Source organism: Zobellia barbeyronii, assembly GCF_018603515.1.
Taxonomy (GTDB): domain Bacteria; phylum Bacteroidota; class Bacteroidia; order Flavobacteriales; family Flavobacteriaceae; genus Zobellia; species Zobellia barbeyronii.
In genome coordinates this window covers 1-115,343 of record NZ_JACATN010000006.1, presented here as the reverse complement: position 1 = coordinate 115,343, position 115,343 = coordinate 1, and the positions used below count along the sequence as shown (strand labels likewise).

The 115,343-nt window shown below is 35.6% G+C and carries 84 protein-coding genes (1 of these 84 running past the window's edge); 37 read left to right on the top strand and 47 right to left on the bottom strand.

The annotated features are described in order from the left end of the window. The 3 genes in view from kduI to HW347_RS18010 are tightly spaced (at most 4 nt apart) and all read left to right on the top strand, a layout consistent with a single transcriptional unit that may run on beyond the window. On the top strand, positions 1-752 hold the 3' portion of the coding sequence (kduI, locus tag HW347_RS18020; RefSeq protein ID WP_214613139.1) for a 5-dehydro-4-deoxy-D-glucuronate isomerase. Its footprint begins 88 nt before the window's first position; 752 of the gene's 840 nt are visible here — the last part of the coding sequence; the start codon falls outside the window, past its left edge; its stop codon occupies positions 750-752. A 2-nt stretch (positions 753-754) separates the two neighbouring features. Then, positions 755-1,549 (top strand): gluconate 5-dehydrogenase, encoded by a 795-nt coding sequence (locus tag HW347_RS18015; protein WP_214613138.1) that lies wholly within the window; start codon positions 755-757, stop codon positions 1,547-1,549. 4 nt (positions 1,550-1,553) lie between these two features. Continuing rightward, positions 1,554-2,768: a DUF4861 family protein gene (locus HW347_RS18010; protein WP_214613137.1), complete on the top strand. Its 1,215-nt coding sequence runs from the start codon at positions 1,554-1,556 to the stop codon at positions 2,766-2,768. A 75-nt stretch (positions 2,769-2,843) separates the two neighbouring features. Here HW347_RS18010 and HW347_RS18005 read toward each other — a convergent pair whose 3' ends face one another. Beyond that, positions 2,844-3,320: a nucleoside deaminase gene (locus HW347_RS18005; protein ID WP_214613136.1), complete on the bottom strand. Its 477-nt coding sequence runs from the start codon at positions 3,318-3,320 to the stop codon at positions 2,844-2,846. A gap of 325 nt (positions 3,321-3,645) precedes the next feature. On the opposite strand from HW347_RS18005, the gene HW347_RS18000 reads away from it, so the two are divergent. Genes HW347_RS18000 through HW347_RS17965 form a run of 8 tightly spaced genes read left to right on the top strand, consistent with a single transcriptional unit; the run spans position 3,646 to position 14,763 of the window. Continuing rightward, entirely contained in the window at positions 3,646-4,311 is a 666-nt protein-coding gene (locus tag HW347_RS18000) for a Crp/Fnr family transcriptional regulator (RefSeq protein ID WP_214613135.1), read from the top strand. Positions 4,312-4,319: 8 nt separating this feature from the next. Beyond that, on the top strand, positions 4,320-7,856 hold the full coding sequence (locus HW347_RS17995) for a metallophosphoesterase family protein (protein ID WP_214613134.1): 3,537 nt from the start codon (positions 4,320-4,322) through the stop codon (positions 7,854-7,856). Positions 7,857-7,874: 18 nt separating this feature from the next. Then, positions 7,875-9,488, top strand: a complete 1,614-nt coding sequence (locus HW347_RS17990) for a glutamate synthase-related protein (protein ID WP_214613133.1) — start codon at positions 7,875-7,877, stop codon at positions 9,486-9,488. Positions 9,489-9,501: 13 nt separating this feature from the next. Then, entirely contained in the window at positions 9,502-10,236 is a 735-nt protein-coding gene (locus HW347_RS17985) for a hypothetical protein (protein WP_214613132.1), read from the top strand. A gap of 2 nt (positions 10,237-10,238) precedes the next feature. After that, positions 10,239-10,895, top strand: coding sequence for an NAD(P)H-hydrate epimerase (locus HW347_RS17980; protein WP_214613131.1), 657 nt, complete (start codon positions 10,239-10,241; stop codon positions 10,893-10,895). An 18-nt stretch (positions 10,896-10,913) separates the two neighbouring features. Next, positions 10,914-12,863 carry a thiamine pyrophosphate-dependent enzyme gene (locus tag HW347_RS17975; protein ID WP_214613130.1) on the top strand — a complete coding sequence of 650 codons (1,950 nt, stop codon included), beginning with the start codon at positions 10,914-10,916 and terminating at the stop codon, positions 12,861-12,863. Between the two features lie 10 nt (positions 12,864-12,873). Next, the gene (locus tag HW347_RS17970) at positions 12,874-14,112 is read left to right on the top strand and encodes a cation:proton antiporter (RefSeq protein WP_214613129.1); all 1,239 of its coding nucleotides are present in this window, start codon (positions 12,874-12,876) and stop codon (positions 14,110-14,112) included. A gap of 12 nt (positions 14,113-14,124) precedes the next feature. Continuing rightward, positions 14,125-14,763: a Pycsar system effector family protein gene (locus tag HW347_RS17965; RefSeq protein WP_214613128.1), complete on the top strand. Its 639-nt coding sequence runs from the start codon at positions 14,125-14,127 to the stop codon at positions 14,761-14,763. Between the two features lie 2 nt (positions 14,764-14,765). Here HW347_RS17965 and HW347_RS17960 read toward each other — a convergent pair whose 3' ends face one another. After that, positions 14,766-15,125, bottom strand: a complete 360-nt coding sequence (locus HW347_RS17960) for a hypothetical protein (RefSeq protein ID WP_214613278.1) — start codon at positions 15,123-15,125, stop codon at positions 14,766-14,768. A 225-nt stretch (positions 15,126-15,350) separates the two neighbouring features. Here HW347_RS17960 and HW347_RS17955 point away from each other — a divergent pair, with 225 nt between their 5' ends. Continuing rightward, entirely contained in the window at positions 15,351-16,796 is a 1,446-nt protein-coding gene (locus tag HW347_RS17955) for a sulfatase (RefSeq protein ID WP_214613127.1), read from the top strand. Positions 16,797-17,111: 315 nt separating this feature from the next. Here the strand turns inward: HW347_RS17955 and murQ are convergent, their stop codons facing one another. The 4 genes from murQ to HW347_RS17935 form a co-directional block, all read right to left on the bottom strand. Next, on the bottom strand, positions 17,112-17,945 hold the full coding sequence (gene murQ, locus HW347_RS17950; RefSeq protein ID WP_214613126.1) for an N-acetylmuramic acid 6-phosphate etherase: 834 nt from the start codon (positions 17,943-17,945) through the stop codon (positions 17,112-17,114). Continuing rightward, the gene (locus HW347_RS17945) at positions 17,938-19,404 is read right to left on the bottom strand and encodes a sodium:solute symporter (RefSeq protein WP_214613125.1); all 1,467 of its coding nucleotides are present in this window, start codon (positions 19,402-19,404) and stop codon (positions 17,938-17,940) included. The genes murQ and HW347_RS17945 overlap by 8 nt, the downstream gene beginning before the upstream one ends. A gap of 129 nt (positions 19,405-19,533) precedes the next feature. Continuing rightward, a complete protein-coding gene (locus HW347_RS17940) occupies positions 19,534-20,838 on the bottom strand; it encodes a RagB/SusD family nutrient uptake outer membrane protein (RefSeq protein WP_214613124.1) in 1,305 nt (434 codons plus the stop codon). A gap of 10 nt (positions 20,839-20,848) precedes the next feature. Then, positions 20,849-23,938 carry a SusC/RagA family TonB-linked outer membrane protein gene (locus tag HW347_RS17935; protein ID WP_214613123.1) on the bottom strand — a complete coding sequence of 1,030 codons (3,090 nt, stop codon included), beginning with the start codon at positions 23,936-23,938 and terminating at the stop codon, positions 20,849-20,851. A 198-nt stretch (positions 23,939-24,136) separates the two neighbouring features. On the opposite strand from HW347_RS17935, the gene HW347_RS17930 reads away from it, so the two are divergent. Next, the gene (locus tag HW347_RS17930) at positions 24,137-24,892 is read left to right on the top strand and encodes a DeoR/GlpR family DNA-binding transcription regulator (RefSeq protein WP_214613122.1); all 756 of its coding nucleotides are present in this window, start codon (positions 24,137-24,139) and stop codon (positions 24,890-24,892) included. Between the two features lie 238 nt (positions 24,893-25,130). On the opposite strand, the gene HW347_RS17925 is transcribed toward HW347_RS17930, so the two are convergent. Then, a complete protein-coding gene (locus HW347_RS17925) occupies positions 25,131-26,471 on the bottom strand; it encodes a hypothetical protein (protein WP_214613121.1) in 1,341 nt (446 codons plus the stop codon). Between the two features lie 490 nt (positions 26,472-26,961). Between HW347_RS17925 and HW347_RS17920 the strand changes: the two genes are divergently transcribed. Both HW347_RS17920 and HW347_RS17915 read left to right on the top strand, forming a co-directional pair. Then, complete coding sequence (locus HW347_RS17920; RefSeq protein WP_214613120.1) at positions 26,962-27,540, top strand: NADPH-dependent FMN reductase; 579 nt, start codon at positions 26,962-26,964, stop codon at positions 27,538-27,540. Between the two features lie 67 nt (positions 27,541-27,607). Beyond that, complete coding sequence (locus tag HW347_RS17915) at positions 27,608-28,192, top strand: hypothetical protein (RefSeq protein WP_214613119.1); 585 nt, start codon at positions 27,608-27,610, stop codon at positions 28,190-28,192. Between the two features lie 168 nt (positions 28,193-28,360). Here HW347_RS17915 and HW347_RS17910 read toward each other — a convergent pair whose 3' ends face one another. From HW347_RS17910 to HW347_RS17870, 9 genes are all read right to left on the bottom strand, one after another. After that, the gene (locus HW347_RS17910) at positions 28,361-30,175 is read right to left on the bottom strand and encodes a hypothetical protein (RefSeq protein ID WP_214613118.1); all 1,815 of its coding nucleotides are present in this window, start codon (positions 30,173-30,175) and stop codon (positions 28,361-28,363) included. A 270-nt stretch (positions 30,176-30,445) separates the two neighbouring features. Next, positions 30,446-32,353: an acetate--CoA ligase gene (gene acs / locus HW347_RS17905; protein WP_214613117.1), complete on the bottom strand. Its 1,908-nt coding sequence runs from the start codon at positions 32,351-32,353 to the stop codon at positions 30,446-30,448. A 550-nt stretch (positions 32,354-32,903) separates the two neighbouring features. After that, on the bottom strand, positions 32,904-33,128 hold the full coding sequence (locus tag HW347_RS17900; RefSeq protein ID WP_214613116.1) for a hypothetical protein: 225 nt from the start codon (positions 33,126-33,128) through the stop codon (positions 32,904-32,906). 70 nt (positions 33,129-33,198) lie between these two features. Next, positions 33,199-33,561, bottom strand: coding sequence for a response regulator transcription factor (locus HW347_RS17895; protein WP_214613277.1), 363 nt, complete (start codon positions 33,559-33,561; stop codon positions 33,199-33,201). A gap of 9 nt (positions 33,562-33,570) precedes the next feature. After that, the gene (locus HW347_RS17890) at positions 33,571-36,270 is read right to left on the bottom strand and encodes a sodium:solute symporter family transporter (protein ID WP_214613115.1); all 2,700 of its coding nucleotides are present in this window, start codon (positions 36,268-36,270) and stop codon (positions 33,571-33,573) included. A 361-nt stretch (positions 36,271-36,631) separates the two neighbouring features. Then, on the bottom strand, positions 36,632-38,398 hold the full coding sequence (locus tag HW347_RS17885; protein WP_214613114.1) for a sodium:solute symporter family protein: 1,767 nt from the start codon (positions 38,396-38,398) through the stop codon (positions 36,632-36,634). Positions 38,399-38,425: 27 nt separating this feature from the next. Then, a complete protein-coding gene (locus HW347_RS17880; protein ID WP_214613113.1) occupies positions 38,426-38,686 on the bottom strand; it encodes a DUF4212 domain-containing protein in 261 nt (86 codons plus the stop codon). A 10-nt stretch (positions 38,687-38,696) separates the two neighbouring features. After that, positions 38,697-39,944 (bottom strand): hypothetical protein, encoded by a 1,248-nt coding sequence (locus HW347_RS17875; RefSeq protein WP_214613112.1) that lies wholly within the window; start codon positions 39,942-39,944, stop codon positions 38,697-38,699. 108 nt (positions 39,945-40,052) lie between these two features. Further along, entirely contained in the window at positions 40,053-40,472 is a 420-nt protein-coding gene (locus HW347_RS17870) for a transposase-like zinc-binding domain-containing protein (protein WP_214613111.1), read from the bottom strand. A gap of 302 nt (positions 40,473-40,774) precedes the next feature. Between HW347_RS17870 and miaE the strand changes: the two genes are divergently transcribed. After that, positions 40,775-41,356, top strand: a complete 582-nt coding sequence (miaE, locus tag HW347_RS17865) for a tRNA-(ms[2]io[6]A)-hydroxylase (RefSeq protein ID WP_214613110.1) — start codon at positions 40,775-40,777, stop codon at positions 41,354-41,356. Positions 41,357-41,377: 21 nt separating this feature from the next. On the opposite strand, the gene HW347_RS17860 is transcribed toward miaE, so the two are convergent. From HW347_RS17860 to HW347_RS17810, 11 genes are all read right to left on the bottom strand, one after another. Beyond that, the gene (locus HW347_RS17860; RefSeq protein WP_214613109.1) at positions 41,378-42,037 is read right to left on the bottom strand and encodes a sterol desaturase family protein; all 660 of its coding nucleotides are present in this window, start codon (positions 42,035-42,037) and stop codon (positions 41,378-41,380) included. Between the two features lie 16 nt (positions 42,038-42,053). Then, positions 42,054-44,789, bottom strand: coding sequence for a toxin-antitoxin system YwqK family antitoxin (locus HW347_RS17855; protein WP_214613108.1), 2,736 nt, complete (start codon positions 44,787-44,789; stop codon positions 42,054-42,056). A gap of 5 nt (positions 44,790-44,794) precedes the next feature. Continuing rightward, positions 44,795-47,644, bottom strand: a complete 2,850-nt coding sequence (locus HW347_RS17850; protein ID WP_214613107.1) for a toxin-antitoxin system YwqK family antitoxin — start codon at positions 47,642-47,644, stop codon at positions 44,795-44,797. After that, positions 47,634-48,407, bottom strand: coding sequence for a DKNYY domain-containing protein (locus HW347_RS17845; RefSeq protein WP_214613106.1), 774 nt, complete (start codon positions 48,405-48,407; stop codon positions 47,634-47,636). The genes HW347_RS17850 and HW347_RS17845 overlap by 11 nt, the downstream gene beginning before the upstream one ends. Continuing rightward, positions 48,404-49,258 carry a DKNYY domain-containing protein gene (locus HW347_RS17840; protein ID WP_214613105.1) on the bottom strand — a complete coding sequence of 285 codons (855 nt, stop codon included), beginning with the start codon at positions 49,256-49,258 and terminating at the stop codon, positions 48,404-48,406. Before HW347_RS17840 ends, HW347_RS17845 begins: the two co-directional genes overlap by 4 nt. A gap of 16 nt (positions 49,259-49,274) precedes the next feature. Then, positions 49,275-49,643: a hypothetical protein gene (locus HW347_RS17835; RefSeq protein WP_214613104.1), complete on the bottom strand. Its 369-nt coding sequence runs from the start codon at positions 49,641-49,643 to the stop codon at positions 49,275-49,277. After that, positions 49,640-50,608, bottom strand: a complete 969-nt coding sequence (locus tag HW347_RS17830) for a toxin-antitoxin system YwqK family antitoxin (protein ID WP_214613103.1) — start codon at positions 50,606-50,608, stop codon at positions 49,640-49,642. The genes HW347_RS17835 and HW347_RS17830 overlap by 4 nt, the downstream gene beginning before the upstream one ends. 1 nt (position 50,609) lies before the next feature. Next, the gene (locus HW347_RS17825) at positions 50,610-52,307 is read right to left on the bottom strand and encodes a hypothetical protein (RefSeq protein ID WP_214613102.1); all 1,698 of its coding nucleotides are present in this window, start codon (positions 52,305-52,307) and stop codon (positions 50,610-50,612) included. A gap of 5 nt (positions 52,308-52,312) precedes the next feature. Continuing rightward, a complete protein-coding gene (locus HW347_RS17820) occupies positions 52,313-53,491 on the bottom strand; it encodes a WD40/YVTN/BNR-like repeat-containing protein (RefSeq protein ID WP_214613101.1) in 1,179 nt (392 codons plus the stop codon). 78 nt (positions 53,492-53,569) lie between these two features. Then, positions 53,570-54,424: an NADase-type glycan-binding domain-containing protein gene (locus tag HW347_RS17815; protein WP_214613100.1), complete on the bottom strand. Its 855-nt coding sequence runs from the start codon at positions 54,422-54,424 to the stop codon at positions 53,570-53,572. A gap of 47 nt (positions 54,425-54,471) precedes the next feature. Further along, a complete protein-coding gene (locus HW347_RS17810) occupies positions 54,472-55,302 on the bottom strand; it encodes a hypothetical protein (protein WP_214613099.1) in 831 nt (276 codons plus the stop codon). 893 nt (positions 55,303-56,195) lie between these two features. Here HW347_RS17810 and HW347_RS17805 point away from each other — a divergent pair. Next, complete coding sequence (locus HW347_RS17805; protein WP_214613098.1) at positions 56,196-58,592, top strand: Lcl domain-containing protein; 2,397 nt, start codon at positions 56,196-56,198, stop codon at positions 58,590-58,592. 91 nt (positions 58,593-58,683) lie between these two features. On the opposite strand, the gene mnmE is transcribed toward HW347_RS17805, so the two are convergent. Continuing rightward, a complete protein-coding gene (gene mnmE, locus HW347_RS17800) occupies positions 58,684-60,081 on the bottom strand; it encodes a tRNA uridine-5-carboxymethylaminomethyl(34) synthesis GTPase MnmE (protein WP_214613097.1) in 1,398 nt (465 codons plus the stop codon). A gap of 138 nt (positions 60,082-60,219) precedes the next feature. Here mnmE and HW347_RS17795 point away from each other — a divergent pair, with 138 nt between their 5' ends. After that, complete coding sequence (locus tag HW347_RS17795; RefSeq protein ID WP_214613096.1) at positions 60,220-60,699, top strand: hypothetical protein; 480 nt, start codon at positions 60,220-60,222, stop codon at positions 60,697-60,699. A gap of 135 nt (positions 60,700-60,834) precedes the next feature. Further along, positions 60,835-61,200, top strand: coding sequence for a DUF4870 domain-containing protein (locus tag HW347_RS17790; RefSeq protein ID WP_214613095.1), 366 nt, complete (start codon positions 60,835-60,837; stop codon positions 61,198-61,200). A gap of 72 nt (positions 61,201-61,272) precedes the next feature. Here the strand turns inward: HW347_RS17790 and dnaN are convergent, their stop codons facing one another. After that, on the bottom strand, positions 61,273-62,391 hold the full coding sequence (dnaN, locus tag HW347_RS17785) for a DNA polymerase III subunit beta (RefSeq protein WP_155596767.1): 1,119 nt from the start codon (positions 62,389-62,391) through the stop codon (positions 61,273-61,275). A 716-nt stretch (positions 62,392-63,107) separates the two neighbouring features. Further along, positions 63,108-63,941 (bottom strand): SAM hydrolase/SAM-dependent halogenase family protein, encoded by an 834-nt coding sequence (locus HW347_RS17780; protein WP_214613094.1) that lies wholly within the window; start codon positions 63,939-63,941, stop codon positions 63,108-63,110. Between the two features lie 290 nt (positions 63,942-64,231). On the opposite strand from HW347_RS17780, the gene HW347_RS17775 reads away from it, so the two are divergent. After that, entirely contained in the window at positions 64,232-65,185 is a 954-nt protein-coding gene (locus HW347_RS17775) for a PhoH family protein (RefSeq protein WP_214613093.1), read from the top strand. Between the two features lie 42 nt (positions 65,186-65,227). Next, positions 65,228-66,178: a phosphoribosylaminoimidazolesuccinocarboxamide synthase gene (locus HW347_RS17770; protein ID WP_214613092.1), complete on the top strand. Its 951-nt coding sequence runs from the start codon at positions 65,228-65,230 to the stop codon at positions 66,176-66,178. Between the two features lie 5 nt (positions 66,179-66,183). Here the strand turns inward: HW347_RS17770 and HW347_RS17765 are convergent, their stop codons facing one another. Next, positions 66,184-66,843, bottom strand: coding sequence for a 3'-5' exonuclease (locus HW347_RS17765; protein ID WP_214613091.1), 660 nt, complete (start codon positions 66,841-66,843; stop codon positions 66,184-66,186). Beyond that, positions 66,843-68,768 carry a DUF294 nucleotidyltransferase-like domain-containing protein gene (locus tag HW347_RS17760; RefSeq protein ID WP_214613090.1) on the bottom strand — a complete coding sequence of 642 codons (1,926 nt, stop codon included), beginning with the start codon at positions 68,766-68,768 and terminating at the stop codon, positions 66,843-66,845. The genes HW347_RS17765 and HW347_RS17760 overlap by 1 nt, the downstream gene beginning before the upstream one ends. Before the next feature lie 187 nt (positions 68,769-68,955). On the opposite strand from HW347_RS17760, the gene HW347_RS17755 reads away from it, so the two are divergent. Continuing rightward, the gene (locus HW347_RS17755; protein WP_225901971.1) at positions 68,956-71,202 is read left to right on the top strand and encodes an FUSC family protein; all 2,247 of its coding nucleotides are present in this window, start codon (positions 68,956-68,958) and stop codon (positions 71,200-71,202) included. 19 nt (positions 71,203-71,221) lie between these two features. On the opposite strand, the gene HW347_RS17750 is transcribed toward HW347_RS17755, so the two are convergent. From HW347_RS17750 to HW347_RS17730, 5 genes are all read right to left on the bottom strand, one after another. Further along, positions 71,222-71,617 carry a response regulator gene (locus tag HW347_RS17750; protein ID WP_214613088.1) on the bottom strand — a complete coding sequence of 132 codons (396 nt, stop codon included), beginning with the start codon at positions 71,615-71,617 and terminating at the stop codon, positions 71,222-71,224. A gap of 10 nt (positions 71,618-71,627) precedes the next feature. Continuing rightward, entirely contained in the window at positions 71,628-75,608 is a 3,981-nt protein-coding gene (locus tag HW347_RS17745; protein WP_214613087.1) for a chemotaxis protein CheB, read from the bottom strand. A gap of 529 nt (positions 75,609-76,137) precedes the next feature. Continuing rightward, positions 76,138-76,533, bottom strand: coding sequence for a response regulator (locus HW347_RS17740; RefSeq protein WP_214613086.1), 396 nt, complete (start codon positions 76,531-76,533; stop codon positions 76,138-76,140). Between the two features lie 268 nt (positions 76,534-76,801). Then, positions 76,802-77,437 (bottom strand): response regulator, encoded by a 636-nt coding sequence (locus HW347_RS17735; RefSeq protein WP_155596758.1) that lies wholly within the window; start codon positions 77,435-77,437, stop codon positions 76,802-76,804. Further along, positions 77,427-79,430 (bottom strand): sensor histidine kinase, encoded by a 2,004-nt coding sequence (locus HW347_RS17730; protein WP_214613085.1) that lies wholly within the window; start codon positions 79,428-79,430, stop codon positions 77,427-77,429. The genes HW347_RS17735 and HW347_RS17730 overlap by 11 nt, the downstream gene beginning before the upstream one ends. 245 nt (positions 79,431-79,675) lie before the next feature. Between HW347_RS17730 and HW347_RS17725 the strand changes: the two genes are divergently transcribed. The 8 genes from HW347_RS17725 to HW347_RS17690 all read left to right on the top strand — a co-directional run bounded on the left by HW347_RS17725 (position 79,676) and on the right by HW347_RS17690 (position 89,289). Then, entirely contained in the window at positions 79,676-80,098 is a 423-nt protein-coding gene (locus HW347_RS17725; RefSeq protein ID WP_214613084.1) for a hypothetical protein, read from the top strand. 6 nt (positions 80,099-80,104) lie between these two features. Continuing rightward, complete coding sequence (locus HW347_RS17720) at positions 80,105-84,043, top strand: M4 family metallopeptidase (protein ID WP_214613083.1); 3,939 nt, start codon at positions 80,105-80,107, stop codon at positions 84,041-84,043. After that, positions 84,040-84,741, top strand: coding sequence for a hypothetical protein (locus tag HW347_RS17715; RefSeq protein WP_214613082.1), 702 nt, complete (start codon positions 84,040-84,042; stop codon positions 84,739-84,741). Before HW347_RS17720 ends, HW347_RS17715 begins: the two co-directional genes overlap by 4 nt. Before the next feature lie 67 nt (positions 84,742-84,808). Continuing rightward, positions 84,809-86,059, top strand: a complete 1,251-nt coding sequence (locus HW347_RS17710) for an outer membrane protein assembly factor BamB family protein (protein ID WP_214613081.1) — start codon at positions 84,809-84,811, stop codon at positions 86,057-86,059. Positions 86,060-86,273: 214 nt separating this feature from the next. After that, on the top strand, positions 86,274-86,867 hold the full coding sequence (locus tag HW347_RS17705; RefSeq protein ID WP_214613080.1) for an outer membrane beta-barrel protein: 594 nt from the start codon (positions 86,274-86,276) through the stop codon (positions 86,865-86,867). A 337-nt stretch (positions 86,868-87,204) separates the two neighbouring features. Beyond that, positions 87,205-87,558, top strand: coding sequence for a TerB family tellurite resistance protein (locus tag HW347_RS17700; protein WP_214613079.1), 354 nt, complete (start codon positions 87,205-87,207; stop codon positions 87,556-87,558). An 18-nt stretch (positions 87,559-87,576) separates the two neighbouring features. After that, positions 87,577-87,930, top strand: coding sequence for a tellurite resistance TerB family protein (locus tag HW347_RS17695; protein ID WP_214613078.1), 354 nt, complete (start codon positions 87,577-87,579; stop codon positions 87,928-87,930). A gap of 354 nt (positions 87,931-88,284) precedes the next feature. Further along, the gene (locus tag HW347_RS17690) at positions 88,285-89,289 is read left to right on the top strand and encodes a sugar kinase (RefSeq protein WP_214613077.1); all 1,005 of its coding nucleotides are present in this window, start codon (positions 88,285-88,287) and stop codon (positions 89,287-89,289) included. A 61-nt stretch (positions 89,290-89,350) separates the two neighbouring features. Here the strand turns inward: HW347_RS17690 and HW347_RS20795 are convergent, their stop codons facing one another. From HW347_RS20795 to HW347_RS17665, 5 genes are all read right to left on the bottom strand, one after another. Then, the gene (locus HW347_RS20795; protein WP_214613076.1) at positions 89,351-90,610 is read right to left on the bottom strand and encodes a TlpA family protein disulfide reductase; all 1,260 of its coding nucleotides are present in this window, start codon (positions 90,608-90,610) and stop codon (positions 89,351-89,353) included. Between the two features lie 130 nt (positions 90,611-90,740). Beyond that, positions 90,741-92,270, bottom strand: coding sequence for a Dabb family protein (locus HW347_RS17680; RefSeq protein WP_214613075.1), 1,530 nt, complete (start codon positions 92,268-92,270; stop codon positions 90,741-90,743). 28 nt (positions 92,271-92,298) lie between these two features. Next, a complete protein-coding gene (locus HW347_RS17675; protein WP_214613074.1) occupies positions 92,299-92,790 on the bottom strand; it encodes a GlcG/HbpS family heme-binding protein in 492 nt (163 codons plus the stop codon). Between the two features lie 82 nt (positions 92,791-92,872). Continuing rightward, complete coding sequence (locus tag HW347_RS17670; RefSeq protein WP_214613073.1) at positions 92,873-93,454, bottom strand: Crp/Fnr family transcriptional regulator; 582 nt, start codon at positions 93,452-93,454, stop codon at positions 92,873-92,875. Positions 93,455-93,554: 100 nt separating this feature from the next. Continuing rightward, the gene (locus tag HW347_RS17665; protein WP_214613072.1) at positions 93,555-94,496 is read right to left on the bottom strand and encodes a hypothetical protein; all 942 of its coding nucleotides are present in this window, start codon (positions 94,494-94,496) and stop codon (positions 93,555-93,557) included. 463 nt (positions 94,497-94,959) lie between these two features. Here HW347_RS17665 and HW347_RS17660 point away from each other — a divergent pair, with 463 nt between their 5' ends. From HW347_RS17660 to HW347_RS17630, 7 genes are all read left to right on the top strand, one after another. After that, on the top strand, positions 94,960-102,732 hold the full coding sequence (locus HW347_RS17660) for a fibronectin type III domain-containing protein (RefSeq protein ID WP_214613071.1): 7,773 nt from the start codon (positions 94,960-94,962) through the stop codon (positions 102,730-102,732). 8 nt (positions 102,733-102,740) lie between these two features. After that, positions 102,741-103,448 carry a hypothetical protein gene (locus HW347_RS17655; RefSeq protein WP_214613070.1) on the top strand — a complete coding sequence of 236 codons (708 nt, stop codon included), beginning with the start codon at positions 102,741-102,743 and terminating at the stop codon, positions 103,446-103,448. 186 nt (positions 103,449-103,634) lie between these two features. After that, positions 103,635-104,759 (top strand): glycoside hydrolase family 16 protein, encoded by a 1,125-nt coding sequence (locus HW347_RS17650; protein WP_214613069.1) that lies wholly within the window; start codon positions 103,635-103,637, stop codon positions 104,757-104,759. 159 nt (positions 104,760-104,918) lie between these two features. Beyond that, positions 104,919-105,395, top strand: coding sequence for a Dps family protein (locus HW347_RS17645; protein ID WP_214613068.1), 477 nt, complete (start codon positions 104,919-104,921; stop codon positions 105,393-105,395). A 454-nt stretch (positions 105,396-105,849) separates the two neighbouring features. Then, on the top strand, positions 105,850-106,515 hold the full coding sequence (locus HW347_RS17640; protein WP_214613067.1) for a succinate dehydrogenase cytochrome b subunit: 666 nt from the start codon (positions 105,850-105,852) through the stop codon (positions 106,513-106,515). Between the two features lie 4 nt (positions 106,516-106,519). Next, positions 106,520-108,442, top strand: a complete 1,923-nt coding sequence (locus tag HW347_RS17635; protein WP_214613066.1) for a fumarate reductase/succinate dehydrogenase flavoprotein subunit — start codon at positions 106,520-106,522, stop codon at positions 108,440-108,442. Between the two features lie 6 nt (positions 108,443-108,448). Next, a complete protein-coding gene (locus tag HW347_RS17630) occupies positions 108,449-109,192 on the top strand; it encodes a succinate dehydrogenase/fumarate reductase iron-sulfur subunit (RefSeq protein ID WP_214613065.1) in 744 nt (247 codons plus the stop codon). A gap of 117 nt (positions 109,193-109,309) precedes the next feature. Here HW347_RS17630 and HW347_RS17625 read toward each other — a convergent pair whose 3' ends face one another. The 5 genes from HW347_RS17625 to HW347_RS17605 all read right to left on the bottom strand — a co-directional run. Beyond that, positions 109,310-111,496: a B12-binding domain-containing radical SAM protein gene (locus HW347_RS17625; RefSeq protein ID WP_214613064.1), complete on the bottom strand. Its 2,187-nt coding sequence runs from the start codon at positions 111,494-111,496 to the stop codon at positions 109,310-109,312. A gap of 56 nt (positions 111,497-111,552) precedes the next feature. Beyond that, positions 111,553-113,505 carry a YgiQ family radical SAM protein gene (locus HW347_RS17620; RefSeq protein WP_214613063.1) on the bottom strand — a complete coding sequence of 651 codons (1,953 nt, stop codon included), beginning with the start codon at positions 113,503-113,505 and terminating at the stop codon, positions 111,553-111,555. A gap of 304 nt (positions 113,506-113,809) precedes the next feature. Next, positions 113,810-114,001 (bottom strand): hypothetical protein, encoded by a 192-nt coding sequence (locus tag HW347_RS17615; RefSeq protein ID WP_214613062.1) that lies wholly within the window; start codon positions 113,999-114,001, stop codon positions 113,810-113,812. Then, the gene (locus HW347_RS17610) at positions 114,001-114,522 is read right to left on the bottom strand and encodes a hypothetical protein (RefSeq protein ID WP_214613061.1); all 522 of its coding nucleotides are present in this window, start codon (positions 114,520-114,522) and stop codon (positions 114,001-114,003) included. Before HW347_RS17610 ends, HW347_RS17615 begins: the two co-directional genes overlap by 1 nt. 198 nt (positions 114,523-114,720) lie before the next feature. Continuing rightward, positions 114,721-115,343, bottom strand: a 623-nt coding sequence (locus HW347_RS17605) for a hypothetical protein (RefSeq protein ID WP_214613060.1), incomplete at its 5' end; no start/stop codon positions are given.

The window sequence follows — 115,343 nt, the reverse complement described above, 5'->3', positions numbered from 1 at the left end:
TTGAAAACTTAATGGAAATAGGAAAGGTAAAGATGACCTACTCTCATTATGACAGATACATTACAGGCGCTGCCGTTCCTGAAACTTCATTACATCTTGAAGCAATAGACCCACTAAAATCCGGCTATTTTTTAGAAAGAAGAGAAATAGGTATCATAAATGTGGGTGCTTCTGGAAGTATAGAAGTAGATGGTACTTCTTATAAAATTGAGCATAAAGATGCTTTATACATAGGACAAGGGGCGAAAGAAGTCATCTTTAAGAGTGACAATGCAAATGAGCCTGCTCTGTTCTATTTCAATTCAGCTCCGGCACATGCTTCGTATCCCACTAAAAAAGTGAGTAGGGCAGAGGCTAATAAATTAGAGTTGGGTAGTTTGGAAACAGCCAATCACAGGACTGTAAACCAAATGATTATTGGTGGTATCGTTACTACTTGTCAGCTTCAAATGGGTATGACAGAATTAAAAACGGGAAGCGTTTGGAATACTATGCCAGCTCACGTTCACGACCGTCGTATGGAAGTTTATTTTTATACAGATGTGCCTGAAAATCAATCCGTATGTCATTTTATGGGACAACCTCAAGAAACCCGTCATATTTGGATGCAGAACCACCAAGCGGTAATCTCTCCACCATGGTCAATTCACTGTGGCTCGGGAACTTCTAACTATACTTTTATTTGGGGTATGGCAGGTGAGAACCTTGATTATAATGATATGGATGTTGCAAAAATTACAGAACTAAGATAGATATGAGCATTTCGTTATTTGATTTAAAAGGAAAAGTAGCTTTGGTTACAGGAAGTACGCACGGTTTGGGTATGGCTATGGCCAAAGGTTTGGGTAATGCGGGAGCTACACTTATTGTGAATGGAAACTCATCACAAGAAAAGATAGATGAAGCACTTAAAATATATAAAAAAGAAGGTATAACCGCCTACGGGTATAAGTTTGACGTGACGGACGAGCAGGCCGTAATAGAAGCGATTCAAAAAATACAGAAGGAAGTAGGAGAGATTGATATTCTTGTGAATAATGCGGGTATTATTAAAAGAACACCACTTGAAGACATGGAAGTGTCTGATTTTAAACAGGTAATAGATGTTGATTTGGTGAGTCCGTTTATTGTTTCAAAACATGTAGTCAAAAGTATGATTGCACGTAAAGAAGGCAAGATAATTAATATCTGCTCTATGATGAGCGAACTGGGTAGAAATACCGTAGGGGCTTATGCGGCGGCAAAAGGTGGACTTAAAATGTTAACTCAGAATATGGCTACGGAGTGGGCCAAACATAATATTCAGGTGAATGGAATTGGACCAGGATATTTTGCTACGTCACAGACAGAACCTATTCGGGTTGAAGGTCACCCGTTCAATGATTTTATAATTAATAGAACACCTTCTGCTAAATGGGGAGATCCTAACGAGCTTCAAGGTGCAGCCATTTTTTTAAGCTCCGAAGCTAGCAATTTTGTGAACGGACATATTCTTTATGTAGACGGTGGTATTTTGGCCACAATAGGAAAACCATCCAACGAAAAATAGATACATGAAAAGACATTTACTAGCAGCAGTAGGAGTTTGCGGAGCATTAGTGCAATTTGGTTGTTCGGAGGCAAAAGTAGAAACCTATCAGGTACAGATTGAGAATTCTCTAAACGAACCTCGGTCTTTTGAAACGGTAGAAATAGATTTGAATGCCGTTCCTTTTAAACAAGGAATTCTAGCATCGACAAAATCATATGAACTTATTGATTTTTCTACAAAAACTAAAATTAGTTCTCAGGCTGTAGATGTTGATGGAGACGGGCATTTTGACCAACTATTGTTTCAGCCTAATATTGAAGCTAAAGCAACTAAAACTTTTGAGATAGTTCCATCTGAAGAGATTGTGGAGGTTGAGAATGATCCCGCTTGTTATTCACGTTTTGTTCCCGAGCGTACAGATGATTATGCATGGGAGAATAATCGTGTAGCTTTTAGAACCTATGGTCCAACGGCGCAAAAATTAATTGAAGATGGTCTACCAGGAGGCACGTTATCTTCAGGAATAGACGCATGGTTAAAAAAGGTAGATTACCCTATTATTAATAAATGGTACAAGAAAGAGTTGGAAACTGACGGGTCTTATCACGAAGATACGGGCGAAGGTTTAGATAATTTTCACGTTGGGGTGAGTAGAGGTGTGGGAGGTGTTGCCATTAATAAAGATAGTATCTACTATATCTCTAAGAATTTTTCAAGCTATGAAAGACTCACTACAGGACCTATTCGTACAAGTTTTGTTTTAAAATATGCGGATTGGAGTGCAGGAGGAGAAGTAATTACTGAAGAAAAGCATATTTCCTTAGATTACGGTTCCAACCTTTCTAGGTTTGAAATCAAAATAAAAGGAGCAGACCGGATATCCGTAGGATTAACCATGCACGAGAACGATGGTAAAATTAGTGTTAGTAAGGATAAGGGTTATGTAAGTTATTATCAACCTCATGAAGAGTCTGAATTGGGGACTGCTATTATTTCTGATCCTGAAATGATATTGCAGGTAGAAGAGTATCAAAACGGTAAACAAGATGAAAACAATGTTTACACACAGTTAAATGTCCGAGAAGGTTCTGTAGTGTACTATTCAGGTTTTACTTGGAAAGGGAGTGGGCAATTTTCCGATGTTAAAGAATGGGAAAATTATTTGGAAGGATTTTCTAGGAAATTGCAACATCCGCTTCAGGTTATATATTCAAAGGAGCAGGATAGTTCCTTATAAAAAGTAAAGCTGTTACAGGTTTATCAGTAACAGCTTTACAAATTTATACTCATAAGAATAGTTTATTCTTATAGTTTAATACTTGGTCTTATCATGTTTTGATGCCCAGTTATTAAAAACTTCAACAGCTTCTTCTTGTAACATTTGTTTGAAGTGAATCTGTCTATCTTGCATGCCCACTTCTAATTCGTCATAAATAAATTGGTCGTCAAAATCAATCGCTTTTGCATCTGCTTTATCGCAACCGTAATACACAGCTTTTGGTCTTGCCCAATAAATTGCGCCAAAACACATAGGGCAAGGTTCGCAAGAGGTGTAAATAATGCAATCTGTAAGTTGAAAAGTACTTAATTTTTTACAGGCATCTCGTATAACAACCATTTCTGCGTGTGCAGTAGGGTCGTTTGTAGAAGTTACCTTATTGTGACCCTCAGCGATAATTTCTCCGTCTTTTACAACTACAGCACCAAAAGGGCCACCTGCGTTAGAGTTCATTCCTTTTGCTGCCATTTCAATGGCTCTTCTCATAAAAAACTCGTGATCTTTCGTCATATTTCTATAATTCTAATAATATATTATTGAGTAAATGGGGGTGCAAATTACGTCATTTATATACGATTCTGGGGAGAGTTTTTTTTAATTTGAAAGGTATTTTAGGGTAACAGTTAAAATAATTATGAAAGATTTGGATTATAATACGACTGAATGTTAAAACCGACCAATTTTAGCATGATTTATCAGAATTACTTATTAGGTTACTTTTTGTATTTGTAGCACAGTGAATTCTACTCAACTGTCGCATAAAGTAACTCTAGCATTTTTAGAGTCTTCGCATGTTGTTGATAATCAGTAATATTGGTTTTTGTAAATAGTTATATTGAAAGCAATTACTAAATATTGGTTTTTAGAAGGATTCAGTCTTTTTAAAAAATTAGGGATGCCCACTATGATGAAACTCTGTGGTCATCTAGAAATGGAGTATGTCAATAAGGGCACTATCATTAAATTAGGGGAAAGGGATAGAAACTGTATTTTCTTTTTAAAAAATGGATCCGTTAAAATTATGGACTCCAATAATGACATTGTAAAGTATGTCGTGAAAAAGGGAAATATTTTTGGAGAACTATCTATTTATGATAAAAGCGGCTCCTCTAAGGAAGTGGCCTTAGCTTTAGAGGACGCGGTAATATGTTATATCGAATCTGATATGATGGAAGATTTGATGGAAGAACATAAGTCTTTAAAAAATGGCTTGTTAAAAATATATGGCCTTCGCATTAGAAAATTAGAAACAAGACTTCAAGACCTGTTATACAAAGACAGTAAGACAAGAATCTCTGAATTTATTAAAGCCTACATAGAAGAGTTTGGCGAAAGTGATAAGGAAAGGTTAGTAGCAAAGAATCTTTTATCCCATAAAGACATTGCCAATTTAACCAACACTTCTAGACAGACGGTAAACAATGTTTTAAGCACAATGCGGAAAGATAATATCATTGATTATGATTCAAAATTCATATCATATTCATTGAATTCCAAATAAACAAATAAATGATAGACCAAGTAAGCAAACCAACATTAATGAAAAATATTAGTTTTTACCTCATAGTATTTTATACAGTCTTATTCGTAACTCCCGTTTCTTCTCAGGAAATAGAACAATCTATCTATGTTACTGGTAATACTTGGGATACTTCTAATACTGAAGTTCTATCGGCCATTTCAGAAGAATCACAATCAGTAAAGAAACCTACTGTATTGATAATAGGAAATGCAGCACCTAAAACCAACATAGAAAAATCAATCGATAAGCAGTTGTCGGTAATGTCAAATCTAGGTAATGATGTCATTTTTATATCTGGTAACAAGGAGTGGGCAAATGGCTATAAGGGCGTTTCTGATATTGAAGAATATATTCAGAAAAAAAGTAAAGCTAAATTTTTTCCTGATGATGCAGAACCCATCAAGCATCATGATTTGGGTGAAAATGTAGAATTGATTACGGTAGATTCTCAATGGTTTCTAGAGGATTGGGATGACCATGTTTATATCAATGAAGATTCAGAAATTCAGAATAGAACGTTATTCTTTTTAGAGTTCGAGAACAGAATAAAAAAGGCGCAAGGTAAAATTATACTTGTAGCCATGTATCATCCTATAGAAACCAATAGTAAACAAGGGCTGTTTAAAAATATTGGAGGATTTTCTAGTCAAGATTTTCAGAACAAACAGTATAGGGAGCTAAGAAACAGATTAAAAACAACGGCAAGGGGAGCAGAGAACGTAATTTTCTTATCGGGACAAGGAAAAAATCTACAATATATAAAAGGGAGTGTACCTCAAATTAATAGTGGTGCGGCAGGAAATTTGGAAGCTGTAAAAAACGGGGAAGAAGGAGATTTCTCGTTGAAGAAAAACGGATATGTGCGCTTAGATATTACTACAGATGGAGAGGTAATTGCACACTACCAAATACTTAAAAATGGAACTGTCAAAGAACTTTTTAAAACAATAGTATTAAAAGGAGAAGCGGACCATACGGAATCATATACGTTTAAGAAAAGTTACCCTAGTACACAATTGGCTTCTATCTACACTAAAAAAGCGACTACAAAAAGCGGATTTTACAAAGCTCTTTGGGGAGAGCATTACCGCGACTTTTATGGTAAGGAGGTAAATGCACCAGTAGTTTTGTTAGACACTTTAATGGGAGGGTTAACGCCCGTAAAACGTGGGGGTGGGCAACAATCAAAATCTTTACGTTTAGAAGATAAAACAGGTAAGCAATATGTTATGCGTGCCCTAAAAAAGAGTACCATCAAATTTCTACAGGCCAATGCTTTTCAAGAAACCTATATTGGCGATGTTTTAGACGGTACGGTCGTAGATAAATTTTTGGCAGATTTTTATACCACTTCTAATCCCTACACACCATTTGCCATAGGGAGTCTTTCTGCGGCAGTTGGAGTAAACCATACAAATCCTGTCCTCTATTATATACCAAAACAGAAGGTATTGGGGAATTACAATGATGATTTTGGCGATGAACTTTATATGATTGAAGAGCATGTAGGGGATACACAAATAGAATCTGAGAGTTTTGGAACACCTGAAGATATATTGAGCACAGCCGATGTTTTGCAGGAAATAAATAAATCGGGAAAATCTGTTGTAGATGAACCTTCCTATATAAGGGCTAGATTATTTGATATGCTTTTGGGAGATTGGGACCGCCACGAAGATCAATGGCGCTGGGCACTTTATAAAAATGAAGATGGTACGGAGTATTGCAGTCCTATTCCAAGAGACCGTGATCAGGCATTTTCTAAATATGACGGTACGCTGATCAGTACTTTGACCCGACTTATACCAGGTTTGCGAAAAATGCAAACTTATGATGAGGAACTGAGAAGTGTAAAATGGTTTGCATCATCGCCTTATCATTTAGATTTGACATTGATACATGCATCAGACTGGGACGAATGGGAAAAGCAGGCCAGCCATATTCAAAATGGGCTTACCAATGCAGATATAGAAAAGGCTTTCCAAACTATTCCAGAAGAAGTGAAGGGACCGGTGATAGAAGATATTAAAGTAAAGTTACAAGGCAGACGCGATAACCTTATGAAAATTGCTAAAGCTTATTATTTATATCTCAACAAATTTCAAGTAGTTACAGGGACTCAAAAAGCCGATGATTTTACCATAACTAGATTGCCCAATGGCAAAACGTCTTTAAAAATAGACCGTAAGGATTTAGGAATGTTAGACCATACTTATTCGAGAGATATTACCAAAGAAATATGGATTTTTGGTTTAGATGGTAAAGATAATTTTGTGGTAGAAGGAGAGGGAGATCATCCTATTAAAATTAAGATTGTTGGGGGTAAGAAGAATGACACCTATGATTTTAAAAATACCAGAAAAGTAAAACTATACGACTACAAGGACAAAGAGAATACCATTGTAAATAAACGCTCTAAGAAATGGTTGGTAAATGATTATGAGTTAAATAATTATGACCACAAGAAAGTAAAATATAATTTTAATCAGTTACTCCCTATAATAGCTGTAAACCCAGATGACGGACTCAAAATTGGCGTAGTGAGCAACCACACTTCATATAGCTTACAACGTAATCCTTTCACTTATAAACATAGTATTAATGCGGCTTTTTACACCAGCACTTCAGGTTTTGATTTGTCTTACAGTGGCGAGTTTTCGAACATATTTCATAACTGGAATTTTGGAATAGAAGGATTGTATACAAGTCCCAATTTTTCTGAAAACTTTTTTGGTTTCGGAAATGATACGGAATATGATAATGATGCGGTAGACTTAGATTTTAACCGAGTTAGAATCCGAAAGTTTAAAGCTGCGTTGGCATTAAAGTGGGAAGGTGTTAGTGGTGGTTCTTTCTATTTTAAACCCTTGATAGAATCTTTTGATGTAGAAAATATGCAAGATAGGTTTGTAGCGGAATTCCCTGTGAACAGCTCTATTTTTAATAGACAAACCTACGGAGGAATAGAGGCCGCTTATAATTTTAAAAATAAAAATAGTAGTGCTTTCCCTACCTTAGGACTAGATGCAGGATTAACAATAGGTTATAAAACCAATATTGATAATACGGAGTCTAATAATAGTTTCGCCTATCTGCAGCCCAAGTTAGCAGTAAATCATAAGTTAACAAAAAGCGGAAGCATTATTTTGGCAACAGAGTTGGGGGGAGAGGCCCTTATAGGTGATGACTTTGAGTTTTATCACGCTGCAACCATAGGAGGCAATAAAAGTCTAAGAGGTTTTAGAAATGAACGCTTTACAGGAAAGCAATCCTTTTATCAGAATACAGACCTTAGATTTCCATTAGGCGGAGTACGAACAAGCCTTGTCCCTTTTAGATTTGGGTTTACCGGTAGTTTTGATTACGGTAGAGTTTGGACTGAAAATGACACCTCTAATACATGGCACAATTCCGTTGGGGGTTCGCTTTGGCTCATTGGGGCAGAGGCATTTACAACTAATTTAGGTTATTTTAGTAGTGCAGACGGTGGGCGAATTGTATTCGTACTCGGCTTTTCTTTTTAATATTTAAAAACACATCTTATGAAAAAACCAATTGCAATTGCCCAAGTATCATCCTTAGAAAATAAAAAACCAGAACACGCATTAGTCAATGGTCTGGATTTAGTTATTGTAAAATTTGATGATGATATTTCTGTATTGTACGGTAGATGTCTGCATAGAGGAGCACTAATGTCCGATGGTCATGTTGATGGTCATAACCTTATTTGTGGTGTTCACGGCTGGGATTATAGAGTAGATACCGGAGTTTCAGAATACAATAATGCAGAGGTGTTACAAAAGTTTACTACTAAAATAGAAGGGGATAGTCTATTTGTTGATGAAGAAGAGATAGATGCTTATTTAACAGACAGTCCGCAGCCATTTAATAGAGATGCTTATTTGGGTGCCTACGCAGATACCCATCCTGAAGAAACAGAACCGTATACAGGGTATATAAAAGAATTAGCCACAAACGGACTTAAAAATTTAGGTCATCACGGAGCTTCAGCTTCTATGGGAGTAGATAGAAATACGTTGCCAAAATGGAGCGATATTCAATTTTTGCCTGCCCAATTGGCAAGCAGACCTTTGTTAGATGAAGATAATGTAGCAACAAAGGTGGTTATTGGACCAAAAGCCAAGAAGCCTTTACATTTAGATATTCCGCTTTTTGTTAGTGATATGAGTTTTGGCGCATTGTCTAGAGAAGCTAAAATTGCTTTATCTAAAGGAGCGCAATTAGCAGGTACAGGTATTTGCTCAGGAGAAGGCGGAATGTTACCTCATGAGCAAGAAAATAACAGCAAGTATTTTTATGAACTAGCTTCGGCAAAGTTCGGATTTACTTGGGATAAGCTAGACAAAGTTCAAGCTTTTCATTTTAAAGGCGGACAAGGAGCTAAAACAGGTACTGGAGGTCATTTACCAGGTGCTAAAGTAAGTAAGGAAATTGCTGAGGTAAGAGGTTTAAAAGAAGGTGAGACGGCAATTTCACCAGCCACTTTCCCAGATTTTCATGGTGTAGATGACTTCAAATCTTTCGCAGCTCAGGTAAGAGAACGTACAGGTGGTATACCGATCGGATTCAAAATTGCAGCCAGTCATATAGAAAAAGATATTCAGTTTGCATTAGATGTAGGTGTCGATTATATCATTTTAGATGGTAGAGGTGGGGGAACAGGTTCTGCACCAACCATATTAAGAGATAATATCAATGTACCTACAATTCCTGCTTTGGCAAGAGCAAGAAAATATTTAGATAAAGTAGGTGCTACAGATGTCACTTTAGTAATTACAGGAGGTTTACGTATTGCAGAAGATTTTGGTAAAGCCCTTATGTTAGGTGCAGATGCTATTGCCGTATCAAACTCGGCTTTACAGGCAATTGGTTGTTTGGGAATGCGTGCTTGCGGAAGTAACAACTGCCCTGTGGGTATTGCAACGCAAAAAGAATCATTGCGTAGTAGGTTGATTATTGATTCTTCGGCGAAACAATTACATAACTATTTTGATGCCACAAACAACCTTATAAAAGTTATTGCGAGAGCTTGTGGTCATGATGATATCTCAAAATTCAATTTTGATGACTTATCTACTTTCAATCATGATATGCATCGTTTAACAGGAATTAATTATGGCGGTGTTAACCCCTAAAAACAAAATATAGATGGAAAAAATGATGCACTTAGCAGCACAATATTTAGCAGCTGCAGGAATAAGTTTTGTAGAGAAGAAAGCAGATGATAGCCATACTAATCTTGGATGGTCAATTGAAAAACAACGTTTAGAAACACACCCATTATCAAGAGAAGGAGATGTTCTTGCTTTAAACTATAATAACTTTTCTTTAGAATGGAATTCCCCTAAGAACAATGCTTCTTTTGCTTTAGATGGTAAAACCCATCAGCAGGTATTGGAGTGGTTAACGAATTCCGCAAATACGTTTTTGGGTAAGACATATAACTATGATTTTCATTACGACCTACCGTATTCAATTGATGATTCTTTCACCTTTATACTAGATGCATCTAAATTAAAGGAACTTGCAGATTTAAGAACTTTAACGCAGTCTGGTCTTGAAAGAACACTTGAGGTAAATGGTTTGTCATCAGACATTCGTATTTGGCCCCATCATTTTGATTCAGGTGCTTATGTTATTATTTCTGATGATTTGTCTATAGGCTTTGGTTTAGCTGTACCTGATACGATGATCAATGAACACTATTTTTATATCAGCGGATACAAAGGTCATAACGGTTTAGATACTTCTAAGTTTGATTCTCTTTCATTAGGTGAATGGAATAACGACGGATTTAAAGGAGCAGTTTTACCTGCTACAAAAATTAATGAAGAACAAGTGGTACAGTTTTTCACGGAAGCTATCAATACCTATAAAAAGTAAATATGCAAGTAACCAGTCTTTCGTTAGAAGCCTTTAAAGAGATGGATTATTGGGCGGTTGAAAAATACAACCTGTCCATTGAATTGATGATGGAAAATGCCGGGCTTCAACTAGCAAGATTAATCGCCAAAAAGGCAACTGAGACCTCTGTAATCACTATTGGCGTTGGTAATGGAAACAATGGTGGTGGCGGTTTAGTAGCTGCTCGCAGACTTGCTGCTTGGGGGTTTAACGTGAATTTGGACTTGGTAGTTCCTATTACCAAAGACCTGCCAAAAGCACAGTTAGAAAGAGCGTTGTTATTTGGAGTTAAAGAAGGTATTCCAGAAACAACGGATATTTGGGTAGATGCTTATTTAGGATTTTCTCAAAGATTGCCGTTGTCAGATGCATTTGTAAAAAGTATTGAATTAGCAAACGCATCATCGGCATTTAAAATATCATTGGACATTCCCGTTGGTATTTCTAAAGATGGTGAATTATCAGGGTTTAAAGCGAACCAGGTAATGACCTTGGCAGCTCCTAAAATTCTTTTAGAAAAATTACCAAACGGAGTAGAAGTATTTATGGCTGATTTGGGAATTCCAAAATCGGTTTATGAGCATTTCAATATTCAAATGCCTGATTTTAAAAAATACCAATTGATAAAAATTAAATAACCAGAAAAAAACCGACCCATGGAAAAGAAAGTAGTGTGGCATAAAGTGTTAGATAATAAAAAGAGATTGGCAGAAGGTCGTGTAATGACTGTTACTGCTGCTCATAAAGGTATTTGTTTAACACATTTTAAAGGCAAATTTTCTGCTCTAGATAATAAGTGTCCACACCAAGGTGGTCCTTTAGGCGAAGGTTCTATTGAAAATGGATTGTTACGTTGCCCGTGGCACGGTTGGGATTTTGACCCATGTACCGGTGTGCCGCCAGGTGGTTTTGATGATGGTATTGAAACTTTTCCAACAAAGGAAGAAGGCGATGAAATTTTTGTGGGTATTGAAGAGGAAGAGAAGCACGCAGAAACTATTTCTGATGTGATGATAGAAACCATGATAAATTGGGGCGTTGATACCGGTTTTGGCATGGTTGGTCATTCAAACTTAGGGGTTGCCGATGCCATGATGCGTCAAGAAGAAAAAGGAAATTTTAGATTTTACGGAATACGTCATGAAGGCGCTGCAGCATTTGCGGCATCTGCTTATGGTAAACTAATGGGGAAACCCGCAGTTTGCTTTGGTATTGCAGGTCCGGGTTCTACCAATATGTTTACCGGTATGTGGGATGCTAAGGTAGACCGTTCACCAATGCTGGCTATTTCTGGTCAGGTAAATACACAAGTACTTGGAACAGGTGCCTTTCAAGAGGTAGATTTGGTAGGTGCTTTTCAAACCGTAGCCAATTTTAACCATAGTGTACAACAAAACTCTAAGCATAGCGAGTTAATGAGCTTGGCGATTAAAAGCGCATTGATAAATAGAGATGTATCTCATATTACTTTCCCAGATGAGGTAGCCTTTATGCCAAAGCCAGAGAACGAAAAGGCACAGACTCCAGAAGATAGAATTACACCTTTTAATATTTCACCGCCAAGACAAATGGTAGCGAAAGCAGTAGGTATGATTACAGAATCTGAAAGACCTGCAATTATAGTAGGGCATGGCGCTCGATTTCAAATGGATGCTATAATCGCATTTGCTGAAAAATTAAACTGTCCGGTAATCACCACCTTTAAAGGAAAAGGACAAATTTCTGACCATCATGAATTAGGTTGTGGAGTACTAGGAAGAAGCGGAACGCCCATAGCTTCATGGTTTATGAACGAAAGTGATTTATTGATTGTCTTTGGAGCATCGTTTTCTAATCATACAGGTATTACGCCTAAAAAACCTATTATACAGGTAGATTATGACCCAGCAGCTTTAAGTAAATTTCATAAAGTTGATGCTGCCCTATGGGGAGAGATTTCTGAAACCTTGACCATTATAGAAGAACAAACCGAAGGAAAAATAAATACTGTAGATAGACGCCCAGAAATTGCAAAACGATGGGAGATATGGGAGGAAGAAAAAGCAAGTAGGCTGCAAGATGAAAGTACGGTTGGTCTAAGTTCAATTGCAGTATTTGATGCAATGAACAAAGTAGTGCCAGACAATGCGGTTATTGCCGTAGATGTTGGTAATAACACCTATTCTTTTGGTCGTTATTTTGAACCTAAAAATCAATCTGTATTAATGTCGGGTTACTTGGGTTCTATAGGTTTTGCATTGCCTGCGGCAATGGGCGCATGGGCTGCTCAAGGCAACGAAAGACCTATTTGGTCGGTCTCAGGTGATGGTGGCTTTGGTCAGTATTTAGGTGAAATGATGACTTTGGTGAAATACAATATGAACATCAAACATGTGCTTTTAAACAACTCAGAAATCGGTAAAATTTCAAAGGAGCAAAAAGCGGCTGAATTAGATGTTTGGAAAACTTCTTTACACAATGCAAATTTCGCAAAATATGCAGAGAATTGTGGGGCACTAGGTATCAGAGTAACTAAAATAGAAGAATTGATACCTGCTTTAGAAAAACTAAAAGCACACGATGGTCCGGCATTAATAGAAATAATCACTGATGCTAATTTGATTTAAAAAGAAATTCATGCTCCAATCGTTTAGTATCATATTCTTAATCGCTGCGTTTTTTAGTTACATCAACTATAAGTGGTTAAAGCTGCCATCAACCATCGGGTTAATGATTTTGGCTTTGGCATTAGTGGTCCTAATCACATTAACAAAAAATATATTTCCAGCATTTTATCTTTATTTCTGTGATTTAGTGATTAATACAGATTTTAAAAGTCTGTTAATGGACGGTATGTTGAGCTTTTTGCTTTTTGCGGGGTCTTTACACGTGAACATAGATGACCTGAAAAAAGAGCGAAAATCCATACTATTGTTTGCAACATTTGGAGTGCTTATTTCTACTACTATAGTTGGTTTTTTAACCTATTACCTTGCTCAATCTTTATCCATAGAATTACCACTTATACACGCCTTGCTTTTTGGAGCATTAATTTCACCAACAGACCCCATTGCTGTAATGGCTATTTTAAAAAAGGCAAATATTCAGAAAAGCTTAGGTGTTAAAATTGAGGGTGAATCTTTATTTAATGATGGTATTGGAGTCGTGGTATTTTCTGGTTTGCTAATTGTTGCGCGTTTAGATGAAAATAGCAATGAATCATTAAGTAGTAGTATTGGCGAACTATTTTTAATGGAAGCCGTTGGCGGAATTATCTATGGTTTGGTTTTAGGTTTTATAGGATATAGAGTTATTAAATCGATTAATGAAAATCCGCAACTAGCGGTTTTAATAAGTTTAGCCATTGTTATAGGCGGCTACGCAATAGCCTCAATACTTCATGTTTCTGGACCTTTGGCTATGGTGGTTTCGGGGATGGTCATTGGTAATAAAATTAATATAGCATCAAATAAAGGAATGACCCGGAAAATGCTGAATGAGATTTGGGAAGTTCTAGATGATGTTTTTAACGCTATTCTATTTGTTCTAATAGGGCTATCGATACACCTTCTCAAATTCGATTCATTATACCTTACCCTAGGTTTCTTGACAGTATTTGTGGTGCTTGTAGCTCGCTTTTTATCCGTATTATTACCGTATAGCTTACTTAAGCATGAAGAAAGTAAACCTATAAAAACAGTAGCAATTTTAACATGGGGAGGTTTGCGAGGTGGCATATCCATAGCGTTGGCACTTAGCCTGTCAGAAGACCTCTCTGCAGAAATAATACTGTATATAACCTATGTAGTAGTATTAGTTTCAGTATTCGTTCAAGGATTGAGCGTAGGCAAAGTAGCAAAGAAAATATATAGCTAGCTAAATTATTTAATGATGGACGAGTCAGAAAAAGTAATAAAAAAACAAGAAAAAGCAATTGATAAGCAATTGATTGCTGAATTGGGTATTGATAAAGAGAAGCTGAAAGAACTAAAGAAGAAACTTTCAAAAGTTGAACCTCGATCAGAACGTGGTGCAGAAACTTTGTTTCGTTTGGTATCTAAAAATCAGTATACTTTGAACGCGATGATCGATAGAAAATCGAATATTCTTATTTCCATCAACGCACTTATTCTATCTATCATCCTGGGAACCGTATTAAGTCAGTTAGATAAAGATCCACATCTTATATATCCGGCAATTATAATGTTGGGAACCAATCTCATATCTATAGCTTATGCAGTATTTGCTACTAGACCAGAACTTACACATGGAGATAGAAGCACCAATAACCTTTTGTTCTATGGTAATTTTAATACTATGAATGAAGAAGAGTACACAGAAGAACTTACAGGTCTAATGTACAAAGGAGACGAACTTTATAAGACCATTGCAAGGGATACTTTTCATTTGGGAAAGACTATAGATAGAAAGTTTAAACTACTTAGAACATCTTTTCATGTTTTCTTAGTAGGTATTATTTTGGCAGTAATAGGATTTATAGCTTGCCATATTATGTTTGCTATGTAGTCTTAATCTAATAGTTCAGTATTTGTATTAATTCTAAAACAACGCTCTTCTCCTAAATAAAGCGGGTTTCCATGTTTCTCGGACCAAAATCCGTCTAGAATATCTTTGCTGATGCACTGGTATACGGCAACGCCTTTATAAACATTTTGATCTTCACCAGAATATCTAAAGTTTATAACCAGAATATTATTCTTAAAGAATCCTGTGCCTGTCTGCTGTTGGTCTGTGCCAATAGTCCACATGGCAATTATTCTACTATTCTCATCCAAAGACAAAATCAGTTTTCCTTTGTAAGAATGCTGCTCGGCATCTTGGTTGCTTCCCATAATCGTGTATTCGCCAACCAACTCCTGAACCATCATATCATTTTCTTTGAAGCGCAAAACTATTGAAAATTTGGCGGGCTATTTTTATTCTTAAGAATTTACTTACTCATTTCATACAGAGCTCCACTCCTTTGTAGATATTTCAATATATTTAAGCTTGTATAACATTAAGTTATTTTTTAAATACGCTGATGAGCCAGGATAGCTTGTACAACGCGTATCAAATTAGTAATCCAACCTACTAATAAATATCTAGAGCGAATGAAAAACAACGTAATATCCTTAGTAGCGCTTTGCACATTTTTTATAGGCTGTAAAGAGAAAAAAATTGTGGGTCAAGTGCCGGACGTTATGGATAAAACTACATATAAAAATGTAGTTTTCATTTTGGTAGATGATTTGGGCTGGAAAGATTTAGCATGCTATGGTAGTTCGTTTTATGAGACCCCCAATATAGATAAGTTGGCCGCTCAAAGTAACTTGTTCACCAATGCCTACAGCCCCAATCCTGTTTGTTCACCCACTAGGGCGGCCATAATGACTGGTAAATACCCAACTAGGGTAGGGATAACTGACTGGATTCCCGGTTATGAAAGTAAAGATGCGATACTTAAAACTCCAGAAGACTTGTATGAATTGCCTTTGGAGGAAGTCACTTTTGCAGAGGTATTAAAGGAAGCAGATTATAAAACGTTTTTTGCTGGTAAATGGCATTTAGGTGATACCGGTTTTTTTCCGGAAGATCAAGGATTTGATATAAATAAAGGAGGTCATCATATGGGTCAACCACCAGGAGGTTATTATTCGCCCTATAAAAACCCGAAACTATCAGATGGTCCAAAAGGTGAATATTTAACGGACAGACTTACCAATGAATCTATGGCGTTTTTAGAGGAAAATAAAGACAACCCTTTTTTACTGTATCTGTCTTACTATACTGTTCATGGACCAATTCAGGCATCTAAAAAACATATAGCTAAATTCCAGGAAAAGAAACAAATCTTAAAAGATAGTGTGGCATTGTTAAAAAAAGAAGGGACAGGTCAAACGGTTATAAACCAGTACAATACATCCTATGCATCTATGTTGTATGCGCTAGACGAGAATGTTGGTAGACTTTTGGAAAAATTGGAAACCTTAGATTTAATGAAGAATACTTTAATAGTATTTACTTCAGATAATGGAGGGCTAACTACGCTTGTGGCTCATCGTACGGCACCAACTAGTGTAAGGCCACTAAGAGCAGGCAAGGGCTGGGCTTATGAAGGGGGTATTAGAATACCTCTTTTAATTAAGAAACCAGGTCAAAAGCAGGGAAATAGAATTGATGCTCCTGTCATTAGTATGGATATGTTCCCTACCATTTTAGATGAGTTGGATTTACCGCTCCAGTCTAATTTGCATCAAGATGGTGTTAGTCTTTCCTCATTATTAGATGGGAAAGAGAATAATGTTCATGAGAGTTTGTTTTGGGATTACCCCCATTATCACGGTAGTGGATGGACACCAGGTCAAGCAGTTAGGAAGGGAGATTGGAAACTCATTTATTTTTATGAGAATGACCTATATGAATTATATAATTTGAAAGAAGATATTTCGGAAGAGAACAATTTAGCAGACAGCCAACCTGAGAAATTAGAAGAGTTGAAAGAAGAGTTGAAGCATTATAATGAAATACTAGAGGCACCCAAGCCTACACGTAATTAAAATAGCTAGCTCATTTATAGAGCAGAATACTTTATACTAATAAATACCTATAAAAACTAAAGCAAGCCATTGAAAAAGGGCTTGCTTTTTAAAGTTTAGAGAACATAAGGTTTACTTTAGAATAACCTTATAACTAAATCAATTATGATTGGTAAAAAGGTAAGCTAAAGTATAAATGGGAAAAGTTATTTATAAGGTAAAAAAAGAAAGGCCGGCACAACAAATGTTTACCGACCAATCCTCCTAATTGAAAATACCAATCGAGGCATGTGGTATTTCCGCTTAACAACTAAATTATTTTGGGACAAAAAGATTTTAATCTAAACTATTTGTATTTAGGCGGTCTTTATAAAGGTCTATGGTTTTTCTAACGCTCTTGTATTTTTTCAATAAGAGTCTTGCTAAATCGGCATCAATATTTAGTTCATCCATAATCATTTTGACACCCCGTTCTACCAATTTTTTATTGGACAACTGCATGTCCACCATTTTGTTGCCTTTTACCTTTCCTAGTTGAATCATTATTGCCGTGGAAATCATGTTTAGAACCAATTTTTGAGCGGTACCGGCTTTCATTCTAGTGCTGCCTGTTACAAATTCAGGGCCTACTATTAATTCAATTGGGTAATCAGCTTCTATGGTTAATAGTGAATTTTCATTGCATGAAATACCACCTGTAATAAGGCCTTTTTCTTTAGCCTTCTTTATCCCGCCAACTACATAAGGTGTAGAGCCGGATGCAGCTATACCTAGTAGCACATCGTTTTCACATATTTCAAATTTCTTTAAGTCTTTCCACGCTTGGTTTGCATCATCTTCGGCATTCTCTACGGCTTTTCTAAGGGCGATATCTCCACCTGCTATGAGGCCAATAATATGGTCATCGGTAACACCAAAAGTTGGAGGGCATTCAGAAGCATCTAGAACACCTAGTCTGCCGCTTGTGCCAGCACCTATATAGAATAATCTTCCTCCAAGTTCCATTTTAGGAACTACTGCAGTCACAAAGTCACTAATTTGTGGAAGAGCCTTTTCTATAGCTAAGGGAACGGTCTTGTCTTCAGCATTAATACTACTGAGCAGTTCCAATACGTCCATCTTTTCTAGATTGTTATATTTAGAGGGTTGTTCAGTGATGGGGTTACTCATTTTCTTTTATTTTTTTATGAATTAATAGTAGTCCTATAATTGTTATAGCTGCGTTTACGGCTATGTTTATAAATCCAAAATCAAATTGAAATCTATTTTTAAAATAGAGACCCAAGAAATAGGTTGCAATAGGAGCAAAGACGCAAACTACAGGTACCCATTTATCTCTTACGGAGATTTTGGTGAACATACCAAAAAGGTACAAGCCCAAAAGTGGTCCATACGTATAGCCTGCTACCTTAAAAATCAGAGAAATAACATCACCTTCGCTACTGGCAAACATCATGATTATAACAAAAATGACACATGAAAATCCAATTAAAACTAGATTTTTCAGCTTCTTTTTTACTGCACTTGGTTTATGCTCTATATCAAGAAAATCATAAGTAAACGAGGTGGTAAGTGCTGTAAGAGCAGAGTCTACGCTAGAGAACGAGGCTGCTATAATACCCAATATAAAAAAGACACCAGCTAGTACTCCAAGATGGTTCAAGGCTAAATTTGGAAATAAGGTGTCAGTACCTATGAGTTGACCGTTATCGCCTATTTCTAAAGCTACGCCCATATCTTGAGCATAGATGTACATTAAGACACCTAGCCCCATAAAAAGAAACTGGGTTACGGCCAGAATTAGACTATAGGTGAGGGTGTTCTTTTGAGCGTCCCAAACGTTTTTGCATGTTAAGGTCTTTTGCATCATATTTTGGTCTAGACCAATCATGGCTATAGCTACCAAAATGCCTGCAATAAATTGTTTATAGAAATTGTTTCCTGAATTAGCGTTCCAGTCAAATATTTTAAAATAACGATTGTTCCCAACACTTTCAATGGCCTCTGATACGCTAAGGTTTAAAGAAGTTGTTATGGTATAAATTGTAATTACAGCACCAAGAATTAGAAAAACGGTTTGCATGGTATCTGTCCATACAATTGTTTTTATTCCTGATTTGTTGGTGTAAAGCCACACCAGTATGAGTATAAAAATAACGGTTAGAAAAAACGGAACTTCAAAGTGATCAAAAACGGCAAATTGTAGGATTTTTGCGGCGAGCAATAGTCGTAAAGCGGCGCCAAAAGATTGGGATATTAGAAAAAATAGCGATCCAGTTTTATAGGTTTTGTTTCCAAACCTCTCATTGAGGTAGGAATATATGGAAACAAGTTTAAGACGATAGTATAGTGGTGTTAGTACAAAAGTAATAAAGAGGTAACCCACAACATTACCCAGTATAAATTGGTAAAAATGAAAGTTGTTGTTGCCTACCATTCCTGGCAGGGAAACAAATGTAACCCCGGACAGTCCGGCACCTACCATACCAAATGCAACCAAATACCAAGGCGATTTTCTGTCACCGGTAAAATAGGTCTCATCACTCGCATTTCTGGAGGTGAAATAAGATATTGCCATTAAAATAGAGAAGTAGATGGCAATGATTACTAAGATTAGCGTAGGGCTCAAAAAGTGTAGACTTTTAAATTAAGAAAGTAGAAGTAAGGTGCTGCTTCACTAGTATATGGCAGTGAAATAAGTTTAAAAAATGGGGCAGCATTTACGCTGCCCCTGTTGTTTAACAAAACAATCAATAGTCTATAGTGCTGGATTAGCAGGTGTATTTGTATTGTTATCCCTTTCCGCATTGGGGTAAGGATAATAATTACGATTTCTTTCTGCATCCGCATCAGCGGGACCAGGTCTTTGGAATCTTCTATTGTCTTCAAGAGATAAACCGGTCAAATAAAGTTCAACCCTTCTGTTTTTATAGATTTCATCTAAAATATCATCTTGTACAATGGGGCCTGTATATTCAGGAAGGTTTGCACCTAAGCCATAAATGTCCGTTGTTGCTGTTTTTGTCAAAACGGTATTTAGTTCGGTTACCGCATTGGCAAGCTCATTATTCCGCGCATACGCCTCCGCTTTGATCAAAAGAATTTCACCGGGTAAATACACGGGTATTTCACTTAGGTTATCACTCCAGAAACCAACTACTTGGTAATTTGGGGTTTCAGCTTCTAAATCATCTGCAGTAATGTAGAAAGGAACACGGGCATCGTTTTCATCAGGTAATAGATCTGATGGTAATCCAAATGTTAAATCCTTGGCCTGCGTTACGTTTTGTGACCCGAACCAAAATGCTAATGGATTTGGAATGGAAGCATCATAAACCCAAGTAGATTTAACGGAAAGGTCAACGGCATTGGCCGCTGTTATTGCGGCATCATAGTTACCCGCCATTAAATTAAATCTGGCTAACATAGCGTTTACCGAATTCTCAAGGTCAACGGAGTTGAAGATATCCGAAGTTACGGCAGTATCCAATCCAGCAGCTATATAACCTTTTGCTTCGTTCAAGTCTGCAATGGCACTTTGTAATACGGCAGCTCGGTCTTCAAAGGTGGCATTTTCGATAACTTCTAACGGAATACTTTCAAAAAACTGAATTAAAGCTCCGTGAGCCAAGGCTCTATAGAAAAGACCATAAGCCTTTAAAGAACCCGAAGCAGAGGCGCTATCACTTGCATCATCGGCAGCATCGATCACTGTAGTTGCCTCTTTTCGGGTTAACATTGCATTTGTCCACATGTTGATTAAAACCTCATTTCCTCCGTTTACATCATCACCACCAAGCAAAATTTCGTTTTCACCTAGGTTTCCTGGGTTTAATAGTCTCAATTCGTCGGTATTCAAACCTGCAATATGGGTGTAATTGTAAATTATACCTGCACGGTCTGTACTCCATCTTTGTTGAACTCCATTTATCAACATCACCAAATTATCAACGTTATTGGTCACATCGGGCTCTAGAGTAGAATTGGGGTCTAAATATTCGGTATCACAAGATGATGCAACGATCATTAGTGCGATAGCCATAAGTTTTAGTATATTTTTCATATCCGTTTTTTTAGAAGTTAGCACTTAATGATAATGAGATGGTCATAGGAATAGGAACGTTACCGAAGTTTACAGATCGGAGTAAGTTAGATTGCCCACCAGCATTGGTCTCAGGGTCATAACTGAAGAACTTGTCAAACGATATCAAGTTACGTCCGATCAAAGAGAGCTTTACATTCTCTAATGTGGAATTGAAAAGTTCTGGAAACTCATATCCTAAAGAAACTTCACGAAGTTTAACGAAAGACCCGTCTTCCATTCTGAATTCTTCAATAGGGTAAACACCGGCAATGTAACCTCTTGGTAACTCGCCGCTAAGTTCTTGTTCTGCCAATTGTCCTAAACCAACACCTTGTCTGGTTCTTTTATCGGCATCGAATACGTCAAAACCTTGTACGGCTTCCCATAGCATACTGAACGAGAAGTTTTTGTAAGCAAGGTCTGTTCCAACACCAAGAATATAGTCAGGGTTAGGGTCACCAATAACTTTTCTTAGAACATCTCCAGTAGGTTGGCCATTGGCATCACGCTTTGCTGTTCCTGTTACTAAATCTCCTCTTTCTGGTTGTGGAACCCCTTCTGGACTTCCATCTGTAGAACCACCTGTTAAAAGCAATTGTCCGCTATCATCTTTGGCGTAATACGTACCGTAGAAAACACCCAAAGCTTCACCTTCTTTTACTACAGGAGGTGCACCGGTTAAACTTGCAATAGTAATATCTCCACCAATGGTTTGTAAAACTTTGTTCTTGTTGCTACTAAAGTTGAAGTTTAAGTCCCAAGTAAGATCATCCGTTTTCACGGGAGTAACTCTTGCGTATAATTCAATACCGTTGTTACGCATGGTTCCAACGTTTTCAGTTCTTGAAGAACCACCTACTGAGGGAGCCAATACACGACCTACAATTAAATCTTCTATATTCTGACGGTAATATGTGAACAATAAGGAAGCTCTATTGTTGAAGAAACTTAAATCCGTACCTATTTCAAATTCTTTGGTACGCTCTGGTTTTAAACCTTCGTTACCCAATCTATTGTTTTGTTGTAGGGTAGAGGACCCTAAGAAATCATTAGAACTATAGCTTCCAAATCTTTCGTATGGACTAATAGCGGTTAAGTTACCTGCTTCACCATAAGAAGCTCTTAATCTAGCGGAGTTAATGAAACTGTCGTTATTCCAAAAAGATTCGTTAGATAGTACGTACGATCCAGAAATTTTAGGATAGAAATTAGACCTTTCATCCACATCAAAATTGGTAGCGCCATCTATTCTTCCGGCTAGGGTCAAGAATAACTTGTTATCCCAAGACAAGGTCTCTTGTAGAAAGAATCCGTAGATGTCAAGATTGGTATCAATAGGCTGAGTATATAAAGGAATAGTAGGGGTATTATTTGCATCTAGACCTCTTCCTTGGTTACCTTCAAAAGATAGCTCACTGGATTGAAAACTATAACCTGCGGTTGTAACCGAGTTTAATTTGTCCGAGATATCTATATTGTAATTGGCGTTGATGTCATAGTTCCAATTAAAAATTTTAGCTTCTGCATCACCTAAATAACCATCGTCAAAATAAGCTGGGTTAACGTTGGCATAAGGGTAAATAGGAATATCTATGTGCCCCTTTTGGTTATATGTATCTACACCAATAATCTGGTCTATCGTTAGGTTTTCGATAGGATTTATTTTTAAATGCAGGTTAGGTATAAAGTGATTTACATTTTGTGTAATATCAAAAGACTCAATAATAGTAAGCGGATTGACACGTGTGTTTTCTACCGCCATTAAATTACCGTTTGCATCTCTTTGAGTAATATCAAAAGTATTATTGGTAATGTTGATTGAGTTGATAGGGCTCCAGAAAACGTTTCCATCCGGTTTCTCATCAGACTTACTGTTCGCGTAGTAAAGGCCAAGGTCATAAGAAATCCAATCTGCTATTTTGTGGTTGAATTTTAGTCTTGCAGAGAAACGGTTAAATTGAGTATTCTTAACGATACCCTCATTACTAAGGTATCCTACTGATGCCATATAGTTCATTTTCTCATTACCACCTTTGGCAGAGAAATAAGTGTCGCTACCAAACCCAGTCTGAAAAATTTCGTCTTGGTAATCGTATCGCGTGGTTTCAAACTTATTGGTAGATAAGTTTCTATAGGTAGTTAATGCATTTCCGTCATTTGGGTCAAAACCGAAGATAGGCCAAAGTCTACCTGATAAGTCACTATTTGGGACGGTTTCAAATTCTTCACCTCTTAAATTCAGGTCAAGTTTCTTTCTAATTGTACTTACATTAAATGTAGATTTTACGTAAAACTCAGGTCCATCTTCATAGTTACCACCTTTTTTAGTCGTAATAACTACCACACCGTTAGAAGCTCTTGATCCGTAAATTGCCGCCGCTGCTGCACCGTTTAATATATTGATGTTTTCAATATCATTTGGGTTGATGTCTACCATTCTATTTTGACCGGGAGAGGCATCACCACTAGCAATATTTAAGTTGGTAACGTTAGTGGTAAGGTTGCTGGTAATAACCCCATCAACAACATAAAGAGGTTCTGATGAACCTTTAATGGTACTAGGACCTCTTAAGCGGATTGAAAACCCACCGGCCGGATCACCAGAGTTCTGTGTAATCTGGGCACCGGGAACTTTACCTTGTAAGGAAGAGGTAATGTTTACAGGTGCTGCTTTTACTAATTCGGCAGATTTTACCGTAGTAATAGCGTTACCCAATTTTTTTCTAGACTGAGTAATGGAAGAACCTACTAGAATGACTTCATCCAAGGCATTGGAATCTTCATTTAGGGTAACATTAAAAACCTGGTCGTCTCCGGTTAGGATGGTTTCAAATGTTTTATAACCAATATAGCTAATAGCTAAGGTTTTTCCGGAAACATCACTTACTTCCATACTAAAGTTTCCATCAAAGTCAGAAGAACTTCCAGTTGTGGTGCCTTTGATTAAAATACTAGCACCAGGTAAAGGGAAGCCATCTTCGGCCAGAACCGTTCCTGAGAGTGTAGTTGATTGTGCAAATGAGCTCAGCGAGAAAAAAGCCAGCAGAAGCGCAGATAGCAGTTGATACATTTTTGTCATAATAGAATCTTTAGCTTGTTGTTTGAGCAAACCTAGCAGAATAATATAGTATTTGCAATTTATTATTGCATAAAAACAGCAAAATAGGGATGTTTATCTGATTTTAATAAAAATCACATATTATATGCAATATTTCATTGCATTTGATGCGTATTTATTCTTAATTTGATATTATTGCAGAAATTAAAGTATTAGAGTTTGAGAAAAAGTGAAAGACATCAGGTTATATTAGAGGAAGTACATTTGCACAACAGGGTGCTTCTAACCGACTTAGCCGGAATATTAAATGTATCTATGGATACAGTGAGAAGAGACGTAAAAGAACTAGATGAACTTAGTAGATTACGAAAGGTTCATGGAGGTGCAGTCTCAAACGGCTTCAATATTTATACAGACCAATCAGGAGAAATATTTCAACAAGACAGTAAAGTAAGAATTGCTAAGAAGGGGATTTCTTTGTTGAAGGATGGCGATGTAATTCTTATTAGTGGGGGGTCAACGAATTTAGAATTAGCAAAGCTAATTCCAGCAAAAATGAACCTCACCATATTTACGCCAAGCTTGCCTATGGCTATAGAACTAATCAATAATATGTCTCCGCGTCATGAGGTTTATTTAATTGGCGGTAAACTATCCAAAGAGTCTCAGCTCGTTACAGGTGGGGAGTCCATAAATAGCCTGTCTGATATTACAGCAGATATTTGCTTTTTGGGAACTGGGTATATTGATTATTCAAAAGGTATTACGGAAACCGATTGGGAGATAGCACAAATGAAGAGAGCTATGATAAAAGCTTCAAAACGTTTGGTAGCCCTTACCATAAGTAAAAAACTCAACACCGTAAATAGGTATAAGATATGTGATATTAATACGCTGCATGCCTTAGTTACGGAACTTGAACCAGATGCAGATTTGCTAAGGCCGTATCATGATAATGGAGTAGAGTTGATTTAGCAAAAGACGACACCTAAAATTTAAAAAAGACTGCGGCAAACATTTCCAGGCTATGGTTTTACGGTTTATCATCTTTTAAAATTTTAATAATCAGCAATCAGCTTGGTTAATTGTTCTTTTAGTAGTTTCTCTGTATATATGCAATAAGTATAAACAAAAGCAAGCCCTTTTTCAAGGGCTTGCTTTTAAAGTTTAGAGAACATAAGGTTTACTTTATATAACCTTATTATTAAATCAATTATGGTTGGTAAGAAGGTAACTCAACTACATAAGATTCAACAGATTTACCATCTTCACTACCACTCCAGTCAGAACCAAAAAGAACACGGGTTCCTGTAGGGCTAATAACGGCATGAGGTTCACCCCAGTAATCAAACTGATCTTCATCAGCTCTGTGGTGTCCAATTCTGTATACTTCTACGTTGCCTGGTTCAACTCTTGCTATAACCAATTCTTGATCTAGAAGTTTTACGCCGTCTTGTTCAAAACCTATCATAGAAGCAGCAATCCATCCCGGATTTTTATGAGCTACGGCAGAAATATGTGTACCGCTCTTTGGGTAATCATATCCTAAATCTTCAGAGATTACAGGCAAACAGTCACCTGTGTTTAAGTCATAAGCAACAATATTTCCTAAACATCCACCTTTAGGACCACCGTTAAATGTTACTGTAAAATCGGCATCAGTTCCATTCGCCATTTTACCTAAAGAAGAATGTTCTGGTTTCTGTTTGTTAAGTCTTGTTACAAGGTCACCGTTGGTATCGTACGAAGATACATTGTGATAAAAAAGATCACCACTTGGTGCAGGCATAGCAGCGGTATAGTTTACGTCATCAATATTAAAAGTAGTTAACTTTTGAGTTGAAAAACGATAAGCGTAGGCAGTATTGTTTTCACAACGAAATCCTATTACATCATTATCCCAAGATGGCATCTGAACATCGTTGCCCATACTTAGACCACCTGTACAGTTGGTTATCTCTCTTAGATTAACTAAAATTTCTTTATTGCCAGATGATACGGTGTATTTAATATAGTCATCCGTTCTTTTGTCTAGATAATAAAGAATGTCCGCTTGATTGAAATCCCAGTATAATTGTTCTATATCATCTGGTAGGATATCATCAAGGTTTCTAATAAAAGCATAAGTCTTACCATTTAATAATTGATGTACACCATTTGTCTGGTCGTACAAAATCATTCGGGTTTCATCGGCGTTCCATGCTTGAACGGTACTATACATTGGTTTTGTAACCGTACCATCGCCACCATTAGAAATTCTACGGATAATTGTTCCGAAGGAAGGATCTACTATGGTTTTTAGATACTCGGGTTTTGCAACATCTTGCATTGGATGAGGCTCTAGATCATTTGCTGTAAGTTCTGTAGCAATATCTACAGTAACTACATTTTCATCAGGGGTTACTTCTTCTTCCTCAGTGTTCTCTTCTTCGGGAGTCTCGGATTCCTGTTCTTCAGAATCGTTATCTGGAATTAAATTTAAGTTGTCACTGGTACAGCTCATAACGCTTAAACCAATGCCAAAAAACAATAGGTACATTTTCACTTTGTTCATAAGATATAAATTTCGGGGTTTAAAGATGTACGAATAAACTGAGGATGTGGTTGTTGTATTCTTTAATTTTAACAAGTTTGTTTATGAATAAGTAGCTTTTCTTCTATAGCTCTTAAATCATCCAGTAGTGTAGAATAGTACTGATATATGGTGAAAGGGAATTTTTTTAAAGAGAAAATCTAGGATTAAAAAAAGTTTAAAAAAAATTAAGGAATACGCTTAAATTTTTTAAAAACGTCCTCGAATAAAATAAAAAAATTAATTATTGAATCATTCTAAATGAAGAAATAGGATGCCTAAAATTACTGTTGAATGATATCTTTCTTAAATGTTTTTGGAGGGGGTTTATATGTAAATCACCTCATTATTTTCTTACAAATATTGGCAGTATCTGAGATTTGAGTAAATTACCTGTGAAATCGAAATATGTGCAATTATATATATCCGTACGTTACCTGCAAGCCAAAAAAAACATTCAAATAGGAATTGAATGATAAAAAAGAAAAAGATAATTGGAATTTGTGCAAGTGCGAGTCGGAATTCTGCAAATCTGTTAATTCTCAAGTGGATAGCAGAATCAAATAAATCCGATTTCAATTTGGAGATTATAGATGATTTGACTGAATTACCACATTTTAAAACTGAACTGACTGACAAAAATATACCTAAACAAATTCTTGACTTTAGGAATAAAATTGAAAATGCAGACGGAATTATAATTTGCACACCTGAATATGTTTTCAGTATTCCTAGTGGTTTAAAAAATATGATTGAATGGTGTGTATCGACAACTGTTTTCTCTGACAAACCAATTGGACTTATAACTACTTCGGCAAGCGGAGAAAAAGGACACATAGAGCTAAAATTGATTATGGAAACTATTCAAACAAAATTTACAGACGAAACAACTCTTTTAATTCAAGGAGTAAAAGGAAAAGTAGGGAAAGACGGTAAAATATTGGATAACAATACAGAAATTGAATTGAAAATATTAGTACAGAATTTAAACAAATTGACGGAAAATCTAGCAGGTAAAAAATGTATAAAAGAACAAAACAATAAGCTTTAGCTTATTGTGTAAATAGAAACCAATTTTTTTTGTTCGCAATACCATTGACTCAAGCATTAGCATTATTATGAAACAAACAGACGAAGGAATAATAAAGAATTTTTACGAAGTAAGAATTGAAGAATTACAAACTTTAATTACAATAAGCTATATTATATCAGTTGCAATTGGAATGTTATTTTCGTTTCAAAAGTATAATCGATTTGGAATTAATATTTTTGATTATGCAGACGTTTTTGATTTTTTAATCACCCCTTTTTCTGATTTCAAAGTTCTGTTATTTTCTTTTGGCTCTATATTAATGGGATTGCTTATAATAAAATTTGATATTTATTGGCTAAAAAAGCATCCTGAATCTTACTCAAAGATTAACATGGGAATGTATAAGAAAGAATGGTTTAATCCTGTTAGATACACTTTTTATACTGTTATGCTTTTAAGTTATCTTTTCGTTGCTTCAAATGGATATGGGAATTCAGCTAAAAAACAAATCGAAACTAACAGTGAAATGATTGGAGTGAAATTTAATGATGGGGATACAAAAAGAGGAATACTTATAGGAAAAACCAGTGAATATCTTTTTTTAAAAACAGAAGGGGAAATCACAGCAATTCCAATCAGATCAATGGTAAAAGAAATTGAAATAAAATAAAGTTTTTATCAATGCCTAATATACAAAAACCTTTTTCCAGTTAATTAAAATTAAGAGCCACTTATTTTATCGTTCAAAAATAATTATAGCAGCAACAAAAAGCCCCACCATTTCTGGTAGGGCTTTTTCATTATGACATCTAAAATCTAATTCACTGCTTAACTATATTTATGACGCTAAATTCTCTTCGGGCATTTCAACTTCTTCCGTTAATAACGATAGGAAAGTTCGGGACTCCTTTAACTGTTCCAGTGCAAGGTTATAATAGGGGAGTGCCTTATCTTTTTTTGCCTCAAAAAGATTTTCATAATACCCAATACCCTCCATTAAATTACTGCTAAAAGACAGTAGTTGCTTTCTGCGTTTAGCGGTAGGCATCATTTTAAATTCTGAAATCTGTTCTTTATAATATTCTAAATAGATGTGAAGTTCCTTGATGAACATATTAGGGCGATTAGGATGTGACATTACATTCGTTTTGCCATAGATATGACCCATCATTTCATTTAGCGTAGAAACTTTTGAAAAGTAGGCCATATTAGGGCCTGGGCAAACGGATACGCCTTCGCCTTCAATTTTCGTATCTAGATTATAGACAAGTAGTGCAGAGGTGCCTAAGCCTACGCAGGTACAGGATTTCTCGGTAATCTTATGAAAATGATAGTCGTATTCAGTTTGTGATAAATTTTGACTTTTTAGTTCTTTTAACTTCTTGTTCTGGTATTGTCTGGATGCTGTGCAAAGTCCTTTTTCATTAAAATCTTTGTTTAGCGCAACGAATTTTTTTGGACACGGACTACCTGGTTTACCGTCAGAAATTCGGGCTGCTTTTTCCACATCTTTGGTGTTCCCTTTTAAACTGTGAAAAGGTATGCCTAATGGCGAAATGTTACTCAAATACAAGTCTTCTTCCTTTGCCTTAACCAATCTATCTAAAGTGTCTTTGTCTACCGTTGTTGCCTCTGGAACTAAAAGAAAAGCGGAACCCCAACCCACAGAGTCTACATGGTATTCATCTATTAGAAATTGGTGTTCTGCGGCGGTACCAACACCTCCTTGAGCAGTGATTTTTAAAGACAATGGTTTGCTAGGAATTGCACGTTCTTTAAGCTGAAGAGAATTAACCAAAAGCTCATGAACCGTATCTATCAATTCTTGTTTGTTTTCTTTGAACTGATGTAATATTGGTCCCATTAAATGGCCATCTGTGGCAAATGCATGACCACCGCAATTAAGTCCGGATTCTATGCGGTACTCAGAAACCCAAATACCTTTTTTAGCTAGAAATTTGCCTTGTATCATAGCTGACCGGTAATCACTTACCTTAAGAACAATCTTCTTTTTGATGTTCCCGTTGGTATCCGGATAAAAATCATCAAACTGTTCTAAATAGCTGTATAAACGGGGGTTCATTCCTGCCGAAAGAATTACGGAAGAATTTAGCTTACTATTTGCATACCCTCTAAGTGCTGCATGGGCATCATTATATTCAGATGAAAGCTTTTCTTTTTTAACGTAGTTGTCCTTATCAACCTTCGTCATAATATTTACATCAATACTACCCATGGGCATTCGCTCTTTAACCCAGTCTTTTATTTCTGGAAAATTAAAAGAGTATTCTGCGAGTTCAGAAAATTCCTTTTTAAAGGTTGATGAATCGGGTAGGGAATTGAAATAAGACCTGATGCCGTCAGCAGTCTCGGTAGTGGTATTTTTGAAATTATCAAATTTTTCTTGAGCAAGGTCTTGAATCATATCAAGATAAGAAGTAATCCGTTTTGCCCTAAAATCTTCTATATTATCTGTAATTTCTTGATAAGCAAGTCCGTATTTGCCAGAGTACATCTTACGAAGCTTCTCTAAAAGTATATCATCTACCAGCGAGATAACCGAGTCAATACCAAACTGTGAGACCTTTAAAGGAGAGTCAATTGTAAAGCCGATGCCCATAACTGGAATGTGAAAGGAATGTGCGTGCGTCATAAAATATTTTTTGTGGTGATTTAATCTTAGTGAACAAATTTGCTCACGAGTTTTAAACTATAGCCCACAAAAATGCAGCATCTGCAACTTTTAAAATATGATTTTAGTCAGGTTTTTAGGATATTTCCTACGACCAATATTTTTGTATTTCTGCGGATTCAAAATACGTTTAAAAGCAAAACGCACTAAACTTCAATATAGATTGAAACTTAGTGCATTTTAAAATACTAGTTAAGGGATATTTAACTGATATTTCTAATTTAAACTTTATTATAGAGCGTTATCCATTATATCTTGAACACATTCTGGGTTTAGAAGCGTACTTGTATCTCCCAGGTTACTTGTGTCCTTGCCAGCTATTTTTCTAAGAATACGACGCATAATTTTTCCAGAACGCGTCTTTGGTAGTCCGTTGGTAAACTGAATCTTATCTAGTTTAGCAATAGGCCCAATTTGCTCTGTAATAATCTGATTGATTTCTTTTCTTAAATTATCATGGTTTCTACTTTCACCAGTTTCTTTTAAGATCACATAGCCATATAATGCATTTCCTTTTACATCATGTGGGAAACCAACAATAGCACTTTCTGAAACTGCTGGATGCTCATTAATGGCATCTTCAATTGGTGCCGTACCTAGGTTATGACCGGACACAATAATTACATCGTCTACACGACCGGTAATTCTGTAGTATCCTACTTCGTCTCTTAATGCTCCATCGCCAGTAAAATACATATCATCATAAGCAGAAAAATACGTGTCTTTATAGCGCTGATGATTTCCCCAAATAGTTCTGGCTATACTTGGCCAAGGGAATTTTATGCACAAGCGTCCATCTGCCTGTTTTCCTTTAATTTCTATACCTTTTTCATCCATTAATGCAGGTTGAATACCAATAAATGGTAATGTAGCGTATGTTGGTTTTGTTGGTGTACAATAAGGAATAGGGGTAATCATGATGCCCCCTGTTTCGGTTTGCCACCAAGTATCTACAATAGGCGATTTTTTCTTGCCAATATTGTCATCATACCAGTGCCAAGCTTCTTCGTTTATGGGCTCTCCTACGGTTCCTAAAACCTTTAATGATGATAGGTCATGCTTCTCTACATATTCCACACCTTCTTTGGCAAGAGCCCTAATAGCGGTTGGTGCGGTATAAAACTGAGTGACTTTATGTTTTTCTACAATCTCCCAAAAACGGCCATAATCCGGATAGCTTGGAACTCCTTCAAACATAACGGTGGTTGCTCCATTTGCTAATGGGCCATAGACAATGTAGCTATGTCCTGTAATCCAACCAATATCTGCCGTACACCAATAAACATCATTTTCTTTGTATTGGAAAACGTTTTTGAAAGTATACGCACTATACACCATATAACCTCCTGTAGTATGCACCATTCCTTTTGGTCTTCCAGTAGAGCCAGATGTGTATAGTATAAATAAAGGGTCTTCCGCATCCATAACGGTCGCTGTAAGTTCGTCTGAAGCTTCATCCAGCAATGGTTGGAGCCATTCATCACGCCCTTCTTTCATAGGTATATCTGTCTTAATACGCTTTACCACTAAAACATTTTTTACACCTTCGCAGTCGTCTAGAGCTTCATCAACAATACCTTTTAAATCAATTGTTTTTTTACCTCTGTATGAGCCATCTGATGTAATTACCATTTTACAATCAGAATCTTTAATTCTGGTAGCTAATGCGATAGATGAAAAGCCCGCAAAAACCACAGAATGTATCGCTCCAATACGAGCACAGGCTAGTAGTGAAATAGCCAGTTCCGGAATCATAGGTAAGTAGATACAAACACGATCTCCTTTTTTGACTCCTTTTGATTTTAGCACATTAGCAAGCTTATTAACCCTGTGGTATAAATCTTTATATGTAATGTGTTGTGTATCTTCTTTTGGGTCGTTTGGTTCAAATAAGATAGCTGTTTTATCTCCTCGTGTAGCCAAATGCCTATCAATACAATTTTCAGTAATATTCAATTTAGCACCTTCAAACCATTTTATTTCAGGCTTTTTAAAATCCCAACTTAAAACGTTATCCCATTTTTTTCGCCATAGAAAATGCTCCTCTGCTATTTCTTCCCAAAAAGCTTCAGGGTTACGAACAGACTTTCTATATACTTGGTAATATTCTTCTAAATGTTTTATATGATAATTACTCATTACTAAATTGTTTTTTATTTATGAATACCGGTATACCGGCTTTAATAAGTGAATTTTATTTTGCCTAAAGGGGTACGTAATCTATAATCTATTACGTGTTATATTGATGTTTCTTAGTTAGCGGTAGTACTACTTCCATATCTAATTTGTCATCAAACCTGACTTCTTTTTCTTATTCATTTTGTACCTAAATGTCATAGTGTAAAAAATTCCATGACTGGGTATTAGTTGGTGAGTGCTAACTATATTCCGTCTTTCAAGAATAGCTTATTAGGTACATTTTTTTCTTTACAGTACTTGCTAGCTGACAATGAGGATTAGAAAAAACAAATCAAATTTCTTGAACAACTTCCTACTTCCATGGTTAAATAGTCAATGGTGTTGCGAACATAATTTTTAGATTGTGCTCACTAACTACGTACCAAAACTATGGACGTAATTGTATTTCAAGAAAAAAGTTCTGGTTGGTTTCTAACCTTCTATCTCTTTGGCTTTAGACGGCCAAAAGCATTCTGAGTCAACTAAACTATCCTTGTAAAAGCTAAATAACTTATTGTTTAGCTTTTTTAGCGTCAAATAAACCGAACCAGTTAGGGTTAAATATTTTGAGTTTAATAAGTACCCAAATAATTACCACAAAGCAAATACCCATAACTATAGATAGCACGGGGCTTGTTTCTGTTTGGCTTTCGAATTTAAATCTCAGATATAGCGTACCTATGATGTAGGCAGTTATTATAATATCTGACGCCAAAGGATTAATGCGAAATTTCATGTCTTTAAAATTTAATTAAACATAGTTTGTTTGCACACAAAACCAATTTAAAAAAAGTCTTAAAAGACTATCACTCTAATAGTTCCAGTATTTCTGAAACTATTTTTTTTACTGAAAAAGGTTTGATTAAATATTTATCAGCTCCTAGTTTTAAACCCTTTTCAATATCCGAAGCTTTATTTTTTGCGGTTAAGAAAGCTATTTTTGTAGCCTCTAAACTCTTTTTACTCTTTATTAGTTTTAACGTCTGATAGCCATCTATATTAGGCATCATTATATCTAACAAGATGATGTCTGGAACAGTGTTTTCTACTATTGAAATTACCTCACTACCATCTCTTGCAATAAAGACCTCAAATCCCTTTTTTTTAAAGGCATATTCTAGAGACATTACAATATTTGGCTCATCATCAACAATTAAAATCTTGTACATCATAAATCGTTATACAATGTAGCTAATAGGTAGCGTAAAAACAAACTTTGCCCCTGTTTTTACAGTCTTATCTGCCCAAATTTTACCCTTGTGCTTTTCTATGATTTGTTTGGTGATCGCTAAACCTAGCCCACTGCCTTCTGGTTTAATGGTATTTTGATGTTGTGATTGATAAAATTTATCAAAAACATACGCTATATCTTCTGCAGGAATGCCTTTTCCATTGTCTATTACAGCTATTTCTAGTACTTCATTTCCTAGTTTATAATCTATTTCAATGTTTCCAGATTCTGGCTCGCAAAACTTTATAGCGTTTGAAATTAAGTTTGTAAATACTTGAAGAATTCTATCTTCATCATACTTAATCTCAAAGTGATGAACATTTTTAATCTGTATTTTTATTCCTTTCTTGGCCGCTATATGTTGCGTATTTGCAACTGCCTTTTTTATTGTTTCTTGAATATCAAGACTCCGCATATCTAAACTTAAACGTCCTGTTTCTAGCTTTTCAAAATCTAGGATATTATTAATAAGTCGCCCTAGTCTGTCTGAATCTTGCAGTATGTTCGTTAGAAACTGTTTTTTAATTTCCTTGGGCATATCATCCTCTTCATCCATCAACAATTCGGTTGCGGCCCTGATTCCGGTAATAGGTGTTTTTAGTTCGTGCGCTACGGTGTCTAAAAACTCATCTTTTTGTTTGTCTTTATTAACCAGTTCTTCATTTGCATCTTTTAGTTTTGATGATAGTTGAGATAGCTCATCGGATTTTTCGAGAAGCATTTTATTACTTACAATATTCTCTTTAGATTCCTCTAATATTCTAAGTACTTCAGTCAGACTTATTTGTTCCTCCTTTACCACACTATCAATCAAGATTTTTGCCGAGGCACTACCTATACTTCCTGTAAGTAATTTTTCGGAAAAGTTAATTAGCCTGGCATCCGCTAGCTGTGTATCTACTGGTAATTTATATTTGGTAAAAAACAGTTTTAATGCTCTAGTTGCTTTTTTCTCACCTAGAAACCTAACGAGCATAGTTTTAATATCGGCCACATAGGCTTCTCCTTTCCAAACAAGTGCACTGTCTTGTAATGCTGAAAAATTCCTGCTATCTACAAACATTTCGGCATAGTTACGCTCTCTATAGTTTCCTTTAAACATGAGTGAAAAAAACAAATAGGCCAGCAAATTGAAAAGGATACTCCAGAAAAAGGCATGAGCAGGCGGACTTAAAAAGTCAATACCAAACAAAGCATAAGGTTTAAGTGCTGCAATGCCATATAAGCCATATTGCGTAAAATCATCTGTTCCGCTATAGGCAGCTAAAGTAAATGGAAGTATTAGGGTGTATACTGTAATAAAGAATCCAAGGATAATACCAATTATTGCGCCTTTAGATGAACCACGATTCCAGAAAAGCCCAATAAAAAAGGAGGGTGCCAGCTGAGCAATAATTGTAAAAGAAATTAAACCAATGGAGTACAACGATAATTCTCTTGAAAATGAAATGTAGAAGAAATAGGCTATAATTATAATTGAGAAAATAGAAATACGCCTAATGTTCTTAATGTACCGCTCATTACGTTCTGTTTGGCTTCTAATAAATTTTTCTAAAAACCCGTATGGTATAATGAGGTTGTTACTCACCATTGTAGATAGTGCCAAAGTGGATACAACAACCATAGAGATTACAGCAGAAAACCCGCCAAGAAAAACTAATGTTGCTAGAAAAGAATTACCCTGTTCTAAAGGTAGATACAAAGTGTAATACTCAGCATTTACGTCATCTCCAAAAGTTATTTTACCAGCCCAAGCTATGAAAATTACAAAAATATTGAATACTAAAAGATATAAGGGAAACAACCAAATTGCCTTTTTTAAATATTTTTCGCGGTTATTTTCTAGTACTGAAACCTGAAATTGTCTGGGCAACAAAAAAATTGCCATAAAGGACAATGAAATCATGAAAAGCCAATTAAAACCGTCTTCTAAACCGGAAAGAGTAGTGAGCTCTTTTAAATTATCTATAGTAGCTATTTGATTATAGATATCGGTTGTGCCATCAAATAGATAAAATGTTATGTAAATACCAATGACTAAAAAGAAGACTAATTTTAATACAGATTCAAAAGCTACCGTGGCTATTATCCCAGTATGTTTTTCAGAAGCATCTGCATTTTGAGTTCCAAAAAAAGTGGCGAATATGGCTAGTATTAATGCAACGTAAAAAGTAGAATCATGAAAGGTATTGGTTAAAATGTAACTGGTGTTGTCTGACATAATTTCAAACGTTTCAGACACAGCTTTAAGTTGCAAAGAAATGTATGGTATGGTACCAAAAAGGCAAACTACGGTAACTAACGCACCTAGAAATCTATTATTCCCATAACGGAGGGAAATAAAATCTGCGATAGATGAAATTTTATTCTGGTTAGAAATCCGTATAACTTTCCGAAGTACTATTATCCATAGGGGAGCAGCAATGACTGGCCCTAAATAAATGGGTAAAAAATCGATTCCGGTATTTGCTGCAATACCAATACTACCATAATAGGTCCAAGCGGAACAATAGACAGCAAGTGATAAAGTATACACATAGGGATTGTTTACCCATTTGCTCTTTTTCTTTCTTTCTGCAAGGAAAGCAATGAAGAACAACACTGCCAAATACGTAAGAATGATAACTATGATTACATAATTACTCATAGTGTCTTTTTAATACTATTCCAGAAATAATAACAGAAAGCAGCCAAATAGAAAAAATAGAAAAGTAAAATGTAGGAAAGCCAAATATTGCTCCTTCAAAATTGAAAATTAAGACAAAAGGAATATTGAATAGGAAAAACAAAGCAAGCGAAAGGACTATCAGTTTTTGTTCGTGGCGTTTCTTCATCTACAGTAGATTATTTGTGGTTGGTAGGTAAAAGGTTGCACTAATTTATGAAATATAATACCTCTTGGACATAATAAAATCAGCATCACCAAAATGGTGATGCTGATTTTTAGCTAATCAAATATAAAATAGTATTACAATTCGGAAAAAATATCGAATTATGAAATGCTTGATTTAGTGATCAGACGCTTCGCCTGCTCCCGAAGGTATTCTGATACTTTCTACCATATCTTGTACATTCTGTGGAGGCGCCGGTGTCATTCTTGAAACCACCATAGATATTACAATGTTTACACACATGGCAATAGTACCAAATCCTTCTGGTGATGTTCCGAACCACCACTCTGCACTGGTGCCACCGCCAAACATATCTAATTTGAATTTCATCATGTAGAAAAGCATTAAAAGGATACCTACTACCATTCCTGAAATTGCACCTTGGCTGTTCATGCGTTTATCAAAAATGCCTAAGATAATTGCTGGAAAAAAGGAAGCTGCTGCCAGCCCAAATGCCAGGGCGACGACCGCGGCTACAAAGCCAGGCGGATTTACACCAAAGTACCCCGCAATTAAGATTGCTACGAAAATTGAAATTCTTGCAGCTGTTAATTCACCTTTATCAGAAATATCTGGTTTTAGTTGCTTTTTAATTAAATCATGAGAGATAGAAGTAGAGATTACCAATAGTAATCCTGCAGCAGTAGATAATGCTGCAGCCAATCCACCAGCAGCAACTAGGCCAATAACCCAGTTTGGCAGATTTGCAATCTCCGGATTTGCAAGAACCATGATATCTCTATCTACGTAAAGCTCGTTTTCAGCATCACTTGGATTTGTAACTATACGTTCTCCGTTAGCACCTCTAGCTTCAGAATAAAGAGGTTTTTTATCTGCTAACGCATTTCCTGCTACGTATTGAATTTTACCGTCACCGTTTTTATCGGACCATGCAATTAGACCTGTATTTTCCCAGTTTTTGAACCATTCTGGAATTTCCTTGTATTCTTTATTACTTACGGTTTCAATTAAATTCGTTCTAGAAAAAACAGCAATTGCTGGAGCAGTAGTATACAAAATTGCAATTAGTAATAATGCATACCCAGCAGATTTACGAGCATCTTTTACTTTAGGTACGGTAAAGAAACGTACAATTACGTGAGGTAGACCCGCTGTTCCGGTCATTAATGCTAAAGTAATAGCAAATACATCCCAAGTACTTTTTGTTCCGCTTGTATATTCATGGAAACCAAGTTCTGTATGTAGTCTATCTAATTTATCCAATAAGAATTCACCACCTTCAATCGAGCCTCCCATTCCTATTTGAGGGATAATGTTTCCTGTCATTTGCAATGAAATGAAGAATGCAGGCACCATGAAAGCAAAAATCAAAACACAATATTGTGCTACTTGTGTATATGTGATCCCCTTCATACCTCCTAATAAGGCAAAGGTTAAAACTACGGTCATACCAATAAGTACACCTAGATTAATATCTACTTGTAAAAATTGAGAAAACACGATACCTACACCTCGCATCTGGCCAGCAACATAGGTAAAGGATACAATTAATGCGCAAATTACGGCTACGGTTCTAGCGGTGTTGGAATAATATCTATCCCCAATAAAATCTGGTACGGTAAACTTACCAAACTTTCGTAAATAGGGGGCAAGGAGTAGTGCTAGTAGCACATATCCACCGGTCCAACCCATAAGGTAAACCGAGCCATCGTAACCCGCAAAAGAAATGATTCCCGCCATACTTATAAAAGAGGCGGCACTCATCCAATCGGCTGCTGTTGCCATACCATTTGCCCAGGGAGAAACGCCACCGCCAGCTACATAAAATTCTTTGGTTGACCCAGCTCTAGCCCAAATCGCAATTCCAAAATAAAGGGCAAAAGTAATTCCTACTAATAGCCATGTCCATGTTTGTACGCTCATAATGTTCTGTATTAAAGTTTGGTTAGGTTACTCGTCGAAACCGTATTTTTTATCTAATTTGTTCATTAATCTCACGTAGACGAAAATGAGTACTACGAATACATAGATTGATCCTTGTTGTGCAAACCAGAACCCCAGTTTGAATCCGCCAAGTCTAATTTCATTTAATTCTTCTCTAAATAATATTCCGCATCCAAAGGATACGACGAACCATATGACAAGTAGTATAATTAAATACTTCAGGTTCTCTTTCCAATAGGCCGTAGCCTTTTCTTGTTTATCAGACATAAATGTGTTTTTATAAGTAAATCATTGCTTGAAGTGATATGATATTCGAGTCTAATGCCCCGAATTCTTGTTTTTTGTACTCTAAAGTCAATTTGGAATTGTGGCCGCTCATGTATGCGTTTACGCCAATACCTAATGTATTTCTGCTATCGCTTACGGCATCATAACTATGAGAGCCATAACTTAGGTAAGGTTGATATCTAGTTTTGGTTACATCACCTTTAAAAACATAACCTACATGACCATAAACCATGCTTCCCGTTCCATAGGCACTAAACAGGTAATTTTTACCGTAATCATTGGATTGAAAAACGGCATAGGCAGTTAATGCACTCCCATCTTCGCCAAGTGGCGTGTCATAAAAAGCATCAATAGCAAAAATCGAAACATTTTCACCGTCTAGAGTAGGAGCGGTATCAGAACCTGTGTTGATCACGGCACCTTTTGGATGTAAAAAGAATCCGGCCCCAATGTTAAATATTTTTTTGCCTCCAAGGTAAGAGCCCACCTTATACGGTAAAAAATTAGATTCTTCGTCAAGAAAATGGTAGTCCATGTAGCCTGCATAAGTTTTACCTGCATCTTTAGAACCTAGTAAAGCGCGACCATTGTAAACGGCATCTCCGCCAGCAACGGCAACGCGACTATCTAAAGTTGTTGTTGCAGCATCGTTTACGGCTAGACGATATTGAAGTCTATCAAAATTTCCTTTGATAAAAAAACCTAAATGACGTGCAAATTGATCGGAAAGACCAATAGTGGCCCAAGATTGCCGATTGTTATCCATCGTCATCATATTTAAGGTACTTTGGTTATTAAGCCTAGAAATACCGTTAAAATAATGTAATCCACCACCAACTGTATGATTCTCTCCTAAGTTGTATTGTGCCCAAACACCGTGAAAAAATAATTGAGAACCATCTCCTTTACCAGTAGGGCTTAATGTTGAACTGTTTAAGCTGTTAAGCCCAAAATGAGTTAAGATTAAAAAGTCCTTATTGATTTGGGCGAACATTAAAATACGAGCTCTTCGTAAATTAAAGTTTAACGGACTATTCTTATTCCCGTTTCCATCAAAAGTTTCGTCCAAACCATAATTAGCCTGTACCTGTGCCCAAGAAATTATTCGTAGATATTTAGATCCATCTTCGTTAAATTTCATTTTAAGTCCTCCCGTATAGTCAGGCGAACCTTGGGCAATCATTAATTGAAAGGACATTATAAAAAGGCCAATCAGTAATAGAGTTTGTTTACTCATGATTTTAAGAGATTAGTTAGTGATGAATTGATTTTGTGTGCACCGCTAAACTCTTAAAAACAATTAGTTAATGTTTTATTAATATATCTTTTTGCTAATTTAATATAGTTACTCTTTAAAACGCTCCCATTTTATGAGCATAAACTTATCTCCCAGCTCAGTAACAATTACTCCCGCTCCCTTTATATTTTCGGTTTTTTTAAAGTAATCGCCAAGCTCTGTAGCGTTTAAAATTTTGTAAGTAGGGTGGTAATCAGAATTGTAGGGCCGCTTAATGTTGTATTTCTTAACCCAGTTCATGATGCTTACGTGAGAGATTCCTAAAATGCGTTCAATCTCACGATAGGTTAACCCTTCTAAGTATAATTGGAGTGATTTATTCACGTAGTAATCATCAATTTTTTTTCCAATTTTATTTACTGAAAAAAAATAATTACATTTTTTACACTTGAATCGCTGCCTATTATTGACGATTCCACTTTTTATATAGCTGTCAGAACCACAGTTAGGGCATAGTTCAATTTTCATGTATATCAATTTTGCATAAATATATTAATTTAGCAATTAAATCATGAACCAAGAAATGAAAATATTTTTATATAAACATCAATTATGTCTTGAGATATCAGGTATAGGGGCTTTTCAATAATAATGATGGTTCCATTTTTTGGATGCAGCGGAATCACTTGTATATTAGTTCTTTCGTTGTGAAATAGTAATATCCTTGAGCTTATTTCTATTTGCCAACTAGTGAACTAGTATTTTGAAAAGAGTTAAGGTTTATTGATTTCTTTACCCGCTGATACCTATTTTTACATAAACTAAAGCCGATGCTTCATTTAAAATTAGCGACAGACCCACGCTGGGTTAATATTGTTGAAAAGAACATAGAAGAAATACTTACGGACCATGCGTGGTGTGAACAAAAGGCGGCTACTAATGCAATCACTATAATTACGCTCAATTCTGAGTACCCGGATTTAGTTACCGATTTACTCCTTTTAGCCCAAGAAGAATTAGAACATTTTCAAATGGTTCATGAAATCATTAAAAAGCGTGGATACACCTTAGGTAGAGAGCGTAGGGATAGTTACGTTAACGAGCTTTACAAGTTCATGAATAAGGGTGGCAGTAGACTTAAATCTATGGTAGATAGGCTCTTATTTTCTGCTATGATTGAAGCTAGGAGTTGTGAGCGTTTCAAACTACTTTCAGAAGAAATAAAAGACCCTGAGCTTTCTAAATTCTATCATGATTTAATGATTAGTGAAGCAGGCCATTACACTACTTTTATTGGTTTTGCCCGCAAATATGGTCAAGATATAGATGTGGATAAACGCTGGCAAGAGCTAGTTGCTTTTGAAGCCGAAGTAATTAAAAACTACGGCAAGGATGAAACCATACATGGCTAAAAAGATAGCTACAAGACGTATCTAGTTCTTTCTATAAAAAGTACCGAAAATTCTATCCCAAATTACGGTATAAAAGCCAAAGTTGCTATTGGCTTGTTGGTGGTGTGTTTTATGGAATACGTGGTTACCAAAAAGAAAAGGTTGCTTTGTTGATTGTGTATTTAAATGCCCCACGACACCTAAGGCCCAGTTTAAAAATATGAAGGCGAGAAAGCTATAAATATTGAGTTGAACAAAAAATGCGAATACGGTTAATAAGAGTCCAAATAGAAGAGACTCCACAGGTTCCATAACATATAGGCTAATGGCGTTAAAATATGCATGGGAATGATGGGTGTTGTGAAACTTTTTAAATGGCCATACAAAATGAGAGACTAAATGAAGTAGATACATGCCCAAATCGAAAGCAAAGAACAATATGACAAAATCTAGTATAAGGTGAGTATCTGTTGTAAAGTGGATGCTTCCTTTTTTATATAAATAATAGCCTGGTATAGCTACAAGAATATTTATAAGTACAACACTAAGACTATTGTATACATCCCGTCTAGTTAATGCCAGTGTTTTGTGATTATGAACTTTTGACCACGAATAACTTATAAGCACTGTAAAGAGATACATAACGATATTTGCACCAATTAAACCACTAAAGAAGGGAATAGCATTATCCAATAACTGCATTAATTAGTTTTTAAGATTATTTGTGTAACAATTTTAAAACTGCTTCTTTGGGCAGACTTGTTTCCCAAACTAAACGTTCTCCTTTATCATATTTAAAATAGGTATAGGTGTTACTGCTTTTGTCATAGCGAATATGAATACCGTCGTAAAAATCTCTATCTAAAATTATTCCTGTAGCTACCAGCTTATCATCTATATAAGAATGCATGGTCACTTCACCGTCAACAAACAGCTTTTCTGGATTAAGAAAGTCTTTATACGTAAACTTCTTAATATGTTTTAAATTAGGGTATGCCTTTAATAGGATCCCTTCTTTTTGCAAGCTGATTACTAATTGAGAATCTACCAATGAATAATTAATATCGTAACGTGCTTCATGATAATTAATATCGATGGCAGTTATTTTATTATCGTGAAATTCTAAGTTTCCGGCAGATACATCAATATCAGAAAACATTTCTACTTTCGCTTTCGTGTGTTCTTCATTCAAATACGTACCTCTGAACATAACTAAATCTGAATCTCTTTCAGCAACAGTAAACCCAGTATCAGAATAGATAACTGTGTTTCGTATTTTTTGATTTAGATCATCTTTGGTGACTATGGTTTTTAAAAGTTTTCCGTTTTGGTATTCGTGAAAATGCAACCTATCTTCTGTATGCTCCATAAACCTACCTTCGTAGGGTTTGCCAGATTTATACTGCATAGAATCTACCACAGCAAGGGTTTCATAGTCATTAAAACCTACATATTGCGTACCTGAAATTATTCCATCTTCATAGTAGGTAAATGAGGCTAATATAGATTCAAATTTAAAAAAGTCACCATTAAAAGGTTTGCCGTCTTTGTAATTTCCTTTCGCAATTTCTCCTTTTGAATTTTTTAGACGTGGCCAAGATTCAGATAAAATAACACCTTTGTCATATACAGCTTCTCTCTCTATTACCTCCTCTAGCCCAGTTTCTGTTATTTCTCTTTCAACCCCTTGTTTAAGTCCTTTTTTATAGATTGTGAACGTATGGTCATTTATAACTGTACCCTTAATAGGTTTCCCTTTTTTATAGATACAAGTGGTTTTCTTTTTTAATCTTTTTTCGTAGAACTCAATTAATCCGTGACGTTCATTGTTTTTATAAGAACCACTAATGCTCAAATCTCTATTTTCTTCATCTTGCTCTATAAAAACACCTTCTTTTATTCCGTTTTTATAAGTAGTCATTTCACCACTATAAGATATGTAATGAACACCATTATATGGTAGTTCATTCTTAAAGGTAACGGCATAAGTTTTACCATCTGCAATTATTGTTTGTGCACTAGCAATTCCGTTTTTATAAGTGGTGTCACCAGTAAAAACAATGGTGTCATTTTCATAATCAAACTCGAAATTTTCTCTTTTAACAGTAGTTCCTTTTTCAAAGTGCGTTATCGTATAAGTGTCACAAACTTGACCTTTATAGGGCTCTCCCTTTTTATATATACACTTGCAGATTTCTCCGTCTAAGCGTTTACTTTTTACCATACCGGTAAGTAGGTCATTCTCATATTCTTGTTGCTCTAAAATCTCACCAACGCTGTTATATTGAGCAAATATGCCATGTTTTTTACCATTTTTAAAAGAAGAAAAAAGCATACTATACGAATCATAGAAAGTTCCGTTCCAAGGTTTATGGTCTTTGTAGATTCCTTTTGCCAATTCTTTTCCGTCCTTTAAATAATAAGCGCTTTCACCGTTTTTGTCATAATTCTGAAAATGCTCATATGACTTCACTTGCTCCAAGTTATCGGAATAATACAAAGTTTGCTTTCCTTCTAAACTTCCTTCTTTGAAGCTAGAAATACTGTTAACATAATTATCTACAAACTGACCAGTCCAATGTTCATCATCTTTATTTATACCTCTAGTAACTTTTATTTTTTTTCTTGAGTATCCTATTTCCTCGCCTTCTAATTTTCCGTTGGCATATGTTTTTAAACTGGCATAGCTAAAAACGGTACCGCTGTGCGGTTTGCCATTCTTGTAATCAGCTTTTGAAAGTAGGTTTTCTTTGGCATCGAATACAGCATACTCACCATGCATTTCTCCATTTTTGAAATGCATGTAGTCTTCTAGACCTATAGCATCATCTTCCTTATTTATAAAAAACGTGGCTAACATTCCTTCTTTAATACTGCCATTTACATAACGATTTTCACCTATTTCTTTTCCTTTTTTATCATAATATCTAGTGATACTAATACTATCATTTTGTTGTGTTTTTTTCTGGGCAATTTGATTGGAGTTTTCATAAAACATTTGTTGTCCAATATGATTGCCTTCTTTGTAAATAGGGATAAACCCATTAAAACAACAAGGATGAATGAAAGTGCCTTCCCAGCCGTGACCATTTTTATATTCCCCTTTTGCTCTTAAAAATCCGTTTTGGGAATACACGATAGATTCTCCGTTAAGTATGCTATTAGAGTAATATCTAATTTCAGAAAGCTGACCATTTTTATGATACCATCTAATTTTTCCCTCTAGAGTTTCATCTTCAATGTTAGACCAATAACCATCCATTTGAATATTGCCGCCAATGAAATAGTCTTTCACATGATATAAATTACCTTCTTTTTCTAGCGGAAGCGGTCTAAAAAAGGATGCATTTGCTTTTTCAGTTCTATGCCAGTCAGCGTCAAAATAGAGTGTGTCTTTCTGTGCGGATATTTGGACTGTAACAACTAAAAAGAGTAGGGGAAGTATGTTTTTCATTATAGTTATTGCTTGGTGTTAATTAGTTGTACTAATTGCTGCTTGGTTATGTTTTTTTGATCTTCAACTAATTCGCCTTTCTTATATAAGTTATAGTTATAGCTGCCATTTTTATTTATGTTAGCTGTAACGCCGTTGTACTCCCTACCTTCTTTGTACATACATGTAGCAATTGGTGTTTCTTCTCCATCGAAATAAAAACTTGCCGGACCATCACCAAAATAAAATAATCGTAACCAATCTTGAATATCACTAGGTTTTATAGTAGTCATAGGTTTAAGAGTGCTTTCAAACTTTATAATCATATTTTCTAAGTCAAAAACTAGCGCTATTTTATTTAGGGCAATACTTTCTATGGTAACATTTGTGTCATATTCCTTAAATGAAAATGAAGCATTAGAAATACCTTTCTTTGAGAATGAAAATCTGCCCATTTCATTTCCATTACCGGTAATAATTGCGGTTCCTTCACTAGGGTCGGTATCTGTATAAATTACTTCGGTAGAATAGCTTGTTATGTCTCTAGAAGGTCTTTCCTTAGAGGTTTTATAGCCTTTGTTAGTATACCTGACTATAGCATCTGGTTTTTTGCTTAGTCCCCATGTATAAATATTAGTCTGTACTAAATTTCCATTTTCATAATGGTGCTGCAGGGTATCGCTATTGTATACTTCAAGTAGATTGCCCTGAAATGGTTTTCCGTCTTTATAGCTTACACTATCTAGTACCACCCGCATATTAGAACCCATTGTAGTAAAATATTCCCGTCCAGATTTTTGACCATTTTCATAATGACTTACAGATTGATAGCTACTTTTTGTTTCTGTATCTGGTAGGTTAATAGCTAGGGTAGTTAAAAAATCTCCCGAAAAAGGCATGTTGTTTTTGTAGGTGCCTTTGAGGCTAGCTTTATCTTTAAAAGGGAGGAAAATTGCTTTACTTATGATTTTGCCATTTTTATATTGAGTTACCTCTTCTATTGAATTTTCGTTAAAATTAACAACAGTTTCATCCCCATTTTTCTTGCCTTTTTTATAGCGAGTAAGTGTGTATTTCTCAGGGAAATAGTTCTTGTCAATTTTTTCTAATATGGCAAAACTACCTTCAAACGGACTGCCTGTTTTATAGACACCTTCAGCAATTAATTCCTCGTTAAAATAGAATTTTCCTTGTTGAAGTTTATTGTCTTTGTACTCGTAGATAGCCTTAAATTTCTGAGCAATATATTCCTCTTTTAATTGCTCGCCTTCGTTATAGGTTTTTCTCGTATAACTGGTTCCGCCAGAATATTCATAAAATACGCCAGTAAAAGGTTTGTTGTTTTGGTACAATCCTTCGGTAATTAATTCACTTTCTTCAAAATATTGAATTTGACCATGTAGCTTACCTTCTTTATAGTTTCTGCTAATACTATCAAAAGGTGAATTATAAGCTCCATAAGCACGCATAGGAGTTTCTAATCCGTTTTTAAGTCCGTTTTTATAAGATACAATGGTATCTTTAAATATTGCGGTGCCATCAATTGGTTTTCCATTCTGGTACGTACAGAATGTACTTGTCTTACTTTGTAAATTCTCGAATTCTATTTTTCCGTCGTAAACACCTTGGTTATAATTACCAGATGCGATATAATCCTTGTACTTCTTATTAATTTGAAAAGGACCTTCTTTTGTACCATTTTTAAAAGTGGTTAAGCTACCCGATATACGATCATAATCTTTACCAGAATATGCCTTGCCATTTTTATAAATTAACTCGTATGCTTCTCTGTTTAGGTTGACGAGTTTTTTAGTTTTCTTTTTATCTTTAAAAAACTGAATTTCTATTTTTTCATCTTGATTTTCAGAACTGTAAGAGGTTAACTTTACTAATTGACCATCTACATACTTATAAACATCATAACCTTTACATTCCTCTCCATTAAAAGGTTCTTGCTCTTTATACTCACATTCACATACTTTATTCTCAAAAAGCCCTGTACTCATTACCCTACCTGAAACCTTACCATTATTATATTCACGTACTGAAATTATTTTACCTTGATCATTAAAAGTGGTGAGCGGACCATGAAAGCCTCCATCTTTATAAGTGGCGATTTTGCGCGTATATTCATTGTAAAATGAACCATCATAGGACATTCCTGCTTTATTGATGCCTCTAGCTTTTTCTTTTCCATCTTCATAATAGGAAACTTCTTCGCCTTCTTTTATGCCATTAACAACAGCATAAGATTGCTTTTTCTGCGTGAAATTTAAATCGTAGTACGAAGTTGTAATGCCATCATTTCTGCCATCCTTGTAGGTGGTTTTTTCTGTTTGGGTATTGGTGAATTCTCCACTAAATCGTTTGCCGTTCTTATTAATTCCTGTGGTGGCTATTGTGCCATTTTTAGCATAGCTGATTTCTTCGCCATTCAATACACCATTGGCATAGGTTTGTAACAAACGGTAAACAATAAAACTACCTGAGTAAGGCTCATTGTTCTTATAAATGCCTTTAGAGCTAACTAGACCCCCTTCCTTATAAATGGTATTTGCACCTTCTAAAACACCATTATTATATTCTGATTCTATAGATTTTGTTCCGTCTTCAAAATACCAAGTAACTTTGCCGTGTAGGGTCTCATTTTCTATATTAGACCAGTACCCTTGCATCTGCAGATTTCCATTTATATAATAGTCTTCCACTTTATATAAATCACCTTCTTTCTTTAATGGGACCAGTCTAAAAAAAGCAGCATTATTTTTATCTGTTTGATTCCACTTCGAATTAAAATAAAGAGTGTCTTTTTGGGCTATAAGGTTGTTAGCGCTACAAAAGATGACTATTAGGATAAGTTGATTCTTAATGCTCATTTGTTACTTCAGTTTTCTTCGTTATTGCTATGTTGCCACCATTATCACTATAAAAACTGTTGTGGTCTTGGGCAATGAATTTATACTCGTATTCTTTTAGCTCCTCATATCTTAAAGTTTTAAAAGAATTATAGTCGGCTTCCTTAATTTTTTCCTTTTTTAAAAAGATAGATTTTCCATCTTTAGAGATATCATTTTTTAATATGCTAAACGAACCAACTACGGCACCTTCAATAACATAGCCTTTATAATAAACTTGGTTTTTGTCTTTTGCATAATCACTGTATTCATCTCCAATTACCGAAAAAGTGCTTTTGTCAGCCCCAGTTACAACACTATTGAAATCTGAAGGTTGATAATATACTTGATTGTCATCTAAAGCGTAGTCGTTATTTAAAAACCTAAAACTTAAACCATGACTGTTAGGGATAATGTTATTGTCATAATACACGCCATATTTATCTGCTGTCACCATTTTTTTCAAAACTTTGAACGTAGCTGGGTCACGCTTAACAAGTTTCTTAACTTCATTAAAAACACTTGATTTATCTATGCCATAATATTTAGTTAGTTGCTGAAAGGTTTTAGCATCTGCATCTTCTATAGTTTTAATAGAAGTATGCGCTTTTGTGTAGTATTCCTGACCAAGTCTATAAACAGAATGGTACACGACTTCATCTCCCTTTATTTCGTAATACGTTTCATCGGCATCTGAGCAAGAGGCTACTAATAACAATACTAAAATGAGCTTATAAATTTTCATAACCATTCATTTTCTTCTTTTGACCATATTCCTAAACTTCCATCGTCATGGGCACCTCCATTTAATCTGTAATAATGATTCTTATCTTCAGCATCATACATAGAATTACCTTCTATCATTTTAAATGAAGTGTAATCACCTTCCTTTACGATTTTTCCACGATAAAATATAAAAGTGTCGTCTTTAGATAGGTCATATTTTAAAATCTTAAAAGAATTTACATTTGCGTCTTTCATTTTTACATGAAAATGAAAGACGTGTTTGTTGTCCTTTGAATATCCATTTAAATTATCAAGTACTATGAATGAACTAGGATCAGCCGCCTTAATAGTATGCTCATTACAATACACCTGTTTTTTATCTTTCGCATAAGATAAAAAACCAGAATTTATGATTTCAAACGTTTTTTTATCAGCCTCTTTTAAAATGCTATAAAAATTAGTGGGAATGTAATAGATGTTGTTGTTATCTATTGCATACCCGGCTCCAAGCAATTTAAAACTTAAACCATCACTATTTGGTATTAGATTGTTCTGTTGGTAAACGCCATGTTTATCCGCTGTGATATATTCGTTTAGAACTTTAAAAGTAGCGTTGTCTCTATGTTGCACTATTTCAATTTTAAAATAAACATGAGTAGCATCCATACCATACTCTTTGCTTAATTCTTTAAAACTGTCTTTATCAGCTCCTTTCACTATATCAGTGCAGAAATGAGGTGAACGGTAATCTTCTGTTTTTCTATATACAGAATGATATAACACCCTATTTCTTTTTATTTCATAGTATGTTTTTTTGGCATCGGAAAACGTTTCTTTATTTTTTGATAGTATGTTTATTAGTTTTTTCAAATGATAGAGCGTTTTGTTAATCAATAACATTTATAAGTTTTAGATAAAACGATTCTACATGAAAGATTTCTAAGATTTCATCCTTAGATAAATTTTGTCCTATAGATGGTATTCTTTTTTCAAGAAACTTAATGTTCGCCTTATCCAATATCGTAAAATCTTGATTTGTCCTTTGTTGGTTTTCTATATAATTTTCTTGATAAGTGAGTATTAATTCAATCTTTTCAAGAGAAAGTTTTTCTTTCAACTCACTGTAAAGGTTGGTGTAAATTGTTTTTGCAGCTTGCGCATTATTATAATTCGCTTTTAAATAAACTTCTTCAGAAGGAATGTTTACGCTATAAGTTTCACCACTTATTTCTATATTTTCTGTTCTAAAATTCATTTCTGTTTTGGTTCTTCCGGTTTGCGTTTTCCGTTCTTGACATAATACTTCCAAATACCTATTTTCTCATCATCTTTATAAACACCCTTAAATTTTCTTTTTCCGTTGGCATGCTTACCCTTCCATTTACCACTCCGTTTTCCATTTATAAATTTGCCTTTGTAGTGAAGCTTACCATTTTGGTGAAAATACTTCCATTCTCCAGTTTGCAGATGGATGTTTTCTAAAGTACTCCAAGACCCTTCATGACTAAGCTTGTTACCAATTTCGTGATATCCTTTTTCTAATTTTGTATTCGCCGAAAAAACGATTAAATGGCTAATAGCGCCATTAGGGTAATAATTTCTTTTTTCAACTTCTCTACCGTTCTCGTATATTATTCTATGTTTAATGATGCCAAGTTCTGTATAATCTTTATGTATGCCTATGGGTGTACCATGCGCGTAATAGCGCTCATAGGATAAGTTGCCATCATCAAAGAACGATTTATGCGCGCCATGAGCTTTGTCATTTTTATAATTTTTAATTTGAGTTAGCTGACCATTTCTATACCACGACCATTTTCCGGTTTTCTTTCGGTCTTTGTAATGTTCAATGGCTAGTGGTTTGTCCATATGATAGCGTCTTATTTTACCATCATATGCTCCATTTTTGAAACTACCTGCTTTAACTAAGCAGCCATTTTTGTCAAACTTCAACCATTCACCAGATTTACGTTCATTGGTGTAATTGCCATGTTCTCTTACCGCTCCATTTTCGTAAAAAAGAGTGTATTCTCTTTTAATTCCATTTATAGTGCTAATGGAGTAGGGGGCACCAGTAATAAAATACTCTTCCCATTGCCCTTTTTTTGTGATTTCATTATATATTCTTATTTCTTTGAGATTGCCATTCTTAAAGTAGGTTTTTATTTGACCATGTAGTTGAAAACACAAAAGGAAAGAAAGAATAAAAATAAATTTCATATTACTCTACGCTTTTAAATTCAAAAGGAACGCTTATTTTTCTATTAGTGCTTAACCAATGTCCGCTATAGACTCCCTCTTTATATATTCCTTCAAAATAGCCACTTATTTTATCGTCTTTTTCGTATTCTGCAAGGTTTACTTTGTTGCCATTTACAGTACCGATAAGTTTTATTCTTTGTTGGGTTTTACTATTGATGAAGGTGGCTTTTACTTTGCTTTCTGTCCAAATAAAATGAATAGTACCATTTACTTGAGTATTGATGTTTCCTGTGAGTTGTAAAACGTTTTCATCTTTTTTTATGTCTAGAGGTAGCGTAATAATTTCTTTTTTAGAACGAACTTCTTTAAATAATGGATGTTTAATAATAAGTTGAAATTGATACTCTCTATTTTTTAAATTTGCTGGAAAGAATGGTATTGGACCATCCCAATGTTCAAGTATGTATTCGTTACCATCAAAAAGCATTTTATTATCATTTAACATATCACTTTCTGTACCTAATAACGAAACATCATGTAAGTAATGTGCATCTATTTTGCCATTACTATCGGTTATCTCAACAAATAACTTTGCGCTAGCTTTAAACTCCAAATCAATACCTGTATGGTTATAAAAAATTGGATCAAAGTAGATATGATTATTATATTTAGCTAAATCAATTTCGAGCTCAAAGTTTTCCACTGAAAAAATTACATCATCATCATTTTCATATATCTTTTCAATTGACTTGATTAAAATTTCCCATTTACTGTTAACATATTTTTCATCTAATGAGACTTTTTCTCCGTCATCATTATGAAAATAAGAGTTTGAAACATGGGGTGATATTTTTCCCTTTTCAGATATGTACGTAGTCATAGTTCTAAGGTCACGAACCGTAAAACTCTTGGCGTAACTATCGTAATTATAAAGTTCATCTAGTTCAGGAAACTCATCTCTATCAGATGCCTTGCTTTTTTCATATATGTCGGTCTTAAGATTATATAAAAAAAGGATATTACCAAAAACTAAATCTAAATAACCGTCATAGTTAAAATCTACATAAACAGTATCATACAAATCCTCTTTATAAGGATCAAGATAAATTGTTTGTTTTAATAACCTGGCATCCCGCTTTATTTCTATGACTAATCCGTCATTACCTTTTGTAATTTCGGTAGGTTCTAGGTCTGAGTAGTAGTCAAACCTAACATAGCCACTTGGCACGTTATGGTACATTGGTGTTAACTTAACCGTTAAGGGTTTTCCATTCTTATCATACCATAAACCATTTAATGTTTCATTAATTTTAAAAGGCACCTTCCAACTTCCTGTTATATTTCCTTCTGATTTTTCCTTAGCATAGATTCCGTCATTTTTTACTTCACCGCCAAAGGAATTAGACTTAAACTGGTACTGTTCCTCTAAAAATATCCACTCTTTTCGACTGTCATACGCGTAAGCAATATCAGTGATTCTACTATCTGAAGCATCTCTATTATGAGTCCTTTTTAGCATAAGTTTTATCGGGTAATCCCCTATAAATCCAGAATACCAAAGTAATTGGGTGCTTGGGGTTATGGTTTCTAATAAACTATTAAGATTGTTTTCAGAAGGCTTAGGTGTAGCATTAATGGAACTAGTAGCACCAAAAAAAGCACCTATAAAACAGGCTGTCAAAAATTTACATGATATATCTTTTAGTTTAAATATCATTTTACTTAATTGTTTATTGCTGTTTTATACAAATTATCTCTATCTAAAATAAGTACTTCATCAGCAATAGCCTGAATTCCATATGACTCACCTGTAAATAATACCTCTTCATTTTCTGAAGTCAAGAAGGGTCTTATATTAGTTCCATCAATATTGAGTTCGTAAACAAAAGTATCTCTGTAATAATCTGAAGATATACTTGTAGTAATTAGGGCAGATTTTTGGGTAAAAAGAATATCAGAAATGTTAGCTTTATATCCGTCGCCGTCTTGCGGCATGTCAATTTTACGCCAATCTTTTCCACCATTATTTGTATAGAATAAATCGCCTCCTAGACCGCCTATTAAGCCAATGTTTTGGTTTAAGAATGCAATAGAGTTGAGGTTTACAAAATCTTCACTGTCTGTCTCAAAAAGTAGTTTCCAATTAATGCCGCCATCGCTACTTTTATAACTTCTACCAGAAAAAGTAACTACGATGATTTCCTTTTCTGAAAAGGCCACAAAGTCTGAAATTCCTTCTGTTTCTTTTTCTAAGCCTTTGTATTCAATAGTAGTCCAAGTTTTACCTGCATCTACGGTTTTTAGAATAACAGCAAAACTTTCTTCTTCTCCATTGATGTAACCATAACCGGTAATAAAACCAACTTGCTCGTTAACAAAGCGTATTTTGTAATATTTGTTAAAGAAATAACCTCTTTTTTCATAGAGGTCTTTCGTGTTGAAAACACTCCAGCTTTCTCCTAAATCTGGTGAAGTAAAAATATATTCACTATCACCTATAACAAAGATGTTGTCACCTGAAAATGCTGCAGAATAAAACGGATTACCGAATCTAGAAAAACGATTTTCTAACCAAGTTTTACCACCATCTTTGGTAATTCTTGTTATTAATCCTGCGCCACCAACTAGTACACCAATATCCTTGTTTTTGAAAGCTAAACCATTATACATATGAAACCCTGTTTCTTCTATATGATGTAAAACAGAAACATCTTGGTTGGTTGAAGCATTTAAAAAGCTTGTTCCTTTTTGGGTAATGGTATCTTTAGTTACAAACTCATTGTCTAGAACTATTTCTACCTTATTAAAGCCAGTAAGTGGTTTTTCTTCTTGATTATTTTGCCCTTTACAAGAGTGAAGAACAACTATTAAGATTAGCATTATAGACCGTAATATTTTCATGATTTATTTTTCTAAAACATGCTTTTTAAAACCTGAATAATAATCATCAATAGCGTTATACTTTTTATAAAAGAATTATTAATACACATCTAATCCCGAAAAATATATTTCTGTTATAGCGGTATCATCGTATTTATCGCCTTTGTAAACGCTTATGATTTCAAACCTTATTGTATCTCCTGATTCTATTTCCTTATTATAAGATTTGAATGTGTTACCATTCTCATCTTTGTATTTATACCAACTTGTACCATCGTCATTAGAGCCGCGGTATGTTATTTCAAAACCTATTGTTGGTATTTCAAAAATCTGCTCTGCATACACATCTTTAAGATTTAAAATGGCAAATTCTGTATTGTTTACACATACTTTTAATTGCCTTACTCGGGAGTTATTTTTCCAAGTAGTCTTGTCTTTGATATATCCATTTGCAATCTTAATAGTTGTAATACGTGGATGCTGCGTAGGGAAGTTAAACTCAACATATTCACCAATTCCATCTCCTTTAACACCCTCAACCCATGCTGTGGCATAACTCAAGTCACTTATACTAGAGTAGTCGTATGAATTACCATTTTGTGGTTCTAAGGCAGATGATACTTTGCAGAACGCAGTAGTATCGTCTAGATAATTTATGTTATAGCCTTCATCTGTCCAGTCATCACCACAAATAATATTCCACATGTCTTCACATGCTTCACTGTAACCTAACTCTCCACATTTGCTTGTCAATTTATTTCTTTCGTCTTCATCATAATTGTTCCAAACCGTCATATCCGTAAATAATGAATTACAAGTAGACCATAAATCTTTCTTTGTTACAAAATCATATTCTGTTTCTATTTTAGGCTCAAGAGTAGGTGACTCTTGAGCAAACACTGAAAATTGTGCGATAAAGTATATGGAGAAGAAAAGTAGTTTGGTTAATTTCATTACTATTTGGTCTTTAGAAAGGTCTTTAAGAAATAGAGGCTTATATATTAGTATTCTTCCTTTACTTTTCCATTTTTCAACACATGTAGCAGAGGTTTTGAATCTTCTTTTTTAAGATCGATTTTGTAAAACTCATTGCCACGGTTTATGGTTGTGTCAGAGAAAATACCTCCTTTTGTAATATATTTTGTTATAGCTTCTTTATCAGACTCATGTAAAGGTTCTCGTATTCTTTTTTCATCTCCACTAATAATAGTATCTCCTTCTAACAGTAATGGAGTTTTAGCCAAGCGTTTTCTCATATAATAAAAACGATTGTTATCCATAATAAATTCATTATCGCCTTCAGACACTTTACCAAAATAGAGTTCTACTGTATTAAAAACTGGCGTTTCACGTAACTGGCTAGCGGTTAGGTTAACCTTTATATCTTTTATGGCTTTACTCTTGAATTTAATTGAAACTTCTTCAAAACTACCTTTGCTTTCAAGGTTTGTGACCCATTTTTTATCAACCTTGAAAAACATTTTTTCTCTGTGATGTTCAGGGCTTATATAATTAATGGATATGGAGTCTTTTAACTGGTCATTGTGTCTTGCATATAAAATATAAGGTTGTACTAACTCTTTGTTTGGCTGTAATTTTAGTTCATTGCCCTCTATGCTATAGGTGCCATAAACTTCTAAATCTACACTCCCAAAAATTGAATAGTAATGAAATAGGTTGTTGTCTAATAGATAAAGTTTAGTTGGCATTTCCATTTCAGACAAGTCATAGAAACCTTCTAAAGTTTTAGATTTATTCTCAGCATTTTTTTCTGGTTGCTGTGCCACCATTATATTTAGATATAAAAAACAGGATAATAGAATGTATTTCATGGTTAGGTTATAATAGTTTAATAACAAAAAAATCGTAATAAAAGTATTGTTAAAAGCCACGACGAGTACAAAAAGGATAGTCATCATATGGTTATTGTAGCAAATGGTATATTACATCTTGGTGAATGTTACTATATAAATATTAGGCATTTGTATGCGAATAATAATATGTAATCTATGTTAGCTAAATTAGCGGCACTGCAGTTGGTTAGGACAATCACCAAGTGCAACACATTAAAAGTATAGACCTTAAAAAAATACAAGTGTGTATAAATAATCACTTAAATGTGGATATTGTTGATAAAAACCTCCAAGAAGCCCGTATCCGACTTCAGTCTATATAAACAGGTGAAGTTAGGTTCTGAAATTCTACTATTAGGACTTTGAAGTAGGGCGAAAACCTTGCGGAAAAGATGGTGTAGAATGCCCAAAAAAGGAACTATATAATGAGGATGCTTTTGTAACCACAAGTAAAACTGATTATGACATTGATATGTCAGAGTCCTTCAATATTCTTTGACTGAAGATTATTTGTGTTGCATTATCTTTATCTTATACTTATGACCATTTTATTCTGTTCATATATTTTTATCTGTTTTTCGCAGAAATAACTAGTTTTATATTGATAAAGAATGATAATAACGGCTAGATTATAGCAGGGCTAAGAAATAGAAATAGCAAAAACTACTATTAATCAAAATCTTTACAGAAAGGTCTTTATGTTACACGTTACTAAACTTTTAGAAAGTATAAAATAATTCATTTGTAGTATCTTTTAGATAAAAATTATCCTTATTTTTAGCAGCTTAAATGGCTATTACTCAAATTAAAGCTAGATGTCATTTTAAACCTAAACCAGGTCAAGATTTTACTTACAGTTACTTCTTTAAAATATGAATTCAACAAAAAATATCTTAGCGATTTATTCCAGCCAAGATAAAGATGTGCTGAAGTATTTCTTACTCCATTTACAATCCATAAAAAATAACTTCAATATAGCTGTTTGGAGTGATGATTCCGTTGATGATATAGAGCAATGGAAATCAACAAATGAATCTCGATTACCCCAAACAGATGTATTTCCGATTTTATTGAGCAATACTTTTATGAATTCTGAATTTGTCAAAAGTGATGAATTTAAAATGCTCATAAATCGATATAAAACGGATAGGGCTGTGATAATCCCTATAATTCTTGATGAATGCTCTTGGGACGTCAATTTTACTTTTGAACATTACAATTTTAATTTTAACGAGCTTCAGGTCTTTCGCAAAAATGAAAATCCAATAAGTGACGGGAATCCAACAGACATCGTTTTTACACAAATTTCCTATTATATCATGGGTTTGCTAAATTCTTTGACCAAAAAGAATACTATAGAAAAACCTGTTAATGTAGAGGAACAGAAGGTGTCAAGTTCAATAACCGAAGGGCAAATAGCAATTGACTTCTTCCAAGAAAGTGTTTCTGAGCATAAAGTGGAAAATGAGATAAAAAATAAGGAAGAAGTAGGAACAAAAGAGAATGTTGAAGAAGAAAATATAACTGATGACGAGTCAGCAGAGGTTCAAGAACAAATTTTAAGGGAGAAAAGGTTAAGAGAGAAAGCGGAAGACCAAAGAAGAATTGAGAAAGAAGCCCAGGACAAGAGGGCAATAGTTCAAGAAGAAATTCGTGAAAGAGAATTTATAAAAGCTCGTATAGCAATAGGGGAGAAAAGACACGGGCAGGCAACCAAATCTTTAAGAGAAGTGCCTTGGGAAAATGGATTTGGAGAAACAGTTACCACAAAAAGAACACCAAATAGAAAAAATGGTCTTGCTAAATATAACTATCGATTCAACAACGGGAATACGATAGAGGCCCGGAGCATAATTCCGGAAAGAAAGCGGATTATTGAAGAACCAAGAGTTCAACTGGTGGTTGAGGAAAAAATAAGCGCCAAAATAATAAATCCAGTTAGAGAGACACGACAGGAAAAAGAAATAGAAGAAATAGTAGTCGTAGAACAAACAGTCACTAGAAAAACTGATCTTGCAAAATATAATCATTGCTTTGATAATAAAACAGAGATAGAGGTTTTAAAAGTTGAAACAGAAAAGTCGGGCAAAAAAGAACCCAAGACCCAAATAGCGACAGAGAGAAAAAAACGGCTTGCAGTGCTCAAGGACTTTGATGCAACATTATGGAAAAATAAGCTTGCCGAAAGAGTAGCCTCGCTGAAAATAGTTGCTACAGAAAGTGTTTTAAAATGTAAGCGTCTGTTAAAGATTAATAAAGAAGTTAAGGATAAAGAAGAACAAAATACTCAAATAGCGGTAGAGCGGAAAAAACGCCCAACAGTGCTCAATGCCATTAAAGCGACAGAATGGAAAAATAAACTCGGCATAAGAGTTACATCACTCAAAACAGTAACAAAAGAAAGCTTATCAAAATATAGGCAGTTGTTAGATAAAAAACTAGATGTAAAGGCCAGAAGAGTTGTTTCGGAAGAAAAATGGGACAGTGAAGAGCCAATACCCCAAATGGCGGTAGAGGAGAAAAAACGGACTATACTACTAAAAAAATTACGCGAAGCTCAATGGGATATAAAGCTCAATGAAAGAACTTTGGCACTTAAAGGAGCGGTTAAAAAGTATTTTAAGATTTTACAAGATTCCCTAGTCAAAATCATTGATGCAATTAATCAATTTTATAATAAAGCTAAAAAGAACATTGGTACGTACAAGAACGTAAAAGTTCGTTCCGGGCTCTTAATCGTAGCCCTTGTTATTTTTGGAATATTAACTTACGTATTCCTGGGGGATTCTCAAAAACAATCATTTACACCGTTAGAAGTTGAGAAAGTAGAAGTAGTTTCCGATGCTATTGTCAAAACGGAGAATATTGAAGAGATCGATGCAGGAGCTACCTTAAAATTAGGTACTGGGGATATTTACAATGGTGGAATAATCTTTACTATTGACTCATCGAACAAAACGGGGAAAATTGCTTATATAGAGGACAAAGGTCCAATGACATGGAAAAACGCTATGAATATTCATGAGCAATTAGGTGAAGGATGGCGATTACCCGAACTAGATGAATTACGGGACCTTTATAAAACTATTGGGCCAGGTACGGATAACAAGGGGAAATTCGAAAATGAGTTGTATTGGAGCGCTACACCATTTGATGAGCATCAAGCGCGTCTTGTAAAATTCAGCGATGGTAATGCCTCATATCACTATAATAGCTCAGGAACGCACCGAAAATTTCGAGTTCGGGCCATTAAAGATTTTAAGCGATAGGGAAGAGTATGTTAATCTTGTAAAAAAAATATTGAATCCCTATTTCTGTAATTTATAAAGTTAATAGGGTAAAGTTCAATAAAATTAGAATCTACTTCCCGATACAAAAATTTGCAAAAATATTCCCCAACAATTCATCATTAGTCACTTGCCCTGTTATTTCTCCTAAGTGATATAGTGCTTCGCGCACATCAATAGCCATAAGGTCGCTAGAGAGGTCTTCTTCCATACCAAATTGAACTTTCTCAATTTCTTCTAAGGCTTTGAGTAGTGAATCGTAGTGGCGTGAATTGGTTACAATAGTTTCGTTGTTACGAAGCGCTCCTGTATTTACAAATTGCAATAAGCTGTTTTTCAGTTGCTCAACACCTTCACCTGTTTTGGCAGAAAGGTAATTCACAGCATCTAGGTGTTGGGCGATAACCTCTTTATCAGCATCGGAAAGGGTATCGGCCTTATTTACTAATAGAAGAAGTGGCTTTAAAGGATTTTTGTTCTTTATTTTTTCAAAGTCGATAGTGATATTTTTTAGCTTCCCGCTTTCAGCTAAAATCTTAGAGCCATCTACCAAGAGCAAGATTACCTGAGATTGTTCAATTTTCTCAAAAGTTCGTTTAATGCCCATGCCTTCCACCACATCTTGGGTTTCCCGGATACCGGCCGTATCTATAAACCGAAAACCGATTCCTCCTATGGCTATTTCATCTTCAATTGTATCACGAGTGGTACCAGCTATGTCCGAAACCAAAGCACGTTCTTCATTAAGAAATGCATTCAGTAAAGTGGACTTGCCAACATTGGGTTCACCTACAATGGCAACTGGAATTCCGTTTTTTATAACGTTTCCTACCGCAAAAGAATCTATTAGGCTTTTCAATACTTTTTGAATGCGTGTTAGAAGGTCATTAAACTGTGTGCGATCTGCAAATTCTACATCTTCTTCAGAGAAATCGAGTTCAAGTTCAATGAGCGATGCAAAATTTAAAAGCTCTGCACGTAGGTTTTTAATCTCATTACTAAATCCGCCACGCATCTGTTGTATAGCAATCTGATGGCTAGCGGCATTGTCACTGGCAATAAGGTCTGCAACGGCTTCGGCTTGGCTTAAGTCCATTTTCCCGTTTAAGAATGCTCTTAGGGTAAATTCTCCAGCATCTGCAGTTCTACAACCGTTCCTAAGAAACAATTGAATAACCTGTTGCTGAATGTAAGGCGAACCATGACAGGATATTTCAATAACATTCTCGCCGGTATAGGAATTTGGTCCCTTAAAAACGGAGACCAAAACTTCATCTAATATCTTATTGTCTTCTACAATATGCCCTAAACTAATCGTATGGCTCTTCTTTTTTCTTAAATCTTTCCCGTAGGAAGATTTAAAAAAATTGGCTGCGGTATCTATTGCAGTCTCACCAGAAATACGGATGACTGCAATTGCTCCAGCACCTGAAGGGGTTGCCAATGCTATAATATTATCGTTAGGAACCATTGAAAAGTTTTTGCAAAAATAGGCAAAAACAAGTAGAAAGAAATTCAAAAACAGGCTTCAAAAATTTAATAGCGGAATGTTTTTGGGTAACGGAAAATAAGTAACTTCGTCCTCCATTAACTATTTAAATATATTTTTATGAAGAAACGTTTATTAATATTTTCTGTTATTCTTTTTGGAGCGGCAACTTTTTCATTTGCACAAGAGGAAGAGGTAAAAGAGGTTAGAAATGATTCAATTTCTCAAGTAGAGATAGCTCAGAGAGAAGCTAAAGAGCTAAGAAAACAAATTGAAGTAACTGAGAAAGAGGCAAAAGCAGCCGAAAAAGAAGCTAAAGCAGCTGAAAAAGAAGCAGATGCAATCATAAAAGCGCAAAAAGCTGCTGATAAGGCGACTAAGAAACACGAAAAGCTTGCTAGTCAAATCGGCACAGTAGAAAAAGGATTGAAGAAAGACGAAAGTAAGGTTGCCAAAATCAGGAATAAAATGGAGGTTGATAAAATTAAGGGAAGACTTTCTCCTAATGAGGTTGCCAAAATTGAAAAGAAGTTGGGTAAACTGAAATCAAGTATAAACAAGAATAAGCAAAAATTGATAAAGCTACAGAGTAAGCTTTAGGGTTGTAAACTTATTATAGAATAATCCCGTAAGGCATTGCTCTTGCGGGATTTTTTTGTTTTAATATTTAATGAATATTGTAACATTTTTTGTTTTCGGTCGTCTTATTTGTAGAACCCCTAAAACAATCAAAAAATGGAAATCATCAATCACAACAGAACTCTTGAACAAAACAATCAATTATTGGTAATTGCACATCTGTCGCAATTTTTGACCTATGTCACCGGTTTTGGCGGTCTAATAGTTCCGCTATTATTATGGCTTACAACAAAAGACACGGTAAACGGAATGGATGAGCACGGTAAGTCTATTGTAAATTTTCAGTTGACAGTATTACTATTTACAATTCTAAGTGTACCGGCCATATTACTTTTTGGCCTAGGTATCTTGAGCTTAATTTTTATAGGGATAGTAGCTTTTATAATGCCTATAGTAAATGCGGTGAGAGCTAGTAATGGCGAAAAACCGAGTAAGTTTATGACCATTCCTTTTATCTCTTAATAATCACCTTATAAAAATGAAAAAGCCCCAAGAATTTCTTCTTGGGACTTTTTATATTCTAGTAGTATCTGTTTAGCTGTTAAGCATAACCGGCATTACAAGCATAGTTACATTTTCACCCTCATCAAGACCATCAATAGGAGTAAGGATACCTGCTCTGTTCGGTAAGCTCATTTCCAATGAAACATCATCAGAGTTAAGGTTGTTCAGCATTTCGGTTAGGAAACGAGAGTTAAAACCAATTTGCATATCATCACCTTGGTAAGAACAAGTCAAACGTTCTTCGGCTTTGTTACTGTAGTCAATATCTTCTGCAGAAATATTAAGTTCTGCCCCAGCAATTTTTAAACGAATCTGGTGGGTAGTTTTGTTAGAGAAAATAGCAACCCTTTTTACTGAACTCAAAAATTGATTTCTAGCAATAGAAAGCACATTTGGATTCTCCTTAGGGATTACTGCTTCGTAGTTTGGATATTTTCCGTCTATTAAACGACAGATAAGTTCTGTATTCTCAAAACTGAATTTAGCGTTACTGTCATTGTACTCAATAACAACATCAGATTCGCTACCTCCTAATATTCCCTTTAAAAGAGTCAAAGGTTTTTTAGGCATTATAAATTCAGCAACTTGTGAAGCGGTAACATCAGTTCGTTGGTATTTTACCAATTTGTGAGCATCCGTAGCAACAAAAGTTAAACTCTCTGTAGAGAACTGAAAGAACACACCGCTCATTACAGGTCTAAGGTCATCATTACCTGCTGCAAATATAGTTTTGTCAATAGCGGTAGCCAAGATATCTCCAAGAAGGGTGGTGGAGCTAGGGTTGGCCAATTCAACAGCTTTAGGAAATTCTGCTCCATCGGCATACGCCAAAGCATATTTACCGTGATTAGAGCTTATTTCTACCGTGTTATTGTCTTCAACAACAAAAGTTAAGGGTTGCTCCGGAAAAGTCTTTAGCGTCTCTAACAGAAGGCGAGCCGGAACGGCAATGGTACCTTGGTTGTCAGAATCTACATCTAGCACTGAACTCATTGTAGTTTCGAGATCAGAAGCGGAGACCGTTAATTTGTTATTATCAAGGTCAAATAGAAAGTTGTCTAGAATAGGTAGTGTGTTGCTATTATTAATAACACCACCTAAAACTTGTAATTGCTTTAAGAGATACGTACTGGATACTATGAATTTCATAGGAGAATCGTTATTTCAAATTGTGGTATATAGTGTCTAAAATGTCTCGAATTTAAACCAAGTTTTAAAAAACCTGAGTGAAACAAAGATATTTGAAAAGCATTTTTTAGCGAAACAAACTTATTAACACCTAGGCCCTGTATTTACGTCTTCTAAAATAGCTCAAAATGACTTCAAGAAGAAGTGTTAACCCTATGGGAAGCCCTATATTTATTAGCTATCATTTAGTTTTTTGGTCTGCTATCTTTGGTGGGGCTTGGAAGGGTGCAAAAACTTTTTTATTTTGAATGTTTATAAGTCATTTTTCATCTAAATGGAAATTCAAGGCGTTTATTAAAAATTCTTTGTTATCGTAATAGTTGTTTTTCCACTTGTCATATCTTTATACTAAATGCTATTGATACGTGTCTGATTGCGGATTATATCACCACCTGAAACTACAAGTATTTAGTTTTCTTCGCTTTGGTCTAAAGCACCTTGTAATGAAGTTGGTTTAATACGATTTGTGAATGCCGATGAAAATTCGCCCGATATAAAAACTGCCATTGGGTTATATCCTTTATGGTATAATTGTCTTTCACGCCTGAAAAACATCACATAAAATTTATAAACAGTTTATGATTTACTCGATAATCGATATTAAATGCTCCGAGGCTTGCCACGAAATCAAGGTATATTTCTTTTAATGTCTCTTGCGCTTGCCTCGAGGTAGTTTGCTAAGAAAAAGTAACGGTAACCGTATCTCTAAAATCAAGCCCTAATAGGGTAGAGGCTCCGCCCACGGTATTCAGGTCGCTTTTATAAATCGCCAGTTGTATGTAATTAGCACTGTTGAAAAGCGCTAAACGGTCTCCTGCTCCTTTACGCTGTCCTTTATCTAAGTCAAAGTTGATGATATCACTATACTTATTATGAATCTTAGTGAATTTAGTCGTGCGGGCAGTAATCTCAAAATCTCGTCCCTTTCGGTAAGCTTCAAAGAAGTTTCTATTAATATTGGTAACAACATTTCCGTAAGCATCAATATAAATGACGCTACCTATAATTTTGTTTCCATTATCCATCACGGTAGGTGAAAATTCGCGAAGGTCCTTAAGTTGGTCAAAAGATTTCCCTACGACCTCTAAAGTACCACCGCGTGCAATATGGCAAGCAACCTGTACAAAAACATCTAAAACAGGGAATGATCCATGACTAGGGTTGGGTATATTCAATTCCACCACTTTTTCTGGCTCAATTTCACTGGTGATAAGGCCTATAACGCCATTGTTCGCACTAATAAAATAGTGGCCGTTTACCAATACGGCTACGTGTTGGTTCTCCGGTGTGGGCTCTGAGTCTACACCAACAATATGTATGGTGCCTTCAGGAAAGTGTTCGTATGAGTTTTTGAGAATGTAAGCACATTCCTGAATATTGAAAGGGCTTATATTATGGGAGATATCAACTATTCTGGCATCATGAAGCTCTTTGTAGATGGTTCCCTTAAGGGTGCCAACAAAGTAGTCTTTAAGACCAAAATCTGTGGTTAGCGTTATAATTGGATTCATAAATTATTTTCATTTACATCAAGAAAAACAGGTGTTAGCTTAGTTTGAGACGATTGCCTAATGGCGCGTGAAACCGTAATGACCACACTAAACCTTTTCAGAAAGGAATGCAAGATGCTATTTGAGAAAAAATGAATCTGATTATTTGAGTTCGCTATCATACAGTAATGTTGATATGTTTTAGTTAGGCAAACTGAAATTTTCGTTAAGTTTGTTAAACAAAATTATAACAAAAAAACAGCCAAGCGAAATATTATGTTCACAGGCTTTCATTTTAACACCTCAACTTTTTGAACGAACTCATAATAGAACTTACCGAGATTAGCCCGAGAGAATTTTTTGGGCAACAAAATGAAAATATCGACCTACTTAAAAAGTATTTTCCAAAGTTAAAAATAGTAGCACGTGGAAGCAAGATAAAAGTCTACGGAGACGAAGAACTCTTGGAAGAATTCGAGCGTCGCTTTGACATGATTACCGATCATTTTGGAAAGTATAATAAACTAGATGAAAACGTCATTGAAAGGGTGTTGACCAGTAATATATCTACGGATTACGAGACGCCCAAAAGCAGTGATGAAACTTTGGTGCATGGCGTTAACGGAAGGTTGATAAAACCGCAAACATTAAACCAGCGCAGGCTGGTAGCTGCTGCTAAAAATAACGATATGGTTTTTGCTATAGGGCCAGCTGGTACGGGCAAAACGTATACAGGGGTAGCTCTTGCTGTTAAAGCTTTGAAAGAAAAGCAAGTACGACGTATTATCTTAACAAGACCTGCAGTAGAAGCGGGAGAGAATTTAGGGTTTTTGCCAGGAGATTTAAAAGAAAAGCTAGATCCGTATATGCAACCCATATATGATGCGCTAAGAGATATGATTCCCGCTGAAAAACTAACGCATTTAATTGAGAACGATATCATTCAAATTGCTCCGTTGGCTTTTATGCGTGGCCGTACCTTAGACAATGCCTTTGTTATTTTGGACGAGGCACAAAATACCACTCACGCACAGATGAAAATGTTTCTGACTCGTATGGGTAAGAATGCCAAGTTTATGATAACGGGTGATCCGGGTCAGATAGATTTGCCAAGAAGAATGATTTCAGGTCTAAAAGAGGCGCTTCTAATACTTAAGGATACAGAAGGTATTGAGATTATATACCTAGATGATAAAGATGTGGTACGTCATAAACTAGTGAAGAAAGTTATTGACGCATACAAGAATATAGAACACCAAAATTAATTTAGAATTCTCTCTCTTTTAATAAAAAATCACGAACATCCTATGAGCAGTACCATTACAGATACAAATTTTGAATTTCCGGGCCAGAAAAGTGTTTACAAAGGCAAGGTGCGTGAAGTATATAAACTTGATAACGGCGTATTGGTTATGGTTGCCACGGACCGTCTATCGGCTTTTGATGTGGTGATGCCAAAGGGTATTCCATACAAAGGTCAAATTTTGAATCAGATAGCCACCAAAATGATGGAAGCTACTAAGGACATTGTTCCTAATTGGTTAATGGCTACGCCTGATCCTAATGTAGCTGTAGGTCATGCTTGCGAGCCTTTTAAGGTAGAAATGGTCATTAGAGGATATCAATCTGGTCATGCGGCCCGTGAGTACAAACTGGGTAAGCGTATGTTGTGTGGTGTAGCTATGCCAGAGGGAATGAAGGAAAATGATAAATTTCCAGAGCCTATTATTACACCAGCTACCAAAGCGGAAATGGGTGATCATGATGAGGATATTTCTAAAGAAGATATTCTTAAAAGAGGTATTGTTTCTAAGGAAGATTATGAAGTGCTAGAGAAATATACAAAAGCTCTTTTTGAAAGAGGGACTCAGATTGCTGCAGAAAGAGGTCTTATTCTAGTGGATACCAAATATGAATTTGGAAAGACTAAAGACGGTAAGATAGTCTTGATAGACGAAATACATACGCCGGATTCTTCACGTTATTTTTATGCGGATACGTATAAAGAACTACAGGATAAAGACGAGCCTCAAAAGCAATTATCTAAAGAATTTGTGCGTCAATGGTTAATTAAAAATGGCTTTCAAGGTTTGGAAGGGCAGACTTTACCAGAGATGACAGATACTTATGTGGAGTCAGTTTCTGAAAGGTATATTGAGCTTTACGAAAACATTACAGGAGAAACTTTTGTTAAAGCAGATATATCTGATATACAGAATCGTATAGAAGGAAATGTGCTTAATTACTTAAAGAGGTAAAAATTTTATTTAAGTAGTTTTTTCGCTGAAAAATTCTTCTTTGTTTTTAATCTCTGAACAATTTTTATAAAAGCAATGGCGGTTATATAGGCATCGCCCAAAGCGGTGTGTCGATCCTTTTTTGATATGTCAAATTTTTCCGCCAGCTCATCTAAAGAATATTGTGGCTTTACATGTAGCAGCGGAGATTTGATTAGAGTCCTTTTGTAAAGAACTGAAGTATCCAAAAATTTATTCTTCAGGTTGGGCATTCCATGACGGTTCAAAGCGTGGTTGATCATGTTCCGGTCAAAACCGGCATGATGGGCCACCAATACAGAATCCCCAATATACTCTAGAAACTTAATCAAGGCTTCTAGCTCGGTAATCCGTTCTTGTCTTTCTTCCTGTAAAATTCCGTGGATTTCTATGTTTTTAGCATGGTAAAAATGTTGGTAAAGAAAGACCTCAAAACTGTCATTTATAGGAATACTGTTGTTCTTTATGGACAGGGCGCCAATAGATAGTATGCGGTCTGTATCATAATCAAAGCCCGTAGTTTCTGTATCAAACACAACAAAACGTATTTCGGAAATGGTATAATCTACCTTCTTGTCGAACTTTGCTTCGTATTCTAACCAAAAATCAGGGTAGTGTTTTTTACGTTTTTTTTTGAAGAAATCCATTAGCCGAGTAGGTTTGTTACTTTAAAGCGAATTTTAAGAAGCTCCTGCAAATCTTTTATGGTCTTAAAGCTACGTTTCAGTTTTATTTTCTCTTCTTTGGTCAGTTTGGTTAAAGCAATAAAACGACCAGAATCATTATGTAATAAACCTTGTTTTGTCCTGAATTTCAGCAAGGCTTTTGTAGCATAGGAGCATGCTAAGAAAAGTTCTTCGTTGTTTGGTTCTAGTTCAGCCAACTTCTCAAAACGTTCTGCAGTGTTATTAATGGACTTTACTTGGTGGGAGAGCACAAGAACTCTTGCTCCATCTATTAAAGGCATTAGAGCTCTTCGTTTTAAATCAAAGAAATCCTTGTACTCACCATCCTCTTCCACTAAAAAGCTTCTGAAAAATCCGCTAGGGGAAGGGCTTTGGAGTGCACCGCTTGCTAGGTGTAAAAAGAAAACGGGGTATCTCTCGGTAGTTTCAAAAAGGTGGGCACTTAATTCGTTCACCAAACTAACATCGCCATAGGCAAGGTTGTAATCAAAGAATATCGAGGACAACAGAACTTCATCCGGCCCAGGGTTGGTTATCCAGTGAAAAGTGCGGTCTTTCCATTCGGCTAGGCTCAAACACCAATCAGGGTTGGAGGCCATCATTTCTGCAGGGCAATACTCGTATCCTATTTTGAATAGGCCCTTAGTGACCAATTTTGCCAATTCTAAGAAGTAAATACGTGTTTCCGTAAGCTGCTCATCAGGTACGTTTTCAAAAACTAAGGCGTTATCTTGATCGGTTTGTAATAGTTGTTCGCTACGACCTTGACTTCCCATGGCCAACCAAGCAAACTTAACTGGTGGTGGGGCATCCATCCTGGACAACGCAATCTTGGTGATTTGTTTGATGCAGGCATCGTTTAGCTCCGAAATAATTTTTGAGATAAGTGTTAATGGTAAATTCTGTTCTAAATACCCACTTAACAAGTCCATAATTCTTCTGCGGACTGTTTTTAGTTTTTTGAATCCGTTAGCTCTTTTTATGGCTTTTAGTAGTACTGCGGGGTTGTTTCCTAGCTCAAACATAATGTCATGCTTGCTTATGATACCTACGGCTTCGGAATCTGGGGTGCCGTCCATAGTAAGGCACAAGTGGCTAATACTACTTTTCATCATGGCCATTTGGGCTTGTGTGACGGTCATTTTTTTTGGATAGGTAATTACCGGCGAACTCATGACATTTTTAGCGCGAGTGGTTATAGGAAAAAGGCCGGTAGCAATTTTATTCCGCAAATCTTTATCCGTTATAATACCAACGGGAAGGTTGTCTTTTACAATCAATACAGATCCAACTCTTTTTTCGGTCATTGTAGTGGCTATGGTCTTTATTGTCGTATTCTCGGAACAAGAAATCAGTTTTTTTGAATATGATACGCCCTGCACGTCTAATAATTCACTGCTTTTTAGGGGGTTACTTTCTGTGGGAGTGGAGCCCTCATAAAGTTTTCCTCTATAACTTTTTGAATATGGATTACGGGTGTTGGAGGCAAAGCTTTCAATTAAAAAAGTACCAACTGCTTCGTATTCTTTAATTATCGGCTTAAACTCAATTATTGGAATAGCGTAAAGAATAGTTTCTTCATAGGCTTTAGCTCCAATTTTATAGTTTTCGTTCGCAATAAGTGGGCGTAGGCCAAAAATATCACCTTCATCACATAAATCTACAACCTCATCATTCGGCTCTTTGGTAAGTACTACAGCACCTTTATGTACTACATAAAAACAAGGGTGAGCTTCTTCTTCAATAGTAAAGATTACCTCGCCCTTTACTTTGTAGATAATACGTACTTGTTCGGATAGGTTTTCTAGTTCCTTGGTAGCTACTTCGTTAAAAGGCGGGTAGTTTTTGAGGAAATCGGCAACCCGAGCAGAAATCGTATTCTTCATAAAGTAAATTTAAAGCTAAAGTTAGATCAGGAGGAGCATAAAAAAAAGGAAAACCAAATAAAGAACGAATACCAAGGCTTCTTCATCGCTTCTTTTAGTTTGGGTTAATAGTTTTCTAGAAAGAAGGCTAAACATTTTGAAGCAGCCCAAAGTTATCTGCTATCTTTGATAGTTCAAAAGCATGGTTTTGGGCATATTTAAAGGAAACATAGCAATAAACTTTAGAGAGCTTTTACAATTTTTTAAGAGCGCTGATTTTTCTAAAGCTATAATGGTTGGCGTAGCGGTTACTGTTCCTATTCTTTTGGGAATATATTTTGACCAGTTAGAAATTGGTCTGGCCATATGTTTTGGAGCTTTTTGGAGTTCGCCTAGCGATGCAAGTGGTAGCTACAGACATAAGAAAATTGGTATTCTCTTCTCTGCCGCTTTAGTGGTCATCGTTAGTTTTATTGGGGGGTATCTGGATTTGCCCATTTACATTTTGATACCCGTTTTAGGTCTATTGACCTTTTCCATTGCTTATATCTCCGTATTTGGTTTTAGGGCTTCATTAATCAGTTTTTCTGGTTTACTGGCCTTGGTTCTGAGTTTTGCACACGAACTGCAGGAGCTAGAAGTTTATCAATATGCATTGTTGGTGGGGCTGGGCGGTTTGTGGTATCTGCTATTAGCTGTGGTTTGGCACGGTATTAATCCTACAGGAGAAATAGAGGAGACTTTTCAAGAAACCTATCTCTTAACTTCCAATTTTTTACATATTAGAGGGCAATTGATTGAGCCGGGTCTTGATAGGCAAAAGTTACTTTCCGAGCTCCATAAATTACAAGAGCAACTCATGGAGAAACATGAGAAGTTAAGGGAGACTCTTATCCTTTATCGTAGAAGTTCAGGACGTTCTATTTACCATAGTAAGAAATTGTTGGTCTTAGCTCAGCTTGTAGAAATGCTTGAAATAGCCATAGCTAAACCAGTTAATTACAGTAATATGGCTGTAGTTTTGGAAAAACATCCCCAGTTTGTAGAGCGGTTTCAAAAGTTAATGTTCAAAGTGTCCGAGCAATTAGAAGAAATAGGTTACGCTGGAAAGAATAAGAAAAAATTACCTAAAAACGGAGAGTTGCAACAAGCTCTAAAAGACATAGAGATTGAGATATCCGTGCTAAAATCGAAACCAAATAATGAGAATTTGAGTGCATATTTAATGCTCCAAAATCTATATGAATACCAAGAACAACAAGTAGAGCTATTAAAAAAGATAAAGTGGTTATTAGATGACCCTAAGGAAGAGGAACTAGAGTTTATTGATGAAAAATATGCGCGTAAATTTATAGCGCCGCAAGATTATGACCCTAAGATGTTGGTGAGTAATTTTAGTTTTGAATCTCTTATTTTTAAGCATGCACTTCGTTTGGCGGTAACTGTAATGATTGGTTATGGTATAGGTACCATATTTGATTTTCAGAATCCGTATTGGATTTTATTGACCATCATCATAATTTTAAGGCCTAGTTACGGACTTACCAAAACAAGATCAAAGGATAGGATCATAGGAACCCTTATAGGCGGTGCTATTGCCTTTATTATCGTGTCCCTTGTGCAAAATACTTATTTGTTTGCAATACTGGGTATAGGTTCTCTAATCGTAGCCTTTTCTATGCTACAGCGAAATTATAAGACAGCTGCAACGTTCATTACATTGAGTGTTATTTTTATTTACGGTATTATCCGTCCTGATATTTTGACGGTTATACAGTTTAGAATCCTTGATACCGTAATTGGTGCAGGATTATCATTCCTAGCCACTTTGGTATTATGGCCTGCATGGGGTTTTCTAAGCATGAATAATAACCTTAAGAATTGCCTGATAGCCAATAAAAATTTTTTGAGGGAGATTGCAGCCTATTATAGTTTAAATAAAAAAGATCACACAACCTTACGATTAACTCGTAAAAAAGCTTTTCATGAGACCTCTAATTTAAGCGGAGCCTTTCAACAAATGGTTCAAGAACCAAAATCAAAACAGATAAATGTAAATGAAGTGTATGAGTTGGTAACGCTAAGCCATGCTTTTTTGTCTTCATTGGCGTCTTTAAGCTCGTATATTCAGAACCATTGTACCACAGAAGCTTCCGAGGGGTTTAAATCTGCTGTAGCGCATATAGAAGGAAACTTGGAAAGAGCAATTGGTATTCTGGCACATGTATATACAAAGGATAATTTTTCACTAAAAAGTCAGGAGCAATCCTTTGAGGACAATCGTCTGAAATTCAATACCATTGTATGGGATTTTGAAAATGCCTTAAAAGTAGGGGATGAGCGTAATTTACAAGAGGCTCATTTGATTATAGGGCAATTACGTTGGCTCTTTTCTTTAAGTGGAAAAATGCTAAGATTTGCCCAAAAAATTGAAAATGATATAGTAGTTGAATAGGGCCTATAAGTAAGGTTTATTATAATGTTAGATTAAAGTACTCGATCATAATGTTTTTTATAGCCTCTTCATTTAGCGGTTTGAACAACATAGTTTCAATTTCACTAAATAAACTCATTTTTCCCTTGTCAGAAGGGATGATTGAAGTGGTTAACAGTATAACCCTAGTATTAATTTTTAGGGACATATCAATCTTCTCATAAATCTCCATAAACTCCCAAGCATCCATAGTTGGCATGTTTATATCTACAAATATGAGCTCTGGGAATACCTCTAAAGTATTAAGATATTCAATTGCTTTTATTCCCATAGTAAAAGTGTGGATTCTCTCCACACAGTTTACACGTCTTAAGTAAGTTTCATGAATAAAATTGGTAGCACTGTTATCATCTAATAGAACAATTGATTTTAGCATATTTTTAAAATTATAGATTTAAATTAAAGAGGAAAGTACATCCTTTACCAATTTCTGATTGCACCCATATTTTCCCTTTATGTAGTTCTACTATTTTTTTACAATGAGCCAAGCCTATACCGGTTCCTTCATAATCTTCCTGATTATGCAATCTTTTAAATACCTCAAAAATATTATCCTGATTTTTTTTGTCTATTCCTATGCCATTGTCTTTAACATAAATAAGATGGCCATTATCTGTTGGTAGCGTACCAATTTCAACAATAGGGTTCTCTGTCTGGCTCACGAATTTTATAGAATTACCAATAAGGTTTAGGAAAAGAGAATGTAGTTCAACCTTGTGTCCTGTTATATTTGGTAGCTCCTTAATTACTAGCTTGGCATTGGTGGAAACGATACGTATTCGTAAATCTCTACGTACGTTTTCAACAATAGCATTTAAATCAACTAATTCTCTTTCAGAGTCACTTCCAATTTTAGAATACGCCAAAATTACTTTTACCAATTGTCCCATTCTGGCAGATGCCTCTTCTATGAAGTCTAAGTAATTATTGGCATTGGGGTCTAATACTTCAAAATATTCATCTTTAAAAAGCGCCACAAAGTCTCTTATGGTTCGTAAAGGCTCTTGTAGGTCATGACTTGCTACATAAGCAAAACGTTCTAGCTCTTTATTGCTTTGGGATAATTGTTTGAGATTGGTAATATCAATGACACTACCAATCATCCTTACAGCTCCATTTTTATCATTCCACTCGATGACATTGCCCTTGCACCATACCCAGATAGTACCTCCGTCTTTATGAAAATAACGAGCTTCGTTGTCATAAGGTATTTTTCCTTTGCTTTTTATGTGATCCTGTAAGTTGCTAAGTACGTTAGGTAAGTCCTCCGGATGTACAAGTTTTAGCCATGATTCTGGGGAATTTTTCAGTTCATGATCTTCATAGCCAAACATTTTTTTGTAGGTAGGACTCAGGTACTCAGTATTTTCTATAATATTCCAGTCCCAGAAACCGGCAAGGGTTATTTTCAAAATTTGCTCAAAGACCTTATTTTTATCAAGAAGCTCTTGTTCTAACTTAGGAAGTTCTTTTAACATAGAAACATCTGTGGTGGTCCCCAACATTCTTTTTGGTTGCCTGTCGTCTGTCCACTCTACAAGTTTTCCTCTTATTAGCAAGGTTACATAATGCCCTAATTTATGTTTGTATCTAGTTTCTACGGCGTATGGAATCTTACCCTGAGATTGTAGATGTTTTTTCATCACCTTCTCTTGGGTTTTTAAGTCATCTGGGTGGGATAGCGCATTCCAAAATTCTGTAGTTTCTTTAATTTCATCTTCGTCATAACCTAAAATATCACCAATAGATCGGCTAACATAATAGGTGTTGTCAACTATATTTAAATCCCAAAAACTATCTGTTGTTTGCTCAATAGCAAGCTGATGATTTAAAAGTCTTTGTTCTGCCGATTTAAGTTTGTTAATATCAACATAGCTAAGAGTGGCTCCGGCAATATTCCCTCCACCATCATGAAAAGGAACAATTTTTTGTAAAAACCAATGCCCTTTGGCATCTTTTACTTCGTTTTGAAGTGGTGCACCATTAATTATAACGGACTTAATATCTGAAATGAAATTCTTGTAATTGTTCTTGTGAAATGTACTTGAAAAATGCTCTAAAGGACGGTTAACATCACTATTCAGTAAATTAAAATGTTTGGCCACACTAGGGGTGAACTTTCTGATTTTCAGTTCGCTATCTAGAAATATTGTACCTATGTCCGTACTTTTAAATAAGTTGTCTAAATCTGAATTAGCAAAGGCAAGTTCTTCTATTTTTTCCTGAAGTTCCGTGTTTACAGTATGGAGTTCTTCATTTACACTTTGGAGTTCTTCATTTGTACTTTGCAACTCTTCATTAGAAGCTAAGAGTTCCTCATTGGTAGCTTGCAGCTCTTCATTGCTGGTTTCTACCTCTTCAATCATGTTTTTAAGACTCTCTCTAGTTTCTTTTAGCTCAATCTCCAGCTCTGTTTCTCTTACGCTTTCAGGAGAATCATCACTTTTTGTAAATTGAATGCTTTGTCCTGTCTGTATATCTACTGGCCTAATAATTACCAAAAAATTAGGAGGGTTGCTATTTAAAGGATTTTGGAAAGATGCCACGTGCATATTAACAATGAGTGGCTCTTTTCCCGTTGAAAAATTTAAATTCTCATGCTTTATTTTTTGGCTGGTATTACCAACCTTTCTTATAGAATAGCTTAAAACAGTGGCAACACTTTCTGGTACCATTTTTAGCAAGTTCATGCTAAACCCTTTATTTGGTAAACTTATGTAGTTGCTTAGGTCTCCAAAGGCATCTGCAATATTAAAATTAGCATCTATAATAATTGCCGCAAGCTGTAGATTGTCACTTAAGGCCTCTACAATGAGTTGTCTTGTATTTCGTTCGTGGCTCAAATTCTTAACGCCAAACGCATTTTTTTGAGTACCCTGCGAGTTGTAAGGCTGTAGCCCTAGTATTTTAGCAGGGCGTATATTACTATATATTTTTTCCTTTCTATGTATTTCATTAAAAGCAGCCTTTTGACGACCAAGAGATTCACTACTTCCTAATACTAGAATACCATTTAGGTTAAGGGAATAATGTAATACATCTAGCGTTCTGTTCTGCGCTGCGGGCTGTAAATAGATTAGCATATTTCTACAAAGCGAAATATCCATTTTATTAAAAGGCGGGTCTTTAAGCACATTGTGCTTACTAAAGATAACCATGCGCCTTATGTTTTCATTTATGTAGTAATAGTCCCCTTTTTTAGTGAAGTTTTCTGCTAATCGTTTTTCTGAAATATTCGCTACGGAACTTTCGTTATACATACCTTTTGAACCATCGTCCAGGTGATTCTTTTCTATGTCTGTAGCAAAAATTTTTACTAGATTTTTCTTATTCTGTTTAAGGAGAATTTCATTGATGATTATCGCTAAGGAATAAGCTTCTTCTCCACTACTAACACCAACACACCAACATTTTATGGCGTCATCCTTTTTCTTATCCGTTATTATTTTAGGAATAGTCTCATTGGCTAGGATGTTCCAAACCAAATCATCCCTAAAGAAACTAGTGACCCCTACTAAAAACTCTCTTACCAAGAAGTGGGCTTCTTCAGGTCTTTCAAATAGGTAATCTTTGTAATCTTTTAATTTTTCCAAACGCTTAATGCCTATTCTACGGGCAATCATACGTACAAGGGTAGGCCTCTTGTAATATTCAAAATCTAATTTAGTCTGGCTATTTACAAAGTTTAAAATCTTTATAAGGGTTTCTTCGTCCTTTAAGATGTTTTCTTCAAGAGATCCATAAACGGCAGGGTGCTGAACAAATCTTTGGAGCTCTTCTCCCATCTGCTCTGTAGGTAGTACATAATCTACCAAATGGGTGTTTATGGCATTTTGCGGCATACTTTCAAACTCTGCTTGTTCAGGGCTTTGTACCATTACCATGCCACCAAATTCTTTAATATCCCGAGCTCCAGAAGTACCGTCGCTACCTGTTCCACTAAGAATAATGGCAACTGCCTTATTAGTCTTTTCTCGAGCCAGTGATTTAAAAAATAAATCGATTGGGAGATTTAACGTTCTTCCAATAGGTTTATCTTCCAAAAGCAGGTAGCCATCCTTTATGAAAATATTCTTTTTTGGAGTTAAGAGATAAACTGTTTTAGGCTGTATTTTTGTCTTTTTAACCACCTCAACAATAGGCATATCCGTATTTTTAGACAGTAGTTCGCCCATGAGACTTTTGTAGTCCGGGCTTAAATGTTGTACGACAACAAAACTATGTTCAAATTTGGCGGGTAAATTATCAAAGAAAGATTTTAAAGCCTCTAAACCTCCGGCACTAGCGCCAAGACCTATGATTGAGAATTTATTACTCTTTGTTTTATTTTGTTCAGTAGGCTTATCTACAGCTAGGGATTCACTCATTAAAGTTAATTTGGTCAGAATAAAAGTAGTTAATATCTTACATAAATATGTTAAAAAACATAAAATATTATTAAGAAATTATTCATATTCTTAATAACACGTTTTTAGCAATTAATTTGCAGGCTTTATCAATGCATAAAAGACTAATAAAATTTACGAACAGGTAATCTAAGTCGCATATATTTGCCCATTTTAAAATTTAAAAAATTTCTAATATTTTTTATCAGGGTTCAAAACAGTTTTAAACTCTATATACTAGGGTTTGGAGCATCAAAAAATACATTGTAATATTCTAAAGGAAGAAGTAGCTAGATGCTTGAATTTCAAAAATGAATTTTGCAGGAATCTTTGCAAAAAATCAACATTAAAACACAAGATTTAAAAATATATAAAAGTGGGGGAGGTATTGAATTTAAAAGAAGATATTTAGTTTTATGATAACGTAAATTACGTTTTTGCCTGTTTTAATTAAACTTAACAGTTATACGGTTTTTCTTTTTAGAAATTGTAGAACTTTAAACTCAAAAAACTAAAGTGTAAGATTAAAGTATTCTGTCATAATTTGCCTGATAGCGGTTTCGTTTAGCGGCTTGAACATCATGGCATCAATTTGTTTGTATTGTTCCATTTTCTCTTTATCAGAAGGCAGTATGGACGTAGTTAATAGAATTACTCTCGTGTTAATTTTTAGAGACATATCTATCTTCTCGTACTCTTCCATAAACTCCCATGAATCCATAGAAGGCATATTTATATCTACAAATATGAGTTCCGGAAGCGTTTTCAAACTATTGAGGTAGTCAAGAGCAGATTTCCCCATGGTAAAGGAAAGAATATTTGCCGCGCAGTTTACACGTTTTAAGTAGGTTTCATGAATGTAGTTTGTAGCAGTGTTGTCATCTACAAGTACTATTGATTTTATCATAATACGGGGATTATAGATTTAATAAAAGTAAAATGCACTAAATTATTAACCTTTGGCAATAGTTTTATTTTTCTTTTACAACCTTCATGATTAGGCTTGTTATTTTGGGAAAATTATTGCGAATATCCGAATTTTTTGTTAAAATGTCAACTTTAAAATTCTTATAAACTAATAGTTTTTATTCATGAATGATTGCTAATAATAGGTTGAACATTTAATTTTTATAAGCAGTATCCTTTAATTTAAGGTTGTTTTTAGAGCAAAACTTTTAAATCAATTTTCGCTCTACAGCCACTTTTATAAGCGATGCCGCATTAGAAACTTCAAGTTTTTGCATAAGATTACGTCTGTGCGTTTCCACGGTAAGCGGACTTATAAACAACTCCTCCCCAATGGTATTTGTGGTTTTTCCTTCCGCAATTAAAGTGAGCACATGCTTTTCTCTTCTGGTAAGTTTTGGCAAGTCCGTTCTTTCTTGAGTAACGGAATCCGCAAGAATTTTTTGCACCTCACTACCAAAATAGAAATTACCTTCGTGAACTTGGCTAATAGCATTCACCAGTTCATCGGCCGTAGCGTTTTTAAGCAAATACCCCTTTACGCCGTTCTTGATCATTTGGTTAATGATACTAGGCTCACTATAGGTGCTAAGGCCAATAATACCAACATTAGCTCTTATGTTCAGTATCTTAGTAACCATTTCAACACCATTGATGTCCGGTAGGTTTACATCCAACAAAATAACATCGGCAGTATCTTTTTCTAAATAAGAAAGGGTGTCCGTTCCGTTCACAAAATGCGTTTTTACGGTAACACGCTCATCATCACTTAATAATGTTTTAAGCCCTTCAATCACCATAGGGTGATCATCAACTATTAAAATATGTATAGGTTTATGCTGCATCTACATTGATTTGGACGTTAACTGTAGTTCCTTCATTTTCTTCTGAGTGAAATTCTAAATCGCCTTTTAAGTAGGCTACTCTTGTTCTAAGGTTAGAGAGCCCCATACCACCATCTTTAGCTACTATGTTTTCTTTATTAAAGCCAACACCATTATCCTCTACGGTAATATCAACTTTATTACCATCTCTCATATATTGTACTAAAACATCAGAAGCGTGGGCATGCTTTATGGCATTGTTAATCAACTCTTGAATTACACGGTACATGGTAACTTGTTCGTTTAGCCCTATACCTTTTTCAGTACCGTAGAATTGCAAAGTTACTTTTGTATCATTACCGGTCATGCTGCTGCAATAATCTTTAAGTGCCGCTTGAAGTCCGAATTTAACCAAGGTTTCCGGCATCATATTACGAGCAATAGAACGCAACTCCGTTAGGGAGTCATCAAGGTCTTTCATTACCTTTTTTAGTTGAGTCTTAGGGTATTCCTTTGGTTCGTCCTTATCTAGTTTGGACAAATTCATGCTAATACCAGATAATCTTCCGCCTAAGCCATCATGTAAGTCTATAGCTAGCCTTTTTCGTTCTTTTTCCTGACCTTCTATCATGGCAGAAAACACTTCGTTTTCTTGCTTTTGCTTTAGAAGAGCTACTTCTTTTTCTTGTTCACGTTCTTTTTTCCTTGCCCTTCTAAGCTTATCATTATAGGCGTAGAAACCTATAAAAAGTAATAACGCTAGTATACTGGCAGTAGCGCCTAGTAAGTAGGTTTGGGACTTTTTTACCTGTAGCGCTAGTGCTGCTTCACTTGTTTCATTTTTAAGAGCAAGAATTTCTTTTTCTTTGGTAGCAGTTTTGAATTGTATTTCAAGCTGTTGCAAAGAAGAATCTAAATTGCTTACTCTCATAGTGTCTCTTGCTTTTACGTAATCTCGTAAGTAGCTGTATGCTTGTTCATAATTATTAAGTTCTGCTTCGAAATTTGCCAGCGATAAGTAGTTTTGTACTATTTCATCAGTATTGTGATTAGTATCACTAAAATTCATATACTTTAAAGTGTATTCTTTAGCCTTTTTAAAATCGCCCATTTTACGGTAGGTTTCTGCATACCTCTGGTAAAGCCCCTTCAAATAAAAACTTAATGCGTCCTCTTTATAAAACTCGTAAGATTTGTTCAGAGCATCTATAGAATTTTTATATTCTCCAGACTTACCATAGTAATGACCAAGTTCTGCATAATAATAACCTTCGTAGAAAGAATTAGGAATTTGTTCTAGGTTTGATTTTGCAATATCTAGCACAGATTTCATTTGTTTTAAAGAATCCATCTCTCCTAAAACGGTTGTAAATGATAGAGAGTGATAAATCATATCTTCGGGAGAACCTACTTCTTCGTATTGTTTTTGGCTTATCAAAAACATATTATATGCCTTATCACTAAGAGATAAATTTCCATACTTTATAGCCAAGCTAGTATTAGCATTGGCTACGAACATTTTATCCCCAATGCGTTGCGCATAGGGGATGGTTTCTGCAATAAGTTCAATTTCTCTTTTTACGTTGCCTTCGAAACCGTAGGCCACACCTATATTAAATTTACCTCGTATCCATATTTTAATATTACGAGCAGAAGAGTCTTTTGCTACCAATTTATCGGCAAAATTGTTACCTATAGTAAAGTACTTCTTTGCGTTTTCAATATCAAAATAGTCTAGATAAGCACCAGCTACGTTTATATTAGCATCGGCCATACCTCTCAGATAGCTAATTCTTTTAGCAAGCGCAATGGCAGCAAACCCTTTTTCAAAAGCTTTTAAGGAGTCTACTCCACCGTAGGACCGTGCCAACTCGCTAAGAATATTAACGCGGGTGGTGTCATGCCCTACTAACTTTAAAGCATTTTCTAGACTATCTATTCGCGCTTCTCGTCCCGTTTGGGCAGAACCTGTATAGGATAGTAAAAGGATAAAAACAAATACTAGAGCGCGCATTTTGGTATAGAAGTTTTTGATTGTTTACAGCCAAGATACTACAACTACACGGCACTATAAACACCCTATAATCAATATACTGGAAAACCAGTAGAAAAATATACAAACAACATGGTATTTCAGAAACAAGCATTTCAAAATACCTTGCCATCAGTTAATTGCACTAAGCACCTATTAACCACCAAGCTAATTAAAAGGAGCATTGTTGCCGTAAAAACCTTTAAAAAATCAATACATAAGTAAAGATGAAAAGAACACTCTTATTTACAGGTTTACTCTTCCTAACTCTTTTAGGATGTAAATCTCAGCAATACACTTTTGAAGAATTACCGGATAAGCAATTGGTTTTTGGATATGGAGGCGGTATGGCCGGAACAGTAGATACGTATGTACTTCTAGAAAACGGACAGTTATTCCATACGAATTCTCTAACCCAACAAACAGAGGAGTTAGAGCCGCTATCAAAAAAAGAAGCGAGTGCATGTTTTTTAAAGTTTGAAGAATTATCACTTTCTGAAACAGATTTTGACCACCCTGGCAGTCGCTACTATTTTTTAGAAGAAGTAAACCAAGACGCAAAACATAAAGTGGTGTGGGGGGCTAGTGATCATAAACCTTCTGAACGCTTTTTGGATTTTTATAAGGAGATGAAAAACCATATCAAATAACCAACTATGAGAAATACACTATATATAATCACCTTTATAATCATGTTTTTGGTAACGAAGTCTATTACGGCCCAAGATACTTTTGATGATAAAAAACGAGAAAACAATACAACCGTCAATGCAGATGCTATAAAGAAATTTAATGCATTAAAAATAGCGAAAGATAAAAAGAGGTCTACTGCCAAAGGACGCACTAACTTTCAGATGCCCTCAATTTTTACAATTGATTCTGAAAAAGGTAAATACGAACATAGGGTGGCTAGTAAATCTGAAAGTGGAACCCCATTATTTATTAAAAGTACCGCCAATAAAGAAGTAGCCTCGCTAGCATCTAAACAATCATCAGAAGATGTAGCAAAAGATTATTTGATTGATGTTAAGGAACTTATTCAAATTAAAAACCCTGATACCGAATTTGTTGAAATATCGAACAATGTTGATGACTTAGGCCAAAAGCATATTAAAATGCAACAGGTGTTTGAAGGGCTTAAGGTATATGGTAGTGAAGTGATTTTGCATTTGGATAAAAGCAATAAGGTAAATGCTTTAAACGGAAGAAATAAACCCACACCCAGTATTGAAAGCACAGAGCCAAAATTTACGGTACTCGATGCTTTAAAAATTGTAGAAATGGACTTAGGGGTTTCACTCTCCGAAGAACCACAGAGAAGTAACTTTGCTGTATACGATTCACAATATGAAGAAGACCTTTTAATCTATCCTTATGAAGGTGGAAATGTGCTAACCTGGCATCTAACGGTGCACCCGAATATAAAAGACAGATGGGAGTATTTTGTTAATGCCCAAACAGGGCGCATTCTAGATAAGTATTACCATACTTGCACGCTTTATCACAGGCACGAAGAAGAAAAAATAAGCCATAAGTATTCTGCTGCTCTAGCACCTCCAACAACTGGTTCTGGAACTGATTTAAATGGAGTGAACAGACAGCTTAAAACAGAAAATATTGACGGTGTGCATTTTATGATTAACACTTCAGAGTCTATGTTTAATTCCGGCCAATCTGAACTACCAGATAATCCTGTAGGGGCTATTATGACTTGGGATTTAAGAGATGAAATACCAGACGAAAATGTGCAGATTTATCATGTTACCTCAAATAGTACCAGTTGGAATAATCCTACGGCTATTTCCGCACATTACAATGCTGAGGTGGCGTATAACTACTTTAGAGACACCTTTAATAGAAATTCCATTGACGGGGAAGGTGGAACAATAATCTCTTTTATTAACGTAGCCGATGAAAACGGCGAAGGTCTTGATAATGCATTTTGGAACGGAAAAGCCATGTTTTATGGCAATGGATATAGTGCATTTAAACCTCTTGCCGGCGCTTTGGACGTTGGAGGTCATGAAATGTCTCATGGGGTAATTCAGGCCACCGCAAATTTGGAATATAAAAATCAGTCTGGTGCAATTAATGAATCTTTTGCAGATATTTTTGGAACCATGGTTGATCGTGAAGATTGGTTGTTAGGAGAGGATGTAGTTCTAAAAGATGTTTTTGTTTCCGGGGCCATGAGGGACATGCAGAACCCTAATAATGGTGTGAATGAAGGACAGGCAGGTTGGCAACCCAAAGATATGACGGAGTTTTATACCGGTACTGCAGACAATGGTGGGGTTCATATAAATAGTGGTATTGTAAACAGGGCATATTATTTAATAGCTACCGAGATTAGCAAAGAGAAAGCAGAACAGATTTACTACCGAGCATTAGAAACTTATTTAACAGTGTCTTCTCAATTTGTAGATCTTAGGATAGCCATTATTCAATCTGCCACTGATTTACATGGGGAAAATTCACAAGAGGTTACAGCTGTAGAGACCGCTTTTGATACGGTGGGTATTACCGAAGGCGTATCTACGGATACAGATAATGATATTCCCACAGTGGAGGGAGAGGAATTTATATTAAGTATTGATGTAAGTGATACAAACCCTGTTAATTTATATACTTCCGATACTGAGGCTACAAAGTATTATCCATTATCACAAACCGGTATTGGAAGGAAACCTAATGTTGCGGATGATGGTAGTTTTGCCATTTATGTTACCGATGAAAGTAAGGTAAATTCTATGATATTAGATTTAAACAATCCAGTAGAAGAGGTTGTTTCGGATGATGCCATATGGGCCGGTGTTGCCTTGTCAAAAGATGGAACCAAGTTAGCATCCATAGTAAATGATCAGAGCAATATTATTTATATCTCAGATTTGGTCAGTGGTGAATTAAGGCAGTTTGAATTGTATAATCCAACTTCAGCTGATGGTATTAGAACAGGTGAGGTACTTTATCCAGATGCTTTAGAATGGGATTACACAGGGCAATATTTAATATACGATGCACTAAACCGACTAGATAATGCCAACGGGAATGCCATAGAATATTGGGATGTTGGGGCTTTGCATGTATGGGATAATGCATCCAACACGTTTGGTAGCGGGGATATTCAAAAAATATTTTCCAATTTACCAGAAGGGGTTAGCATTGGTAATCCTTCCTATTCAAAAACCTCAGGGAATATTTTAGCCTTTGATTATTTTGATGACATAAATAATGAATATAAGGTAATCACCGCTAACATAGAAACAGGTGAATCCTATGTGGTATATGAAAATAACAAATTAGGATTCCCTAACTATTCTAAAAGCGATGATAAAATCATTTTTGATACCTATAATGGTAGTGATGAAGATATTATGTCTATAGACATGACTGCTGATAAAATGACCCCTTCAGGAAATTTGGTTGAATTGATTCCAAATGGTAAATGGGGTGTCTGGTATACGGTTGGTTCAAGAAGTACATTAAGCGCCGAAAAAGAAATAACCGATTTTAGATTTAATGTAACTTCACCAGCAGCAGTAGGGGTCATTACTGATAATACAATTTCAGTCGAAATTCCGAACAACATTAATCCGGAAAACTTAGTCGCCACATTTACTACTTCCAATAATGCTTCGGTTTCGGTTTCTGGGGGAAACCAGATTAGTGGTGTAACCATTAATGATTTCACGAATCCAGTAATCTATACGGTTACAGCGGAAGACGGGTCTACTAAGGATTTTACGATCAGTCTTGGCAATAGTACACCAACCGACCCGAATGATAGTGATGGCGATGGCGTTGTAAATGCGAATGACACCTGCCCGAATACACCATTGGGAGCAACTGTAGATGTTACGGGTTGCGAAAAATTCTCGCTACCTAGCAATAATTTCACCGTAGCCACCAAAGGCGAATCTTGTGTAGGCAGTACTAATGGAAGTATTAATATTAACGCTAATGCTGATCATAACTATATAGCAACGTTGACAGGAAACGGCGTAAATAAAACTAATAACTTCACAAGCTCTGTTTCTTTTGCTGATTTAGAAAGTGGGTCTTATACCTTGTGTATGACCGTTAACGGAGAGGCAGGGTATAAGAACTGTTATGATGTTAATGTATCTGCACCAGAATCACTTTCGGTAACATCAAAAGTCAATTTAAGCGCCAAATCGGTAACCCTAAGTTTATCCGGTGCCGAAGAATATACCATCTCTCTTGATGAGGAAACCATAGTAACTGCAGAATCTGAGATAACTATTCCTGTATATGCCGCAACTGCAAAACTATTGGTTGCAACGGATAAGAATTGCCAAGGGGTATATGAAGAGCAACTAGATTTTGAGGAACGGGTTATTATCTATCCTAATCCTGTGAAAAGCGGAGAAATATCAGTAGTTCTGGGTAGCACTTCAGAAAATGCAATACCTATTCAATTAAACACTTTTGATGGTAAAATGATTTTACAAGAAGTAATAGAACCCAATACTAGCACTGTAAAAATTGATGCAAATAGACTAACAGCAGGAGTTTATGTGTTGTCAGTTCAAATTAACGGAGATACAAGAACATTTAAAATCATAAAACAATGAGAATAGTAAAGTCAACCATAGCGCTATTATTGGTAATACTAATGACGGCATGCCCAGGCAGTAAAGATGATGGACCGGATGTAGATGAAATGGGAGATCCTGGTAGTGTAACCTTGGTTTTTCCTGATAACAACTCAGAATGTACGGAAGGCGCAACAGTCAACGATATGCAGAGTGCCATTACGTTTCAATGGCAAGCTTCAGAAAATGCAGATAGCTATGAGGTGAATGTAAAGAACCTTGAAAATGGTGATATCCAAAAAACGGAATCTTTAACCAATGAATCTACCATTACATTAAGCAGCAACACTCCATATGAGTGGTTTGTGATTACGAAAAGCGATAATTCAGAAACGGCTCCTGAAAGTGCTACATGGAAGTTTTACAATGCAGGTGAAGGCGTAATTAATTATGCACCTTTTCCAGCAGAAGCTTTTTATCCCCAAAGGGGAGGAACTATATCAGCAAACACTAGCGTAGCATTAGAATGGAAGGGTGATGATGTGGATAATGATATTACAGAATTTGAGGTATTTTTTGGTACGGAAGCTACAGCATCAACATCAATGGGTGTTTCTTCTGAAAATACAATGACAGTTAATATAGCTTCAGGTAAGAGCTACTACTGGCAGGTGAAAACCGTAGATGGAACAGGCAATACATCAATATCAGAGATTTTCGACTTTAAGGTTGAATAAAATTGGAGCAATGAAAAAACGACAAATAATTAATTTTCTGTTTTTATCGATTTTGACATTTTTTATTGTGAGTTGCTCAAAAGATGGCGGCATAGAAGTAGATGAAAATGGAGAAACAAAAGTAGATGAAAGTGAGGAGGCACCAAATTCTGAAACAAAAAACGGAAGCAAAATTGTATCAGGTGACCCTGGTTTAAATACATTTTTAATAACATCAAACGATGAGACCGTTTATACTGTAAATGCAGAAACAGGTGAAGAAACAGAGGTGTATACTTTTTCGTATCAAACATATTTAGAGGTTTTACCTGGGTATAGTAATGGAACTATATATGTTACTGCAGATGACAATTCAATAAATGCCATCAACATGACAGATAAGAGTCTTGCATGGGAACAATCCATACTTGAATACAGATTTAGTACGGAGGGTGTTACGCCACCGACCTGTGTTGACGGGGTATGTTATGCCTCTGGAGGAACTGGAGTAGTTGTAGCTGTAGATGAGGTTAATGGAAATTTAAAATGGTATTACACAACTGAGCCTAATGGTAATCTTGATACTTCGTTGAATGATAATAGTACACCAGTAGTTTATGGTGATAAAGTTTATGTTTTTTCTGATGAAGGTTTTACCAATGGTTTGCCTGCTTACATGCATATTCTTGATAAAGAAACGGGAAGCTTGATTCAAAAAGTAGAATTACCGAATGAAGTGTCCGGTACTCCTGTCTTTGTTGGGGATATAATGTATTTACCTGCTAAAAAAATGTATGCTATTAATTTACAATCTTTAGAAATTCTATGGACGCTTGAGGGCAATGGTATGGGTACACCCTTTGTTTCTGATGATAAAATGGTGGTAGTTGGTGAACCTGTTGAAAATATTTCATCGGTTTTATATTGCATAGATATTAATTCTAGAACCATTCTTTGGGAAAAGAGCACGGGTACAGACGTGCTATCTGCACCTATAATTGTAGAGAACGTTGTGTATAGTAATTATGATAAAGGGTCAGTTTTTGCCCATTTCAACAATGGTAGGCCTTTCGCTGTAAATTTGGAAAACGGAGAAGAGCTATGGTATAATGAAGGTGTTAGTGTGGATCATAGTCCTGTGTATGCAAACGGGGTGTTATTTTATCATGGTCATTATATATCAAGTGATAGTGATGAAAAAGTAGGTTTATTGAGTCTTGATGCCAACACGGGAGAGGTATTATGGTTAAACCCTTTCTTTGATAACGGATACCATATTAATCCTTTAATTGTAGCTGAAAACGGAGTTTTCGGACCTTCTTACTATAGAGGAGAATAATATATTTTTAAGTTTGGTTTGTTTGTAAAGAGTCCTTTCTCATTGAGTTTGGGCTCTTTTTTTTGTAGGCAAATTTATCTTCTACTGGATTACCAGTAGAAAAAAATACAAATAACGTGGTATTTCAAAAATGGAGGTCTTCAGATACCTTAGCACTATAAAATAACAGGAGTTTTCGAGAACACGAATATCCACAAACTTTAAAATTTATACTATGAAAAATTCAGTAAGAGTACTTATGATTTTGCTAATGGTGTCATTCAGCTTTTCGGCTAACGCACAGATTTTTGGTGTTAAGGCAGGGCTTGGTTTGTCAAATATTACTTCTCCAGATGAAATTGATAACAACGTATTTGGAAGAGCATTAGGTGTCAAAATAGGAGGAACCATAGAATTTGATATTACAGATGATTTATATGTAGGATCTGGATTATCTTTTGCAAAAAGAGGAGCATCTACTGTAGGGAATAATTATAATACTTTTTATTTAGAATTGCCTGTAAGCGCACGGTATGATATTTTGGAAGTAGGTGGTTCAGGTTATCTTTATGCTACATCTGGTTTAAATTTAGGTGTGTTATTGGCGGCCAATAGAGGTGGTAATAAAGTAGGAATTGGTACTGAAAATGATGATTTTTTCAGACCGTTAGATTTTGGCTTAAACTTTGGTTTTGGGGTAATTTTTGCTGAAAAATATGAAATAGGGCTTCTTACTGAATTTGGACTAAAAAATATTTATGCCAATGATTTATCTACTCTTAGAAATTCAGCTTTATTAGTTTCTTTTGGTTATAAGTTTGGAATGTAAAATAGTTATAAAAGAACCTGGTCATAGGAAGTTGGGTTAGTTTGTATCTAAGGGCTCCGTAGTTCTACGGAGCCTAAAATAAATTTAAGTTGGTTCAGTTGAAACCCATGTCAGATAATCGATATGGGTTTTTTTACGTTCAATTCATTATTAGGATAATCTCTTACAATTCTACTTTTCGTTTTGTTAAAATAAGTTAGCCTTGTTATAATGTAGGAAAGTTTTTATAGAATCAACTCAAGTATTTACAAGGTCTTTTAAACTTTAACACAGGAATTAATAAGATTAGTGATTGTTAAAGCAGATACACTCTCAGAGAATTTACTATCTTCCCACTATGAAGGCTAAGAAGCAACAATTTACACCAGAAGAAAAAATAGCTTTTACCTTGGCAGAAAAACTAGCCATCGTACATGTTATAAACTCTGTGATATTGGCAGATGGCCATGTTCATGATGGAGAAATCACTGCCCTAACGCAACTGATGAAGGAAATTGATTTTGATAGCAATTTTATAATGCAAGCTCGTAATATTGATGGCGAACAAGCTATTGCCATTCTGAAGAAAATGACTCCCGAGAATAAAAAAAATCTAGAATCAATTTTAGAGAGGACCGCAATTTCTGATGGTTTTAAACACACAAAGGAAACCAGTTTGATGACCTATATTTTTGAATCTATGAATAAGTGATGTTGATACAAGAAGACTATGAAAACTAAAAATTTGGAGAAAGTACAATTTGAAGAGTTAGAAAAAAAGGCTATTTATGTCATGACCAACCAGGTTGTCTTGGCTGATGGTACTGTGCATCCTAGTGAGCTTGAGGCTATGAAACAACTTCAGGAAGACATAGGTATGGGCTCAAATTTAGTTAGCGAAGCTCAAAGCACAACAGTTGAGGAAGCTTTAGTTTCCCTTCATAACATGACTTTTCCTAAAAAGAAAGTATTAGCAAAGATTCTTGAAGACATGGCTGTTTCTGACAATCATTTACATGAGAAAGAAATGCACCTTATTATACAGACTTTTAAGAATATTGGTATAGGTGGGGAGACGGAGTAATTATAGGAACTACTTCTCGTTTAAATTAAAACTTATTATTAGCTAGAAACTTTTAGGTCAACGGTAAGCTGTCTAACTTCCGTATGCTCTAGTTCTATTATTGTGTAATAGCTTTATTTTTAGTGTTTTGTAAAGAATGCTACCAGCATTACAGATTACGGTTCTTCAAGATTTTCATCTTAATACATACTAGATATAATATTATAAATACAAGAGTAAATTCAGTTTATCTTTCTAGATATTCTGGAATATATTCAGGTTTGCCTTTTCTTTTACAGAGAATCTTTCAAATCTTTCACAAATTAGAATTTCTTGTTTCTTTAACATTAGGTAATTTAGTCTCAAAATTATGGTATGGGTCAGATTATAACATTTGGTGAAGTTTTAATGCGTATTTCTCCAAGAGGAAACAAAAAATTTATTCAATCTAACATTGTTGAATTCTATTTTGGAGGTACAGAGTTAAATGTAGGTATTTCAATATCTAATTTTGGTGGAGATGTAAAGCATATAAGTGCCGTTTCAGAAGATTTTATTGGAGAGACAGCAATAGCCTACATTCGTCAATTTGGTATGGATACCTCTTCAATAGTAACCTCAAAACGACCTTTAGGCGTTTATTTCTTAGAAGTTGGGGCTGTAATTAGACCTAGTATGATTTCTTATAACAGGTCTCACTCAGCATTTTCCGAAATAGGACCAGAGAAAGTGAACTGGGAAAAAGCACTTGAAAAAGGGGAGTGGATGCATTGGACAGGAATTACACCGGCCTTATCACAAGGTGCTTTTGATACACTAAAAGAAGGATTGAAATTAGCAAGGGAAAAAGGAATGGCCGTTTCCGCAGATCCAACCTACCGTAGCGATCTTTGGAAATACGGACAAGACCCTAAAGAAGCATTGTCAGAATTACTACATTATTCTACTATTTTTATAGGGGGTGTTAATGAAATAAATGAGGTGCTAGGCACTGATTTTGGTTACAGTAATGACGATTTTATTGCAGCCAGTAAACAATTAATGGCAGCTTTCCCTACCATTGAAAAAGTGTTCGATAAAATTAGAACTTCGTTAAACTCTTCTTGGCACAAAATAAGAGCGAGAATGTGGAACGGTGTTGATTTTAGGGAGACAGAAGATCTTGATATTACTCACGTTGTGGATAGAATAGGAACGGGAGATGCTTTTGCCGCAGGTCTAATTTATGGTTTACAGCATTTTGATGATTATAAGGCTATGGAGTTTGGAAGTGCTGCATGCGCTCTAAAACACACTTATGAAGGCGATGTTAATTTAGCTACGGTAAAAGAAGTAAACAGTATACTAGACGGTAATATAACAGGACGCTTGGTTAGGTAATAACTATCTGTAGTGACCCTTCTTTGTGTGAAATATGAGAAATTTTTATACCAGCATGGTACTAGTTTTTCATGTAATTTTTCACCCAATTAACTAAAGCTTCTCCGTGAACGTTTTTAGCCAAAACCACTCCATTGTCATCCAATATAAAGTTGGCGGGAATGGTCTTTACACGTATCCTTTTTAAGAAAGGGGTATCATCGCCTTGCAGATGTGAAGCTTGCGGCCAGTGATCTGCGCCATCTCGTTCTGCAGCCGCTTTCCAAGCAGGCTCATTACTTTCTAGGCCATAAGCAACAATTTGTAAACCTTTATCATGATAAGTATCCCAAATTGGTCCAAGAATTTCTCGGTTTTCTACTCGGCAAGGAGCGCACCAAGATGCCCATAAGTCTATTATAGTGAGTTTGTCTCCTAATTGCGCTTTAAGAGATAATGTGTCCTTTGTAATCATAGGCAATTTAAAATCGGGGAACACATCGCCTACTAAAACTGGCAAGTTAGAAGGCTCACTTAGTTTGCAAAGTTGTTTTACCCATGGGTGATTGGGTTGTTTTTTCTTCCATGTATCACATTGGCGAACCAAAAATTCTGGCACCCGTTCATAATCATTTGCGGTACTTACCCAACGTGTTGCCACTAATGCTGGCATAAGATACGGTGTACTATCCGCAAAATTTATTAGCTCCGTTTGGTATTGTAAGATAGCATGTTCTTTTTCCATTAATTGACTACCATCTTCTAATTCCCAATGCTTGCCAGCAAGATAAGATTGGTATGCTTTCTGGTTAATATCTTTTAAAGCTACTAGTGCTTTATTGACTTCTGAAGGCTGTTCCATGGAGAAGCTTTTTTGAAACGTATCTACTTTTGAACTAATTTTTAGGGGATTACCGGATTGCCAGACAATTGGCATGAAGTTGGCCTTAGTTTGATTGTCCGTTTGTAAATAATTAGGGTTCTTTCCAGGTAGCGCTATGGCTATTTCTAATAACACAGCTTCTTTAGTATTTGGGACATTTTGAAACTCAAATGTACCATCAGGATTCACTACGGTAGAGTCTATGACTTTTCCAAAAAAGGATGCCGCTACATCCCTTAGGTTTTCAGGTTGGAGCAAATACATCTTTACGCCCTCTTTTTTTGCCCCTTCTAACTTCCCAGATATATAAGCTGGAGAGTTACAAGATGTTGCCAATAAGGTTATTAAAACAAAATAAATAGTCTTTCTTATAGAAAGGATAGTTGTATTTAAATCAATACTATGGCCTTGTAAATGGGGAGTAGTGGGTGTAGAGATATTATGTTTTTGAATGAACACAGGACCGGTTTTTTTGTTTCAATTTTGAGATTGAATAAAAATACGCAAACCTTTTGATTAAGCCTTATGTCCGTTTTCTTTATAAGTTGATGTGGATTATAGTTTTAAATTGTTTGTTTTTTCTTTAAGATTAGTTAGCTGCTGTCCAATAATCCATCACAAAAACATCTTCTATTATTGGGCCTACTTTACTTACCAAATCCAAATGGGCTTTATGAAATAGGTACACTTCTCTACTATTTTCATTATTGAACGTTATAGTGAACGTATGTGTAAAACCTTTGCTTGCACCTTCTTCGCTATCGTTTATTCCCCATTCAATATTCGTGATTTCCGGAATTTCATTCTTAAGGTTTACAAAAGCCTCTTCTGCCTCATGAACTTGTTGCTCTGTGGCGTCTACTTTATATTTAAGATTTACAATGTGCCTTAAAATCTTTCCATTTTTATCTACTTTAGGAGCTATTTTATAGGTTGCAACTTTATTTAAATCGAATCTATTAGAGCCTGCAATAAGAAAATTATCTTCTCCTATTTTATGAGATTTTAGGCCGTAATAAATAGAAAAACCTGTTTCTAAATAATTTATCGGGCTTAGAATTCCCCCTTCATTTAATTTACATAATTGAATACTGGCGTCATCTCTTGTGCCCACAGCTAAAATAGCTTCGTTGTTATTTGTAGAAACGACTTCAATTCTAGTTTGTCCCGCTAGCTTAGTATTTTCATCATCTTTTAAAACAAAGTGTGGAACTAAAGCTCCTTTTTTATTGACTTTAAAAACACTTACCCCATCGCCATGATAAACAAAATCCTTTCTTTTTATAAAATTTGTTGTGGGGTCATAATACTTATGATGTCTGTGACCAACAATAACATATCTATGGTCTCCCAGAGTAACTCCGGTTACAGGATACGCTCCAGTTAAGTATCTATCAGTGGTATTATCGCTTATGTTATTGATGTTCTTAAACGTTCCATTTTCGTAAACTCTAAAACTGCTTACGCCATTATCTTGAAAACCACCTGTATATAAAAAGGTCTTCCCTTTAATGTTGTGGGTAAACATGCCTATAATACCGTCCGTATGTATTTTGTCATCATCTTTCATAGACTGAACATGGTTGAGTTTTCCATCAGCTTCAATTTTAAAAGAACTTAATCCTGGGGTGTTTTCTAAGCCACCAACAAATAAATATGAAGCTTTTTTCATATGAATTACTTGTAAAGTAATAGCAGTGCCAAGATGTGTGTCTTCTGTATCTTCAACCAAGGAAACTCGTTCCAACGATCCATTGGCTAATATTTTAAAGGTTTCAATTGCATTACCATGTTTGTTACCTACAAAGAGAAAGTCTGTACCATTAATATTATCGGCAACCATTCCTCTAGCAGGACCTTTCTTTTTATAAAGCTCATGGTTGCTTATTGGAGTTAGTTTTCCTTCTTTATCTAAGCTGTACACATCTATATTTCCTACACCTCCGGCAAAAACAAAATGAGACCCATTTTTTTCATAACTGGTAACAGAAACTGTATTTTTTCCAGATATATTTTTGAAGTCTTTTCGGTAAAGCATAAGTTCATCCGAAACCTGAGCCAGACATATTGTGGATAAAAATAATATGCTAATTAGAAGGAAACCTTTTATACTGTTCATAATTTTAATCTTCTTTGAATTCAATAAATTATTCTATAATTGATGCTACTCCTACGGTGGCAATAGTCCGGTCCTCTTCTATAGTTCCACCGCTAACACCAATGGCCCCTATGATTTTCCCCTCTTTATTCTTGATAGGAATACCACCAGGGAAAGTTACTAAACCTCCATTAGAATGTTCAATGTTATAAATAATGCCTCCTGGTTGTGTTAGTTCGCCCAGCTCTCCGGTATCAATATTAAAGTACCTCGCTGTTTTGGCCTTTTTAATGGCTACATCAATACTGCCTAAAAAAGATTCATCCATTCGTATAAATGCCTTTAGGTTGGCGCCAGCATCTACTACGGCAATGTTTACTAATACGTTTGAATCCTCAGCTTTTTTCTTTGCTGCCAATAAGGCTTTAAAAGCTTCATCATGTGTTATGTCAGTAGTGCTTTGTGCATTTGCCTTGTTAGATAGCAGTACCGTTAAAGTAAGTGCAATAACGCAAAATTTTACTTGGGTAAGTAAAGTCATAATTCTCTTTTATAATTTTATTGTGCAAAAATTATAAACTAGGGCGAGAAAATAGTTGAACAAGTTCAACTAAACGAAAGTTTTATTGAATTTGTAATTGCTTTTTAATCTTACTCAAAAACTCATGAGTAATACCTAAATAGCTTGAGGTTTGCCTATCTGTAAGCTTAGAAGCAATCTCAGGATAACTCCCAATAAAATGAGCATATCGCTCTTTTGCCGTTAAGCTATGGTTTCTTACAAGCCTACGCTGCCATGCAACTATAGATTTTTGAAACATAACCCTAAAGAGTTTTTCTGCTATTGGGATTGATTCATATAGGGTTAATTTATCTTTTTGAGAGATAAGAAGTACTTTGCTATCTTCTAGAGCCTGTATGTTTAAGTCTGATGGTTTGTGATTCATAAAACTATCAATATCCATAAGCCACCAATTTTTAGCAGCAAAGTATAAGGTGTTCTCGTTTCCGTTTTTGTCTATTGTGAAAATTCTAAAACACCCATCTAAAACAAATCCTTCCCATTTACAGACCTCACCTTGTTCTAATAGAAATGTCTTTTTGGTTATAGTTTTTTGCTGAAAGTATGCACAAAACTCCTCTTGTTGTGTTTTAGAAAATTGGCCATCTTCATCTATGTTCTCTATTAATAAGTCGTTTATCATTAATTTTCTTGTTCAGCTAAAAACCCAAATATTTTACAACTTTATAAAAATACACAAACCTTATGGGAAAGCCCGATGCTCGTATTTTTCTCTAGTTTTATTACTCCAATTGGTAATCTTTCCAAGAGTTAGCAAAATCTTCTGTTATTAACCAGGAAGCTAAGTTTTTATACCCAGGATAATCATTATAAGAAAACAAATTCTTTGATACATTATCTCCTAACCAACCAGAATTTTCGGACAAGGTTAAAAGCTCATTATTTAGTTCAGAAACTCTTTGCGCTAAAACGGATTTAAAAAATAATTTTATTAATTCATCAGAATTTTTTAGACTGCCGAAATGGTCATTTTTTGGTTCTACTACATAACTCCAAAGTCCGTAGTTGTTTCTATTAAGTTGCACCATGTTTTTCATTGTCTCATTTCTTGAAGGAGTATCTAATTCCCCAATAAGCATCATTCCAGGTATTAATTTGTTACTATCAGATGTAACGGATAAACCTCCGCCTCTAATATTTGCAAAAGCAATAACACGTTCTGGTTTATAAGCTGAAAAAAAGTAACTAAAAACCCCTCCTGCAGAGTAACCTCTCAATAAAAAAGGTAAATCTGCTATAGTACTTATATTGTTTTGTTCCGTAATTTTTTCTAAAGCTGTTAAAAGAGCTTTTCCACTACCGCCAGAAGCCTCGGCATAGTAACCACTGGTACTAGAAGATTTTAAATGTACAGAAATAATAGCAAGGTTATTAGCAACTGCATATTCCTGCCATTCTTCAGAGTCCGCTAAGCCTAGAGCATTACTATTGGAACTACTTGCCAGAACTAAAATGGCTTTCAAATTTGAAGTGTTTTCAGGAACCCACAACCTAAATGCGGCAATATCAAAATTTGATGTGCTTGTTGGATTTACATTATAGGTCCAATCGTCAATAAACTCACCAACTGAAACTTGTTCTTGATTGTCAATATCTGTTTCAGGTTCAGAACTACTACATCCTAAAAGGAGAGCTAGAAACAGAAATACGCATATATGTTTCATGGTATTTTTTTTGAGTTGGTTTAACGCTCAACTTATGAGCAGTGTAGGAGCAGCGAAGCAATTCTCATTCTGGTGTGCTCTTGTCAAAATTTTAAATTTTGGTCTAATTTTTCTTATTTAACATAAAACCCAAATGTTTTACAACTTTATAAAAATACACAAACCTTTTGATTATGCTCTAAGCCCATCTTTTTTATGGATATTACATGTTTCTTCGTTGGTATCTAATGAACACTATTATAAGGTAATTTTAATACTTCTTACTCCATATGATAAGGTCATCTTTTAAAATGTTACAAAAATACTGACTAAGTATAGATCATTAACTTTGACAAAGGTTTTTGGAGCAATATAACCTTATAACGAAAACAAGAATTAACATAAAATATAAAGAAATCAAATACGTTAGAAACAGACTATAGTATCTAACCTTCGGTCTAACCAGCCAACATTCCTTTATTTTATGAAAAAGCTTGTCATCTTTCTTTTTTTAGTTCTGACCAGTTCTTATTTTTCAAATGCACAGTGTACGGATGTACAAGCACCATATTTGGAATCTTTTGAATCAGGGAGTGTGCTCAATCCATGCTGGACAGCAATTATTGAAAATCCGAACATATTTACCAAAATTGAAATATTAGAGGAATATCGTTTCTCTCGTTCTAAGAGCTGGGGAGAATTGGTTTATCACGATTTAAAACCAATTACGGGAAATCAGTTTTTTAGGTTCGCTAATCAACAATCAAACGGTACTTATTATAACAACTATTTTGTAACTCCAAGAATAATAGACTTAGATAATACCAAAAGAGTACGATTTAAGCTTGTAGGAAAACCTTCTTCAGGCTATAATAAATCGTTTAGCAGTTCTAATGTTGTGGTCGGCACAATGTCAAACCCAAATGACCAAAGTACTTTTTCCCCTCTAGACACTATACCGGCAAAAGAGATAGCCGTTTTTAAAGATTCTAATAGAAAAACATTTGATTGGAAAGAACATACTATCTACTTAGAAAATTTTACGGGAACAGATCAATATATTGCCTTGAAACACGAAGATGGTGGTTTTGAAGATAACATGTTTCTAGAAGATTTTCAATATGAGCAAATACCCAACTGCACAGAACCTTTATACCCTAAAACTACAGAAACCACCTATAACACAGCAAGCATTGAATGGGAGACATATGAATATTCAACTTCAAATTCTTATGAGATTGAATATGGCCTTCAAGGATTTGCGTTAGGAACCGGAACACAAATAGTAGTAAATAGCACAGAAGCTATTTTAAGCAATCTGTCTAATGATGATACCACGTATGAGTTTTACGTACGGTCTGTCTGTGGAGTAATGAAAAGTGAATGGTCAGTAAAAACTTCTTTTAAAACATCCTGTTATGGAGTGTCAATTGGATACACTGAAAATTTTGATTCATACAGCAAAGGCTTTGTAGATAATTGCTGGACAGCTATAATACCTCAGGTAGATCTTATTTTCTGGGATCATCACAGATATTTGTCAATTGATAATCACGAAACTACAACCAATGAAACGGCCCATAGTGAACCAAACACTTTATTAATGTGGAACGTTCCGTCACACGATGTTTACAATGATGACGTTGCCGATCATATTATTTTAGTAAGTCCAAGATTACTTGATTTTGATAATTATAAGAAGGTGAGTTTTTGGGTTAAAGAAAAATATACAGGATCTTCAGGCCGGTTAAAGGAAATTATGGTTGGTACTCTCTCAGACCCTAATGATCAAAGCACTTTTGTACCTTTTCAGGCCATTACTGATCTTGCTGAACAAGATAGAGCTTGGACACGTTATACTGTTGATTTCAGTGATTATTACGGCACTAATGAATATGTTGGAATTAAGCAAGGCACAACTAATGGAAACCAAGAACTATATTTTGATGACTTTGAATATTCTAGTAATACGTGTATAACACCAACCGCAGTTAATCTTTCCTTAGTTGATGATTCAAGTGTCAATTTATTATGGCAAGACAACAATTCAACTACCCCTGCTGAAAGTTGGGAAATTGAATATGGTGTAACTGGTTTTCAACAGGGTACAGGAACTATCACAAATGTCACTTCAAACCCATATACTTTAAGTGGTTTAGAACAAGCTACAACATATGATGTTTACGTACGAGGAAATTGTGGTGCTGCAGACGGATTCAGTGATTGGAGCGAGATTTTTACTTTTAGGACAACGTGTAGTATTACATCTGGGTATTTTCAGGGGTTCGAAAATCAAGACAACAATGGTTTTGATGATTCTGATTGTTGGACTTTTAACGGTCATAAAAACTTTGCGGATGTTGTTATTGAACCCTATGAAGATGAGATGACAACAGTAAATTCATTGGCAGCGCATAATAATCAAGTAAGTACATTATTGGTTACGCCCTTTTTGGCTGATATGGACCAAAACAAAATCATCAAATTTAAATTAAGAGATGATTTTGCACCACAAGGAGTAATTACAGGACTTGTTGTTGGAACCATGTCAAATCCGCTTGATGAGGCTTCTTTCATTCCTTATCAAACCATTCCTTATACAGAAATAAATTCTACATTATTTACAGAATTTTTAGTTGATTTTGCATCCTATACTGGATCGGACAACTATATTGCCTTTAGAGCAGAAAACAGTTTGCAACAAGCAGATTATCTACATTTTGATGATTTTCAATATATAGATAAGTCAACCAATTGTATATCACCTTATCAAATAACTAAAGAAGAACCTACCGCAACTGAAGTTCAAATCAATTGGAAAACTTATGATAGTAGTTATTCAGGTTATGAACTTGAAATAGGATTGGAAAACTTTACCAAAGGTTCAGGTAACGTGTATAACACCTCAGATTTGGGTTTTAAATTCAGTGGCTTAGAACCTAATACTTATTATCATTACTACATAAGAACCGAATGTTCATCAGGAAGTTATAGCGATTGGTCAGGTCCCTTTAAATTCAGAACGTTGAATGATGTAACACTTTCCCTACCATGGATTGAAAACTTCGATAGCCTACCCGAATTAGGCTGGGAATTATTGCCAAATGGTTTTACAGGGTACACAGATGATAAATGGATATCTCATAATGGTCAATATTTAGACTACGGCCATGCCATGTATCCACATCATTCAAGTACTGGAAGTAATTACATCTATATGGATTCTGACTATCCAAGTTGGTTGATTACGCCTTCTTTCAATCTTGAAAAAGACAAAAAATATATGTTTTTGTATGATTACATCAATACTGCAGTTGTTGAAGATATTGAACTGTATTGCGGTTTAGGCAAAAACATATCTGATATGCAAACTTTACTTGATGTTGAGTATACTTACCCGTATTCAGGATTACCAGACCCATATCACTATACGGTTACCAGTATATTGGAACCTAGCGTATCTGCAGAACATACATTTGGTATTTATATTGAAGACGACACTTCTCAACAACAAAGTAATAATGTCCTTGATAGAGCAAAAGTATCGTTTGACAGATTTCAATTGATTGACAATATAGCTGTACCTATTAGTGAAAACCTAATGGAGGATTTACAAGGGGAATCACTTAATAATGTTGGTTTTGATTTAGCAGAAAACGCACTTCTTCAAATCAGAAATGATAACAAAGATAAACGTGAATTCTTAATGCATAGTAAAAATGAAAATGCATGGGTTTCGGGAGAAAGACAAGCGTTGTTTGATTTGAACCCAAGCTATATCTCTGAAATATCTTATAAAATGGATATTACTTACGGATCTAAATCTAAGTTCAAATTTAAATGGAGGCAACGTGGCGAATCATATTATAGAATTCTTATAAATGACCAACAACTGGGTTATGTAGGTTCAGGCACACCTAACTATGAATTTAACAAGAATATTGACCTTGAGGCTTATGTTGGTCAATTGGTAGACATAAAAATTCAAGTAATAAACAGCAATGATAGATCATATATAAGAAACCCGGTAAATGGACATTATTTTTCCGATTTTGAATTTATCATTGCAGAACCACTTCCTTTAACTACTCCTGCAGCTTTAAGTATTTGTGACGACGGCGCTGATGGGGTTGAAATTTTTGATTTGACGACCGTAGAAACTGAATTGTTGGAAGGTTATAATCGAAATTATATTACGGTTAGTTATTATCTAACCGAGCTGGATTCTAAAACGAAGAGTAATGCAGTTGACCCATTATTTTTCGAGAATACAAGTAGTCCGCAAATAATTTATGTACTAGCAGAGCGTAGTACCGATGGGGCAAGAGGAACAGCTATGATTACTGTTGAATTAAAAGATGAGGCGGAATGCATTAGTGATATGGATGGCGATGGTATTAAAGATATAGAGGACTCTCTACCGAATGACCCTTGCTTACCACTACAAAATAAAGACTATACCGGTTACGATGCCTTAAATATAGTATGGCAGAATAATGATTGTGATGGAGATACCATTTCCAACGGAGATGAAGTTACCGCGGGAACAAATCCTTATTTCAATGAATCACTTTATACAGATTCTACATACCCAGATGCTTTTGGTGAGCAACGTATAGAAACTAATGATGGAGGAGCAAGAGCTATCGCCACCAATGGTACTACTGTAGTGGCAGGAATAAGAAATGCTACAGGTAGTAAAGTTGAAATATATACCAAAAACGCAAGTGGAGTTTGGGAAAAGAATCAAGAACTAACATCTCCAAAAACAACGGGTACCACAAGATTTGGTCAAACCTTGGCCTTGTCTGAAAATACGCTAATTGTTTCTCAGCCTTATGATGACGAGAATCTACCAGATACCGTATTTATATACCAAAAAGATGCTAATGAAACTTGGGTAGAAACACAGCAAATTGAGGCCTCCAGTTTTTTCCTTTATGATGGTTTTGGTAGTGCTTTGGCTGTTTCGGGAAATACAATGGTGATAGCTGCAAACGGAATAGCACCAAGCGGAGCGGTTTATGTTTTTGAAAAAAACATGAGTAATGTTTGGGTAGAAACAGCAGAACTATATCCATCAGATGACCTTTTTGAGGGTGGTTTTGGAGAGTCGGTTGCTGTTTCGGGAAATCAAATTATAATAGGAGCATCTGGCAATGACGCTACAGGTGCGTTTATTTTTGAAAAACAAAACAATTCTACTTGGCAAGAAATTCAAAAGCTAAGTGCTCCGGACGGACAGAATTATACATATGCAAGAGATGTTGCCATTACTGAAAATAGAATTATCATAGGTGACGTAGCGTATACAGAAGATGTTTATGATAAAGGGGAAACCATTGTTTATGAAAAATCATATAATGGGTTATGGAGCGAAGTACAAACGTTAAAGGCAAGTAACGGATATAAAGAGGATTATTTTGGTGATGCCCTAGCCATGAATGATAATAGAATAGTGGTAAACATGTCCGCTGATCAAACAGATACAGGCTGGCTTTATGTATATCATAAATCTGGGGGTGAGTGGACTGAAACTCATATTTTAACAGATCCTGAAATTTCTACTTTGGATTTTGGTAATCATGTTGCCGTTGCGGAAGGTTTGATCGTAGCAACTTCTGGAGATTACGTTCACTTTTTTGAAGACGCCTCTATTGTTATTGATACCGATGGAGATGGGGTAGCGGATAGTGAAGACAATTATCCGAACAACCCTTGCTTGCCAAGTCAAATTGCAACGTATACTGCATACAACGTAGATAATGAAATCTGGGCAACATCAGATTGCGATAATGATACGGTTTCAAATGGAGAAGAAGTATTAAATGGAACAAATCCATATGATGCGGAAACCTCGGTAAGTGAATGCGGGGAAATAGTTTCATCGGATGGCGCTGCATCGGATTATTTTGGAAAGGTATTGGCAATGTCAGATGACGGAAATATTTTAGCAGTTTCGGCTTATTATGACGATGACCAGGGAGATAACAGTGGGTCTGTCTATATCTTTAGTAAAACAGCTGCGGGAGCGTGGGAAGAAACCCAAAAGCTTAATGCATCAGATGGTAGTGAGGATGATAATTTTGGATTCTCTCTGACTTTTGCAGGTGAGTCATTAGCTATCAGTATGTATCAACAGAATAATCGCACTGGAGCCGTTTATATTTATAATAAATCAGCAGCAGGTGATTGGCAAGAATCACAAAAGCTATTAGCATCGGACAGCGCCCTATATAAACAATTTGGCTATGCAATTGCTGGAACAGAAAACCAAATTGTAATTGGTGCACCAAATGACAATGAAAACGGTGCAAATGCAGGAGCAGCCTATATTTTTGAAAAGGGATTGGATGGTATATGGATGCAAACTAAAAAATTAGTAGCTTCTGATGTAGAACCTTATGATTCCTTTGGAATTTCGGTATCTATTGCCACTAATATTGTGGTTGTTGGGTCTTTTTATGATGATGATATATTGGACAATAGTGGTGCTGCCTATGTTTTTGATAATACTAGTAATGGTAACTGGACGGAAGTTGCTAAACTGAAGGCGACGGACCCAAAAACGTACAGTGGTTATGCTGTTAGCGTTGCTAATACGGAAACTGATATTATTGTTGGTGCAGCTTCCATAAATTCTAATTCAACAGACGTTGGAGCGGCATATGTTTATAAAAAATCAAATGATGGTTCATGGATATCAGCAGAAAAGCTAACTCCAGAAGATGGAATTGCGAAAGATAAGTTTGGTCTTCACGTGGCCATTAATGAAAACCGTATTGCTTGTGGTATTAGTGGAGATGATGATAACGGCCCATCAACAGGTTCTGTTCAATTGTTCTATAAATCCAGTAATGAAGATTGGATTGCTTATGAGAAACTATTAGCATGTGGTACTAGTGGAATGTATGCCGCTTTTGGTAATGGCCTGGCACTTGGCAAAAACTCTTTGGCAGCAGGAACAACTTTGTTTACCGCAAATGGTTCCGCCTATGTTTTTGAGCTTGGGGATGTACCAATTATAACGGAACCATTAGTGGTTCAGCTTATTCCAATTGCATCTTCTGGCTGCAGTGAATTAGGCGCCACCTTAGAAGTAACTGCCACAGGAGGAATGGAACCGTACACTTATGCAATGTATGATGCCACTAGCAATTCATTAATTAGGAGTGGCGTAACAAATGCGTTTGAAAATGTTCCCATGGGAACTTATTATGTTCAGGTAACAGATAGCAACTCAATTCAAGAGCGAAGTAATTCCGTTTCAATTACAGAATCAGAAGCGATTACGGCTACGGTTACGATTAACGACATATCCTGTGAAAGTGATGATAACGGTTCAATTTCTATTGAGGCATCAGGAGGTATTGCGCCTTTGCAATATAGTATTGGAGACGGAGCGTTTTATTTTCAACCAAATTTTGAAAATCTTACTTCTGGCAATTACGATATTACCGTTCAAGATGCTAATGGGTGTGCTTTTCATACGTCTGTTAGTATAGCTAAAGAGACCGGATGCTCAGATTTCAACTTGCCAGTAAACAATTTCACTATAGAAACCACAAGTGAATCTTGCGCATCTAGTAATAACGGAAGTATTGTTGTAAGCGCTTTAGAAACCCTTGATTATACAGCAACTTTAAGCGATGGAATGGTTAACGAATCTAAAGTTTTTAAAACCTTCACCAGTTTTAAAAACTTGGAAGCAGGATCTTATGATGTCTGTATTACAGTTGCAGGTGAAGCAGATTTTGAAAAGTGCTTTACCATCCAGATTACGGAACCAGATTCCCTCAAAGTGGATTCTAAAACCGATTCTACGGGTAAATTGGTTTCCTTGAGTCTTAAAGGTAGTTCTAGTTATTTTATCACTGTAAACGAAAAAGAATATTCCACCACAGAAAATGAAATAACGTTACCTCTCTCTGAAGCGGAAAATAACATTATGGTCAAAACTGACTTGGAATGCCAAGGTGTTTTTGAACAAACAATAATAGCTACACGAGAGCGTGTATCTATCTTTCCAAACCCAGTAGAAAAAGGAGATGTAAGCATTTTTATTCCAAGTATTAATGCAGATCAAGAGATACTGATTACCATGTTTTCACAAAGTGCCATACGCGTATTGGAACAAATGAAAAAAGCAGATGGAAGAATTGTAAAAATTAATATGGATAATTTGCCAACTGGGGTCTACACTATTATAGTTACTTCTGAGTCACAGAATAGCACACATAAAATCATTAAAAAATAAGCGCTTCTATGAATTTAAAGTATAATCTTTTGTCCCTTGTATTTTTGATTTTTTTGTCCTCTTGTAATTCTGATTCTTCGGAAGTACAGCCGCCACAAAATGTAATTGAAGATCCTGTTTCAGCTCTTTTAGTTTTCCCTGAAAATAATACAGAATGCAATGAAGGAACAGTTGTAAATGAAACCCAAAGTAAAGTAACCTTTCTTTGGAACGCTTCTGAACATACAGATTCTTACGAATTGGTTTTGACTAATAAGGAAACTGTTGAAATTTCTAATTTTGATTTGATTGATAATTCCTATGAAATCACCATTGAAAGAGGAACAAGCTATGAGTGGTACGTAATATCAAAATCTCAGGAAAGTCAAGAAACTGCTAAAAGTGAAACATATCAATTTTTTAATGCCGCTCCAGGAATCGTAAATCATGTACCTTTTTCTGCTGAAGCCATTACTCCTGAGAATAACTCAATCTTTACAGCTATTTCTGGAAACGTAACCCTTAAATGGGAGGCTACGGATATTGATAATGACATAAAGGATTATGAAGTTTTTTTTGGAGTGAATAAAGAAGAATTGGAAAATAAAGGAGTGCAATCAGTTTCTAATCTAGAAGTAGATGTCGTTTCTGGAACTACTTATTATTGGAGGATTAAAACAAATGATGAAAAGAATAACACATCAACATCAGAGTTGTTCAGTTTTACTATTAATTAGTTATTTAGCTATAAATCAACATATTAATTCAACTTTTGGGAGTTCGGTATCTAGATGCCAAATGAATATAACATGACTATTCCCTCCATATGTATTCAAATCTTGTAATCACAAATTATTGAACTAAAATAACAATATAGCTACTGTTATAAACTCATATTTTTAATTATTTCTCACCTCAATAGTATGAAAAAAAATGTTTTAGGATTCAATATCTTCATTTTGCTTGTCTTCTTCATTTTCAGTAGTTGTTCAGATAATTCTTCAGAAGAATTCAAGAATGACCTAGCTCTTGGCAATATGGAACAGGATTCTGTGGTTAATAATCCGGATAACGGAATGGAACAAGATTCAGTGGCAAATAATCTAGATACGCCAGATAATGAACCCGTAATTTTAGATCCCAGGTTACCAGCCGATGTAGATTCAACTTATGTTCTGACATTTGAAGACGATTTTAACCAACTTCCAGGTACGTTGCCTAATGCAGACAAATGGCAGAGTAAACTTCCTTGGGGACCAAGTGTGACAATAAACAATGAGCGTCAGTATTATACAGATGTTCTTAATGGAGATCATAATGCACCAAACCCTTTTGATTTTGACGGGAATAGTAATCTAATTATAACCGCTGGCCTAAATTCTCCTGCACAGGTAGAAACTACGGGATTGGATTATTACTCCGGCGTACTAACTGGTGCACAGTCCACTCCGTATAAGGATGGCTATATAGAAGCCAAAATTTGGTATGAACCTGGAGTTGCAGGATTTTGGGGTGCGTTTTGGTTGTTACATAGGTATTACGATAGCCCTCAAGATACAGGCGCCAATGGTAAACGCAGGACCGAAATAGATTGGGAATTTGTGCGAGGACCTGGTGGGGAATTTTTGGGTGGTCCTTATGATACAGACCGCATACCTGTGGCGTATCATTATGATGATGGACAGTGGTCTATATCGGGCGGCGGGTTCAAAGGACCAAACGGCTCTCCTGGCTTATCGGTACAGTGTGATGGCACTGTGATAAACAATAACAAGGGTGTTGGACCTGTAAAACAGCCCAGTGGTGAAGATTTAGCAGGTGCTTGGCACCGATACGGTGTCTGGAAAACAGATAATTTTGTGAAGTGGTATTTAGATGGGATACTAGTGGCTAGTGTATGTGATCCTGCTATTGTTAGTCAAATAGAAATGTATCCAATTGTTAACATTGCTATTGGCGGTAATTTTCCTGGCCCACCAAATCCGGAAGACTATCCTACTTCCATGCTAGTAGATTACATATCATTGTGGGAGCCAACGGTTAAGTAAAACTAAACTCATCCTAAGAATAAAGAATCTCGGTTGTTTTTATAATTCATTTTGGCCCAATATGGGTATAAGTAAAATCTATGGGATATGTAACACAAGTTACTATGGGCAGGGGAGCTAATGGGTAGTTTTACTAAACGAATTTAAAACATAGCAATTATGGAAACCTTAGAATTAAAGTTAGGATTAAGCCAAGATTATAGAATGGATGTTTCAGGAAAATTAAATTTTCTTTTAGCAGATTTTCAAATTTATTATATGAACCTAAGAGGTTTACATTGGAATGTTAAAGGGCGAAGATTTTTTATGTTGCACGAAAAGTTTGAAGAGCTTTATAATGAAACTAATGATGTGGTTGATGAAATTGCAGAGCGTATTTTGTCTATAGGAGAAAAACCATTACACTCTTTTGATGATTATTTGGAAAGTAAAACTATTAGAGTCACTAAGAACATTTCTGATGGAGACCTTGCCGTTAGTTCAATACTGGATAACTTAAACGAACTATTACTTCAAGAACGAAATATTCTTGAGATTGCTTCCGATAACAATGATGAAGGCACAGCTTCTTTAATGAGTGATTTGATTTCAGGTCAAGAAAAATTAATTTGGATGTTAACTGCTTATCTAAGTTAGGTTTACATTTAAATATCATATAAAAAAAGCAAAAATCTCGCTGGATTTTTGCTTTTTCTATTTCATAGAGGTCCTAATAATTCGAATAGAGAAAGTGTATTTAATTTTTACTGCCTGAAATAGCGTCTTGGTTATAATGAGTAGAGAGTAGAATCAGATTTAATACTTATAAATACATTACAAAACACCATTATTTTTTAGGTTTTATAAAGACGTAGAAGACTTCAAATTAAATAACTGCCATTTTTGCGAATTTCATATTTAAAAGCATGAATTTTTAGTGTCATAATTCGCCTTTTTGACCAGGGTCATATATCTTAGTGTACCTTTTAACAACTAAGGGTTGCAGACCTTTAAGTATTTTCTTCCTGATTGTATTTTTTATTCGGGGTATTGCGATGGAAAGTATAGGGATTACGGTCATAGACAAGTCTAAATAAAAAATGATATCATAATGTGGTACGTTAAAAATGCATTGACGCGAAAGAATTTGATGGCCTTAACGGGCCTATTCCTTTCCTTTTTCCTTATCATTCATTTATTGGGTAATCTTCAGCTTTTATTGCCAGTAGAAGAGGCCAGGCTACAGTATAATTGGTATAGTCATTTGCTAGCAGGTAATATTGTTATAAAAGTGATATCCATTGTTCTCTACGCGTGCATTTTATTGCATACCATAGATGCCATTTACATGAGCCTTAAAAGTAAAAAAGCCAATGGACCGGGCTATGCCAAGGATAATCGGGGAAGAGCAAGTAAATGGTACGCTCGGAATATGATGTTTTTGGGAAGTATTATTTTTCTCTTTTTGGTTATACATTTCAAAGACTTTTGGTACCATTACAAATTTGGAGAAATGCCTCTGGATGAAAATGGAAACAAGGATTTATATACGCTTGTCATTGCCGCATTTGACCAACTGTGGTACGTTATATTATATGTCTTAGCTATAATAGCTTTAGGATACCATTTGTTGCACGGAGTATTCAGTGCACATAGAACACTGGGGCTTTATCATCCTTTATATTCCAAAATAGTAAAGTTTTTAGGAATGGCATACGCTGGTATTATGACTGTGGGCTATATCATTATACCTGTTTTTATTTATCTAAACCGTTAAGTAGATGAAAAATTCTTTGAATACTAAAATACCGGAAGGACCACTTAGTGAAAAGTGGAACACTTATAAAAAGAAAGCTAAATTGGTTAGTCCCAATAACCGAAAAAAGCTGGAAGTTATTGTGGTAGGAACAGGTTTGGCAGGAGCTTCTGCAGCTGCTTCACTTGCGGAGATGGGCTATAACGTAAAGAGTTTTTGCTTTCAAGATTCGCCAAGAAGGGCGCACTCTGTGGCTGCACAGGGTGGTGTAAATGCGGCGAAGAATTATAAAAACGATGGGGATAGCGTATTCAGGATGTTTTATGATACCCTTAAAGGAGGTGATTTTCGCTCTCGGGAGGCAAATACGTACCGCCTTGCAGAATGTTCGGCTAATTTAATAGATCAGGCAACCGCGCAGGGCGTCCCATTTGCAAGGGAATATAGTGGTTATCTCAGGAACCGTTCGTTTGGTGGTGTTCAAGTATCCAGAACGTTTTACGCAAGGGGCCAGACAGGGCAACAATTATTATTAGGTTCTTATCAAGCTCTAATGCGGCAGGTCAATACCGGAAAAGTAAGCCTATACGCAAGACACGAAATGTTAGATCTTGTCCTTATTGACGGTAAGGCCAAGGGGATTATCGCTAGAAATTTAGACACCGGAAATGTGGAGCGTCACGGAGCACATGCCGTAGTGCTCGCTACCGGAGGTTTTGGTAAAATCTATTACCTATCAACATTGGCAATGGGCTGTAATGTTTCTGCCATCTGGCGGGCACATAAAAAAGGAGCGTTTATGGCCAATCCCAGCTGGACACAAATTCACCCTACCTGTTTGCCACAAAGTGGGGAATACCAGTCGAAGCTTACTTTAATGTCCGAATCGTTACGGAATGATGGTAGGATATGGGTGCCGAAGGATAAAAACGAAACCCGTAAAGCAAACGATATTCCGGAAGAGGAAAGAGATTATTATTTGGAACGCAAATATCCCGCTTTTGGGAATCTAGCGCCAAGGGATATAGCTTCCAGATCGGCCAAAGAACAGATTGATGAAGGAAAGGGTGTTGGGGAGCTTAAAAATGCTGTTTACCTAGATTTTTCAAGGGCACTAAAAGAATATGGAAAGGATGTTATTGTGGAACGCTACGGCAACTTGTTTTCGATGTACAAGAAAATTACCGACATAGATGCTTATTTGGAACCGATGAAAATCTCTCCAGCTGCCCATTTTTCCATGGGAGGGCTTTGGGTAGATTATGAGCTAATGACTACCATTCCAGGACTTTTTGCCATAGGGGAGGCTAATTTTTCGGATCACGGCGCAAACCGGTTGGGAGCTAATTCACTATTGCAAGCTTGTGTAGATGGGTATTTTGTTTTGCCTTATACGCTTCAGAATTTCCTTGCGGACGAGATTAAGAATCCAAAAACAGATATTAATCATCCTGAATTTGACAAGGCAGAAGAGGCAGTTAAAAAGCAGATGGAAGGGTTTCTTGCTACCAAGGGAAACAAAACTGCAGAAGAATTCCATAAGGTATTGGGAAGTGAACTTTATGATAAATGTGGTTTATCTCGCTCTAAAGAAGGTCTTGAAAAAGCTATCGAAAACATCAGAGAATTACGAAAAGAATTTAAGGAGAATCTTATTGTACCCGGTGATGCTTCAGAAGTAAACAGCGAATTAGAAAAAGCTGGTAGGGTAGCGGATTATATGGAAATTGCGGAACTGATGTGTGTTGATGCGCTACAGAGAGAAGAATCTTGCGGAGCACATTTTAGAATAGAATATCAAACCGAAGAAGGAGAAGCCAAACGAGACGATGCTAATTTTTGCTATTCCTCTGCCTGGGAATGGAACAAGGATCCGTCTACACCAATATTGAATAAGGAGAACTTGACTTTTGAAACAGTAACACCTTCTGTGCGAAGCTATAAATAAAAGAGAATGAAAATACACTTAAAAATATGGCGACAAAAGGATAGCCAAAGCAAGGGAGGATTTAAAGAATATACTTTGGATGATGTTCACCAAGAAATGTCTTTTCTGGAGATGCTGGACACCCTGAATATAAAACTAGTTAAAAAGGGAGAACATCCTGTAGAGTTTGACCATGATTGTAGAGAAGGTATTTGTGGCCAATGTGGAGTTATGATTAACGGTATAGCCCACGGTCCTTTAAAAAATACGACTACCTGTCAGCTTCATATGCGTTCTTTCAAGGATGGAGATACCATATATGTAGAACCTTTTAAAGCAGCCGCTTTTCCCGTTGTCAGAGACCTAAAAATCAACCGTTCTTCATTGGATCATATTATTACTTCAGGAGGTTATGTGTCCGTAGATACCGGGCAGGCTCCGGAGGCCAATACCATACCAATTACCAATGAAATTGCAGAAGCTGCTTTTGACTCCGCTGCTTGCATTGGTTGCGGTGCCTGTGTGGCAAGTTGCAAAAACTCTAGTGCTGCTTTGTTTACAAGTGCTAAGATTACCCAATTAGAACTTTTGCCACAAGGTAAAAAAGAAACTAGAAAAAGGGTAGTGGCTATGGTCAATCAGATGGAGGAAGAAGGTTTTGGACATTGCACCAATACCGAGGCTTGCCAGGTAGAATGTCCTGAAGACATTTCAGTACTTAATATCGCGCGGATGAATTACGAGTATAACAAGTCTAAAATCCTAAACTAAAATGATAACCTTGTATTTTGAAAATCAGCGGTTCAATTTCAGGAAAAACCATCAATAATTTTCTGTCAATGTAATGCCTTGTGAGCTTGCCCCGAGGTAGTTTACTATATTATTTAATTATACCGCTAACAAACCAAATTCCTTTAAATGATTTATTGGTTTAGAGAACCAAAAAAGTTCAAAATTCTCAAAGTCTTTTTCAAAATTCGTTTTTAAGCTTTTAAAAGAAGGTAAAACATCTGCCGAGGGCGTAAGATTAGGAAGCTGGTTTAAAAACCACGTTCCTTCTTCTAACTCTAGTGTAATGGCAATAGTCTCTTGTTTGTCATAAAATGTAAGGCTTAGCATCTCCCAAGATTTTCCTCGCTTTGTTTTTGTAATGACGTTGGAATTAGGTTCGCCACCTATCCAAACAATTTTAGCGTTAGGCTTAACCTTAAATTCAACAGGGGTGTTTAATGAATCTTCAATAAAATAAGGTTCAATTTGAGTTTGGGGAATAGTAAAATCAAACCAATCTTGTATAGGCATATCAAAACCAATACCGTGCATAAAATTAAAAAGCGATTTTTTTAGCCCAAAACTAAATATACCATGGTCAATGCCGGTATTATCTTTAAACTGAACATCATTATTGGCAAAAGTAATATCCTCATAAGTAGGTACAATACCATAATCATGTGGAGCTAGTCCTATAGGACTATGCGCAGTTAAGGCAAATTGATGCCAAAAACCAGATTGGATGATACCCAACTGAAACAACTGCCTGACCATTTCTAAGCTATCTATCGTTTCTTGAACGGTTTGGGTAGGATAGCCATACATTAGGTAACTATGCACCATAATATTAGCGCTCGTAAAATTGCGCGTAACCTGCGCTACTTGTTCAACAGTAACCCCTTTATCTATCAATTTTAATAACCGATCAGAGGCTACTTCTAAACCTCCCGAAATTGCAATACAACCAGATGCTTTTAAGAGTAAACACAAGTCTTGGGTGAAATTTTTTTCAAACCTAATATTCGCCCACCAAGTAACGCTAAGATTCCTTTTTAAAATCTCTAGGGCCAAAGCTTTCATTAAAGATGGCGGAGCAGCTTCATCTACAAAATGGAAACCGTTTTCTTTAGTTTGCGCAATAACTTCCTCCATCCGGTCTACCAAAATACGGGCTGCAACAGGCTCATAGATTTTTATATAATCTAAAGAAACATCACAGAAAGTGCATTTTCCCCAATAACAGCCATGTGCCATGGTTAATTTGTTCCAACGGCCATCGCTCCAAAGGCTATGCATAGGGTTTGCTACCTCTATTACGGAAATATAGGTATCTAACAGTAGGTCTGAGTAATCTGGCGTGCCTACTTCGCTATGTTTATAATCTGGTTTGGTACTATTATTTTTGTACACAACAACACCGTTTTCTAATAAAAAGGTGCGTTTTAGCTCCGTTTCTGAGTTATTTATGCAATAATTAGTCAATAATTCAACCGGTAACTCTCCATCGTCCAAACTAATAAAGTCAAAAAAACTAAAAACCCGCGCATCAGAAATAGACCGTAATTCGGTATTAGGAAAACCACCACCCATGGCAATTTTTATGGAAGGAAAATTTTTTTTTATATGTTCTGCGCATCTAAAAGCACTATACAAATTTCCAGGAAAAGGGACTGAAAAACATACCAACTTGGGCTGTACTTTGGTTAAATGTTCGTGCAATGTAGAAATAGTAAGTTCGTCTATATAAGATAAATCATCTTGCAAGGCCTCATACAACTCATCAAAAGAATTTGCACTGCGCCCTAATCGCTCTGCATAGCGACTAAAGCCAAAATTAGGGTCGATACATTCCACCAAAAAATCGGATAAATCTTCTAAATACAAGGTAGCCAAATGTTTAGCTTTGTCCTGCATACCCATAGTACCAAAAGCCCAGTCTAAATCGTCTAACTGATTAAAACGAGATGCTTCCGGTAAAAATCCATCGGTACAAATCTGTCTTGCTAAAGTTTCGTTTTTACCTTGTAAAAAAGAAATTACCGCTTCTATAGAATTTAAATACGCATGGCGCAACCCGTAAATACGCTCACAATTTTCTGATACAATAGTTTTGTTTTCAAAAGCACTATCAAACAAAAACTGTAATTCTTTTCTAGTAAAAAGCGTATTAATGACTTCAATACCAAGGTCTAACTGAAAACTAGAAATCTCTTTCGTATTTAAAAAACCTTTGAGGTATGCCGTTGCAGGGTACGGTGTGTTTAGTTGTGTAAATGGTGGGGTAATAAGTAAAAGGTCTTTCAAAATAGGAACATATTATAACGCCAGAGCTATGTTTAGTAAGGAAATTAGCCTATAATTTAACGTTTCTTCTTTTTAGACCTATGACTGCTTTTTTGACGTGAATGACTGGAAGGAATAGCATCATCAAACGTGTTTTTAACGGCTACAGGTTTAACGCTTTTCCAAGTCTTATTCTCTTTTTCAGGTACTAAAACATCTACTAAATCTTTTCTGCCCAACTTATTTAAGGTGTTTCTAATCCAATCTTTATTTCCTTTTTTATACCAAAAAAAGAAACGATGTTGCTCATCTTTTTCTTCTTTGGATTTTGGGGTTTTAGTAGGTTTTAAAGTATAGGGATGATAACCGCTATAATAAATAACCGTTGCAACCGTCATAGGAGTAGGAGTGAAGCCTTGTACTTGTTCTAACTGAAAGCCCATATCCTTGGTTTCTGCAGCCAAATTAGCCATATCTTCTACTTCACAAGCCGGATGGTTTGAAATAAAGTAAGGAATAAGCTGAAGTTTTAAATTCTTCTTAATATTGATTTTGTCAAAACGCTCTTTAAACTTATGAAAGTATTGAAAAGAAGGTTTACGCATCAACTTTAAAACCGGGTCAGACGTGTGTTCTGGTGCGACTTTTAAACGTCCAGAAATATGCTTTGTCATCACCTCTTCCGTATAATCATCTAATTCTTTTGGATCTGCATTCTTGTTGAATTCAGGCACCAACATATCATGACGAATACCACTACTAATAAACGATTTTTTTATTTTTGGATTTTTATCTATGGCTTGGTATAATTCGGTTAGCGGTTTATGAGAGGTATCTAAATTGCTACATATTACGGGTGAAATACATGAAGGAGCAACACATTTATCGCAAATGGATTGTACTTTTCCTTTCATTTGATACATATTAGCAGAAGGCCCTCCAATATCTGATAGGTAGCCTTTAAAATCAGGCATATTGGCAACTTTGTCTACTTCCCTTAATACAGACTCTTTACTTCTACTAGCTATAAATTTACCTTGATGTGCTGAAATTGTACAGAAACTACAACCGCCAAAACAACCACGGTGAATGTTAATAGAAGTCTTGATCATTTCAAACGCGGGAATTGGCCCACGCTTATTATATTTTGGATGTGGTAACCGTGTGTAGGGTAAATCAAAAGAAGCATCAATTTCTTTTTCAGTCATTGTTGGGTATGGTGGATTGATTACCAACGTTCTGTCTTTTACCCCTTGAAAAATTCGTCTTGCTTTAAGTTTATTAGATTCTTGCTCTATAATTTTAAAATTAGAGGCAAACTTTTTCTTATCCTTTAAACAGACTTCATGCGATACAATTTCTACATCTTCCCAATTTTTATTTTTAGGAATGGACTCATCTTTATGTACTAAAAAAGCAGTTTGTTTTATGGTTCTTAAGCTTGAAAAAGGAACTCCTTTTTGCAATAGCTTAACCACTTCTCGCAAAGGTTGTTCACCCATACCATAAACCAACATATCTGCCTTGGAAGTTTCTAGTATACTTGGCATTAGCTTATCACTCCAATAATCGTAGTGAGTAACCCGCCGCAGCGAAGCTTCAATTCCACCTATTAAAACTGGGATATCAGGAAACTTATCTTTTAAAATACTGGAATAAACAGATGTAGCATAATCAGGTCTAAATCCTTTATCACCATTTGGTGTATAGGCATCTTTATCTCTACGTTTTTTACTCGCTGTATAATTGCTTACCATAGGATCCATACAACCACCAGTAACGCCAAAAAATAATTTTGGTGTCCCTAATTTTGTAAAATCTTGCAAATCATCGGTCACACTTGGTTGCGGAACGATAGCCACTTTTAAGCCATAACTTTCTAAAATACGACCAATTACAGCTGGCCCAAATGAAGGGTGGTCTACATAAGCGTCTCCGCTAAATAGAATAACATCTAATTCCTCCCAACCCCGAATTTTAACTTCTTTGTTCGTAGTTGGTAGCCAATCTGTAAGTTTGTTGGTTTGCATATGGTTGCAAAGATACGGTTAAATTGGGTTTTGCAAGGCTATACTTAAATCCACCGGGATAAATTTGCTCAGTAGTTCAAAAAGAGTTTTTGAAATATTGAAAAACTGAAAATTTTGGTCTTTAGGTTATGGCCATCAGCGGTTTGGCTAAGCGTAGTGCGGAAGTAAGGAAACTTTTCGTTTCCGATTAAGCACTTAGCCAAATCAAAAAAATTGGCGGACTTTATAAAAATACACAAACCCTACGACTATGCCCGAAACCCGTATTGTTTATAGGTTTTGTTGTAACACGTTTTATTCCGTTCTAGTTTTTTTCATGATATTTTGGATTCGGCATAAAATCTCCTTCAATAATTCCATTTCCATTCACTTTCCAAGCTCCTTTAATATATTCAGGAGGTACTTCGCCTTTACCTTCGTATTCTTTATCTAAAACATAAACCCATCCATTTGGGTGTTTTTTTGCTTCTTCAATTAACTCTGGTGTTTTTTTCATTAACTCAGTTTAGCTTTTAATTTATCCCAAATCGAAATCTTAATATTCGAATCATTTTTGGTAAATTTTATTTTGTTCCAATGTTTATCCAAATCTTTAACCGACTTTATTTTGAGTCCTCTAATATTAATTTCAGCCAATCCAGTTTTTAAATCTTCCGACATATTTTTATAAAGATTAATATTGTCTTGCTCAATATTACTTATTTCTACACTTTCAATTTCTGAACTGAATTGAGTCGAGAGTCTTTTCCATAATTCTGCGTCTTGATAGTCTGAATTATAGCAGATAATTGGTTTTTCATTGTCTTTTAGGTTAACGAATTGAACAATTTCTGCAAACATTTTGGTCTTTTGACTTTCATTTAAATTCGTTTTAGTCAAGTCATCTAAATGAATTCTTACTCCGCCAACATAGGTAGACCACAATTCGTATTCCTTTCCATTCAGTTTATAGAGAATCCCTTCCCCGCGAAAACCGAATTTAATATGAGAAAAGGTTTTTGTTTTAGCAGTAGACATTAGTTTGGTCTAAATGTGTTACAACGCCTAAGCTAAGCGTAGTGCGGAAGTAAGGAAACCTTTCGTTTCCGTCTTAGCACGAAGCTAAAGCTTATTGTTTAGTTTTATTTTTTCTTTTTCAAAGCTAAATCCATAAGATTTAGCGACATCATAAATATACACAGACCTTTCGGTTTTGCCCTAAACCCCGCATTACGTTTAGGTTTTGTTGTGCTTAGGTTTTTTTATGCCCAATGAGTTTTCGTCAAGCCATATAACCTCCCAGTTAAGTCTTGGTGCGGTATCATAACTATCAAGATTTAATTGTTGTAATTCAGTATCCAAACTAAAATAACCAATATTACTTTTGTTACTCCGACGAATTCCAGTTCCGCATCTACCAATTGGTTTTCTTCTTGAATAATAAGTTATAAGATATTCGCCGGTTGTTTTAAACTGTATGCCAGTACTACCTATATTACTAAATTTACCGCGTTTGTATATGGTAATAATAGAATCATCTTCGTCAAAAATTTGTTCAGAAGTCCAATGTCCAATTAGGTTGGATTCAGAGATTTGATTTTCCTGACCAAAAATTAATGCAACAAAAAGAAAGGTAAAAAGGGTTGTTAATTTTCTCATAGATTTATTGAAACAAGAATCGTTCCAACTTAAGCTCAACGGTCCGCGTATATCTTCCGGAAGGCGCAGCCTCCCGAGTGGAAGATTGCTGTGACTTCTGGAATATATGCCCAGTTGTGTGTAGTTATCTAAAGTAGGTAGTAAAGTTGGCAAAAGCAAAACAGCCTTAATTAAAGTCGCGGCATGCCCGGACCGTTGAG

What these genes read in the sequence shown, in the direction of transcription:
- HW347_RS18015 (WP_214613138.1), top strand. Translation starts at nt 755, where the DNA reads ATGAGCATTTCGTTATTTGATTTAAAAGGAAAAGTAGCTTTGGTTACA.
- HW347_RS18010 (WP_214613137.1), top strand. Translation starts at nt 1,554, where the DNA reads ATGAAAAGACATTTACTAGCAGCAGTAGGAGTTTGCGGAGCATTAGTG.
- HW347_RS18005 (WP_214613136.1), bottom strand. Translation starts at nt 3,320, where the DNA reads ATGACGAAAGATCACGAGTTTTTTATGAGAAGAGCCATTGAAATGGCA.
- HW347_RS17995 (WP_214613134.1), top strand. Translation starts at nt 4,320, where the DNA reads ATGATAGACCAAGTAAGCAAACCAACATTAATGAAAAATATTAGTTTT.
- HW347_RS17990 (WP_214613133.1), top strand. Translation starts at nt 7,875, where the DNA reads ATGAAAAAACCAATTGCAATTGCCCAAGTATCATCCTTAGAAAATAAA.
- HW347_RS17985 (WP_214613132.1), top strand. Translation starts at nt 9,502, where the DNA reads ATGGAAAAAATGATGCACTTAGCAGCACAATATTTAGCAGCTGCAGGA.
- HW347_RS17980 (WP_214613131.1), top strand. Translation starts at nt 10,239, where the DNA reads ATGCAAGTAACCAGTCTTTCGTTAGAAGCCTTTAAAGAGATGGATTAT.
- HW347_RS17975 (WP_214613130.1), top strand. Translation starts at nt 10,914, where the DNA reads ATGGAAAAGAAAGTAGTGTGGCATAAAGTGTTAGATAATAAAAAGAGA.
- HW347_RS17970 (WP_214613129.1), top strand. Translation starts at nt 12,874, where the DNA reads ATGCTCCAATCGTTTAGTATCATATTCTTAATCGCTGCGTTTTTTAGT.
- HW347_RS17965 (WP_214613128.1), top strand. Translation starts at nt 14,125, where the DNA reads ATGATGGACGAGTCAGAAAAAGTAATAAAAAAACAAGAAAAAGCAATT.
- HW347_RS17960 (WP_214613278.1), bottom strand. Translation starts at nt 15,125, where the DNA reads ATGATGGTTCAGGAGTTGGTTGGCGAATACACGATTATGGGAAGCAAC.
- HW347_RS17955 (WP_214613127.1), top strand. Translation starts at nt 15,351, where the DNA reads ATGAAAAACAACGTAATATCCTTAGTAGCGCTTTGCACATTTTTTATA.
- murQ (WP_214613126.1), bottom strand. Translation starts at nt 17,945, where the DNA reads ATGAGTAACCCCATCACTGAACAACCCTCTAAATATAACAATCTAGAA.
- HW347_RS17940 (WP_214613124.1), bottom strand. Translation starts at nt 20,838, where the DNA reads ATGAAAAATATACTAAAACTTATGGCTATCGCACTAATGATCGTTGCA.
- HW347_RS17935 (WP_214613123.1), bottom strand. Translation starts at nt 23,938, where the DNA reads ATGACAAAAATGTATCAACTGCTATCTGCGCTTCTGCTGGCTTTTTTC.
- HW347_RS17925 (WP_214613121.1), bottom strand. Translation starts at nt 26,471, where the DNA reads ATGAACAAAGTGAAAATGTACCTATTGTTTTTTGGCATTGGTTTAAGC.
- HW347_RS17920 (WP_214613120.1), top strand. Translation starts at nt 26,962, where the DNA reads ATGATAAAAAAGAAAAAGATAATTGGAATTTGTGCAAGTGCGAGTCGG.
- HW347_RS17915 (WP_214613119.1), top strand. Translation starts at nt 27,608, where the DNA reads ATGAAACAAACAGACGAAGGAATAATAAAGAATTTTTACGAAGTAAGA.
- HW347_RS17910 (WP_214613118.1), bottom strand. Translation starts at nt 30,175, where the DNA reads ATGACGCACGCACATTCCTTTCACATTCCAGTTATGGGCATCGGCTTT.
- acs (WP_214613117.1), bottom strand. Translation starts at nt 32,353, where the DNA reads ATGAGTAATTATCATATAAAACATTTAGAAGAATATTACCAAGTATAT.
- HW347_RS17900 (WP_214613116.1), bottom strand. Translation starts at nt 33,128, where the DNA reads ATGAAATTTCGCATTAATCCTTTGGCGTCAGATATTATAATAACTGCC.
- HW347_RS17895 (WP_214613277.1), bottom strand. Translation starts at nt 33,561, where the DNA reads ATGTACAAGATTTTAATTGTTGATGATGAGCCAAATATTGTAATGTCT.
- HW347_RS17890 (WP_214613115.1), bottom strand. Translation starts at nt 36,270, where the DNA reads ATGAGTAATTATGTAATCATAGTTATCATTCTTACGTATTTGGCAGTG.
- HW347_RS17885 (WP_214613114.1), bottom strand. Translation starts at nt 38,398, where the DNA reads ATGAGCGTACAAACATGGACATGGCTATTAGTAGGAATTACTTTTGCC.
- HW347_RS17880 (WP_214613113.1), bottom strand. Translation starts at nt 38,686, where the DNA reads ATGTCTGATAAACAAGAAAAGGCTACGGCCTATTGGAAAGAGAACCTG.
- HW347_RS17875 (WP_214613112.1), bottom strand. Translation starts at nt 39,944, where the DNA reads ATGAGTAAACAAACTCTATTACTGATTGGCCTTTTTATAATGTCCTTT.
- HW347_RS17870 (WP_214613111.1), bottom strand. Translation starts at nt 40,472, where the DNA reads ATGAAAATTGAACTATGCCCTAACTGTGGTTCTGACAGCTATATAAAA.
- miaE (WP_214613110.1), top strand. Translation starts at nt 40,775, where the DNA reads ATGCTTCATTTAAAATTAGCGACAGACCCACGCTGGGTTAATATTGTT.
- HW347_RS17860 (WP_214613109.1), bottom strand. Translation starts at nt 42,037, where the DNA reads ATGCAGTTATTGGATAATGCTATTCCCTTCTTTAGTGGTTTAATTGGT.
- HW347_RS17855 (WP_214613108.1), bottom strand. Translation starts at nt 44,789, where the DNA reads ATGAAAAACATACTTCCCCTACTCTTTTTAGTTGTTACAGTCCAAATA.
- HW347_RS17850 (WP_214613107.1), bottom strand. Translation starts at nt 47,644, where the DNA reads ATGAGCATTAAGAATCAACTTATCCTAATAGTCATCTTTTGTAGCGCT.
- HW347_RS17845 (WP_214613106.1), bottom strand. Translation starts at nt 48,407, where the DNA reads ATGAAAATTTATAAGCTCATTTTAGTATTGTTATTAGTAGCCTCTTGC.
- HW347_RS17835 (WP_214613104.1), bottom strand. Translation starts at nt 49,643, where the DNA reads ATGAATTTTAGAACAGAAAATATAGAAATAAGTGGTGAAACTTATAGC.
- HW347_RS17830 (WP_214613103.1), bottom strand. Translation starts at nt 50,608, where the DNA reads ATGAAATTTATTTTTATTCTTTCTTTCCTTTTGTGTTTTCAACTACAT.
- HW347_RS17825 (WP_214613102.1), bottom strand. Translation starts at nt 52,307, where the DNA reads ATGATATTTAAACTAAAAGATATATCATGTAAATTTTTGACAGCCTGT.
- HW347_RS17820 (WP_214613101.1), bottom strand. Translation starts at nt 53,491, where the DNA reads ATGAAAATATTACGGTCTATAATGCTAATCTTAATAGTTGTTCTTCAC.
- HW347_RS17815 (WP_214613100.1), bottom strand. Translation starts at nt 54,424, where the DNA reads ATGAAATTAACCAAACTACTTTTCTTCTCCATATACTTTATCGCACAA.
- HW347_RS17810 (WP_214613099.1), bottom strand. Translation starts at nt 55,302, where the DNA reads ATGAAATACATTCTATTATCCTGTTTTTTATATCTAAATATAATGGTG.
- HW347_RS17805 (WP_214613098.1), top strand. Translation starts at nt 56,196, where the DNA reads ATGAATTCAACAAAAAATATCTTAGCGATTTATTCCAGCCAAGATAAA.
- mnmE (WP_214613097.1), bottom strand. Translation starts at nt 60,081, where the DNA reads ATGGTTCCTAACGATAATATTATAGCATTGGCAACCCCTTCAGGTGCT.
- HW347_RS17795 (WP_214613096.1), top strand. Translation starts at nt 60,220, where the DNA reads ATGAAGAAACGTTTATTAATATTTTCTGTTATTCTTTTTGGAGCGGCA.
- HW347_RS17790 (WP_214613095.1), top strand. Translation starts at nt 60,835, where the DNA reads ATGGAAATCATCAATCACAACAGAACTCTTGAACAAAACAATCAATTA.
- dnaN (WP_155596767.1), bottom strand. Translation starts at nt 62,391, where the DNA reads ATGAAATTCATAGTATCCAGTACGTATCTCTTAAAGCAATTACAAGTT.
- HW347_RS17780 (WP_214613094.1), bottom strand. Translation starts at nt 63,941, where the DNA reads ATGAATCCAATTATAACGCTAACCACAGATTTTGGTCTTAAAGACTAC.
- HW347_RS17770 (WP_214613092.1), top strand. Translation starts at nt 65,228, where the DNA reads ATGAGCAGTACCATTACAGATACAAATTTTGAATTTCCGGGCCAGAAA.
- HW347_RS17765 (WP_214613091.1), bottom strand. Translation starts at nt 66,843, where the DNA reads ATGGATTTCTTCAAAAAAAAACGTAAAAAACACTACCCTGATTTTTGG.
- HW347_RS17760 (WP_214613090.1), bottom strand. Translation starts at nt 68,768, where the DNA reads ATGAAGAATACGATTTCTGCTCGGGTTGCCGATTTCCTCAAAAACTAC.
- HW347_RS17750 (WP_214613088.1), bottom strand. Translation starts at nt 71,617, where the DNA reads ATGCTAAAATCAATTGTTCTATTAGATGATAACAGTGCTACCAATTTT.
- HW347_RS17745 (WP_214613087.1), bottom strand. Translation starts at nt 75,608, where the DNA reads ATGAGTGAATCCCTAGCTGTAGATAAGCCTACTGAACAAAATAAAACA.
- HW347_RS17740 (WP_214613086.1), bottom strand. Translation starts at nt 76,533, where the DNA reads ATGATAAAATCAATAGTACTTGTAGATGACAACACTGCTACAAACTAC.
- HW347_RS17735 (WP_155596758.1), bottom strand. Translation starts at nt 77,437, where the DNA reads ATGCAGCATAAACCTATACATATTTTAATAGTTGATGATCACCCTATG.
- HW347_RS17730 (WP_214613085.1), bottom strand. Translation starts at nt 79,430, where the DNA reads ATGCGCGCTCTAGTATTTGTTTTTATCCTTTTACTATCCTATACAGGT.
- HW347_RS17725 (WP_214613084.1), top strand. Translation starts at nt 79,676, where the DNA reads ATGAAAAGAACACTCTTATTTACAGGTTTACTCTTCCTAACTCTTTTA.
- HW347_RS17720 (WP_214613083.1), top strand. Translation starts at nt 80,105, where the DNA reads ATGAGAAATACACTATATATAATCACCTTTATAATCATGTTTTTGGTA.
- HW347_RS17715 (WP_214613082.1), top strand. Translation starts at nt 84,040, where the DNA reads ATGAGAATAGTAAAGTCAACCATAGCGCTATTATTGGTAATACTAATG.
- HW347_RS17705 (WP_214613080.1), top strand. Translation starts at nt 86,274, where the DNA reads ATGAAAAATTCAGTAAGAGTACTTATGATTTTGCTAATGGTGTCATTC.
- HW347_RS17700 (WP_214613079.1), top strand. Translation starts at nt 87,205, where the DNA reads ATGAAGGCTAAGAAGCAACAATTTACACCAGAAGAAAAAATAGCTTTT.
- HW347_RS17695 (WP_214613078.1), top strand. Translation starts at nt 87,577, where the DNA reads ATGAAAACTAAAAATTTGGAGAAAGTACAATTTGAAGAGTTAGAAAAA.
- HW347_RS17690 (WP_214613077.1), top strand. Translation starts at nt 88,285, where the DNA reads ATGGGTCAGATTATAACATTTGGTGAAGTTTTAATGCGTATTTCTCCA.
- HW347_RS17680 (WP_214613075.1), bottom strand. Translation starts at nt 92,270, where the DNA reads ATGAACAGTATAAAAGGTTTCCTTCTAATTAGCATATTATTTTTATCC.
- HW347_RS17675 (WP_214613074.1), bottom strand. Translation starts at nt 92,790, where the DNA reads ATGACTTTACTTACCCAAGTAAAATTTTGCGTTATTGCACTTACTTTA.
- HW347_RS17670 (WP_214613073.1), bottom strand. Translation starts at nt 93,454, where the DNA reads ATGATAAACGACTTATTAATAGAGAACATAGATGAAGATGGCCAATTT.
- HW347_RS17665 (WP_214613072.1), bottom strand. Translation starts at nt 94,496, where the DNA reads ATGAAACATATATGCGTATTTCTGTTTCTAGCTCTCCTTTTAGGATGT.
- HW347_RS17660 (WP_214613071.1), top strand. Translation starts at nt 94,960, where the DNA reads ATGAAAAAGCTTGTCATCTTTCTTTTTTTAGTTCTGACCAGTTCTTAT.
- HW347_RS17655 (WP_214613070.1), top strand. Translation starts at nt 102,741, where the DNA reads ATGAATTTAAAGTATAATCTTTTGTCCCTTGTATTTTTGATTTTTTTG.
- HW347_RS17650 (WP_214613069.1), top strand. Translation starts at nt 103,635, where the DNA reads ATGAAAAAAAATGTTTTAGGATTCAATATCTTCATTTTGCTTGTCTTC.
- HW347_RS17645 (WP_214613068.1), top strand. Translation starts at nt 104,919, where the DNA reads ATGGAAACCTTAGAATTAAAGTTAGGATTAAGCCAAGATTATAGAATG.
- HW347_RS17640 (WP_214613067.1), top strand. Translation starts at nt 105,850, where the DNA reads ATGTGGTACGTTAAAAATGCATTGACGCGAAAGAATTTGATGGCCTTA.
- HW347_RS17635 (WP_214613066.1), top strand. Translation starts at nt 106,520, where the DNA reads ATGAAAAATTCTTTGAATACTAAAATACCGGAAGGACCACTTAGTGAA.
- HW347_RS17630 (WP_214613065.1), top strand. Translation starts at nt 108,449, where the DNA reads ATGAAAATACACTTAAAAATATGGCGACAAAAGGATAGCCAAAGCAAG.
- HW347_RS17620 (WP_214613063.1), bottom strand. Translation starts at nt 113,505, where the DNA reads ATGCAAACCAACAAACTTACAGATTGGCTACCAACTACGAACAAAGAA.
- HW347_RS17615 (WP_214613062.1), bottom strand. Translation starts at nt 114,001, where the DNA reads ATGAAAAAAACACCAGAGTTAATTGAAGAAGCAAAAAAACACCCAAAT.
- HW347_RS17610 (WP_214613061.1), bottom strand. Translation starts at nt 114,522, where the DNA reads ATGTCTACTGCTAAAACAAAAACCTTTTCTCATATTAAATTCGGTTTT.